This is a genomic window from Moraxella sp. TY6 (assembly GCF_048551375.1).
Taxonomy (GTDB): Bacteria; Pseudomonadota; Gammaproteobacteria; order Pseudomonadales; family Moraxellaceae; genus Faucicola.
Genome location: NZ_JBLYZJ010000001.1, coordinates 1 through 115343, shown reverse-complemented (window position 1 = coordinate 115343; position 115343 = coordinate 1). Strand labels below are relative to the sequence as shown.

Here is a 115343-nt window from a genome sequence, read left to right as displayed (position 1 = left end):
ATCAATGTTGCCACGAGTAGCATTTGAATATGGGCAAACTTCGTGGGCTTTATTAATCAATGTGCGAGCGTCTTCTTCGCTGATACCTTCAACCGTGATGGTAATATCAAGGTCAAGACCGAATGCACCATCTGCCTTTTGACCGATACCCACAGCCACCGAAGTGCTTGATTTGGTTGGTTTAATGCCTAGGCTTGGGGCAACGTGATTCATGGCACTGTCAAAACAAGCCGCATAGCCCATGGCAAATAGTTGCTCTGGATTTGTACCAGTTTTACCTTCGGTATTTTGAAAGCCGACTAAGTCAAAGCCGATAGAACCATCATCGACTTGGGTATGACCGTCACGACCGCCTGTGGCTGTTGCTGATGTGTGATAAAAAATTTTCATGGTAGATACCTTTTTGTTAAGTTAAAAAATCATTAAAAAAGTTAAATCAATACGCTCGTGAATACTGTGCAGGTACAAACTGTACACCACTGCTATCACTAGCATTGCGGTTATATTGAGTATTTAGCACCCAGTTTGGGTCACGGAGCAAACCACGACCAACCGCCACCAAATCCGCATCACCGCTACCCAGTACAAAATCCGCCACTTCTGGCTCTTCTAGCATACCGACCGCAATCACAGGCAAGCCTGTTTCCGCCTTGATACGGCGAGCAAAAGGCACTTGATAGCCTGCCGAAATCGGTGGGTGATTGGCTTTGTTTAACACGCCATCACCACCACCACTGACATGGAGCATATCCGCCCCTGCTTGAGCAAAGCGTTTGCCAATCTCTACGCCATAGTCCAAATCATAGCCATTGTCGCCATATTCTTGCGCAGAAAAACGCACGATTAACGGCATATCAGTAGGCATCACTGACTTAGATGCCTTGATAACTTGTTCACCGAACAATAGACGGTCTTGACCATATTTATCGCTACGTTGATTAGATTTTGGCGATGCAAATTGATGAATCAGATAACCATGTGCCGCGTGCAATTCAATCGTATCAAAGCCCGCATCCACTGCACGTTTGACCGATTCACGAAATTTTTCGATTAAATCGCTAATATCGCTTTCACTTAATTCTAAAGGCATGGTTAAGTTTTGCCCTTCAAAATCTTGCTTGCCATAATGAATCGCAGACGGTGCAACACTTTGGCAATCTTGGGCTTTACGACCTGCATGGGCGATTTGAATACCGATTTTTGCACCGTATTGGTGTACGCTATCCACAATTTCTTTGAACACATCACGTTGCTCATCGTTCCAAAGACCAAGGCAGTTTGGTGAAATACGACCATTCGGGGCAACATTAGTCATCTCAACGATAATCAAGCCCACGCCACCAATGGCACGAGAAGTATAATGCACCTTGTGCCAGTCGTTTGGCATACCGTCTGTGGCAGAATATTGGCACATTGGTGGCATCACCACACGGTTACGCAGTTCAAGATTTTTGAGGGTATAAGGGGTGTTTAAAAAACGTAGTTTAGCCATGAGAATTTTCCTAGTATTATCTATGTTAATTATTTTAAATTTTCAACATTAACGCACGAATTTAACCACATCATAAAAGGCTCGTCTTGTTTGTTCATGGTAGGGTACTCCAAAATTAAAAAACATCATAATAAAGGTAAAGTAGCAATAATTTATCAGTGGTTTCTCAATAATTTTTGCATACCTACCAATTGATAGGTTAAATTATAAAGCAGGAAATTTACCTGTCAAGTAGTAGGTAGATTGGTTTTTGTGATACAATGGTTTAGAAAATTCATATAAGCTTGAGTAGAAATGGGTTATTTTTAATTAAAAATACTGCTAGGTAATTGTATTTATAATGATTTTTATTTTTCTCAAGCTTAGCATGTTTTAATGTGGATTTTATTTTTAAGGTCAAAATATTACAAGATTTCACAATTTTACGACATCCCTTTTGTCTAAGTGGACAAAGACCATCAAGCTATCGCAATGTACACCTGACATGGCGATTAAAAATACAGGAAAGAGTAAAGACATGAGCAAAGAAAGTAATGTTGAAAGTAGCAGTGAAAATAACAGTGAAAATCGCAATGCAATTTCCAAAGAAAGCACACGAGATAAATTACTTAAACTTGCCAGTGAACTGATGCGAGAAAAGGGCTATGCTGGGTTTAGCTATGCCGACTTAGCGGACGAAATTGGTATCAAAAAAGCCAGTATCCACCATTATTTCCCCACCAAAGCGGATTTGGGCTTGGCGGTGGTATCAGCTAGCCATGATGATGTCAGACAAACCTTTGCCAAAATTGAAAGCAATCATAGCGATGTGCAAGGGCGTTTGACCGCTTATGTCGATTTGTTCACTGATACTTGCGAACGCTTGCCGATGTGTGCAGCTTTGGTAGCGGATAAGCATAAACTGCCTGAAGTCTTAATCGCCAAAACCCAAGATAACTTTACCTTACAACTCGATTGGTTAGAAAAGGTTCTAAACCAAGCGGTTGAAAATAAAGAAATTCAGCCACTCAATATCAGCGATACCGCCTTGATGATTTTAAACCTGTGTGAGGGGGCGAGTTTGGTTGCCAATGCGTTGGGGGATAAAGGGATTTTTGAGCGGACGAAAAAACAGATATTAGCGATGGTAGGCTAATTGATGAAAGGGCGTAATCATTACGCCCTACCCAACCTACATGCTGTAAAAATGCGTAAGTCCTGTATATTAACCTAACACATTTTCATCATACTGACCTAAGATACTCGAAAAGTCCTTATCCCCATGCACTTCACTATGCTTTGTATAAAGAGCATTGGCTTGGTCTGCCATTGGGGTAGCAACGCCTGTATCTTCGGCAGTTTGTTTGGCGAGGTTCATGTCTTTAAGCATCAGCTTACTCATAAATCCGCCTGTATAACCTTTGCTTGACGGTACAGTTTCAAGCACGTTCGGATACGGATTATACACTTCGAGTGTCCAGTTACGTCCAGAGCTTTGGAGCATGATGTCGGATAACACTTTGGCATCCAGTCCATTTTTCACACCTAAATTAATCGCTTCGGCTGTGCCACTCATCAAGATACCCAGTAGCATATTATTACAGATTTTGGCAACTTGCCCTGCTCCGACATCACCTGCATGGAAGATATTTTTACCCATGGCTTGTAATACTGGCTTTATGGTTTCAAAATCGGCTTGCTCACCACCGACAATAAAAGTCAATGTACCTGCGGTCGCTCCGCCTGTACCGCCTGACACAGGGGCATCCATGAAGGTAATGCTTTTGGCTTTGGCGACTTCGGCAACCGCTTTGGCATCGCTAGAAGCAATCGTACTACAGTCCACCAATATTGTGTCACTCGCTACCGCATCAATCAAGCCGTTACCATTTTCACCGATATAAACAGACTTAACGTGTTGCCCCGCAGGTAGCATGGTGATAACCATATCGACATTTTTACTGGCTTCAACAGGTGATGAGGCAACAGTCGCCCCTTGTTTGGCAACGTCATCAAGCACGGCTTGGTTTAGGTCAAAGACATTAAGGGCAAAGCCTTTTTTGATTAGGTTTTCTGCCATCGGCTTGCCCATGTTGCCAAGTCCGATAAAGGCGATTTTTTGAATGGTTTTCATATAACACTCCTTGTTATGTTTGGGTTTTACTCAAGCTTTTTTGGTAGCTAATTTTTAACACACGATATGCGTGGGTTACGCCAAACAGACGGCTAACCCACTACAATGCTTATGACTTACGCTTATGCTTAGGGCTTATCCTTTGGCTAATTGACTTGACAAAGATTTATCACTTAGCCAATCTTCAAATGGATGTTCACCATTTGGGAAAGCCGTCTGCAAATGCGAAATAATATAACTGGTATCGCATTCATCAAGGGTTTTGCTCCACTTCGGTGATTTATCCTTATCAATCAACAAGGCTCGCACGCCCTCACGAAAATCAGGATAATTGGCACAATGCAATGACGCATTCATCTCCATATACAGCACTTGCTCCAATGATAGCTTGCTTGCTCGCTCAAAAATCTCAAACGTCAAACCTGCCGACACAGGGCAACCGTGCGTATAGGTATCGACCGCACGAGATAGCCATTTATCAGTATCGCCATTGACTTTGCTAAAGTTATCATTACGCAAGGCTTTGTCCATATCATGCACCGAGCCTTGATTGACCACCGCTTGAATACGGTCAAAATGGGTCATCAAATTGCTATCGGCAAGGTGTTCGACATGGTGAACGCTTGCTAACGCTTGACTGGCGATATCTTGTAAATTGACATTGTCTTGGCTATGCGAATCGGTGCTTTTTAGAGAAGAGCAGTTGGCTTGCCAGTTGGCATTTACCAACGCATTGATGACTTTTTCATATTCATCACTTGCCACCGCATATTCCGCCAAACTGGTAAAAATCGCATCTTTGGCATTGCAATTCGCCCCTGTTAGACCTAAGAACAAGCCGACTTTGGCAGGCATACGAGCCAAGAACCATGAACCTGTGGCATCAGGATACAGCCCAATGGTAATCTCTGGCATGGCAAAACGTGTGGTTTCGGTGACGACACGGTGGCTACACATCGCCATCAAGCCCATACCACCGCCCATGACGATACCGTTGCCCCATAGGATAATGGGTTTTTGGTAAAAGTGCATTTGGCGATATAGGCTATATTCGTTTTCAAAAAACTCAACGGCATAGGCATTTGGCTGTTGAAGTGGGATTTGGGTCGGGTTATCCGTCATGCTGTCGTAGAGTTTGCGGATATTGCCACCTGCACAGAATGCCTTGTCGCCACTGCCTTTGAGGATGACGGTTACGATTGATTCGTCACTCGCCCATTCGGTCAGCTGAGTTGCCATGAGTTTGCACATATCCACGCTGAGGGCGTTTAGGGCTTTAGGGTCATTCAATGTCATTGTGCCGATTTGATGACCGCTTGTGGTTTGGATTGTGTCAAATAATACGGGGCTTTCCATGTTTTCCATTTTTCATTCCTTTATCTTACAATTTTTCTAAAATAAATTTTGGCAATAAAAACGCATAATATTCTTTAAACAAGTTTCCCATATTGGTATAGCCTGCATAACGTTTAAAAACTGATTCAAAGCCTTGTTTTATTAACTCATAGTTATCAATTTCTACTGTTAAATCTTTAGCAAAACCAATAATTTGTAATGGCAAATCAAAATCAATTAAGGCAAAAACAGGTTCATCTTGACTAAAAATAAGAAAAGGTGTGTTCATGTGTGGGTTGTAAAAACAATCTATAACATTTGTTGTCAGCTTTTCACATCTCACGACACAACATTTATCGTTATCAGTAGAAGCTAAAATTTTATCGCCTTGAATATACTTGTTTAAAACTTCAACCAAAACCTCTGTGGGAGTAATTTCATCAAAAATGATATCACCTAACTCATAAGGCATGGTTAGATAATGATAATTTTTATTCAAATGTGGTTTACAATCACCTTCATTTTTGGAAAAAAAATTTATCAAAATTTAAATCATTGGCTTGTTCTACAGTCAATAAAAATGCGTTATCTTTGGCTAAATCTTGCCTTTCAATTTCCCAAGTTGTGTGGTTAAAATAGTAATGGTCGCTATTTGGTAGATAAAAGCCTTGCATTGATTTTCCTTAAACTATCTATTCAAATAGTGGGCGTATTCAATACGCCCCTACCGTCAATTTCAAAATCATTTCCAAACCGCAGGGCGTTTTTCTAAAAACGCATTAACACCTTCGCTTTGATTTGCCCCATCAAACAACTTCAAGAACAACTCACGTTCTGTAATCCAATTAAAACTTGGTGGCTGGACACGAGCCGACTGAATCAAGGTCTTACTTGACGCAATCGCATCAGGTGACTGCTTGGCGACTTTTTCTGCCAATGCTAATGCCGTTTCTAACCCTTTGCCAGTTTCCACCACTTCTTCAACCAAGCCGATTTCTAACGCTTTATCCGCTTTGACACGCTCACCGCACAGAATCATACGCTTCGCCCAGCCCTCGCCCACAAGCCAAGGTAGGTTTTGCGTACCGCCTGCACAAGGCAACAAGCCCACAGATAGCTCTGGCAATGCCATTTGGGCGTGGCTTTCGGCAATGCGGATATCACACGCCAATGCACATTCCAAACCGCCACCCATCGCATAGCCATTGATACAGGCAATCGACACGCCACGGAAGTTTGACAGGGCTTGGAACGCCTCACCAAACGCCACCGCCATGTCAAAGGCTTGACCTTTATCGCCACTGGCAAAGCTGTTCAAATCCGCCCCTGCTGAGAAGAATTTTTCGCCATCGCCATGCACGACAAGGGCTTGAACTTGTTTATTGGTGTTTAGGTCGCTGATAAGCTGTTTTAGACTGGCTAAACTGTCTTTTGTCCATGTATGAGCAGGTGGGTTGTTGAGCGTCAAAATGGCAATATGACGGTCGATTTTTAGGTTTAGGTTGGTGTAATTTGACATGATAAATTCCTTTTATTTGTTAATCTTTGATACCGATATGAATTTCAACCGTCCCATCAAGCAAATATTTTTCATAATCCACTTGATACGCTCGATTGATTTCACCCTTTTCTTCCAACTGCCAAATCTTTATCCAAGTTTGAGGCAATTCTAGGCGATTGGTTTTAAACACTTGATAAGGCGTATCAGGCAACTCAATCATTTTGCCATCACTAGGGGTTTCACTGGCGGTGCTACAAGTATAATCGCCTTGATAATTTGACGCATACTCATGGTACACCCCATATAAAACCGACAGCCCATGACCTTGCAAAATAGTTTGTTGCCACAATTCGCCAAATTTTTTCATCACTTCGATATCAGTGAAATTATTGGTTCTGATTGTGTTAACTTCATATAGGGTCATGGCTGTTATCCTAGATATTTGTGCCAAAAATCAGCCAAAAATTTCCGAATGGGTATTTAACTGGTGAAACTCTACAATATCTTGCTCATTAATCTTATAAATCAGCACCAAATCAGGCTTCACATGACAATCTCGAAAGCCTTTTTTATCGCCATGTAAAGGATGGTCGCAGTATTTTTCGGGCAATGGCTTGCGTTGGGTCAAACATTGAAATACCTCACCCCATTCAGGCGTTACCAAATCAAGATAGCGTTTTTTGATATCTCGCTTAAATTGATTGGTGAGCAAAACCTGCCTATCTGCCATCAGCTAACTCCAACATGGCTTGCATTGCCTGTTCTGGCGTTTTGTAAAGCGTATAATCACCGCTTTCGACTTCTTTGGCAGATTGTTCCAATTTCGCTTTTGCCTTGGCAGTCAGCGTTGCCGTGCTTGATGATTCAACACGTTTATGCCAATCAAATGATATTGGCACGACATTGGTTTCGGCAATTTGATTTAAAAATAGCTTAAAGGCTTGAGCAGGCGACAAGCCATAACGCTCTAGCACAGGAAAGGCTCGATTGCGTAAGTCATCATCCAGTCGCATATTAAAATTGGTGGCTGACATCTTTTTCTCACTTATCAAATTATGGGGAAACGGGTTAAATGTAAGTTATTGTAGCACTTTTTCTTACATTTTACACCCATATTCATTGATAATTAAACCATCAATCGTACCCTTTATCCCATTTTCAGCTTATTGCAATCTTGCTAACGCCCCGTCATCCATCATTTTACGAGCGACAATCATTCGCATGACTTCATTCGTCCCCTCAAGGATTTGATGAACACGCAAATCACGCACATGACGCTCTAGCGGATATTCTTGCAAATAACCATAGCCACCATGTAGCTGTAACGCTTGGTTCGCTACTTCAAAGCTTAAATCAGTCGCAAGGCGTTTTGCCATCGCACAATAAGCAGTCGCTTCAGGGGTTTTATTGTCCAAATTATAGGCTGCCAAACGCACCATTTGACGAGCTGAAACAAGCTGGGTCAACATATCAGCAAGTTTGAATTGTACTGATTGGAACTGGTCAAGCGTTTTACCAAACTGGCTACGTTCTTGCACATACTGCACCGCACGGTCAAGAGCAGCTTGAGCCGTACCCACCGCACAAGTGGCGATATTGATACGTCCACCGTCCAAGCCTTTCATGGCAAAGGTAAAGCCTTGACCTTCTTCACCAAGTAGGTTTTCGGCAGGGACTTTGACTTGGTTAAAATGCACGGCGGCGGTTGGTTGGCTTTTCCAGCCCATTTTGTGTTCGTTTTTACCATAGCTAACGCCTTCTGCATTGGCATCCACCACGAATGCCGAAATGCCTTTTGCCCCATTGTCACTGGTGCGAGCCATCACCACAAGCACATCGGTCGCCCCTGCCCCAGAGATAAACATTTTTTGCCCTGTAAGCAGATAGTGGTCGCCATTTTTGACGGCTTTGGTGGTCAATGAAGCAGCGTCCGAGCCTGCATTAGGTTCGGTCAAGCAGTAGCTTCCTAATTTTTCACCTGTTAGCATTTCTGGTAGGTATTTTTCAGCAATTTCTGGTTTAGCAAATTCACCAATCATCCACGATACCATGTTATGAATGGTCATAAAGGCAGCGGTTGAGGTGTCACCATACGCCAATTTTTCAAAAATAATTGAAGAATCAAGACGAGGCAAGCCAAGACCGCCAAAGTCTGGGTTGGTATAAAGTCCCATAAACCCTAATTCGCCTGCTTGTTTAAATACTTCTTTTGGGAAGTAGCCTGTTGCGTCCCATTCGGCTGAAAAAGGGGCAAGTGATTTGGCGGCAAATTGCTCGGCTAAATCGGCAAAGGCTTGTTGGTCTTCGGTTAGGGAAAAGTTCATTTTGATTTCCTTAAAAAATTACTATTAAAAAAGTATTTACTTGCAACGTGCGAATTTTCTTTCAATAAATTTAGTGACTTAATTGCTCTTCATAGAAATCTAAGTATTCATATACGCCTTTATTTTCAAACTCTAATCTCAATTTGTATTCAGAGTGGCTCTCTGTAGTATATGATGAAATTCTATCAATAATGCCATAACAACCAAAATACCCACTCTTTTCATCAGTTACTCTTAAATCATAGCCAACAAAAACTTCGCCAAGTTTGGGAAATTTTAATCTTTGATATCTTTGTACTTTAGTCATTTAATATCTTTTGATATTCACCGATTAATTGTCTAGCTTGTTTAGCCAAAAAGTTACGCCCTAAATTTTCGTTTGATGCCCATTCATCAACACTAAACAATTCAAACATACCAATTTTAATTAAGGTTGGAATGGCTTGAATTAGCTCTTGCTCAACATCACCACGCTCACCTGCGTTATAGCGTTCAATGTTATGGAGCATGGTCGCTACTGTGCCTGTTTGTACCTTTGTGCCGTCTTTCATTGTGACTTGGGGTAGGGTTTCGCCGTCAGCCAAAATTTTTTGGTTAATGTTGGCTAACTCATCGGTAAATTGTGGTTTTGACATTTTTTCTGTTCAAATTTCAATTGTCATTTAAGTAAGATGCCAACTTGAAACCATAGTTAGATTAACCCCCTCTAGCTCCCCCTTGCTTAACAGGGGAGGTGATAAATCGCTCTCAATATAATCTCAAAAACCTTACATCCCTCAAGTATGCAATGTAATCCAATTTAATATAGCTTGCCACACCTCACCACTGGCATTTTTACTCAGCATAATCCGACCATGCGTATAATCTTCTAAATGCTGATGGCGAATACCAAACGCCATAAATTCATTTGCCTCATGCTCAAAGGCATCTAAAAACGCTTTACACCCTGCAATCGGTGCAATCCACTTATCCCCTAGCCCTGCAATGGCGATAATCGGAACTTTAACCTTTGGCATTTGGGTTCGATAATCAATGGAGTTATCCAAATTCACAAATTGCTTAGTTAAATTCCAATCAAACCACGGTTGCATGGTGGCATAAGTTTCGTTTATCACCCCAAGTTTAAACCACTTGGCAGGGATAAAGCCCAAATGTTTGGTCAGTTGTTTTGCCAACCACAATCGGACAAAGTCGACACGGGTTTGCACCGCTCCAAACGCTTGACAAGCCACGATACTGGCACTTTTAATTATGGCTTGATAGTGAGGGTAATGTATCAAGCACAATGTTAAAGCAATACCACCACCACTATGGGTAATACAATGTAACGACTTCACCTGTAAGTCATTGATTAAATAATCAAAACTGGCTTTAATGTCGTATTTGGCAACGGTGTTAAAATCAAATTCTTTTGCGGGCTTAGGGCTGTCACCATGCCCACGCCACTCCAAAATAAAACACTGATAATTTAATGTTGCTAAAAATTCAGCAATCCCTAACATAATTCGTTTATCCGAAAATGCCCCATGTGTCAAAAAAATGGCATTTTCAATGACTTTAGTATTAGGTTGAGATTGGTTAAATGGTTGCTTAGCAATATGCCAAAGTGCCACTTGCTCACCGTCATCGGTGTTCAGCAAGTGGCAAGTTTTTACCATAGTCATCACGACAGCATTATTTTAATGAAATCGTGGTATTCACGCCTTTACTGGCCTCATCATCAAACCAACGAGCAGTAACGGTTTTGGTTTGGGTGTAGAACTGCACCGCTTGTTTACCATAAGGACCTAAATCGCCCAGCTTACTGGCACGAGAGCCTGTGAATGAGAACATTGGTAGTGGCACAGGAATCGGCAAGTTGATACCCACTTGACCCACATCAATATCTTGTTGGAATTTATGAGCAGCCGCCCCTGACTGGGTGAAAATCGCTGTACCGTTGCCGTTTGGGTTGGCATTGATAATCGCAATCGCTTCATCAAGGCTGTCAGCGTACATGATATCAAGGACTGGTCCAAAGATTTCTTGTTGATAGCAAGTCATATCTGTGGTGACTTTATCCAAGATAGTTGGCCCTACGAAGTTACCATTTTCATAGCCTTCGACTTTGATACCACGACCATCTAGCAATAGCTCTGCACCCTCATCAACACCTGCTTGAATCAGACGTTCGACACGTTGTTTGGCTTGTGGTGAAATCACAGGTCCAAGGTCTTTGTCATCTTTACCTGCTGATACCACCAATTTTTTGGCACGTTCAACGATATCACCGACCCAGTTTTTGGCTTCACCGACTAGAATCACCACTGACAACGCCATACAACGCTGACCTGCCGCTCCAAACGCTGCCCCTGCTAATTGGTTAAGGCATTGTTCTTTATTGGCATCAGGTAGGATGACCGCATGGTTTTTCGCCCCCATCATACACTGGACACGTTTACCTGCTTGGCTTGCGGTGTTATAAACGTGCGTACCAACGGCAGTCGAGCCAACAAACGAAATCGCTTTGATATCTGGGTGGGTACAAATCGCATCAACGGTGTCTTTACCGCCATGCACCACGTTTAACACGCCTTTTGGAATCCCTGCTTCAAGGGCAAGCTCAACCAAACGCATGGTTACCATTGGGTTCTGTTCTGATGGCTTCAAGATAAAGGTGTTACCCGTGGCAATCGCCATTGGGAACATCCATAGCGGAATCATGGCTGGGAAGTTAAATGGGGTAATCCCTGCACACACGCCAAGCGGTTGTTGGATGTTGTACATATCCACGCCTGTGGCGACATTTTCGATAAACGCACCTTGTTGTAGGTTACCAATACCTGAAGCGTGTTCGACCACTTCAAGACCACGGAACACATCGCCTTTGGCATCGGCAAGGGTTTTGCCTTGCTCTTCGGTCAGCATACTGGCAAGCTCGTCCATGTTGTCACGGATAAGTTGTTGGTATTTTAGGAAAATGCGTGAGCGTGTGTTGATTGGGGTTTTACGCCAAGTTTTGAAGGCTTCGACCGCACTGGCAACAGCTTGGTTAATCTCGTCCTGTGTGGTTTGTGGCACTTGGGCGATGACTTCTTGGGTGGCTGGGTTGTTGAGGTCAATCCATTGGTTAGTGGCTGAATCGACAAATTCACCGTTGATAAGTTGTTTGACTTTTTGAATGGTCATTTTAAAATCCTTTTTGTTTAAAAAATTAATAATCCGCAATCGCTTGTTTCACCGCATCAATCGCTGATGGATCATCAAGGGTACTCATATCGCCTGTTTCTTTGCCCTCTGCCAATGCCTTAATCGAACGGCGTAAGATTTTACCCGAGCGAGTTTTTGGCAAGGCTTTCGGGAAATACACAGCAGCAGGTTTTGCCAATGCCCCTAATTGTCTTGCGACCTCACCCACGATTTGTTGTTCGATACGGAAACGGTTTTCGGTATCTTCCACCAACTCGTGATTTTTAAGGATACAGAAGGCAATCGGTAATTCGCCTTTGAGTTCATCATGGATACCGACTACGGCAGATTCTGCCACTTCTGGGTGATGTCCAATCGCCTCTTCGATTTCTTTTGTACCAAGACGGTGTCCTGCCACGTTAATTACGTCATCGGTACGCCCTAAGATATAGTAGTAGCCGTTTTCATCAATCACTGCATAGTCAGAGGTTGAGTATTGTTTACCATCAAGCAGTGAGAAATAGCCATTGATAAAGCGTTCATCATTACGCCAAACCGTGCTTAAACAACCCGGTGGCAAGGGTGATGCAAGCATCAACATCCCTTTTTCATTCGGTTGACAAGGTTCGCCTGTTGCTTCGTTGATGACTTGGGCATCAAAACCAAACATCGGATACCCCGGTGAGCCTTGTTTGTGTGGCTTATGGTCAGCATCATTGGCAAATTTAGGGGCGTGGCTTAGGATAGGCCAGCCTGTTTCGGTTTGCCAGTAGTGGTCAAGAATAGGCACACCCATATGACCTGTTAGCCATTCTGCGGTCGGCTCATCGAGTGGTTCACCTGCCAAGAAGAATGATTTTAGGCTTGAGATGTCATAACGGCTCATCCACATTTCATCTTGTTTGCGAAGCATACGCACGCCAGTCGGTGCGGTGAATAGGATATTGACCTTATTGGCTTCGACAATCCGCCACCAAATCCCTGGGTTCGGAATGGTAGGTAAGCCTTCATACATGATACTGGTCATACCTGCCAATAACGGTGCATAAATGGTAAACGAATGTCCTACCGCCCAGCCGATGTCTGAGATTGCCCAGAAGGTTTCGCCTGCTTTACCATCATAAATCAAGTCCATTGCCGTAGTCATGGCAACCGCATGACCGCCTGTGTCACGTTGCACACCTTTTGGTGTACCTGTCGTACCAGAGGTATAAAGTAGGTACGATGGCTCGTTTGATTCTAACCATACACAAGGTACTTTGGCATTGTTTTCGACACTAATCGCACGCTCAGTGGCATAATCAATGTCTTGTTGCTTGTCACTTTGTATGGCTTCAAACGGCATGATGCCACGGTCAACGACTAGCACTTTGGTATTGCCTTTGGCTTCTTCAACGGCTTTATTCACCAAGTTTTTGTAGTTAATCAGCTTACCACCACGCAGACCTGCATCCACGGTAATCACCATTTTGGCTTCAGCATCGTCCATACGAACAGCTAAGTTATGAGAGGCGAAACCGCCAAATACTACAGAATGAATCGCACCGATACGCACACACGCAAGCATGGCATACGCCGCTTCAAGAATCATCGGCATATAAATCACAACACGGTCACCACGACCCACGCCTTGACGTTGTAGCACATCGGCAAAGTAATTGACTTCTTTATATAAGTCATTGTAGGTCAAACGGCGTTTGGCATAGTCAGTGTATAGCTCGACAGGGTTGCCAAGGGCTTTGAAGGCTTTAACAATATTGGGATAATTGTCGGTCATTTGCTCGTTAATTTCGGTCGAAATCCACACAAATGCGTCCTGCTCGGCACGGTCTTCAAGGTGACGGTCAACCATGTTATAGCAAAGATTGGTTTCGCCACCGACAAACCATTTGGCAAAGGGTAGATTGCTGTCATCAAGAATTTGGGTAGGCTCTTTATGCCAATAGATACGTTTGGCTTGCTCACCCCAAAAGGTGGCTTTGTCATTGAGGGATTGTTGGTGAAGTTCGGTGAATGTCATACGCTGTCCTTAGCAGATTGGATGGTGAAAAACAGGTTTGAAAATAAACTCATTCCATGAATTTATCATAAAATATTTAGGATATTAAATGATACGATGTGTATCGTTTTTAAAATATAACAAAAGCCTTATACAGCGTCAAGGTATATTCATGGTTTATTTATAGATTTTACCGTTCAAATTGATGGCTACGATTTTTTTGCATTGGTATAACCATTTTTTTGAGAAAATCTGCAACTATTCTCAAGCGTTTTGATAGATTTATGCTATGATAAATTTTTTTTAATTTAAGCAAAACACAGAGGAAATGTGATGACCAACACTGACAGCCATGCCACGCTTGACCATCTACTGGACAATGATAAAGATTTGCCATTATTAGAAGACACCCAGTTATTAAGCCGTATTTTGTTAAAAATGTTGGCTGGTCAGACCTCGACCCCTGTGCAACAAACCATTGATGCGTTGCTGGATGGGGCAAATCCACAGACCACCATTCAAGCGATTTTGCCGACCTTAAACCATCAACAACGCAAAAATTTGATTCGTGCTTGTGGATTGTTTGCCCAAGTGTTTAATATCGCTGAAGATATGCACCACGAACGCCGCCGCCTCGCCCATGAGCAGGACGAGTCAGCGTCAAAAAGTAGCTTTGCGTATGTGATGGACGAACTCAAACAACAAGGCTTGTCCGATGCCCAAGTACAACAACAACTCGATGAAACCCATGTCAGTGCGGTGTTGACGGCTCACCCAACCGAGGTACAACGCCAAACGATTTTATCGCTTCATCGCAAAATCCGTGCGTTATTGGAGCAATATCATACCGCAGTCGGTTATCAACGCCAACGTATCGAAGAACAACTAGAAACCGCCCTACTCGCCCAATGGCAAACCAACGAAACACGGCATTTTAAAATCACCGTCAAAGATGAGATTGATAATGGCATTGCGTATTTTGATTTGAGCTTTTTTGAGGCGATTCCGAGCCTATATCGAAAGTTAGATTATCAACTTAAAGAACGCTTTGGCGAAGTTGAATTACCCAATTTGCTAAACATTGGCGGTTGGATTGGTGGTGACCGTGACGGCAATCCGTTTGTGTCTGCCGATACGCTTCGCTATGCGTTTAAACGCCAATCGGCGACGGTGTTTTATTTTTATCGTGACCAATTGGGCAAACTGTATCAAGAATTACCCTTGTCAATTCGTCATGTCAAGGTCAGTGAGGCGGTATTGGCATTGTCGGCTCAATCCCTTGAAGAAGATATTTCACGAGAAGAAGAGCCGTATCGCCGAGCGATTGCCTTTATCTCGTCACGTTTGGTAGCGACTTCACATGTTTTCGATTTGCATTTTGGTTGTCGTTTTGGCTTAAGTGAGCCGTATGCTGACCGAGAGGAATTTTTGCAAGATTTATATGCGGTGTATGATTCGTTGGTCGATAATGGTAGTGAGCTACTTGCCAATGAGCGTTTGACCGATTTAATTCGAGCGGTAGAAGTATTTGGCTTTTACCTCATGCCGTTGGATTTACGCCAATATGCAGGGATTCATGCCGAAACCGTGCATGATTTGTTTAAACACGCTGACCTTGAAGATTATTTGTCATTGTCCGAAACCGCTCGCCAACGTGTGCTATTGCGTGAGCTTGCCACCGCTCGCCCACTGTATAATCCGTATGTCAAATACGATGAGCAAACCCAGCGAGAATTGGCGATTTTTGAGGCGACTGCCGATATCAAAAACCGCTTTGGCGAAACCGCCATTAACCAAACCATCATCTCAAATGCCGAACAAGTCAGCGATATTTTGGCAGTGGCGTTATTGCTGAAAGAAACAGGGCTATTGACCATTCAAAACGGTCAACCGATTAGCCGTTTAAATATCGTACCGTTGTTTGAAACCATCGAAGCCTTGCAAAATAGCACTCGTGTGATGAGTGAATTGCTTGACAAACCTTGGTATAAAGCCATGATTGCCAGCCGTGATAATTTGCAAGAAATCATGCTTGGCTACTCGGATAGTAATAAAGACGGTGGCTATGTCACCAGCCAATGGTCGCTGTACCAAGCCGAGGTACAACTGGTCGAACTTGCCGAAAAATACGCCATTCAGCTTCGCCTGTTCCACGGTCGTGGCGGTAGCGTGGGTCGTGGTGGTGGCCCGTCATTTGAGGCAATTTTGGCACAGCCAGAAGGGTCAGTGGCAGGGCAAATCCGTATCACCGAGCAAGGCGAAGTCATCACCGCCAAATATGCCGATGCAGGCAATGCCGAGCGGAATTTGGAAACCTTGATTGCTGCTACGCTAAAAGCCAGTTTGGTCAGCCATCAACAAGACAATCAAAGCCCAGATACTGACTTGATGAATGAGCTATCGACCAAAGCCTTTGACAGCTATCGCTCGCTGATTACCCAACCGTATTTTATTGATTACTTTTTGCAGACCAGTCTGGTCAAAGAAATCGCCAGTCTAAATATCGGCTCTCGCCCTGCCAGTCGCAAGACCTTGGCACGCATTCAAGACTTGCGAGCGATTCCGTGGGTATTTTCATGGATGCAAAATCGCTTGATGTTGCCTGCGTGGTATGGCTTTGGCACAGCAGTGGAAACCTTAATTAAGGACAATCCAGACAACCTTGCCAAGCTCAAACACAATGCCCAACACACGCCCTTTATGCACGCCATGCTATCGAATATGGCACAGGTAATGGCAAAAACCGATATCAGCATTGCCCAAGCCTATGTCGAATTGGCGGACAACAAGCAAGAAGCTCAAGCGATTTTTGAGCAAATCGTGGCAGAATATGAACGTAGTAAAAACGCCCTGCTCCAACTCACCGACCAACAAACACCACTCGATGATAACCGTTCGTTAGCACGTTCGTTGGCATTGCGTTTGCCATATTTGAATGGGTTAAATTGGCTACAAGTGGCATTGCTAAAAGAACTTCGTACCCAAACCTTTGATGATGAAAGTGCTTATACGTCAGCGTTGAACTTAGTGCATTTGACCATTAATGGTATTGCACAAGGGTTGAGGAATACGGGTTAATATAAATACCACTCACTTTTAAGTTTTAATCCCCCTAAATCCCCCTTTTCAAAGGGGGACTTTTTTTTACCCAAACCGCATCTATGCGAGGCGTATAGCCCCTATTTTATCAAGAGGCAGTTAGGGGAGATTTTGAAAATCACAAAATAAACTTACCATTTTTTACATTACGGCGGTTTTTTTATTTTGACAATTTGCAAACTGACACTTATAATGCGTTTAAATTTTTAAACATATAAACCCATTAAATTATAGTGAATTAAATCAGAAATAACACTTTAAAATTTTGGGCGTACTCAATACGCCCCTACCAAACTGTCTTATTTCTCATTTAAACCACGCTAGAAACCGATTAAATAAGGTGCAATTTTATGCCCCAAGCCACCATGTCATTAATGAAAGATTGCATCCCGATTTTTGTGGTGCTATCAGACGAAAACCGCCATAAGATTTTGCAGTTATTGCTTGAACAAGGCACGATGAATGTCAATCAGCTTACTGAGCAGTTGCACTTATCACGCCCTGCGGTGTCGCATCATCTCAAAATCATGCTTGGGGCTGGTACAGTCAGCGTTGAGCAGATTGGTAAAGAGCGGTTTTATAGCATTGCCATGCATGATGCCACCGAAAAATTACTCCAACTAGCCAATTCAATGACGATTAGTTGCCCAAAAAATCAATATTCACTAAATTAAATCATAGGAAACAATATGTTATTTACCCCCTTTACCTTTAACAATGGCATCACCGCCAAAAACCGTTTTTTCAAATCAGCGATGGAAGAACAACTATCGCAACGTAGCCGTATCTCTGGCGAACTGGTCAAACTCTATGACACATGGGCGAAAGGCGGTACTGGCGTGCTACTGACAGGCAATGTCATGGTATCCAAGCAAGGCAAAGGCTCACCCAAAGATGTGGTGCTTGAACCGTCTGATTTGGCAATGGCAAAAGCGTGGGCGATTGCAGGCATACAAAACGATACCTTATTAATTATGCAAATCAACCACGCAGGCAAGCAATCACCAAAAGCCGTGAATGACACGCCAGTCGCCCCAAGTGCCGTACCACTCAGAGGTATGGACAGCTTTATCAATCCACCACGAGCGTTAGAAGAAAAAGAAATTCTGCAAATCATCCAAGACTTCGCCACCACTGCCGAACTTGCCGAGCAAGCAGGCTTTAGCGGTGTGCAAATTCATGGCGCACATGGGTATTTGATTAGCCAATTTTTATCACCGCATCACAATCAGCGTACCGACCAATGGGGAGGTAGCCTAGAAAACCGTATGCGTTTCTTGGTCGAAGTGTTTAACGCCATCAAAGCCAAAGTATCGGATAAATTTTTGGTCGGTCTAAAGCTCAATTCTGCTGATTTCCAAAAAGGCGGTTTTGATGAAAATGACTCAGTGCAAGTGATTGCCAAAATGTCGGAGCTAGGTATTGATTTTATTGAAGTATCTGGCGGTAACTATGAAAGCCCTGCCATGATGCAAGCAAAAGACAGTACCAAACAGCGTGAAGCTTTCTTCCTTGATTATGCCAAAAAAGTCCGTGCCGTCAGTGATGTACCTTTGATTGTCACAGGTGGCTTCCGCTCAGAATCAGCCATGAATGAAGCGTTAGAAAGCAAAGAATTGGACTTTATCGGTATCGCTCGCCCACTGGCGATTATGCCAGATTTACCCAATCAAATCGCCAACGGCACTTACAAGACGCTTGAAACGCCACCGATTAAAACTGGTGTAAAAAAGGTCGATAAGCTATTCCGCTCAGTGGCTGAGATGGAATGGTATATGATGCAAATGGCTCTTATTGGTCGTGGCAAACGCCCGAATCCCAAGCTATCAGCGTGGCAAGTCATCGCTCATGTGTTGATTGCCAATGGTAAAGCGGGACTGAGTACAGGGCGTGCGAAGTAAGCTTAGGGCGATTTACAAATCTTGCACATTTCTTTTATGGCAATGACAAAAATGCTTAAGCAAAGGGGGTATTATTCTGCTATATTACCCCCTTTTGATTAAACTATTTTTCTCTCTTTTGTCGTGTGAATGCCCCAGATATCAAGGTTAACCAGCTCACTTATGCCATTTTTTTCACCCATGTTTACCAAATCTTCTTCTCTGTTACTATTATGTATGGCGTTACCTTTGACGCTGACTGCCTGCCAACGCTCAGATACCGATAAATCCACCTTAACAAGTGACACAACTGCATCCGCACCTGCCTCTACAGTCGCTTCTACACCTGTCCCCGTGTTGCGTCCTAATGTCAGTCAACAGTTTGTTGGGACTAGCCCTATCGAGGTGCGTTTGGCATACGCTTTGCCAGAGATTCCTTATACCACTGATAATTTACCGAGTTTTGCCCAAACGGTCAATCAAGCCAGTTGGGGCGATTCATCCGACCTCATACACAGCATGACCGCCAGCCAGTCTGCATCAACCGCCAATGACTTCGCCAACACGTCATCCAATCAGTTATCCACCAATTTGGCAAGCACCACGCCAGCCTCATCCGTAAGCCCTGTATCGGTTGATAATACTAAAATCACCAAAAAGCTTCCTGCCAAACTGGACCAAGCCACTATTATCAAAATTCAAGCCTTGCTAAATTGGCATAATCATGGTGTGGGTGCAGTCAATGGTAAAATGAGCCGAAATGTCATCAAAGCCATGAATGTGTTTCAACAAAAGCACAATCTAGCAGTCACTAGCGAAATGGATGAGGCGACATGGAAAGCGTTGACCAGCGATGAAAAATTGAATCAACAACCTGTGTTAATTAATTACACATTAACCAAAGATGATGTACATATTCCTTATCATACCAAAGGGATGCAATATACCAGTGTGCGTGAGGCAGTGGCAGAACGCTTCCACATGAGCCGAAGCTTGCTCAGTCAACTAAATCCTGACACGCCATTAAAAGTGGGTAATACCATCACAGTTTATAACCCTTACCAGCCTAACATGACCGAAATCACCAAGGTTGTGGCAAATAAAAAACGCAATTTATTGTATGCCTATGATAAAACAGGCAGATTGGTGGCAAGCTATCCGACCACGGTTGGTAGCCAATACACCCCTTCACCATCTGGTACGCTCAAAGTCATCAACCGTGTCATTAACCCCACGTATAATAAAGATTTTTCTAATAAAGATTCAGTGCTACCGCCCGGCCCAAACAATCCTGTAGGACGTGTATGGATTGGTTTATCCAAAAAAAGCTTTGGCATTCATGGTTCACCCGAACCTGAAATGATTAGTCAACAAAAATCTCATGGTTGTGTGCGTTTGACCAATTGGGATGCGTTGGCATTGTATGGCACGATTGCGGACGGTGCAGAAGTCATTTTTGAATAGTTTTAACTATATTTGGCAAATCCACCCCGAAACTGGTAAACTACACAGCATATATAGGGATGCTACCTATACCCCCATTTTTGACACCAACCCAACATTGCTAGACGATGTTGGGTTTATCAAATTCTATTGATTATTTTTTAGGAATTACCAGCGTATGAAGCCTGTTGTCGCCCTCATTGGTCGCCCAAATGTGGGTAAATCCACACTATTTAACCAACTCACTCGCAGTCGCCAAGCCCTTGTGGCGGATTTGGCAGGGCTGACTCGTGACCGTCAATATGGCGACGCCACGTTTGAGGATAAGTCATTTATTGTCATTGACACTGGCGGTATTGGCGAGATGGATGATGGCGATGGCACGATTGATGACTATATGTCGCACCAATCGCACACAGCCATTCACGAAGCGGATATCATCGTGTTTGTGGTGGATACTCGTGCAGGCATCACAGGGGCGGATGAGGTTATTGCCAAACAACTGCATACCCTTGGCAAACCTGTATTTTTGGTCGCCAATAAAATTGATGGCGTGCATGAAGCCACTGTGAATGAGTTTTTTGAATTGGGCTTTGGCGAGCCGTTTCCGATGTCTGCCAGTCATGGACGAGGCATGAGCAATTTATTGGAGTCATTGACTGCCAATATGCCAACCCAAGACCAAGAAGAACAAGCCCCAGAAGGGTTACGTATTGCCATTATCGGTCGTCCCAATGTTGGCAAATCCACCCTTGTCAATCGCTTACTCGGTGAAGAGCGGGTGGTGGTGTTTGATATGCCGGGTACGACTCGTGACAGTATTTATATTCCGTATGAGCGTGACGGTCGCCATTATGTATTGATTGACACCGCAGGGGTACGCCGTCGTGGACGCATTGACGAAAAAGTCGAAAAATTTTCGGTCATCAAAACCCTACAAGCCATCAAAGATGCCCACGTGGTCATCATCGTGATTGATGCCCAAGAAGGCATTGCCGACCAAGACCTGAATTTACTCGGCTATGCCCTCGAAGCAGGTCGTGCCATGGTGGTGGCGATTAACAAATGGGACGGGCTTGACCAAGACCAAAAGAACTTTGTGAAAATCGAGATGGATAGACGCTTTAATTTTATTCCTTATGTCAAATTTCACTTAATTTCTGCCTTACATGGCACAGGCGTGGGTAATCTTTATCCCTCCATTCATAAAGCCTATGATTCGGCAATGTTTGACATTTCGACCAGTCGCTTGACCCAAATTCTACAAGATGCCGTCACCGCTCACCAACCGCCTATGGTCGGTGGTAGACGTATCAAACTACGATTTGCCCACCTTGGTGGACACAACCCACCGATTATCGTGATTCATGGTAACCAAACCAGCCAAGTACCTAACAGCTACCGCCGTTATCTTGAAAACGAATTTCGTAAAGTCTTCAAACTCGAAGGTACGCCTGTGCGTGTGGAATTTAAACAAAATGAAAACCCCTACGCCAATCGCAAAAATACCTTGACCGATGCCCAAAAAGAACGTAAACGCCGAGAGGTACAAAAATTTAGAAAACGGGATAAAAAACGCTAATAAATTCATAGACAACTTTTCACCCTAACCCAATGGAAGCACCTGTATGGCGACCAGTTCACTCAATTACCAAGCTTTGGCAAGACGCTTTATTATATTGCCATTCTTACTAATTTTGTTTACTTGCTCTTGTCTTTATATTTATACCAGTCTGTCCGACACCATTAAATATGAGGTCGCCATAACCCAACACACAGGGCAACTGCTTGCTAAAACAGCTGCTATTAAAAATACTACATTGATTTCGGATCAAGTCGAAGCCACCTTGGCTCACTCCCCCCAAATCGAAAGTATCATGTTTTTTCCCACCAATACACCCAAAGCAACGACCAGCATCATGAGCTTTAAGAATATTTTTCTTGAAAAATATCAAGGTATTAGTGAGCCTGTTTTTATTGAACAATCTGCCACCCCCACCGATAATACTGCCGTCAAGCAATTAATCGGCTATATTAACATCACCCTCAACTTACAAACTGTGCGTTATACTTGGCTAAAAAACAACTTACCTGCTTTTTCACTGATTATTGTCTTATCAATTGCTATGCTAGCTTTTATTTTAGCTACAGTAAAAAAAAGCATCAAACGTCTACCTTATTTAGAAAGTCTAAGTCACCGAATTTTACAAGATGAATCCATCAGCTTAACCAATGAGGATTTAGCACCCAAAAGCAACGAAGGGATATGGGTGTTTGAACACGCGTTATGGCATCTTATTAGCAAACAAAAAATGAGCCTTCATCAAATTGAGCAACTCAACACCGAAAAACAACTGGTAAGGGAAGAAGAGCTTCGCCAAATTTCGCACCATTCTAGCTTTCAAAACACCCTAACCCATGAGTTTAAAATCTCTTTGAATCGTATTGAGGCAGGGTTACAATTGCTCAAAAACCAATATATTAGCAATGAACAAAAAGATGCCTTTGACATCATCAGCACAGGAACAGCCGACCTCAACTCTAAGCTTAATCAGATTATTCAAATTAATCGAATCGAAAAAGGGCAAGCAAATATTGAAAAAGCACAATTTAGCCCTTCTCGCCTAATTAGCGATGTCATTGAAAAATTTCAAGTCATGGCGAATGATAAAAACTTACTACTCATCGCAAAAGTCTATCATGCCGACTATGTACTAGAAGGGGATGTGCAGAAAATTCGCTTGGTTCTCTCATCACTGGTCGAAAATGCTATCCGTTTTACTGACAAGGGTAGTGTGACCATTATTTCTCAGCTCCAACACCTCGAAAAAACCATCCGTTGGGCATTAGAGGTGCAAGATACAGGGATTGGCATTGCCGAAAACTATCAACAGCAAGTGTTTGAACCCTTTTTCCAAATCAACCCTGAAATTAAACACAGTGTGAATAAAGACACCGTGGGGCTATTTTTGGTTAAAAAACTCACAGAGCTAATCAATGGGCAAATCACCCTTACCAGTCGTGTTGATGAAGGCACAAGTATCAATTTATCGCTTATCTTAGATGATTGGAAAACCAATTACGATCGTAACTTACTGAAAGATAAAAGCTTTGCCGTTTGGTATGAAGATGACACCATCCTACAAAATGCCCAGCGTCTAAAACAAGCAGGTGGTACATTTAAAGGATTTAATGACCCAGATTTATTATTGGATTATCTATTAAAGCATAATACCGATATGCTACTGATTTCCTATCTTGTCAGTCAAGAAAAAGTCTTAAAACTCGTCAAAAACTTACGCCTACAAGAAGAGCAACACCGTATTCTCATTGTACGCTACTATCAACCGTCACAACTGAGTGATATCGATGTTGAAAATCTAAAAAGCGTGGGCGTAGATTATGCAGAGGCAATCGCTGAATCGGAGATTTCTTTTGATTTAAACGAATACCTCAAACATATTTTGCAGTATTTGGTATGATAGATAGGGAGTATAGATTTTTTTGAAAACTTTGGGCATATACGATACGCCCCTACTAAACACTTCGCTAGGCTTGTCTTGCGAGGTGTAACCCACGAAAAATCATATTATATATGAAGGTATAGCCCCCTCTTTCGTAAAGAGGGGATTGGGGGAGATTTAAATGATATTAATATCAACAGTTTATAATTTATCTTAACCCAGACCCAGTTAAAATAAATTCTTAAAAAACACTACCACGTGTTGCCACATGCGTTTAAAAAAACCTGCTTGTTCCACAGCCGTTTGAGCCACCAATGGCACGGAAGCCACCTGCTTACCATCCACCACCGCAATGATTTTGCCCACCGCTTGTCCTTGGGTCAAGGGTGCATTGACTTGCTTAGGTAATTCTACCACCGTACTGACTTTATCTTGATCCACTTTTGGCAATAATACTTGTAAATTGCTTTGGGTAACGACTGGAACACTATCGACTGCCCCAAAATTGACAGCGATATTACCGTAGGCTTTGTTGGCTGGACTGGCGACTTTGGTGGCATAATGCCCAAATCCCCAATTAAGCAAATTGCGTGATTGGTCAGCACGCTGTTGCATACTCTTTGTTCCCATAATCACCGAGATTAACCGCATATCCCCACGCTTGCTCGATGATACTAAACAATAGCCCGCTTCTGAGGTATGCCCTGTTTTTAGTCCATCGACCGTGGGGTCTGTGAATAACAACGCATTGCGATTGCCTTGGGTAATGCCATTATAGGTAAATTCTTTTTGGCGATAAATTGGGTAATATTTACCACTATTTTTGATAATCGCTTGGGCAAGTTTTGCCATATCTTGTGCTGAGGCTTGATGCCCTTGAGCAGGCATGCCTGTTGGGTTGACAAAATGCGTATTGGTCATGCCAATTTTTTTGGCTTCTTGATTCATCAAGTCAGCAAAAGCCCCTTCACTGCCTGCAATGTGCTGTGCCATCGCTTTTGACGCATCATTACCTGACTGGATGATAATACCTTTAAGCATATCAATCACAGGGGCAGATTTATTGACAGGCACATACATACATGACTCTTCGCTTGTGCCTTTACACCACGCTTCTGGGGTCATCAGTACAGGTTCATTTTCTTTTAACGACCCAGCTAATAGGCGTTGCTCGATGATATAACTGGTCATCATCTTGGTCAAAGAGGCAGGCGGAAATGGCTGATTGGCATTTTTTTGAGCCAATATCGTGCCTGTGTCATAATCCATTAAAATATAGGCTGAATTATCCAATTCAGGCGGTGCAATGCTAGCGTGAGCCACATGGCTGGACAATGCTAGCACAGCGACCAAAGGCATGGCGATTCGTCTAATGTGATGGGGAAAGGTATTAAATTGGGGAAAAACGCTGGCGGTCATGTCACTTACTCGTTACGCTAGGTGAGAAAAAATTCAATGCTAAAAATACGATAATGAATAAATCAGAAATAAGACTTAAAAATTTTGGGCGTATACCATACGCCCCTTCCAAACTGTCTTACGGCTTATTTAAATGACTAAGTAAATGAACAAATTTAAATTATAATCTAATTTTCCGTGGGTTACGCTTTGCTAACCCACGCTACGAGGTTGAATGTTATAAGATAATTTTGTCCCTTTACTTATCATAATTAACCATAAATGTCAGTATCACTGACCCACAAAATTCACATATCTTATCAAATTGACGCCCAACAATAAAGTTTAAAATCAATTCTTTATCATGTGTTTTTGGATTTTTTATCCCATAAAAAACAAAGCCTTTTAGGTGACTAAAAGGCTCGATATATTTTAGATACTAGTATTTTGCGGTTGCTAGTTCTCGACACAGTTGCTTATTATCTTCTTTAGAATAACTTAACGTCCATTGGCGTGTGTCATTTAAGATGGCTTTATAATCTTGTTGGGTGGATAAATATTGTACTGCCGTGCGTGGGTCGCTGATGGTTGGCATCAATCGCTTTAGCTCGATATTATAGGCTTTGTTAAAGCTTTTTTGTTGCACAGGATTGAGCATCGCAGGACAAATTTCTGATAGCACTTGCAACACTGCCACTTCTTCTTTGGTGGTGGTTAATCCAGACATATCAATGGCAATGGTGGCATTTGGACTTTGCGGTGCAGCTACACTCACCAAACTCGCTGATAAGGTCGTAACGGCTAATAAACATTTGGAAACTATAGACTGAGAAACACGAGGTAATCTGACGTAAGACATGACTATTCCTAATTGAATCAGTAAATCAACTGTAGCCTCAATATCAATGGCTACACATAGCGTATTTTATGGTGCTTATCATACTCAAAATTTGTGTGACTGTCAGATAAAAAAGCCATGAATTCTAAGGCTTTTTGTGAAGATTTTTGTGTATTTGCAATATTTTAGCAATAATCAAATAGCAAATGAGAATAGCTATTGATTAGGCTGACAAAACACCATCCAATCAAATCGCCAACAAATTTTTTATCACCAATTGTTGTTCTGCATTTGACATAAACCCCACATCCCATTGCCCATATCGCATCACAAAATCTTGCCCCACTTCCTGTTGCCGATAAGCAGGTCTAGGGTCTTGGGCAATTAATTGTGTAATGACCTCAACATCAGCTAAGGTTAACTGTTTGGTTTGAATGAGCTGTTCCAGCTGTTGTTTGGCATCTTCACTGAGTTGCACAGGCTTTGGTGTGGGTTGTTGTTGGGCAAAACCACTGGTGGCATTAGCAATACTATCGCTATACGCCAAATACGGCTTAATGTCGATAATGGGCGTGCCATCGACCATATCCGCCCCTAACACATATAGGCGAACACCCTTATCATCTGCTTCAAGGCGATTAAATTGCACCACGGACAAGCCAATATTGGCAGGGCGGTACATACTGCGAGTGGCAAATACGCCAATTTTTTCATTACCACCCAACCGTGGCGGACGCACTTGCGGACGAAACTTATCTTTGGCATTGCCTACCACACGATTTTGATGAAACTGCCAAATCAACCACAAATGGCTAAACTGCTCAATGCCATCAAAGGCGTTGGGGTCAGCAAAAGGCTTGGTAATCTCAATCACCGCTTCCACCGCCACCAAATTCGGCTGTCTGGGCGTACCAAATTTTTGGGTCAGCGGTGAACGAAGATAGCCAATAATCGGCAAGGTCAAGGTATCGTATGGATTGTGCATAAAAAACGCTATATCATATTTTTAACTTTTATTATGCCATTTTTTTGTGAGAAAAGCCGAGGTTTTGACTGAAAAATGACAAAAAATTTGCTATCATACGCCACACAATTTTTTGAAATTTTTATCATCATTGTTAGGGCGAAATACCATGTCAAAGTTTTATGAAGAAACCGTCACTTATGTGCATCACTGGAATGATACCTTATTTAGCCTAAAGACCACTCGTAATGATGGGTTGCGTTTTCGTAATGGTGAATTTGCTATGATTGGATTGGAAGTCAATGGCAAGCCTTTAATGCGTGCGTATTCGATTGCCAGCCCAAATTATGATGAAGAATTGGAATTTTATTCCATTAAAGTCCAAGACGGCCCTTTGACCTCGATTTTGCAACATATCAAAGTTGGTGATAAATTGCTAATTAGCAAAAAACCCACAGGTACACTGGTGCTTGATGACTTAAATCCCGGAAAACATCTGTATATGCTAGCTACTGGCACAGGGCTTGCCCCCTTCTTATCATTGGCTCGTGACCCAGAAGCGTATGAACGCTTTGAAAAAGTCATCGTGGTGCATGGTGTGCGGTATGTCAGCGAATTGGGCTACCGTGAAATGTTTGAAAAAAGCCTATTTGAAGACGAACTATTGGCAGATTTTGTCAAAGATAAATTGATTTATTATCCCACTGTCACTCGTGAGCCATTTCGCAACCAAGGTCGCATGACTGACTTGATGAAATCTGGCAAATTATTTGAAGATATCGGCTTACCACCAATCAATCCAATCGATGACCGTGCGATGATTTGCGGTAGCCCATCAATGAATAAAGATGTTGCCATCATGCTGGATGAATTTGGTCTAAAAGCCTCACCACGCATGGGTGGAACAGGGGATTATGTGGTAGAACGTGCGTTTGTTGAACAATAACAACCACATAAATTTTTGTTTAGACCGAGGTAATAAATATGGATAAACAAACGATTTTATCAGCATTAACCCCAGAGGTTGTCGAAAAATTTCGCACCGCCATCGCCCTTGGTAAATGGGAAAATGGCACAATGCTAACCGAAGAACAACGTCATACTTGCATGCAGGCGGTGATGGTGTGGGAACATGAATTTTTGCCCCAAGAGGAACGCACAGGCTACATTCATCGCCCAAAAAAAGAGTCTGAAGACTGTGACATCGGGCATGACCACCATTATCCGCATCAGTTACCCAATACTGATAGTGTAGCAGATACAGAACAATTGGTTAAATTTCGATAAATTTTAACCATGCACCCATTATCACCCTCACCCCCTTGCTCTCGTGTCGCCTGTGTCACAGGGGGAGCAAGGCGAATTGGCAAAGCCATTGTCGAAGCCCTGCACCAAGCAGGGTTTAACATCGTCATTCATTATCAAGCCAGTCATACCGAAGCCCAAAGCCTCGCCGATACGCTAAACCATATCCGCCCCCAGTCTGCCACCCTTGTACAAGGCAATTTACAAGCCATTGATGCCCTTACCGAGCTTGCCAAAACCATCATCGCCCAGTTTGGGCGGTTGGATCTTTTGGTGCATAATGCCTCACGTTTTTATCCGACCCCATTAGGGCAAATCACCCAAACCGATTGGCAAAATCTGATGGATTCTAACGCCCAAGCCCCCTTATTTTTAACCCAAGCCCTATTACCTCAATTACAAACCTCACAAGGCTGTATTATCAGCATCTTGGATATTCATGCCAATGCTCGTCCGTTTGTCGGCTATAGCCTGTATAATATGGCAAAATCGGCTCATCAAATGTTGGTGCAGTCGTTGGCATTGGAGCTTGCACCGCAAGTGCGTGTCAATGGGGTCGCTCCGGGGGTAAATATCCTACCAGAAAGCGATACCGAACAAGCCCTAAATGCAGACGATATCGAGCGAATTTGTCAGCGGATTCCGATGGGACGGATTGGCACACCGCAGGACATCGCCCAAGCGGTGGTATTTTTGGCAACTGCCCCTTATATCACAGGGCAGGTGTTGGCAGTGGATGGAGGAAGAAGCTTGACGTTGGCTGGGGGGTGAACTGGGCTAATATCCAACCAACAATCAAAGTCATGGGTGAGAAGCACTGCTTCGCAAGGCTTACGCCCTCGAATAAGAACTATCAATTTGGGCGTATGCAATACGCCCCTACAATATGACATTGATTAGGTTTGGCATGATTCTTTGAACATACTCTGGAAATATTTTCTAGCGTTTAAATAATTCCAATAATTCTGGTGGTAATTGTCTATTGGGGTCATTTTGCATGGATTGCCCTTCAAATTCACCACCCATACCGCCATCGCTCATCGGTGTTAAGGCTTTTTGTGGTTCACGCTCACCCAAAGTCACAGGCACATCCATTTCGGTCGTGCCACGTTTGATATGCAGTTGGATAACGCTATTGGGCGATTTGCGTGCCACCATCTGAATCAAGGCATTGGCATCAGTCACCGCTTGCCCATCCACAGAAAGCACCACATCGCCTTTTTGCAAACCTGCTTTGGCAGACGGACTATCAGGCAAGACGTTCATCACTTCAACGGCTTTATTCTCCGCTAGACTGGTGGGGTCTTTGATACCACCTGCCAATTCAATACCCAGCCAACCACGGCGTACCTTACCTTCTTTGATAATGCTATTCATCACGTGTTCGACAATTGCCGTGGGAATCGCAAAACCAATCCCCATCGAACCGCCCGACCGTGAGAAAATGGCGGTATTAATACCGACCAATTGCCCATGTGCATCGACCAACGCACCGCCAGAATTTCCGGGGTTAATGGGGGCATCGGTTTGGATAAAATCTTCCACCATATTAATACCAAGCCCTGTACGTCCAGTTGCCGAAATAATCCCTTGCGTCACGGTCTGCCCCACCCCAAACGGATTACCAATCGCCAACACCACATCACCGACTTGGGTCGCCTCTTGCTTAAAACCGAGTGGTTTTAACCCTGTTAAATCGACCTTGATGACTGCCAAATCACTTTCTGGGTCAGCCCCAATTACCGTTGCTGTGGCTTTCCGCCCATCATTTAGCACCGCCACGATATTATCCGCTTGCGAAATCACGTGGGCATTGGTAACAATATAGCCATCTGGCGAAATCACCACCCCAGAGCCAAGGTTGGTACTGTCCTGCTCTTGCGGAATGCCATGAAACTCAAAATAACGCTTCATTGCAGGGTCATTCATATAGGGATGTTGGGCGACTTTTTGGGTGGTATAAATATTGACCACTGACTGAGCCGCCACTGCTACCGCATCATGGTAGGACACCACGTCTTGACCATTTTTGAGGGTTTGGGCTGGCACTGGTTCAGGCTTTGGTGGTTGCCAATTAGGATTAACAGTTTGACTGGCAGTGGTTTTATCAACTTTTTTATTAGGATTAAAACTCATCTTACCCTGTGTCATTGCCCAAAATCCCACCAATAACAACAAGCCCAACAACAACCACGGCAATAGCAACAAAAAACCATTTGGCTTGCGATAACTGGGTGGCAAATTAGATGGGTCTAGGGCGGATGGATTTGGATTGGATTGGGTGGGTAATTGGTCAGCCATAAAATTCTCAGTGTGATGCGTATAAAAATGCTCAAATTGGCGTAAAGCGGTTATTGTAACATTAGCCAAACACTGATAAATTGGTTTTTTTTAATCAAAATGTATCTTGTGATACAGATTTTTAACTTGGCATAAAAAAACTGGACATTTTGCCCAGTTTTTATCAAAACCCAAATAAAATTTAGTCTTTTCTTCGCATATGTGGGAACAAAATCACATCACGAATACTCGGTGCATTGGTAAACAACATCACCAAACGGTCAATGCCAATGCCCTCGCCTGCGGTTGGTGGCAAGCCATAGCTTAACGCCTCGACAAACTCCGCATCATAGTGCATGGCCTCATCATCGCCTGCATCTTTTTCGGCAACTTGCTGTTGGAAACGCTCGGCTTGGTCGATTGGGTCATTTAACTCGCTAAAGCCATTGGCGATTTCACGCCCACCGATAAACAACTCAAAACGGTCGGTAATCTCTGGATTTTCGTCATTACGGCGTGCCAACGGTGAGGTTTCCGCTGGGTATTCGGTGACGAAAGTCGGTTGGCGTAGCTGATGTTCAGCGGTTTCTTCAAATACGATGGTTTGTAGTTTGCCGATACCAAAGATGTCTTTGACTTCTTGTTTTAGCACATTTTTGACATAATCCGCTAGATAATCACGGTCAGCGACTTTGCTCATGTCAAAATTTTCGGCATAACGGGCAATCGCTTGGGTCATCGGCAACCGCTCAAATGGGGCTTTAAAGCTAATCGCTTCGCCTTGATACTCAAGTTCGGTTGTGCCTAAGATATCCATTGCCAATTTATTAAACATACGTTCTGTCAAATCCATGACATCTTCGTAAGTCGAATAGGCTTGGTAAAACTCAATCATGGTAAATTCTGGGTTGTGGCGAGCCGACACGCCTTCGTTACGGAAGTTACGGTTAATCTCAAAAACCCGCTCAAAACCGCCAACCACAAGGCGTTTTAGGTACAATTCTGGGGCAATCCGCAAAAACAACGGCATATCCAACGCATTGTGATGCGTGACAAACGGACGAGCCACCGCACCACCGGGGATGACGTGCATCATCGGCGTTTCGACTTCCATATAACGCTCAGACAACATAAACTCACGAATCCCTGCGATGACTTTACTGCGGACAATAAAGGCATTACGGCTTTCGTCATTGGTCATCAAGTCTAAATGACGGCTACGGTAACGGCTTTCGGTATCGCTCAAGCCGTGGAATTTGTCTGGCAATGGACGCAGTGATTTGGTCAATAGCTGTACTTCGGTGGCATGAACCGATAATTCGCCTGTGTTGGTGCGGAATAGATAGCCTGTTACGCCCACAATGTCGCCGATGTCAAAGGTTTTAAAATCGTCATACACAGCATCGCCCAAGTCGTTTTTGCTGACGTAGGCTTGGATACGTCCGCTCATATCGGCAAGGGTGATAAAGCTGGCTTTACCCATGATACGTTTGAGCATGATACGCCCTGCCACGTTGACGGTGATTTTGTCTTGGTTGGCTAGGGTTTCTTTGTCCAAGTCTTTGTATTGGTCTTGGAGGTCTTGGGCGTAGTGGTTACGTCTGAATTGGTTTGGGTAGGGATTTTTGCCTGACTGTTTGATTAAGTCAAGTTTGTGATGACGTTGTTTGATTAACTCGTTTACGTCTTGGACTTCTTCGGTTGCTTGGTTTTCTTGCGGTTGGTTTGACATGAGTTTTCCTTAAAACAGGCATACAAAAAATAAAAAGCGTTACTATCACGCTAAATCAATATCTTTAGAAATCTAACTGGCATCAATCACAAAATCATAGCCATATTGCAAAATCTTTTCATCAACGGTCAAAAAATGAAAGCATTCCACTTTGGCTTGAGCAATTAACAATCTATCAAAAGGGTCTTTGTGAATATGGGGCAAATTCTTGATTTCAAAAATGTGTTTATTATCAATGTAAAGTTGATAAAAACCACTTTTTAGCAATCCTTGCTCCAACTCCTCCACAACAATATCAAAATCTGGCTTACTCAAAGATGCTTTAATCGCAATTTCCCACAAATTGACTGAGCTAAAATAAAAAGTATAATCCGAACAATCAAATAATGCTTTTGCTTTTTTGGCTTTATCCGTTAATTGATTTTTACCAAGCCAAAGTAAAATATGACTATCAACGAGGACTTTCATCATATTCCCCAGCAAACAAGGCATAGATTTCATCTTCATACATACGGTCAAAATCATCGGGAATAGCAGTATTTGCAGGGTTAGCATTTAAAAAACCTGCATTTCGATTAATCCTGCTTTCTGTGTGCATAAAACCCGCATTTAATTTGCGTTTGCTTGGCTCTTTTTTTGACACGGTGAGGTTATACGCCAACCCATTATTATCGGTAATGGTGATATTTTGTTGCCCTAACGCTTGAACCTGCTGAATGATACTTGGCAAATTCATTTGAGCTTGTTGTACTGTGATGACTTGTTCCATTGCTCTTCCTTATTAAAATTGAAATAATTTTAACAATTTATCCGCCCATGATACGTTAGTATTTTTATCTTCTTCAATGGAAATATTCATATCCACCGACCAAATGATAAAATAGCCATATTGACCTTTTTTTAACTCACCACCTGCTTCTCTGCCTTTATCGGTCAAAAACGGTGTTTTACCTTTCATTTCTACATAGCCCAACTGCTCTAAAATAGTGGTAAACTCTGGCGTTGCCATACCCAATTTTTCGGCTAATTTCGATGTTGTCAGTTTATCATAAACTTTTTTCTTCGTTGTTGGTGATGCTTCAACTTTATCATCGACAACAACATTAGGTGCAACTGGGTTGGCAATCGCTTGAGGCTTTTCAGCAGATACTTTTATTTCATCACTAATGCGAATGATACGTTGCACTTCTTCGTAAGTATCATGGTACAGTTGGCTATCATCTTGACGGCTAATCAACACACCCATTTCATTGTTATTGACTTGGCTAAATTCGTAAAGATTTAAACTGGTAATAATGGCTTCGTTTTCATTAAGATAACATTTTGCGTGTAAATTTTTGCAAAAACTGGTACGCACAAAATCTAAATTTTTTAACCAGTTAATTTCTTCAGGTTGTAAATCACTTTTACCATAAATGATACGAATATCAATTTTTAGACGATTTTTATCTTCCAATAGCTCTTTGATACGGTCATTTAATTTTAAAAAAGGACTTATCAAAATCAGCCTATCCGAGGCTTTTTTTATCAATTCCTCAAGGTGGTAAGTCGTGCCACTGGTATTTAAAAACTTTGCCATGATTTTATCTCTATACTAACTTTAGGTAATCAAACTTTCATAAGGAATATTTAAACCATGATGTAATCGCTTAATCATCGTCAAACTAAGATTACGTTTACGATTTAACACTTCTGAAACCTTACTCGGCACGCCCAAAAAGGGTTCTAAATCTTTTTTCTCAAGATTTAACTGCTCCATCTGAAATTCAATCGCCGAAACAGGGTCGGCATGATTGATAGGATAATGTTTGGCTTCATAGGCTTCAATCAAGGTCAGTAATATGTCACGCTCATCTGCTTCTGGCGTACCCTCGCTCGCTTGAAAAATTGGCTCAAGTTGCATAAAAGCTTGGGTTAAGTCATTGTCATCACGAATGGGTTTAATAGTCATTGACTGTCTCCACATCAATTTTATCGTATTCATTGTGTGTGCCTAAAAACTTCACCCACACAATGCCTATTTGATATTGCATCTCCACCACTAAACGATATTTATTCCCTGCAATATTAAACACAACTCGGTTATTACCAACGATACTGGCATTTTTAAACATATCTTTGATATCTTGAGGGGTTTTCCAATCAGACTTTAAAACAATATCATGCCATGCCTCAAGTGGGGCTTGGGAGTCTTCTCGACCACTCTGCTCCCAAAAATTGCGTAACGTACGTTTAGCAATCACTCGCATGAACAAAACCCGCCCTACAATCCAAATCAAATATTGACATAAGTTGATTAAAATATAATCAATTAAATCAGAAATGAGATTTAAAAATTTTGGGCGTATGCAATACGCCCCTACCAAACTGTCTTATTGCTAATTTAAACAACCATAAAATTATATTCCCAAAAAGGGAAAATAACAAATCATTCTTTAACACTGAAACTACGCTTCCCCACTCAGCTTATTCTTCCCCACTGACACTCGCCATCAAATCAGCTTGATGTTCACGCAGTAGGCTGTCGAGCAACTCATCCATATCACCCTGCATAATCGCATCCAGTTTATACAAGGTCAAATTGATACGGTGGTCAGTCATCCGCCCTTGCGGAAAATTGTAAGTACGAATCCGCTCCGAACGGTCGCCACTACCCACCAAATTACGTCTCATATCACTAGACGCATCGATTTGTTTTTGCACTTTTTCTTGTTGGATTTTTGACACCAACATCTTCATGGCTTTATCACGGTTGGCGTGTTGGCTACGCTCTTGCTGACACTCGACCACCGTGCCAGTCGGAATATGGGTAATCCGCACCGCAGAATCGGTTTTGTTAATGTGCTGACCACCTGCCCCACTCGCACGGAAGGTATCGACACGCAAATCAGCAGGGTTAATCTCCACCGTGTCGTCAATCTCGACTTCTGGCATCACAGCAACGGTACAAGCCGAAGTATGCACACGCCCTTGGCTTTCGGTTTCTGGGACACGTTGCACACGATGAGCCCCACTCTCAAACTTCAAGCGACCATACACGCCCGTACCAGACACTCGGCTGATGATTTCTTTGTAGCCACCGTGTTCGCCCTCATTGGCAGACAGCACTTCGACTTGCCAGCCTTGAGCTTGGGCGTAACGCTCGTACATACGGAACAAGTCACCGCTAAAAATCGCCGCCTCGTCACCGCCTGTCCCTGCTCGGATTTCAAGGAACGCAGGTACTTTATCATTCGGGTCTTTGGGGAGCATCATCACGTTGAGTACGTCTTCAAGCTCATTGATGGTGGCTTTGGCAGTGTCGATTTCGTCCTGTGCCATGTCTTTCATATCAGGGTCTGAAAGCATTTCTTCCGCCGTCACGATATCAGCCTCGGCTTGGGTATAACGTCGCCAAACTTCGGTGATTTCGGTCAAGTCACTATGTTCAACGGACAATTCACGGAATTTTTTGTTGTCGCTGATGGTGTCAGGGTCAGAGAGTAAGGCGGTGACTTCTTCAAAACGGTCAACCATTTGGTCAAGGCGAAAACGTAGGGATTCTTTCATAAAATTTTATACAGCTTTTAGGCAATAAAAATGGCAAAATAAAAACGTCTATTTTGCCATAATTTGCGGTATTTTGCATGGGTTTCATGCGGTGAATTTTAGATTAAACTTTTTTTACCAACACACTACCAATCGAGTAACCTGCCCCAAACGAGCAAATCACCCCCAAATCACCTGATTGCATATTCTCTTGGTGTTTGTGGAAAACAATCATCGGACTTGCCGAACTGGTATTGGCATACTCTGCAAGTACAGTCGGAGCAATCGACTTATCCGCCTCTTTGCCCAGTACCGTACGCAATATCAAATCAATCATATTGGCATTGGCTTGATGTAGCCACATTTTTTTGATGGCACTTGGCTCTACGCCATTTTTATTGATTAACTCGATAATCAAATTTGACACGGCAGGGCAAACCTCACGGAACACCTTGCGACCCTCTTGTAAGAATAACTTGTCAGTAACAGGCTCTTCAATGTCAGGATACATCGGTGTACCAGCCGCCAAAAACTCACAACGGTCTAAGAAACCATATTCATTTTTGATATTGGTAGAAAACTGAGTAAATAAATGGCTATCTAAGATTTCATAGCCTTTAGGTTCAGCCGATTCCTCAATAATCGTCGCCGTTGCCACATCACCAAAGATAAAATGGCTGTCACGGTTACGCCAGTTAAGGTGAGCTGAAGTAATCTCAATATTCACCATCGCCACACGCTTGGCAACACCTGACTTGATAAGACCCACAGCTTGAGCAATACCAAAAGTCGCCGCACTACAAGCCACATTCATATCAAAGGCAAAGCCACCTTCCATGCCAATATATTTTTGAAGCTCAATCGCAATCGCAGGGTACACACGTTGGAAGTTTGAACAAGCGACAATAATCGCATCCAAGTCTTTACCTTCCATCCCAGCGTTATCTACGGCTTGCTTTAGGGCATCTAAACCCATTTCTGCCATGATAGACATTTCTTCGCCAAGCTTACGGTAAGGAATCACAGGCGACATGATATCTGGGTTTAAAATCCCTTCTTTTTCCATGACATAACGTGATTTGATGCCAGAAGCTTTCTCAATAAACTCAGCGGTAGAGTGTACCAATGCCGTTTTTTCACCACTGGCAATCGCATCGGCATTTTTGGCATTATAGTTATCGACATATTGGTTAAAGGTAGCGACTAGCTCTTCGTTGCTGATGCTAAAAGGTGGGGTATAAAGTCCTGTGGCGGTGATGTAAATTCCCATGTGCAGTTCCTTTTGAGAAAATTTTGACAAAAAATAAAGAGAATAAGTCCCCCTATTATGCCTTGATTTTGCCAAATAAGCGATAATTTTGTTACAAATTATTTCAATAATCCTGTTTCTGCAAACTCACTGCAATAAATCACCACTTGGTTAAATTGCTTTGCCTCGTCCATATCGGGCAAGGTGGTGGTATCATCTAACGTGGTGATTTTTTGGTAATGTGGATGGGTAAAGTTTTTGACACGGCTATCCGCCACCCAAATTTCATCGGCATATTGCAAAAATAAATCCAATAACGGCAAATTCGCCTTGTCATACAACACATCGGCTACCAGTAATACATCGACTTTATCAATGTTAAACTGCTTGCATAAATCAAATAAATTATCCAATAAATCAATATCTTGTGCATTAATATCAGCATTGGCTTGACAAGCAAGTAAACTCACGGGGTCAATGTCACAGCAAATGACTTGCTTTGCCCCTGCCATCTTTGAGGCGATACCGACAATCCCAGAACCCGCCCCAAAGTCCATCACGACCTTATCTTTGACAAGGTGAGGATTTTGTAAAACATAGTGAGCCAACACCTGCCCTGAAGCCCATGCAAATACCCAGTAAGGACAGTTGTTCCAAAGGTTTTCGATAACATCAGCGGTCAAGTCTTGATGACAAAAATTGGGGTCAATCAGCCATAGGTAAAATGGCTGATTTTGGGTGGACGACCCTTCGTTGGACAAAAGGGATACAGGGGTTTTTACCAAATTTGCAGTTGGTAAAACTTGGTGTAAGGCATTATTTAATAAGGCACTATTTAACGTATGGTTTAGCACGTTTTTTCCGCTGACTCTACGGTTTGACGAATCAACGTATTAATCGTCATAGGCCCCACACCCCCTGGAACAGGTGTATAAGCGGATGCAATGTCTTCAATCCCTGTTAATTCGATATCGCCCACACCGCCATTTGTTCCATCAGCATTGACTCTCGGATGGAAACCAGCATCGACTACCACAGCCCCTTGTTTAATCCAATCTTTTTTGATAAGTTCTGGTTTACCCACTGCTCCCACCACGATATCCGCTTGTTTGACCAGTTCAGCAAGGTTTTGGGTACGTGAATGACAAATCGTCACGGTACAGTCGGCATTGAGTAGCATCATCGCCATCGGCTTGCCCAAAATCGCACTGCGACCCACGACCACAGCGTGTTTACCTGCTAGCTGAACGCCATTTTTCTCAAGCAAATACATAATGCCTTGTGGCGTGCAAGAGCCATACGCAGGCTCGCCCATCGCCATATTGCCAAAGCCTAGACAAGTCACACCATCGACATCTTTTGCCAACGCAATCGCATCAAAACACGCACGTTCATCAATTTGTGACGGCACAGGGTGCTGTAGCAAAATACCGTGAACATCAGGGTTGGCGTTGAGTTCAGTGATTTTTGCCAATAATTCTTCGGTGGTGGTGGCTTGTGGCATTTCGACTTTGAGCGAATCCATGCCGACACGCTTACAGGCATTGCCTTTCATTTTGACATAAGTCGCTGACGCAGGGTCATCACCGACCAAAATCGTTGCTAAAATTGGCGTACGACCTGTTTGCTCTTTAAGTTTGGCAACTCGCTTGGCAAGTTCGGTTTCCATTTGGCTGGCGTAGGCTTTACCGTCTAAGATTTGTGCAGTCATGGGCGTTCCTTTTGATGATTTTAATGTTAAAAAATAATGCCCTATTCTACCGCAAATCATGCTGAAATTTTAGTACTAAAGGTCATCAAATCCTCTGCGACCAAAAAATAATCCCTATTTTTGGATAAAACACACAAAACCCCAAAAAAAGCCTTGCACTTTCTAAAATTTTTGCTATCATAGCAACCCTAAATGAAATGGCTGGGTAGCACAGTGGCCATGCATCGGATTGCAAATCCGCGGACGCCGGTTCGATTCCGGCCTCAGCCTCCATTTCATGGTTTGTTATTAATTTTGGTTGTGTGTGATTGAGTTAAAAAATTTTTAAATAATCACTTGCAAAGTAAAAAAAACCAATTATAATAGCACCCACTTCCAGCACATAGCGAATAACGTTGATGTGACTACCCTGCCCGGGTGGTGAAATTGGTAGACACAAGGGATTTAAAATCCCTCGCTCTTACGAGCGTGCCGGTTCAAGTCCGGCCCCGGGCACCATATTTTAAGAACCTAAGTAAATTACTTAGGTTTTTTTATGTCTAAAATAAGGCAATCAATCAAAATCCGCCCAAATCGGAGCATGGTCGCTTGGCTTTTCCATCGCTCGCAACGCATAGCTCACGCCTGCCCCTTTCAGCTTATCTTTCAAATCTGCCGTCATCAAAATATGGTCTATCCGCAAGCCACGTTTTGGCTCATCATCAAAGCCCTTACTGCGATAATCAAACCAACTCAAATCCTCGCCTTGCTCATACAAATGCCGATAAGTGTCATGCAAATCAGTCGCAAGCAAGGTCTGATACCACTCACGTTCTTCTGGCAAAAACGAACAAATCCCCTGTGATAGCCAGCGTTTGGCATTTTTTTCACCTATGCCAATATCAAAATCTTGCGGGGCAATGTTCATATCCCCCATCAAAATCAAGCTACGGTTTTCAGCTTTTAACTGCAAAATATAATCCGTCAAATCCGCATAAAATTTGCGTTTCATGGGGAATTTGGTTTCATGCTTACGGCTCTCGCCTTGTGGAAAATAGCCATTTAATACGTCAATTTGTTTGCCATTAAAATCATAACGAGCATGGATAAAACGCCTTTGGGCATCGTCTTCATCCGTTGGAAAGCCTTTTTGCACAAAAATCGGCTTGTTGAGCGACAATAACGCCACACCATAGTGGGATTTTTGTCCAAAAAACTCGACATGATAGCCCATATCCTCGACCATCGTCAGCGGAAAGGCTTCATCATGGACTTTGGTTTCTTGCAAGCCGATGACGTCTGGGGCGATAGTATCACGTACGGCTTCAAGTTGATGGGGTCTGGCTCTTAGACCATTGATATTAAAACTAACAAAACGTGGCATACGGTTTCTCTTTTATACATAATCCGATGGGCTGTATGATACCTTACCTTGGGTCTGATAACAATTTAAATACCCTTAGTTAAATGGGCGTGAGCAGGGGATTCGCAAAATTATTTATGGGGTTCGGTTCAGCGGATGCTTGTCGAAATCTTGCAAAACCGTTATGCTAGCTTTTTTGCCATTGTGCAAATTTTGACAACTTTTTCTGATAAAACGACTGATAAAATTATGGCTCGTGTTTCTTCTATTACCCGTGTTTTACAAATCATTGAAGCGGTTTCTTCTGCTAATCGTCCACTGACCCCTTTAGACCTGTCTGAAATGCTAGAAATCCCTAAGCCCACCATGCACCGCTTGATTCAGCAGTTACAAGAAGAAGGTTTTGTACGTGTGGATTTGAATGGTACGATTGTCCCTGCATCACGTACTCGCCATATGGCGATTCACCTTTGGCAAAGTGAGCAAAATGCCGTGCAACGCTATGCGATTTTGCAAGGCTTGGTCGATAAAATCGGAGAAACCTGTGGGGTTGCCGTGCCTTACAATTTGAAGATGGTTTATACCGACCGTGTACCGACCCTCAATCCTCTGCAAGTATATATGCCTGTGGATTCTGAAGCCCCTATTTGGTGTACGGCGACAGGTAAGCTATACCTTAGCACCTTGCCTGCCGATGAGCGAAGGGCTACGGTCAATCAATTATCCTTGAGCAAACGTACTGCCAATAGCTTTGATAATGCAGATAAACTCAACCGTGAGCTTGATAAAATTGCAGAGTCGGGCGTGGGTGTGGATAATGAAGAGTTGATTGATAAAATGGTGGCGATTGCTGTGCCAATCTGCGATAAAGAGGGGCGTTATATCGCTTCATTGTATGCTCACTCGCCTGTATTCCGACTGTCTTTGGCAGAGTTGTTGACATTCACTCCCATCCTCCAGCAAGGGGCAAATGATATCCGAGATGCGTTTTTTGGCGTATAATTTTTCTAAGTACCTCAACACCTTTATCTTATAACATCGAATCTGTTAATGTGGGTTAGCATAGCGTTACCCACAAAATTCTGCTTGTTATTCCAAATTGTTGCATCACTTACGACTTACGGAAAAAATAATTCAAGCAAAACTTACACAATATTTTGGAGTAATAATTTATGGATGAAATTGGCTTGCGTGTAAGTAGACCCTTGCTGAACCGCCTATTATCGCATCATTTGCCAAATACCAAATTTGTATGGGTAAATAGTAATCCTAACACGCTAAAATTAGGCGGAATCTTGAGCCTATCTGCATTTTTAACAGCTTGTGGTGGCGGTGGGGGTACATCTTCTGCGACATCTCCTCCCTCTCCTAGCCCTCAACCCACGCCCCAACCGACCAACTCACAACCACCTAGCCCGCCACCCACAGACCAAGCATCTGCCAGATTTTTACAACAAGCCCAGTTTTCTTCGACATTGGCTGAAATTGCCGTGGTTCGTGAAATGGGCTTTGAAAAATGGCTTAATACCCAACTTACCATGCCGATTGGTGAAAAAGGCTATGACTGGCTATATCGCCATCGTGAGGTATTTACTCGCACGGTTGAAGATGAGGAAAATTTTTCAGGGTCTTGGGGTTCACATAGTCAACCGATGATATGGTATCAGCTAATCACCCAACCTGACACGCTCCGCAAACGGGTAGCGTTGGCATTGTCCGAGATTTTTGTAGTGTCTTTTATGGGAACGGATATTCGCTATTGTGCGTTGGCGATTGCCAATTTTTGGGATATCCTCAATCGCCATGCGTTTGGCAATTATCGTGCGTTGCTTGAGGCGGTGACATTGAGTTCGGCGATGGGTAGTTATCTTAACACCTTAGGCAATAAAAAAGCTGACCCCAGTAAAGGCAGTCAAGCCGATGAAAATTATGCTCGTGAGGTTTTACAGTTATTTAGCATTGGTTTGGTCGAACTCAATTTGGATGGCACACCCAAACTCACCACTACAGGGCAACCCATCGAAACTTACAACCTTAAACAAGTGGCAGAACTGGCAAAAGTCTTCACAGGCTATCAATTAGCCGAGGTCAAACACCCTTGGAAAGCCACGGCTGAAATTCACACTAAGCCGATGGTCGTTGAGCCAACCTTACACGACAATACAAGCAAGCAAATTTTTGGCACACTCATTCCTGCCAATACCTCGCCCTCGCAAGCCCTCAGCATGGCACTTGATAGCATTGCCAATCATGCCAATGTCGCCCCCTTTATCTGCAAACAATTAATCCAACGCTTGATTACCAGTAACCCTAGCCCTGCGTATGTGGCTCGTGTTGCCAATGTTTTTAACAATAACGGTCAAGGGGTGCGAAGCGATTTGGGGGCTGTGGTCAAAGCGATTTTGCTAGATACCGAAGCTCGCACGCCACCGACCAGCTCATTTGGCGGTAAAGTACGTGAGCCGATGATAAGTTTTGTGCAATGGGTACGCACCTTGACCACCAAACAATCCATTTCAGGTAACTGGCTGATTGGCAGTTTGGGGCATGAGCGTTGGGCGATTGGTCAAAGCCCTTTTGCCTCACCCTCTGTGTTTAACTTTTTCCGCCCCAATTATCGCCCCAGTGGCACTGAGTTTGAGGTGAATCAGCTCTCCGCCCCAGAGTTATATTTAATCCATGAAAACTCGATTGCAGGCTATCAAAATTTCTTTTTAAGTTTGGCAAATCGTGGCGTGGATTCCAAAGATAATTGGCAAATTTGTGAAATTGCCAATGACTATGGCGACCTATTATCACTGGCAAATGACCCAACCACGCTCGTCAATCGCCTTAATTTAATCTTAACCGCAGAATCATTAAGCCCCTCCACGGTATCGTATATCCTACAAGCGGTTAATTCGATTGGCACAACTGTCAAAGACTGGCAAAAACAGCGTGTAGCGGTGGCTTGTTGGATGACGATGATTAGCCCTGACTATCGTGTACAGAAATAAGCGTGTGAAAAATAGCCGTGTACAAAAATAGCCATATAAAAAACACCAAAGGATACTAACATGACAATGACAACGATGAATCGCCGTGGGTTTTTGGCTCGTGTGGGGGCAGTAGCAGGCATGGGGGCAAGCCAAAGCTTCGCTCTTAACCTACTTGCCATGAATCAAGCAGTCGCTAGTGATATCCCAGATTATAAAGCCTTAGTTGGCGTGTTTTTATTGGGTGGCAATGACCATGCTAATACCCTCGTGCCGATAGATACCACCAACTATCCCATTTATCAAAAACATCGTGGCAACATCGCCCTTGACCGAGCCAGTGTATTGCCATTATCGCCCAAACAACCGCTTGCCAATGGTGTGCAATATGGCTTACATCCCAACCTCAAAAGGTTACAGGCTTTATTTAACCAACAAAAACTAGCGGTATTGCAAAATGTCGGCACGTTAATCATGCCAACGAACAAACAGCTTTATCAAACCCAAGCTTATAACCTACCGCCAAAATTATTTTCACACAATGACCAACAAGCATTTTGGCAAACCAACGCCCAAGAAGGTAAAGGGCATGGCTGGGGAGCAACTTTGGGGCAACTGACGATGAGTCAAAACAAAAGCCCTCTTTTTACCTGCCTCAACACCAGTCCGAATGGTAAAATGGGCTTATTGGCAGGCAACCAAGTCAGCCAATTTAACCTCAGTGAAGATGGGGCAATTACCATGTATGGCTTTGAAAAAGCCGATAATGATAATTGGCTATTTCACTCAAACCAAGTGCCAAAATTGGTCAAGCAAATGATGGCGACCCCTCGCCAAAACGTCTTTGAGCAACAAATCAGCCAAACCTTTGGCAATTCCTTATACGCCCAAGCCACCTTACGCCAAGCCTTTACCCAAGCCAATATCACCACGCCTTTTGCGGACACATCTTTGGCAAAACAGCTTAAATCCGTTGCCAATATGATTAAGTCCAACAGCCTACTGGGCAATCAACGTCAAGTGTTTATCGTGACGTTGGGGGGCTTTGATTGCCATGATAATTTACTCACCAAACATGGCGAACTAATGGCAGAACTTGATGAGGCGTTGGCAAGTTTTTATCAAGCCACGGTTGAAATGGGGCTTGCCAATCAAGTCACCACCTTTACCATGTCGGATTTTGGACGCACGTTTGCCAATAATGGCGATGGCACAGACCACGGTTGGGGCGGACATCACTTTATCATGGGTGGGGCGGTCAAAGGTCAAATGATTTATGGGCAAACCCCTGAGTATGGCGTGGATACCGCCAGTGATGTGGGGCAAGGTCGCTTGATTCCGACCACCTCAACCGACCAATATGCCAGTACCTTGGCTCGTTGGTTTGGGGTGGCGGATAAGGATATGCCGATGGTCGCTACCAATATTCATAACTTTAGCCAACGGTATTTGGATTTTATGGTCAATTAAGCCAAAAAATGAAAAAATTGCATATTTTTGCGAAATTTTTCAAAAAATCGCTTGACGTAATTTTTAGAATCTATATAATACGCAACCACTAAGACGCAATAACAAGTTCTAAAGCGTTACTGTTAAGTAACTTTGGGGACGTGGCGAAATTGGTAGACGCACTGGATTTAGGTTCCAGCGCCGCAAGGTGTGAGAGTTCGAGTCTCTCCGTCCCCACCAACTTGTTAACCATCTTAGCAGTATTAAAACCGCATGAAACCTGCCATTGAGCAGGTTTTTTTGTGTTTGGTATTTTGATATCGTAGCCTATTGCAAGTATTAAGGAAAATTGATGAAATTCACGTTGCATAAATCCGCCACTGGCGAAAGCCGTGCCAGACGAGGCACAGTCCACCTCGCTCATGGCGAAGTCCAAACCCCTGCCTTTATGCCAGTTGGTACTTATGGCACAGTCAAAGGCATGCTCCCTCGTGATATTCATGCGATTGGGGCGGATATCATTCTTGGCAATACCTTTCATCTTTGGCTACGCCCTACCACCGCTGTCATTGACACCTTTGGCGGACTGCATGATTTTATTGGTTGGAATAAGCCGATTTTGACCGATTCTGGCGGATTTCAAGTATTTAGCCTTGGGGCAATGCGAAAAATCAAAGAAGAAGGCGTGTATTTTCGCTCGCCGATTGATGGGGCAAAGGTATTTTTGTCACCAGAAATTTCCATGCAAATCCAAAAATCGCTCAATTCTGATATCGTCATGCAGTTTGACGAATGCACCCCCTACCCTGCGACCCATGTTGAGGCGAATAAATCGCTTGAACTATCATTACGTTGGGGCGAACGCTGTAAAACCGAACATGAAAAACTCGGCAATACTAATGCGTTATTTGGCATTATTCAAGGCAGTATGTACCGTGATTTGCGTGAAAAATCACTTGAAGGCTTGCTAAAAACGGGCTTTGACGGCTATGCAATTGGCGGTCTGTCAGTGGGCGAACCCAAAGAACACATGATGGATGTGTTAAGCTATCTACCGCACGCCATGCCAGCCGATAGACCTCGCTATTTGATGGGCGTTGGTAAGCCTGAAGACATTGTCGAAGCGGTACGCCGTGGCGTGGATATGTTTGACTGCGTGATGCCAACCCGTAATGCACGCAATGGACATTATTTTACCAGTCATGGTGTGGTCAAAATCAAAAACGCCAGTCACCGTTTTGATGAATCGACCCTTGATAGCGAATGTGATTGTTATACTTGCCAAAACTTTAGCCGTGCTTATTTGCACCACTTACACCGCTGTGGCGAAATGCTTTCAGCACAGCTTGGCACGATTCATAATTTGCGTTTTTATCAACGATTGATGGCAGATATTCGTCAAGCAATTGAGGAAGATAGATTTGATGCGTTTGTTGATGAATTTTATCAAAAACAAGGGTTGGAAAAACCCGAATTGACATTAAGCTAATTAATTCATCGCTGATAATGCAAAAATCTTTCAAAACACGACAATTTTATGCAAGGCTGTAGGGTGCGTTTTACGCACCATTTTAAGCAATTGATTTGTAAAGTTGCGTGGGACGCACCCTACTTTGATAAAATTTTTGTCATGTACAAAGGCTATGAATAAAACGTCTGAAAGAAATTTATCTCACCAACCCACGCTCACTTTGCACCAAAGAATCAAGCAATAACTGGGCTTTAGGCTCAAATGGCAATACTTGTTCCGTCACTGCCACAATCGCTTCTTCTTTGGTTAAACCAGCACGGAAAATTAACCGATACGCTTGACGCAAATAATTAATGGTTTCTTTTGACCAGCCTTTGCGTCTCATGCCTTCAATATTTAAGCCATGACTTTTGGCAGGATTGCCAGACACCATGTTAAATGCCCCAACGTCTTTTAAAATAAGACTCGCCCCACCAATCAAACTAAAATCATCAATATGACAAAATTGGTGAATACCAGAATTACCGCCAATAATGATATGATTGCCGATATGCACATGACCTGCCACGCCCACATTATTGGCAATCACATTATCATCACCAACCACGCAATCATGGGCAATATGGGTATTGACCATAAAGAGATTGCGGTTGCCGATTTTGGTCAGTCCCTTATCTTGCACTGTGCCACGATGCAGGCTACAGGCTTCACGAATACGGTTGTCATCACCGATTTCAAGCCAAGTTTCTTCGCCATTGTATTTGAGGTCTTGACAGTCTTCACCAATGCTGGCAAATTGAAAAATCTCATTACGTTCGCCAATGCGGGTGCATTTTGCGACCACCACATGAGAATTTAACTTGGTATCCGCCCCAATCGTCACTTGTTCGCCCACGATACAATATGCCCCTATCGTAGCGGTAGGGTGAATCGTTGCCGTAGGGTCAATGATGGCGGTGGGATGAATGCTCATGAACAATCCTTCTAACTGCGGTTGGCGATGCCATGTTGCCAATTCAAATTAATTATAGTTTATTCGATGAAAAACACACCTTTTTATAAAAGGGCGTATGTTGTACGCCCCTACTAGGTTGTTTATTCAAATCACTATAACAACTTGATGATAAAAGGGCTATTATAGCATTTTTCACTATGAATGCTATTTTTCTCGCAACTTTTCTGTCAGTTAAGGATATTTAGGTACTGAAAAAACCATCATAAGTCATTTTTATCAGGCTCTTTTCATACCTAATTTTTGACGCAATATATCGTGGGTAACACTTTGCTAACCCACGCTTAGCAGTTAGAACAGAGGTCTAATATTGTGTACGTTGTTCAGAAATGGTCAATTCCGCACTTGCCACCAGTTCATCACCAACACAAGCAGTACAGCTAAACTTATAAATATTATGACGTTCCATCGTTTTGGTGGCTCGCAAAATCAACTGGTCTCCCGGAATGACTTGGCGTTTAAAGCGGACTTTATCCACCCCTGCAAACAGGTAAATATAGCCATCTCGAGGTTTGGCATTTTTGGTGATAAAGCCTAGCACACCAGCGGTTTGAGCCATCGCTTCAATCATCAATACCCCCGGCATGATGGGCTCTTCAGGAAAATGACCATTAAAAAATGGCTCATTGACCGTGACATTTTTGATGGCGGTAATCCATTCATTGGGACGGCAAGCGGTCACTCGGTCTATCAATAAAAACGGATAGCGGTGCGGTAAATACTCTTTTAACGCCATGATATTGATAGGCAATGTGACATTTCGCTCATTAAGAGCGGTAAAATCCGCTTCGGTAAGTTTTTCAAAATCCATGATGATTCCTTTGGTTGGATTTTATCATTCAAAAGGCTATTGTACGCTTTTTTGATTTGAGTTTACAGTTGTTTTCTCAAATTTTTATTTTACCTCAAACCAATTGTTTAAATTTCACTGCCACTCGTTTCCATAAATTGGTTGGCATCATCGGCGTGCCTGATGAGTAACTGCCTGCTTGGATGATGGATTTGGTGACCATGGTCATGCCTGTGATGGTGACATCATCGGCGATAGTGATATGCCCTACTAGCCCCACGCCACCTGCCAACACGCAACGTTTACCGACCTTGCTACTACCTGCAATCCCCACACAGCCTGCAATCGCTGTGCCTGCCCCAATCTGCACGTTATGGGCGATTTGTACTAAGTTATCAATAATCACGTTATCTTCGATTATCGTATCACCCAACGCGCCTCTATCGATACAAGTTTGGCTACCGATTCGCACATGATTACCAATGATAACCTTGCCGAGTTGGTGGATTTTTTGCCAACCTTGGGTATCGGGTTTACCTTTAGGGGCGAAGCCAAAGCCCTCGTTGCCGATGCTGGCATGGCTGTGCAACATTACACCTTCACCGATTTGACAATGATGACCAATGAACACATGCGATTTTATTTGGCAATTTTTTCCAAGTTTGGCAAAATCTTCAATGCTCACATGGCTGTCAATTTGACAATCATCACCGATTACCACACCTTCACCAATCACGCTATACGCTCCCACGCTGACCCCTTGACCAAGGGTGGCAGTGGCATGAATGATGGCAGTTGGGTGAATAGCAATAGTGGGCTGATTGGGCTGAAAGCGAAATAATGCCGATAATTGTGCATACGCCAAATAAGGATTATTCACCACGATTGCCACCGTATGCGAAGGGCAATGTTGCACCATCGTTGGCGTTACCAATACTGCCCCTGCTTGGGTGGTTTTAAGGTCATTTTGGTAATGGGGATTGGCTAAAAATGCCAAATCATTCGCTGTGGCACTGGCAAGCGGTGCAATGCCAATCATCACTTGCTCAAGCTGAGATTGGCTAAAATCCGCTTTATTTAACACAGTTGTTTGTTTTTCACCCAGTACAGCGAGTATCTCCGCCAAAGTTAGCATAATCTATCCTTAAATATTTTGGATAATAAAAAACGCAATGGCTAGGATTGCGTTTTTTACTTATTTGAAATGTCATTAAAAACCATATATTTGTGTTTTGGGCGTATGCAATACGCCCCTACCGATTGATATGATTTCTTACCCAATTATCATTTACAATACAATAATAACAAACTTTATTTTACTTGTTCATTGATTTTTTGGATAAAGTCTTTGGTCACTTCCCACTCTGGTTTGACATAAGTCACATTGCGGTCACGGTTATCAATGAGAATATCCATGTTTTTTTGCTTCATAATCGCTTCAGTGATGCCTTGCATTTTTGGGGCGATTTTTTGCATGACATCATTTTCGCTGGCTTCTAACGTGGTTTGGATTTGTGAAGCGACTTGTTCGTAGTTTTGCAGATTGGTTTGGATTTGCTTACGAATGTCATCTTTTTGCGATTGGGTTAGCTTATCTTTTTGGCTGTCATATTGCTGTTGTAAACGCTCAATATTGGCTTTGTAGCTTTGTAGTTGTTGCTGTTTTGGGGCAACCGCCGTTTTGACGCTAGCAACTTTGGCTTTGGCATAGTTGCTATTGGCAATGGCGATTTGTGAATTCCACACACCCACGTTATTGGCAAAGCTTGACATACTAGCCAATGACGCCACGGAAGTGACTAAAGCAATGCTCAAGGCTTTGATGGTAAAAGGTGAAGTTTTCATAATTTTCCTTATTGTTACAATTAGAATAAACGTCCGATTTCAAACTGTACACGGTCAAGTTTGTCATCTTTTTTGTCATTCAATGGATACGCATAGCTTAACGAAATCGGACCGATTGGGGTAATCCATGTAATCCCTGCCCCTGCACTAAATCGCATATCGTTATCTTTACCATTAATCAGCGGTACTGTTTTGCCATTCACATCCATGGTTTTGGTGTCTTTATTGGTGGTGTCAAAGACTTGAGCCCCTTCCACAAATAATGCAGGACGGATTTGGCTTGCCCAGTCGCCTTTAAATGGCATTGGTAAAATCAACTCTGTACCCACTTGGGCTAACGCATTACCGCCAATTTCTTCTGGGTAAAGGTCTGAGCCTGCAAAGCGATAGCGGTCACTTTTTGGTCCAAGGGTGGCATTTTCATAGCCACGCACTGAGCCATAACCGCCTGCAAAGAAGTTATCCCAAAACGGCAAGTCATTACCATAGCCTAATTTGGTATAGCCACGTAACACACTGCCTTTATAAAATGGGTGATAATAGCTACCATCATATACCAGTTTTTGGTATTGGGCATCGCCAAATGCCAAGTCAAGATTCACATTATGACGCATGCCTTTGGTTGGGAATACGCCTTTATCAAGGGTGTTCATATTCCAGCCAAGATTTAGGCTGTAGGTATTATAGCCTGCATTAAAGCGTTCATTATCATCATCACCATCAATGTTAATGATGTTTAAATCTGTGTTATTTTCATCTTTAAGATATTGCAAGTTTGCCACGGCTAATGACCGACCTGCACGCACTGTAGTATGGTCAGCATTCAGCCCTGCACTCAAGTTTTTGGTTTCGTCAATCGGATAGCTAAAATTGACCGTACCACCATACGAGTCGGTGACATAGTTTGAGATATTTTTGTCATCGTATTTGGTTTCACGATAGTATAAGTTTGCCCCTTGCGAGATACCATCTGGGGTAAAATACGGATTGACATAGCCTAATGAGTAGCTGTTCAGCGTTTCTGAGCGAGAAAGCTGAAGATTGACTTTATTACCTGTTCCCATAAAGTTGGATTGGCTAAGTCCTGCTTGGAAGGTCAAACCACCACTTTGTGAATAACCTGCAGCGATGGTACTTGTACCTGAGGGTTGTTCTTCAACAGTGATATTCAAATCAACTTGGTCAGGGGTGTTTGCCAATGGCTTCACATCAATATTGACGGTTTTGAAAAAACCTGTCCGCATCAAACGAGTGCGTGATAGCTCAATTTTCTCATTGGATGCCAATGCCCCTTCCATCTGACGCATTTCACGGCGTAGCACTTCATCAGCAGTTTTGGTATTGCCACTAAAATTAATACGGCGAACGTACACAGGACGCACAGGGTCGATAAAGAAATCCATATCCACAGTGCGTGTGGTATCGTTGATACGTGGGACAGGGCGAATTTGGGCAAAATAATAGCCGTCATTGCCGTACAGTGTCCCTAAATTTTGTAAGGTGGTGGTGACTTGCTTTTGGGTATATCGCTCGCCTGCCTTAAATGCAACTTGGTCTTGCAGTTTTTGTAGGTCATAATTTGGACTACCCAAAAACTTGACTGTACCAAATTGATATTGCTCGCCTTCCGTGATTTTTAGGTCAATATAAACCTTGTCTTTTTCTGGGCTTAGGTTCAAATTGGCATCATCAATACTAAATTTGACAAAGCCTGCATTTTGATACATGGCATTGACACTTTCTAGGCTGGCCGCCATTTTTTCTTTGGCAAAACGGTCAGATTTGCTAATGACATTCACCCATGATGATTCTTTAAGATTCATCGCTTGTTTGATTTCTTTTTCGCTAAAGTGCTTGTTACCAGACACTTTAATTTCGACCACTTTGGCAGGCTTGCCTTCTTTAAAGTCAAATTTTAGTGCAACACGGTTATTATCAATCGGTGTTTGGGTGACGGTCACTTCACTGTTATAGTAACCTTGTTGATTATATTGTTGTTTTAGCTCGGATTGGATTTGTTCAACGGTGGCTTGTTTAAGCACATTACCTTCGGCAATACCAATGCGTTTTAGCCCCTCGGTCAAGGCTTGTTTTGGAATGAGTTTATTACCATCAAAACTAACACTGGCAATCGTTGGGCGTTCAGTCACGTTAAACACTAAGTTATTACCAACTTGACTGGCTTTAATGTCCGAAAAATTACCTGTGGCATAAATCGCTTTGATAGCATTGGCAATATTGGTATCGGTAGCGACTTCACCTGCATTAATAGGCACTAATGGGTATAGACTTTCGGCTGGTACACGTGTCAAGCCATTGAACTGAATATCTGCTACAGTGAAATTCACCGCTTGGGCATAAGGGGCGACCATTGCCAAAGGGGCAAGGATAAATAATGCTGAGTTTCGCATAACATATTTTTCCGAAAAAATCAGGTTAGGTTGGCATAAGGTAAGCTAATTTGCGGATAAAGTCTAGTAAAATCCTGCTAAACGCCAATTCAAGGCATATTGTAAAATACTTCCGCTGGCATTGGAATAGCCTCGCCCCCCACATCAGAAAAGTCGGCTAATATCATTACCAATTGCCAACAACATGAAACAACCAAGCAAAGCTAATCCAATGTTCATGCCGATGGTCTGGACTTGCTTTGGCATCGGTTTGCCAAAGACTGCCTCATAGCCATACATCACAATATGCCCACCATCTAGTACAGGAATGGGCAATAAGTTCAGCACCGCAAGGCTAAGGCTAATAATTGCCATAAACGATAATACCGCTTCCCAACCAATGCTAAAGCTTTGATTAGCGACTTTGGCGATGGTGATTGGACCTGATAAATTTTCCACCCCAATCAGCCCTGTCACCATTTTTCCCATTGATTTGAGGGTCATCATACTTAAATCCGTGGTTTTATGCAGTGCCTTACCCATTGCTTCAATGGGATTATATTGAATGGTTTTTTTAAATTCGGGCGGTACAACGACTTGAGCTTGCTTAACCCCTGCACCAATTTGCCCAAAACGCTGTCCCATGGTATCTTTTTTGGCTTGAGGCATGACGGATAACGTTTTGGCTTGCCCTGCTCGCTCAATCCCAATATTTAATGCCACTTCTGGATTATCTTTGACAATTTTAGAAAAACTTAACCAATCACCAATCGGCTGACCATTCACCGTTTTAATCACATCACCGACTTGTAAACCTTGTCGATCCGCCGAACCATTCGGCACAATTTCACCAATCACAGGCGGAATTTTGGGTTGCCACGGAATTGCCCCAAGACTGTCAATGGGGTTGTTAGAGCTACCTATTTCGGTTTTCATAAACTGGCTAATCGGCACAGCAATGTTGGCTTGACCTTTGAGATTCTGCACCGTCAACTGAACATTGCCTGTTTCACCCATACGGTCGGCTAACGAATAATTGATATCCTGCCAACTCTGCACATTTTCGCCATCCACTTGGGTGATTTCATCACCAACTTGTAAACTGGTATGGCTAACAGGGGAATTGGGAACAATACTGCCCACCTTAGTGGCAAGTACCTCGCTGGGCGACACAAATAACAGCCAATATAAAAAAACCGCAATGATTAAATTCATCATCGGGCCTGCCGACACGATGGCGATTTTTTTCCACGGTTTTTGGGTATTAAATGCCAAATGGCGTTCTTTTGGGTCAACTTCACCTTCACGCTCATCCAGCATTTTGACATAGCCACCCAACGGCACGGCAGAAACAGCGTAATTGATGCCTGTCTTTTTACTTGTCCAAGACAACAGTTTAGGACCAAACCCAATCGAATAGGTCAACACCTTCACACCACATAGCCGAGCAACAATATAATGCCCCCATTCATGTAATGCAACGAGTGGTCCAAGTACCACGATGGCCGCCAATACCGTCAAAAGAAATGTCATTCATGTACCTATCATAAAAAAGCGGTTGTTAAGCTTTTTATGATGACAAATTTATGAAAAACAATCTATAAGAGTTTTGTTGGTAGGGTAATAAATGACGAAATGAACGGCTTATTGGATAGACGTTGGTGCAGATTTTTTAGGTGAAAAGTTTTGAAACGACACTGTATTATCACATAAGGTTAAAATGACAACGTATTGATGGTTTTTATCATGCAGTGTATATTCATTTTTCTCAATAGAATCAAGCTTTAAACTAGCGATATCAATGACATCGTTCAAATTTTTTAAGGTTTGAATGTCATTATGAGTAAAACTGGCATAATCCGAATACCAATATTTACCACATTGCACCTTTGACTCACCATTTAAGCTTTGAAAATACAATTGATTGGTTTTTTGGTCACGAGAAAGGCTTAAAAATTGGTCGAATTGCTGAATGGTCATTGTTGGTTTTTGTTGATAAGCATTGGTTTGATAGCCCATCATTGCTACTGTCAAAGCCATATAAGCCAATAATAGCCCAAAATTATCAAACTCCATCAAGCTTTACTCAAACTAAAAATATCCTGTCTTGCCAATTCACGAGCTTTTTTATCGACTTGTAAAATATCGTCCAATGAACTGATAGTCTGTTGCTCAGTTTGATTCAAAACCTGTTCATTAATATCGGCAATATCCGTCAAACGAATCTCACCATCCAAAAACGCCTGCACCGCTACTTCATTACTGGCATTTAAGGCAATACAGGCATAACCGCCACACTGCATCGCTTGATACGCCAAACTCAAACATTTAAACTTGGTCAAATCAGGCGGTAAAAACTGCAAATTGCTTAGGCTAAATAAATCCAACCGCTCAACGCCACTCTCAATACGATTCGGATACGCCAACGCATGAGCAATCGGTGTCCGCATATCTGGGCTACCAAGCTGTGCCAAAATACTGCCGTCATTATATTCAACCATCGAATGCACGATACTCTGCGGATGTATCACCACACCAATATCCGCCACTGGCATATCAAATAAAAAACTCGCTTCAATCAGCTCAAGCCCTTTATTCATCATGGTGGCACTATCCACCGAGATTTTCTGCCCCATTGACCAGTTAGGGTGTTTCACTGCTTCGGCAACGGTGGCATTTTGCATATCGTCAAAAGTCTTGTGTAAAAAAGGCCCACCCGAAGCCGTCAGCCACAGTTTTTTTACCCCATGATTGACTTGATGAATTTCGCCACGTTGCTGTTGAATGTCTTTGGGCAAACATTGAAAAATCGCATTATGTTCGCTGTCAATCGGCAGTAAGGTTGCCCCAGAGGTTTTGACCTCCTCCATCATCAACTCGCCTGCCATTACAAGGGCTTCTTTATTGGCAAGGAGGACGGTTTTACCTGCTTGTACCGCAGATAATGTCGAGGGCAACCCTGCTGAACCCACGATAGAGGCAACCACGATATCGACTTGGGGTAAAGTGGCAAGTTCACTTAAGCCTTGCTCACCTGTCAGGATTTGGCAAGTTAGCTGATGGTCGGTGAGGAGCTTACGAAATTCATCGGCTTTATCAGTTGGCAGACAGACATAATTTGGGCGGAACTGCTCACAAATGGCAAGTAGCTTATCAAGGCGTGAATAGCCTGACACACCTGTGATGTGGTATTGGTCGGCATTTTGGGCGATGACGGATAACGTGCTGTCACCGATTGAGCCTGTTGCTCCGAGGAGGGCGATGTTTTTCATTGTCAAAATAATACCTTTGATTTTTAGTTATTTGAATAAAATTAAACCACCTGATTATATAAGTTTAAACCCTCAATTCACTCAAATTATCGTAATCAATCCTATTGAAAATAAGCACATAAGACCTTATTGAATTGTCGGATTAAGCCATAAAAACTACCTAACTTAATCAATCATTATTGTATAATTTTAAGATTATCTACCCACTTACTGAGTAAACAATGTGAGTAAAATAATGGATTTTTACCACAATATACCTTAATAAACCATGAGATAAATTGATGCTACCTAAACGCAAAGAATTTGAGCGAGATGAAATTTTATCACTGATGTCTGCCACACCCACTCTTGCAGGATTATGTATCACAATTGTCGCTATGATAAACACCTTTCACCATCCTAATCACATTGCCACATTATCTGACCATGTATTTGCATTTAGCGGATTGGGATTTTTATTATGTACAGGCATGATTTTCACAGGGCTAAGGCTTGCATCTATTCAAAGATACAAGACCTTTATTTTAGCGGTAGATATTTTATTTATTTCCTCTCTCAGCTTAATGACATTTGGGGCTTTTTTATTGGTTTATACATTAGTATAACCAATAAAAATTTAGATTAACCCAAAATACCGCATTGCCCAAAATCCCAACGCAAAAATCGGCATCGCTGACAACTGCGAATCAATACGGTCAAGAATCCCACCATGCCCCGGTAACAACGACCCTGCATCTTTCACCCCTGCATGACGCTTGAGCATACTCTCAAACAAATCGCCAAACACCGAAATCACAATCGTCACCAAAGACAACACCAAAAACAATGCTATCGCAAGCCCTGACCAATCTTTTAGCAAACCAAACGCCACACCAACAACAACCAAAGCACCTGTCACAAGCCCGCCCATCAAGCCCTCAACGCTTTTATTAGGGGACACATATGGAGACATCTTGCGTTTGCCAATCTTACGACCGACAAAATACGCCCCACTGTCAGCACACCATACCAACACAAACACATACAGTAACCACCAAGCCGACAGCGACCATAGATAGTACATGGCGGTAATCGCCGAAGTCAGCAACACCACACCCATCGCATATAACGACTTACCGTACCATGCTTGCGTGGCATTCGGATATTGCCCCACCCAACGAATCACCAATAGCCAAATCACACTTGCTACCGCCCAAAATCCTGCCCAAACTAGCGTGGCATTAAAACTGATATCTAGATTGGGTAAAAATGACAAGCCTAGCACTACAAGCACCACTGCCAATACTATCCCTGCATAAACATAATCGGCTTGGCTACTTGGTTTGACTTGGATTTGTTGGCTTGGTGGTTGGTAAGTAGCAAGGTCAGTATCCGCTTTTGGCATGAGTTTCGCCCATTCATACGCCCCAACCCCTGCCCCCACGAGCAATAATGGTAGTATCAAATACGGCTCACGACTGGCAAACATCGCCACACCGACAATGACAAGCAAAATAAGGGCAGTTTTGATACGTTCAAACATGGGGGTTCTCAAGTTAACATAGCGGTTGTTAATTTAGGACTTACACAAAAGACACTGGATTCCCACATTCGTGGGAATGACGATTCTTTTTTAAATTTCATCACCCCTGCGAATGCAGGGGTCTAGCGTCTTTATTCAGAGAAATGAATTGATAATTTGCGTAAGTCCTAAAGTTAAAAGACGGTTTAAAAAAATCGTGTTCGCTTGGCGTAACACGATTCAATTTTGGGTTTAATTGGTGATTTGAAAGAATTTCACTATTTTAATCCCAAAACTTGCTCAGTGGTTTTACCAAACCGTCTTTCACGCCCCATAAACACAGCAATCATATTATCCAATTCCGCAGGGGCAAAATCTGGGAATAACGTTTCGGTAAAAAACAACTCAGCATACGCACATTGCCACAGCAAAAAGTTAGAAATACGATAATCCCCACCTGTGCGAATCAGCATATCCACAGGCGGTAAATCAGCAAGGGATATATGTTTGGCAAAATCAGCTTGAGTCAAGCTATCCGCTGACAATGCCCCTTGCTCGACTTGCTTGGCTACTTGGCGACACGCATTGACAATATCCCACTGACCGCCATAACTGATGGCAATGACCAACGTCATACGGCTTAAATGCTGGGTTTGGGCTTCGGCATCCGCCATTAAATCTTGCAATTTTGGCGATAATTGGCTTCTATCACCAATAAACTGCAACGCAATCTCATGGCGAAACATCCGAGGTAATTGGTCGTGAATGGTTTCTTCCAGCAGTCGCATCAGTAGAGCGACTTCATCGGCAGGGCGTTGCCAATTTTCGCTCGAAAAGGCGAACACCGTCAGAGCTTTGACCCCTATTTTCACACAATGCTCGACCAATGGGTCAAGCGTTTGTTTGCCTGCGATATGCCCACCACCAGTCGGTAAGCCGTGAGCTTTGGCATAACGGTTATTACCATCCATAATGATGGCGATATGCTTGGGCATGGTTTCAGTTTGGGTTTGAGCGTTTGACACCAATTTTTCCTAATGCTATGGATTTTACATATTTTGACAGGCGTAACCCCTCTTTGGTAAGAGGGGTTGGGGAAATTTTAAACTGCCATCAATTCTGATTCTTTGGTTGCCAATTTTTTATCAATGCTTTCGATATATTTATCGGTCATTTTTTGGATGTCATCACTGGCACGGCGTTCATCATCTTCCGAGATTTCTTTATCTTTAACCAACACTTTTAGGGCATTGTTGGCATCACGGCGAGCATTGCGGATTGAGATACGGCGTTCTTCGGCTTCGTGACGTGCCAATTTTTGCATGTCTTTACGAGTTTCTTCAGTCAAGGCAGGTAGTGGCACACGAATCACATCGGCAGTCACAGGGTTTAGTCCCAAATCTGATTCACGAATGGCTTTATCTACCGCTTGCACCATGCTACGGTCAAATGGCTGTACCACTAAGGTGCGTGAGTCTTCAACATTGACGCTAGCGACTTGATTGAGTGGCATCTCTGAGCCATAGTAAGATACGGTAACGCTTGATAACAAGCCTGGATGGGCTCGACCTGTACGCAGTTTGATAAAGGCATTGTCAAGGGCTTCGACTGCCTTTTTCATTTTGTCTTCGCCTTGTTTTTTGATGTCGTTAATCATGGAAAATTCCTTTGTTAAATAATTTCAAATAAATTTAATCATTTGGGCGTATGCAATACGCCCCTACATTATTATTAATAGACCTTCGTGCCTTCCGCTTCACCCATCACCACGTGTAGCAAGGCATTTTGTTTTGCCATATCAAACACTTGCAACGGCACATTATGCTCACGAAGCAAGGCAATCGCTGTCAAATCCATCACGCCCAATTTTTGGTCAAGCACTTGGTCAAAGGTCAACTCATCATATTTTACCGCATCATCATGGGCATTTGGGTCTTTGTTATATACGCCATCGACTTTGGTGGCTTTCAAAATCAAATTGGCTTCAATCTCAATGCCTCGCAAGCAAGCAGCGGTATCGGTGGTAAAAAATGGATTACCCGTCCCTGCGACAAATACGCAAACTTCGTTATTTTTGAGGTAACGAATGGCATTGCGACTGCTATAATTTTCGGTCACTTCGCCAATTGGCAAGGCAGACATCAGACGGCATTTGATATTACGGCGTTCTAGGGCATCACGCAATGCCAAGCCATTCATCACAGTCGCCAGCATACCCATTTGGTCGCCTGTCACACGTCCGACCAAGCCTTGCTTTTGTAGTGACGCACCACGGTATAAGTTACCACCGCCAACCACGATACCGACTTGCACGCCCAAACCGACAAGGTGAGCAATCGCAAGACTCATATCGGCAAGCACGCTAGAGTCAATACCCATGTCGTTTTTGCCTGCAAGGGCTTCACCAGAAAGTTTAAGCAAAATTCGTTGATAACGGGGGGCTTTATCGGACATAGTGACCTCTTATGGGTAGCAGTTAGCATGAAATGGTATTAAATGTGGGCGATTTTATCAAATTTCATCAAATTTTAATAGATTGGCGTAAAAATACTTATACAGTGTTTTGTATATTTCACGGTAATAAATTGGACGATTTAGTAAGTCTAACTGTCGGTGGTATGCAGGTTTCCAAACAAATGAAACAAATGCAAGCCACAGGTAAAGCAGGCTCTGTGATTTATTCAGACACCTCATTTTTGGCGTTTAAAGATATGCTAAATGGTAGTATTGATGCGATATTTAAAGATATGCAGTTGTTGCAATATTATGCCAAAAAATACCCAAAATATAAAATTACGATTGTGCCGTATGAAAATGAAGCAACTCCTGAATCTCAACAGGTGATGATGACCAAAAAGGATAATACCAAATTATTGACAAAATTAAATCAAGGTATTGACCAAATAATTACCAGTGGTGAAATGAAAAAACTGGAAGATAAATGGTTGAATAATCCGAATATTCAATAACTTTCAACATTACGCATTTTTATCGCATGTAGGTTGGGTTGAGCTTGCGAAACCCAACATTATCAATGATTTATATTGGATTTCAACTTTCAAGCTAACCTATAAATAACTTTTAGATTGATACTTTAATTTATTGGGCGTATGCAATACGCCCCTACCAATCTAAATCCCTAACTAGCATAACTAGCGAAAAGGTCATACTCACTGGCTTCATCAATGGTGACGGTCAAAAACTCACCGACTTTCACCGAATCATCAATGTTGTCAACATACACGTGACCGTCAATTTCTGGGGCATCGGCATAACTACGACAAATCGCAATACCTTCTGCCTCATCAATTTCATCGACCAATACTTTCAGCGTTTTACCCACTTTTTCTTGCAATTTTTCGGCAGAAATCTGCTGTTGTAACGCCATTAATCGCTCGTAACGCTCTTTTTTAACGGCTTCTGGCACAGGGTTTGGCAAATCATTGGCAACTGCACCCTCAATTTCAGAATAGGTAAACGCTCCGACACGGTCAAGGCGTGCGGCTTTTAGCCAATCCAGTAAATACTCGAAATCTTCTTCGGTTTCCCCTGGAAAGCCGACCACGAAAGTCGAACGAATCACGATATCAGGGCAGATGTCACGCCATTTGGCAATCCGCTCAAGCACATTTTCGCTATGAGCAGGGCGTTTCATCGCCTTTAATACACTTGGGCTAGCGTGTTGGAATGGAATATCAAGATACGGCAACAGCTTATCTTGTGACATCAGTTTCACCACGTCATCAACGTTCGGATAGGGATAAATATAGTGCAAACGCACCCAAATACCGAGATTGTTCAACGCCTCACACATATCATAAAACTTGGATTTGAGGGGCATACCATTCCAAAAACTGGTTTTATATTTTAAATCCAACCCATATGCTGAGGTATCTTGCGAGATGATTAGCAGTTCTTTTACGCCTGCTTTTTTGAGGGCGACCGCTTCATTCATAATACTGTCAATTTGACGGCTCACCAAATCGCCACGCAAGCTCGGAATAATACAGAAGGTACAGCGATGGTTACAGCCTTCGGAAATTTTGACATAAGCATAATGCTTGGGGGTCAGTTTAATCCCTGCATCATTAATCAAGTCGATTTTTGGGTCGTAAGTTTTATCAACTTGCGGTTTTGGCACGTGGTGCGACACGGCATTCACCACCTCTTCATAGGCATGAGCGCCAGTCACGGCTAATACGGCAGGGTGCATGGTGCGGATTTTTTCGGCATCTTTGCCAAGACAGCCTGTGACGATGACTTTGCCGTTTTTATTAATCGCTTCGCCAATCGCATCAAGGCTTTCTTGCACCGCAGATTCGATAAAGCCACAGGTATTCACCACCACCAAATCCGCCCCATCGTAGTCACTTGCCACTTGATAACCGTCACGAGTGAGTTCGGTGATAATGCGTTCGCTATCAACTAAGGCTTTGGGGCAACCGAGCGATACAAAGCCGATTTTAGGAGAAACATTTGGAGCAATGGGTGAGCCAGTTTGAGCGACTTGTTTGGCACTTTGTTCAAGCGTGCGGTTTTCGTTGTGGTTGGCTTGGTGGTGAGTGGCTGAAGTGGTATTTTCGGCAGAATTTGGAATAAAAACTTGTGGCTGATTTGACATGACTTTCACTTTTGGCTATCAAGATTTAAACCGACTATTTTACTTGGTTTTTTGGGGTTTGAAAAATAATTTTGCTTTTTGGTGAAAATTTGCTATGTTGTCATTTCGCTCACCATTTGATTTTTGAGGATTTATTATCATAAACCGTGACAACCCTCTCAACCTTTCCCTACTCACCAACAGCTTATTTACTGCGGTATTGGTAGCGGATAGTGATTTTAATATCGTATTTGTAAATAGCAATGCTGAACAGCTACTCTGTGCCAGTTTTAGTAAAATCCAACAACTATCCATCATTGAGCTATTAAATCCGATTAAAGCCAATAGCGAAACCAATACTCAACACAGCTCACCCTTACGCCAACAATTTGACCATTGCCATCATTTGAACCAATCCTTTGTGCAACATGACGTGATGATTCAAGCGGTCAATGAACCCATGTTAGTAGATTATGCGGTATCGCCAATGGAAAATGCGGATAGCGAGGCCAAAGCGTTTTTTTATGTAGTCGAACTGTGGGCAAAAGACCGTCAAAGCCGTATCAACCAAGAACAGCAACAACAAGCCCAACACCACGCCACTCGCCAAATCATTCGCAATATGGCTCACGAAGTCAAAAATCCACTGGCAGGGATTTTGGGGGCAAATCAGCTATTACAAAAAAATATTCATCAAATTTTGGCAATGATAACTGAACCGAATAGTAATGATAGTGATAAAATTCATAGCCAAAAAATCAGCGAAAAAACGGCGAAAATCGACAATTATCTGACCATCATTCAGCAAGAAACCCAACGGCTTAATCACTTAGTTAGCCAATTACTCGGCTCGACCCATCTACCCAACTGGCAATCTATTAATGTGCATCAGCCGTTAGAGCAAGTTTTAAATCTGGTCAAATTACAACCCTATCCCATTGATTTTGTGCGAGATTATGACTTGTCATTACCCAATGTGGTGGCGGATAATGACCAACTGGTTCAGGTATTTTTGAATATCATTAACAATGCCATGCAGTCGTTGCAAGAAAATGCCACGCCATCGCCCACCATTACCCTACGCACTCGCATTGCCTATCAATACACGATTGGCGATATCCGTCACAAAAGTGTGCTAAAAATTGATATTATTGACAATGGGCAAGGCATTGATGAGGCGTTATTGCCACAGATTTTTTATCCGTTGGTGACTGGGCGTGAGGCTGGGACTGGCTTGGGGCTGGCGTTGGTGCAAGATATCGTGCAACGTCATCATGGGGTGGTGAATGTGACCTCCAAAACTGGGGAAACCATCTTTACCATCTTATTGCCTTAGCGACAGGTGATATGTTAATTAATTGATATAGCAAAAGAAATTACAAATTGGATGAGGTTTAGATAAAAGCCCTATCTGTAGGTTGGGTGGAAGAATGACACCCAACATAAACGATTTGAAAATGTTGGGTTTCGCAAAGCTCAACCCAACCTACGATATATAAAAATCAAAATCAATTCTTGAAAAAAGGAAAAATTGTGGAAAAATCAACGATTTGGGTCATTGATGATGACATGGCATTACGCACGATTTTGCAAGATGCGTTAAGCGATGACATGACCAACCTTGAGGTACAAACGTTTGGGCAAGCCAAATTGGCATGGCAAAAGTTACAGCAACTTGAGCCAAACGTATTGCCCAACGTCATTTTAACCGACATTCGTATGCCAATGATGGATGGCTTGAATTTTAGCGAAAAAATCCACGCCCAATTTCCCCAAATCCCTGTCATCATTATGACCGCCCATGCTGACGTGCAGTCCGCAGTCGATAGCTACCAAACAGGGGCGTTTGACTATTTACCCAAACCGTTTGACCTTGATGATGTGGTCGCTGTGGTTCAAAAAGCCTTGATTCATGCCAAAGATTTACAATCCAAAAACCCAACTTTTAATGATAAAAACCAAACAGCCAATCAACAAAATGATGAGTTAAACCCCATCAATTCATCATCAAATAACTTACAAAATTTTGTCAAAAAACAATCCCCTTTATCAAAAGAAGTAGCAAATGAAACAATAGCTAATATTCAACAAAATTTTAATCCAAATCTTACCACCCCTCATAACCCCAACGGCATTATTGGACAATCATCCGCCATGCAAACCGTGTTTCGTGCCATTGGTCGGCTATCGCACACGCCTATTACGGTGTTGATTACAGGCGAATCTGGCACAGGCAAAGAGCTGATAGCCCATGCGTTGCACCAACATTCGCCACGTAAACACAAACCGTTTATTGCCCTTAATATGGCGGCGATACCGCATGATTTAATCGAGTCCGAACTGTTTGGGCATGAAAAAGGGGCATTCACTGGGGCGACCACCACACGCCAAGGACGCTTTGAGCAAGCCCACGGTGGCACGCTGTTTTTGGATGAAATTGGCGATATGCCCCTACCCACGCAAACTCGTTTGCTTCGAGTGCTTGCCAATGGTGAATTTTTTCGAGTGGGTGGGCAAAAGCCTATTAAAGTCGATGTACGAATCATCGCCGCTACCCATCAGCACCTTGAGAATTTGGTAAAACAAGGCAAATTTCGAGAAGATTTATTTTATCGGCTGAATGTCATTCGGCTGAATTTGCCTGCTTTGCGTGAACGGCGTGAGGATATTCCGCTGTTGGTTGAGTTTTTTATGCACCAAATTGCTCGGCAAATGCAAATCCCTGTCAAAACGCTTGTCCCCACCACCATACAGGCTTTGCAAGCCTATCCGTGGCAAGGCAATGTTCGACAATTAGAAAATACTTGCCGATGGGTCAATGTTATGGCAATTGGCAATCAAGTGCAAATCAGCGATTTACCACCAGAAATTATTGATTTTTACCAAAAAAATTTGCAACAAAAAGCCGAAATATTGATTGATGATAAACCGCTGACCACGGCTAATATCAGTGAACCGTCATTCAATAATTCACCATCTGACCGCTTGCCACTTGAGAATTTGCCACTTAAAAACGTGCCAACCGATAATTTATCAGATAAACAACCCAAACTAACCTCAATCCCCACTGCGGATGACTGGCTAACACCGCTACGGCATTGGGCAAATCATGCCCTTGCCAATGGCGAACAAGGTATTTTACAAACGGCTACCGAAGATTTTGAAAAATGCCTGCTTGAAGTCGCCCTTGATTTCACCGACAACCATAAAGGCAAAGCCTCGCAATTACTGGGCTGGGGACGCAATACGTTGACTCGCAAATATCAGCAATTAATTGATGACCATGAATAAACCGTTGCAAACTCAAGAGTTTTTGGCGGAATTATCAGCTAAAAATTTACCCATCGCTGATTTGACGCTGTTAGCTGATTCAAATCCACGCAATGCCACACAGTTATATCATGGTCAATGGTTATCAAACAGCCCACACAGCCAAGCACAGTCGATTTTTATCAAACGCCTTATCGCCCCCATTTCAGCCATTCATTATTCACAATTTTGCCAAGAAATCAAAACGTTACAAGCCTGCCAAACGTTAGCCATAGATAAACATAATCCTCCAAAGTCGCATTATGGTATCCCTCAATTATTGGCTTATGCGACCGAAAAAGACAATGCTTTCTTAATTTTACCCTTTTATCAAGGGCAAACCCTTAAAACCTTACTTCAACAAAACAGCTTGACCTTTGAACAAAAAATTATTATTGCCATTCGTCTTTGTCAGTTAATTCAAGATATTCATTGCTTAGGCTATTTACATGGCGATATGAAGCCGAGTAATATTTTATTGACCGAATATCAGCAAGTAATTTTGTTGGACTTTGGTTTATCCCAATCGTTAACCACCACCGCCCTGCGGACATCCGACTTTACCGCTGGCACGCCTGCCTATATGAGTCCAGAGCAATTTAACGGCTTGCCATTGACCGCTCAAAGCGATTGTTATAGCCTTGGTATTGTGTTATTTGAGATGTTTACTGGGCAAAAGCCATTTTTTGCCACCGAGTTACACGATTGGGCAGTCGCTCATTGCCAACAGCCCATGCCTCGCCTGCCCCTCATTACCACGGATAGGGCGTTACAACAGACCTTACAACGTATCATTGATGGCTTGACGGCAAAATTTCCACAACAACGCTTTGCCAATTTAGCGGATATTCATACGTTACTTATGCCTTTATTAATGCCTTGATTCCTGTTCTTAGCACCCCCACAAAGCCTTGATAACCTGTTATAATAGCGAAAAATTTTGCTGTAAGGATTTTGCATTATGAGTGATGTCGTCAAAACTCACCAACCCGAACCCACCGCCACTCGCCCTGCTGTCAAACGCCCAGAAGTCGGTGAAAAACTGCGTGGACATGATAAAGTGGCACGTATTCCTGTCAAAATCATTCCCACGGTGGAAATGCCAAAAAAACCAGACTGGATTCGAGTTAAACTATCTTCCCCTGCCGAAGTCGCCAATATCAAAAGCACCTTACGCAAACAAAAACTCTACACCGTCTGCGAAGAGGCCGCCTGCCCCAATTTACCGCAATGTTTTGGTGATGGTACAGCGACCTTTATGATTATGGGTGACATTTGTACTCGCCGTTGTCCATTTTGCGATGTGGCACACGGTCGCCCCAATCCGTTGGACAAAGACGAGCCGATTCACACTGCCGAAACCATTGCAGGGCTTGGGCTAAAATATGCGGTGATTACCTCCGTTGACCGTGATGACCTCAAGGATGGTGGTGCAGGGCATTTTGCCGAAGTGATTACCGAATCACGCAACCTTAGCCCAAATTGTCTGCTTGAAATTTTAGTCCCTGATTTTCGTGGGCGTGAGCAATTGGCATTGGATATTTTGAGCGAAACTGCCCCAGACGTATTTAACCACAATATCGAAACCGTACCACGCCTATATAAAGCCTTCCGTCCCGGCTCAGACTACCAACATTCATTACAATTACTCAAAGAATATAAAGCACGCCGTCCAGATATCGTGACCAAATGTGGCTTTATGGTGGGACTGGGCGAAACCGAAGACGAGGTGTATGCCTTGCTTGATGACCTAAAAGCCCATGACGTGGATTTGATTACCATTGGGCAGTATTTACAGCCTAGCAAATCCCATGCCCCTGTTGACCGTTTTGTCCATCCAGACGAATTTGACCGCTATACAGCTTATGGACAAAAGATTGGTTTTGCCAATATTTGGGCAGCCCCAATGGTGCGTTCAAGTTATTTTGCGGATAAACAATATTATGGTGAGCCTTGCCCTCGCCCTGTACGTGGCTCTAATCCGTTATCAGAAGCGGATATGAAGCAAGGTTGTTAAAAAACGTACGATTTAATCCCCCTAAATCCCCCCTTTTTCAAAGGGGGACTGATGCCTTAGACTAAGTCTATGTAAGGGGGTTTAGAGGTAGGACTTACGCATTTAACTAAATTGTAGGTTGGGTAGAGCTTGCGATACCCAACAATCTCAATGGTTTATGTTGGGTGTCATTCTTCCACCCAACCTACAAATGGCATTTTTGCGTAAGTCCTAAGAAGAATAAATAGCACTTATCAGCTAGGTACAATCAAAAAATAATATGCAAAAAACCACCGATACCACTTCCCCATCCGCCCAAAAAGTTCGCCTTGATAAATGGCTATGGGCGGCCCGTTTTTATAAAACTCGCACCATCGCCAAAGAAGCCATCGAAGCAGGGCGTGTGCATCATTTTGGCAATCGTGTCAAAGTGAGCAAGGAAATCATGGTCGGTGATGAGCTGACCATTCGCCAAGGGTCTGCCAATCTTTATACCCAAAAAACCGTCAAAGTCTTAGCTCTATCACAAAGCCGAGGCAATGCCACAATTGCCAGTACGCTGTATCAAGAAACCGAAGAAAGCATCAGCCAACGAGAATTTTTTCACGAACAAAGGCAACTTGCCAATCTCGCCCGCCCAGACCACCGACCCAATAAAAAGCAACGCCGACAATTGGCAAATTTTTTGGGACATCAGCCAACTGGCATGAATCGTGATCATGGCGAGTATTAATTTTTTCATGCAAACACAGCAAAAAGTATGGTAAGCTACTGCGTTTTATCGCCTATAATTCACCATTTATCAATATCAAGCTGATTTTATGACTGCACCTGCTTTGACCAATGCCACCTTACCCCCACAAGGTTTTACCGATATTAGCCATCTGAGTACCATGGCACTGCAATGCCATGCCAAACAATGGATTCGTTTTGAGCAACTCGATGAAGTCGCTCCGACCTTTGCTCGTTTGGCGGAACAGCAACTACCTTTTGTGATTTTATCCAATGGCAGTAACACGCTACTCCCTGCGGTGCTAGAAGCGGTGGTGATTTCACCGACCTTGATGGGGCAACATGTGATAGCTGAAACGGCTGATAGCGTCACGCTTGAGGTCATGGCAGGTGAGCCTTGGCATGAACTGGTAGTATCTACGGTCAATCAAGGCTGGTATGGGCTAGAAAACTTGGCATTGATTCCCAGTTGGGTCGGTGCAAGCCCTGTGCAGAATATTGGGGCGTATGGCGTGCAAGTAGAAGATGTCATCGAGTCTGTCACCGCTTTTCATATCCCTACCTTGACCTTTCATCAATTAAGCCGTGCCGAATGTGAATTTGGCTACCGTGATAGCCGTTTTAAACGGGAAGTGGGTCAATGGCTGATTACCAGTGTGACGTTTAATTTACATAAAAATCCGCAGGTCAATATCAATTATGGCGATGTCGCCAGTGTCGCCAGTGAGTTTGCCAAACTAGCAGGGCGTGAACAACCCACGCCTGTGGATACCATGAATGCGATTATCCAAATTCGCCAAAGCAAGATTCCTGAAACCAGTGAACTACCAAACTGTGGTAGTTTTTTCCAAAACCCTATCGTCAGCCAAGCCACGGCTCAAGCGTTATTGGCGGATTATCCAACGCTTGTGCATTATCCTGTTAAAGACCATGATGGCAACCCAACCGATAATATCAAATTGGCGGCAGGCTGGCTGATTGACCAAGCAGGACTTAAAGGCAAAGGTATCGCACCGATTTTGACCCATGTTCATCAAGCCTTGGTATTAACCAATCATGCCCCCTATCGTGCCACACAAGCCGATATTGAGCGTACCATGCACTATATTCAGCAAGTTATCATACAAAAATTTGGCATTGAGCTTGTACCTGAGCCTGTGTGGATAGAATCAAATGGAAGCATTAAGCAAACTCATTGACTCCATCAGCTTTGTTATCTCGACATTGGGACAGTTACTAACGGTCGCCATTGTGCTGGGCTGTGCCTTGGTGATTAGTTTGTTTACCCCTTTATATGCCCAAGCTGTATTGGCATTACTCAACCAAGTCACACTCCCGCCAACCGCTACGCTGACCAACCCACCCACAGCGATTGTGGTATTGGGCGGTGGTTTGACCAATAATCGCCTAAATGACATCGTCATCAATCAATTTACCAAAGAACGATTACGACAAGCCGAAAACATTTATCAAACTTATCAGTTACCCATCGTGGTCAGTGGTAAAGAAGCCCCTTGGATGCGGCGTTGGCTACAAAGCCATAATATTTGGGAGGTGATTGTTGAGAAAAATAGCTTTAATACTTGCGAAAATGCCCGTTTTACCGCCCAAACCGTTGCCGTCAAAAATGTGATTTTGGTAACTGACCCCTACCACATGAATCGAGCCAGACGACAATTTGCCCTCAATGGGATGGCGACCTTTTCAAGCGTTGCCCCATTAGAAAGCCCCCTTGATTGGCATAACCTTGGGGGCAATCTCAAACATTCTCGGCGAGCCACTTATGAGCTATTGGCAGTGGCAAGGGATATTTTATCCCCACAACATAATTGTGAGCATTGATATTGTGAGCATTGATAAATTACTTTTGAATTTCCACATTGGTATAACCTGCGGATTGTAAAGCATTTTTAGCTTGTTCGGCACGCCCACCACCACGGCTATATAGCTTAATGGTGTCTGATTTGCTCACACCTTGACTGGCGATTTTGGCAACAATTTCACTATGTGGAATATTAATCGCCCCATTTGGATGGTCAACTTGGTATTCTTGTGGGGTACGCACATCAATCACCACGGTGTTTGCATTGGCAGTTGGCATCAATAACATCCCTACCACCACTGCACCTGCTAGCGTCAATAGGTGTTTTTTGCTAGGGCGAAATTGTTTCAGTATCGTTTTGACTTGCGGTAATGACATAAGTAAGTCCTTAATCGCTAGGCACTATAATAGGATTATATAGTATCTAGCGATTAGTAAGTATTAGAAGATTAGTAAGTATTAGAAGATTAGTAAGTATTAGAAATTGCTAAGTAATGTTAACATCTTAGCATAACTATCCTTACCATAGTTTAGTATTTTTGCAAGTTTTCGCTGTCTTTTGGCGTAGTTTGTAACGTAATCAATAGCTAAACTGATGTTAGGGTGCGACATTTTGCCACGTCCCAAACGTCTAAAATAGGCGTATAATCCACAAAATACCTAACCATATAATGATAGGTGTATTTATGCAAAGTATGTATTTTTTAGTTCCCCTTAGCTTGATTTTATTCGTCTTTGGCATTTTTGCGATTTATTATGCGGTAAAATCTCGTCAATTTGATGACCTTGATAATGAGTCGCAACGGGTCATTTTAGATGATCGACAATTTCGCCGTGAGCAATTACAAGACACCGAGGAAACGCCTAGTGAGAACAGGGTGACAGATAAACCTAGTAATTGATAGTCGTGGATACGCCCTTCGACAATCTCCTTATGGCTAATTGAATGGACGAAAAATCTTGATTGGGTGAATGGGCAAATGAGGTAACTATGAGTTGGGCGTTATTATTAGCATCATTTGGGATGGGATTTTTTGGTTCACCGCACTGTTTGGGGATGTGTGGCGGTATCGTGACAGCTTTTGGGCTATCCATGCAGGGCGTATCCGAGGGCAAAAAAAATGCCTTAATCCTCACCTACCACCTTGGGCGATTGTTAAGCTATGCAACCCTTGGGCTAGTGGCAGGCTTTATCGGTACGACTGTGCTTCAACCCTTTATGGTCGGCAACCGCTTGCCTGCGATATTACTTGGCTCAGTGTTGATGTTAATTGGGCTATCCATGCTGGGGTTTAAGGCATTAAATTCGCTCGAAAAACTTGGCATGAGTCTATGGCAAAAAATGTCGCCCATTCGCCAAAAAGTCTTTCCAATCAACAGCTTTCCCAAAGCCTTAATGGCTGGATTATTATGGGGATTTTTGCCGTGCGGGTTGGTGTATGGGGCATTATTGATGGCAGTCGTGGGGCATGATGTGGCGACTGGGGCGGTGTTGATGTTTGTATTTGGGCTTGGGACATTGCCCATGCTCATTGCCACCCAAAAAACCATTGGCGTGATTCAACAACGCATTACCAAATTTCGCTTGCGTCAAGTCAATGGTATCTTGATGATATTATCAGGTTTGGCAGTGATTTTTGTTCCCATGTTAATGATGTCCATGCACGGCGGACATGGTGGGCATAGCGGTCATGGCAGTATGAACATGAGCCAAATGAATCACGATATGAGTAGCATGCACAGTACGCACAATATGGCATCCATGCCTGCCTCTAGCCCTATGCCGACGAATCATCAAAACATGAACCACGCTCAGATGAACCACGATATGTCAAAAATGACTCATCAACCCATGGCAAGCACACCTGCCCAATAACATCCATACCTATCCACAAAAAAACAAAACCGCTTAATTGTGTGTTAAGCGGTTGTCGATGCGATGGTTTAACGTTTATCGCAAAACGTATTGCTTAATTGATGCAATTACATCTCTACGGCATCATCGCCTTCATCCAAGAATACAATTTCTGCTTCTAAGTCGTAGGCTTCATTTAACATATCTAACATGTTGATTTCTCCATTGATTTTATGATTATTGTCACGATAGTCCATTGGTAAACCCATGTGGCTATCCTCATTACCTATGTTGTTACGCCAGTCGCTCAATGACCAACGCCGTTCTTTGATAACCATTATTTTGGTTGTTTGATTATTTAGCAATCATTTGGTTATCATTATAAGGTGTAAACATTTTGACTTGAGGTTTCCCCTTTGTCAATTCCAATCAGTTTGTTTCGTATTTACTTTTTGTAAAGCTAATTATTAAGACAATCAAACTGGATTTATGCTGACTTTGTAAGTCTTATTTAACCGTAAAATTGTGACAGTTGGGTGAAATATCCATGACAGTATTATGGCAATCGAGATATCTTTCTTATTAATACTGATTGGGGGTTTATTTTGAGTCTTTGGCGGATGCTATTTGAGCTTGCTGTGCGTCATAGGCTTGTTTTTGGGTGCGGTAGATTTCATAGACGCAGAGTTCTTCACAGCCGTTGTCGCAACATTCCCAGTCTTCGGGGTAAGTGGGTTCTTGCAATAACTTTTCGGGATTATTATTGGTTAATGGTGTAGGTTGTTGGTTCATCGTTGATAATTTACTATAAAACAAAATGCCTATCATGGACGATAGGCATTTTTTTGAGTTGAATTTCTAGTATAATGCGACCGTCATTTTTGACTGTGAAAATGATGGCGGTTAAAGTTCGATTTAACAGAGCCGTTGGGCTGAAACCTTAAAACAGCAAAAAATCCTATTTAAAGGATTTTTTCTTGCGAGCCTAAAATTGCAGTGCAATTTTTTAACGGCTCTCAGGAGAAAGCGATGAAACCAATTTTACTCATCATCGCCTTTTTGATTCTGTTGTTTATTAGCTCTAACGCTTGGTAAACACAGCACCTAAAGCGAGTACCAGTCGCCCAGGTGGGCTAGAGGGAAACCCTAGCCATCTCCTTATTTCAAATTATAGTGTAGCGGTTTTAGAAAATCAAGTTTATGAAGAAAATGGTTTATAACTCAATCATGGTAAAATTGAGCAGTAACACTATCAATTAAATCATCAAATGTGATTATATCTAAATTCTGATGCTCAGCAACTATTTCTCTTAGATGCTTTCTATCAAAGTCTTGTCTTCTGCCTACTATAATTACTCTGTTTGGCTTATAAACATCTATACCAATCTTATTATTAACATATTCTCTATTTCTAGGGTCATCAAAATACTCCTTATATACTCTCGTTTGCGAAATATATGAGTTCAGCATAGATGATAAGGTTTCTCTGTTATTTATGCCCACTATAGCATTACCCTTCAATGTGGGTAGTTTGAATTCTAAAATAGTTACACGTCCATTTTTTTCAATTAGAAAATCGGGGATAACTTTATTCTTTTCTTCTGATTGCCATTCACATTCAACTTGTGGATAGATATTCTCTGCACCGAAAGCCATAGCTATTATGAATCTGTTATCGGTTTCAGATAGAAAACTTGTTATGTCTGTCTCACTTGTTTGAGAGTTTCCCCATAACTCAATAAAACGATTAATCCTTGGTAAATGTTTATACTTATAATCATTTGATGGCATAGGATAAACGTAAGTTAAATCATGCACAGCGAGTTTTTTAAAACTATCTAAATTATATTTGAAAATATCAAATTCAGAATTACTATCATCATACTGTATCGGTATAAAATCAATACATTTTACATGTCTTGTTACAAGACCAAAATCATTAGCATCAAAAAAAAATCCATTTACAATTCTACAAAATTGATTAGGTGGTACAGAAGGTAATTTTGAATTCATTATCATAAAAGAATTTTGTGCCTCATAATTCCATCCTAATTCAGTCAGTTTATCAAAACCATCATTGCTTGCCCAAATCAAATCTTCTATTACATCAAAAATAGGAACTTCCAATAGTGAAGTTGAATTAAATCCAATAATATTTTCCATTAAACTAATATTAGAAAGTGAGCAGTCTTGGAAAGTAGCCATAATATTGAATCCATCTGGCAGTTTTTCTAAAACTTCAGAGCCTAGATATTCTATAGCCAAATGAGTCTTACCTTGGTAAAATCTCAATTGTTGAGGATTAATCAAAAAACCAGTGAAACCTTCAATTAATTCAGGATTATTCTTGAGACCTGTATATAAAGGCTTAAAATAGTAACGAAACAGCATTTCACTAACCATATGACGATGTTCAACTTCATTTAGTATTTTCATAACTTTTTAATTCCATTTTAAAATCACACCAATTTCTCCAACAAACCTTTAACCGCCTCAATCCTCCCCTCTGCGGTCACCAATTTTTCATCGACCATTTTTATCCCAGTCGCCCCATTCATCTTAAACTTACTCGGATTCGACTGAATCAACTGAATAATGGTAATCGCCTCCACAGGCGTATCAGGCGAAAACTCCAACGTCACCGACCGCTCATTACCGTCAATCTTACGGATTTCCAACGGCTCTGCCATAAGTCGCAACTGATGCACCGCAAACAGATTTTTGGTCGGTTCGGGCAAACTGCCAAAACGGTCAAGCATCTCACTACGAATACTGATTAAACTGTCAAAATCTTCGGCATTGGCAATTTTTTTATAAAACAACAACCTTTGATGCACATCGCCCAAATAATCCTCTGGAATCAGGGCGGATAAATGCAAATTAATATCACTGGTCAGCGATAATGGCGTATTCAAATCGGGCTGTTTACCTGCCTTGATAGCTTTGGTGGCACGATTGAGCATATCCATATACAGGTTAAAACCAATCGCCTGCATATTACCGCTTTGACTTTTGCCGAGTAGCTCGCCTGCCCCACGAATTTCAAGGTCTTCACTAGCCAGCATAAAGCCAGCCCCCAGCGTATTGGCTCGGCTGATAGCTTCAAGGCGTTTTTGGGCATCGGTGGTCAAGCCTTTGAGTGATGGCACAAGCAGATAGCAATAGGCTTGATGGTGACTTCGCCCCACTCGCCCACGCAGTTGGTGAAGTTGGGCTAAACCGAATTTATCCGCACGGTTAATAATAATAGTATTGGCGTTGGGGATATCAATGCCTGTCTCGATGATAGTAGTACACACAAGAACGTTATGTTTTTTATGGTAAAAATCCTGCATGACGTGTTCGAGTTCTCGCTCTTTCATCTGTCCATGAGCCACCGCCACACGAGCCTCTGGCACAAGTTCTCGCACGGTTTCCGCCATTCGCTCGATACTGGCGACATCGTTATGGAGCAAAAACACCTGTCCGCCACGCAATAATTCACGCAAAATCGCCTCTTTGAGCAGATTATCGGATTTTTGCATGACAAAGGTTTTGATTGCCAACCGTCTGGCAGGAGGCGTGGCGATAATCGACATATTTCGCATCCCTGACAACGCCATATTCAGCGTGCGAGGAATCGGCGTAGCGGTCATCGACAGCACATCGACATCCGACTGCATGGCTTTAATCCGCTCTTTATCACGCACGCCAAAACGGTGTTCTTCATCGACAATCATCAGACCTAAGTTGGCAAATTTGACATCATCTTGCAAAATCCGATGCGTGCCAATCAAAATATCGACTTTACCGTCTGCGACATCTTGTAAAATTTTATCGTGTTGTTTTTTTGTGCCAAAGCGTGACAACGACTCAATGCGAATCGCCCAATCGGCAAACCTATCCATAAAGTTGTCTTCATGTTGCCCTGCCAACAGCGTGGTCGGCACAAGCACCGCCACTTGATAGCCTGCTTGCACCGCAATAAAGGCTGACCGCATGGCGACTTCGGTTTTACCAAAACCCACATCGCCACACACCAGCCTATCCATGGGCTTGTTTTGTTTCATATCGTGAATCACCGCCTCGATGGCGTTGGCTTGGTCGGGCGTTTCTTCAAAGGCAAATTGACTGGCAAACAAATCGTACTGAATCGGGTCAATGGGAAAATGAATCCCCACTTTGGCATCTCGCCTTGCCTGTACGTTTAGGAGTTCCGCCGCTACATCATGGATTTGGCTCAATGCTTTGGCTTTGGCTTTGTCCCATTTACCACTGCCAATGGCGTGTAGCGGTGCGGTGGCACTATCGCCCCCTGCGTAACGGCTGATAAGTTGCAAATTCGCCACAGGCACATAAATACTGGCATCATCGGCATAGGTCAGATGGATAAATTCCTGCAACTGCTTGTCAATGTCAAGGGTAATCAGCCCTTGATACCGCCCCACGCCAAAATCAATATGCACCACAGGGTCGCCAATATTCAGCTCGCTGACCGACTTGACCAAAAACTCATCGGACACATCGCTTTGTCTGCGTCTGCGAGTTTGTAGCACCTGTCGCCCAAACAGTTGGGTTTCGCTGATAATGGCAAACTTATCCGCAAGCAACGCCCCACGCTCGATGGGGGCTGTGGTAAGGGCAAGCGTATTGCTATGAGCGTCATCAAGATTGGCTAAAAAGTCAATCAGCCCTGCAACCGCTTGTAAATTAAAGCGTTTTTGCAATAATTCTGATAAAATCTCACGCCGACCTGCGGTTTCGGCAACGATTAATATGGGCTTGTCAAATTCATCTCGAAACGCTATCAACCGCTGTAACGGCTCGGCAAGTTTATGGTCAATCGCAAGGTTGGGTGGTGGTAAGGTATTGGCATTGACCGCCCCTTGTTTTTGTAATTGGATGTCGGTTAAAGGCGTTTCACTGGTAAAAATCCGAGGGTAGCTTGCCAGTTTTTGCTCAAAAATATTTTGGTTTAAATATAAGTCGTTGGGAGCGACAATCGGCTTATCAATGTCATGACGGCGGTCGTCATAGCGTTGTGCGATTTGCGTCCAAAATTCTTGATAACGTGGCTCAAATTCACTATCAATAATCAGCAAACTATCTTTGGGCAAATAGCTAAAGAAATCACTTTCGGCTTGCCACACACTTGGCTCAAAAAACAACGGCTGATAATACTCCACCCCAGCAGGGGCAATGCCATTCATCACATCATTAAATAGCTCAAACCGCCGTGCCGAAGTATTGGCAAAACTACTGGCAAAATTGGCTCGAAAAGTTTCTTTGCCGTCTTCTAGTGGAAACTCACGAGCAGGGAGGATTTTAAAGGTGTTTATTTTGCCCCCACCCCAACCCTCCCCCTTGGGGGGAGGGAGTTCCCCCTCCCCTTGGGAGGGGACAGATAATTTAGAATCAGTGGGGAGGGACAAATTCATAAATTTGACATATTGATGGGGGTCATTGGTTTTAAGTTCGTCCAAATCCGCTTGGGTCAGACTGCGTTGGGTTTGGGGGTTAAAAAAACGAATGCTTTCAATCTCATCATCAAACAAATCAATCCGCACAGGAAACGGCTGACCGATAGGAAACAGGTCAATCACACTACCACGAATGGCAAATTCACTGGGTTCAAAGACATTTTCCACCGCATGATAGCCTGCTTTGGCAAGTTGTAGGCGTTGCTTTTCGACCTCAAACCTATCCCCCACCGACAAGTCAAAATGCTGACCGAGTAACCAACTGGCAGGAGCGACACGGTGCATCAAGGTCTGCACACTAATCAGCAAAATGCCGTCACTTGGCATATGGGTGAGCAGGTGAATCCGCTCGGATACGATGTCATGGTGCGGTGACAGTTCATCATAGGTCAGGGTTTCCCAGTCTGGGAACACATGGGCATCCACCCCACAAAATGCCAGTTCGGTTTCTAGCTGATTAAGCTGATTTTGGTCACGAGTGATGACGACTTTGAGGCGGTTGTGTTGCTCGCTGGATGGCTGATTTAGACTGGCAAGCCATAGGCTGAGGGTCATACCCTGTAGGTTGCCAAGCCAGCGTTTGTCGTGTTGCTTGTTGGTATTGGCAAAGAGTTGTTGGTTGATGTTAAAGGATAAATGGGATAAAGGGTGATTTTGCGTGGCGTTCATAGTCATTATTGCATTTTTCAGGTAGAATATTATGCGGTTATTGTGGGGTTTTTTGGGATTGATTTAAAGCATTTTAGGGAACATTTAGTAAGATTAATTATAGATACCCCTAGATTATTTTTGGTAAAATTCAGAACTCACTCTAATTTCTCAACATCTTATAATACTAATTTTATATGGACTGTTAATTATGGAAAAATTTGATGAAAGTCAGAGCCAGCAGGCTGAGGCAAAAATGCATGAACAGCTTGATAGCATTGAAACTTTACCTAATAAAAAGCTAAAAATTGCTGTGGTCGGTCGTGTCAGTACTGGAAAAAGCTCACTGATAAATGCCTTATTTAATGTTAGTCGCCATGAAGAGAAAAAAGTTCAAGTAGGGGCAATATCAGGTGTTACCACCAAAATAAAAGAAATTCAATGGAGTAAAAATATCACTGTAATTGACTCCCCTGGTCTCGGTGATGTTATTAAAGAAAATAGTCAAGAAACTCGCAATATTCTAAGTGATATTGATGTAGGAATCTTAGTAGTATCAGGCTCAGTCGATGAGTCACAAAAAGCCCATTATGATGAACTTAAAGAATATGCTGGCAAAGTTTTTGTTGTTATGAATAAAATTGACGAATACGACAAAAAACCCAAAGCCTTAGAGCAAGTCGTCCAACAGTGGCATGACAAGTTAGGTTTGCAAAATGATGATATAATATTCCGCACCTGTACTGACGGATATGACCCAGAGTATGACCCCGAAGCTGAAATGGATATTCGAGGTATTGATGAGTTGCGTGATGCCATGCTCGATTACTTAAAAAAACATGGCAAGAACTTACTTCTTATGCGTGAAATGTATACAAAATCACAATCAGCACGCAAAATTATTTATGGTGCTTTAGTCGCGGTTGGGATAGCAGCATTTGTGCCAGGTAGTGCCATTTATATTACAGGTATTCAAGCTGGTGCGATTATGTCAATTCACTATGTCTATACTGGTGAAATTTTATCGAAAAAATCTGCTATCGCTGCTATACCGTTGTTTGCCAGTCAGAGCATTGGCTCTAATATGTTTCTATGGGCAAAGTCGGTATTACCCCCAACAGGTGTATTAGATATGGCAGCTGCTGGAGTAGCTATTGCAGTTACTTTTGCCATGCTAATTTCAGTTAATTGGTTTTATGAAAATGGATATGACCTTAATTCTCTTGAAAATAAAACTGAACTAAAAGAACAGTTTAAGCATTTTTATAAAGTTATTAAAAGTATCCGAGCTGAAGAATTACTGGATATTGTCAAAGACCGTGGTAAGTTAATAGAACTGATTGCAAAATTTGTACAATGATATAATGTTTGATTGGATACTGATTGTTAGGATATCAATCAGTATCTTTTTGCAAAGCAATAATGAAGTTATTTTCCTAGTGTCAACCATTGTTAGTAAAGCTGTTTAAGCTGTCGCACAGTGGATTCAGTGGGATTGCTCAAAGGTGTAGCCATAAAATTTGCCATTAAATCAACGCATTCTCACTCAAAATAATCCCATTATTATCCGCATACACATACATACCTGAGCGGATGGTCAGACCACCGAAGCTGATATCGATACCAGTTTCTCCCACACCTTGACGATTGGATTTACGAGGTATCGAGCCAAGTGCCTGCACACCAATCGGCATTTTACCCATATCATCGACATCACGCACACAACCATACACAATCACCCCAGCCCAGCCATTATCGACCGCACTTTGAGCAATCATATCACCGAGCAACGCACACCGCATGGACGCACCGCCATCAACGACCAATACCTTGCCATTACCGTTATCATCTTTACCATTGGTCGCAAACAACTCTTTCACACGGCTATTATCTTCAAAACACTTTACCGTCACCACTTCCCCACCAAAACTGGCATTGCCACCATAGCTAAAGAAGCGTTTGCCTTCCATATTTGGGCTACAAACTTGACACTCAGGGTTGTCATCTAACAAATCACAAGTAACAAAAGTTAGTTTCATGGTTAATTCCTTTTTAAAAACATTATTTCAATGCTATCAACGCTTTAGCCGTGTCATTGACAGCATATCAGCATTGCTAAACACTTGCACTTTATTATCAACAGGCAAATTGGTGGATTTTTGGTAAGTCGCCACAATATGCCAATTATTTGCCACCAATGCCATCGCCATCGCTACTCGTTCCGCCTCGATTGGGCGAACAGGTAGTCTTTTGGGGATGATTGGTTTAATGAGGTTATACGCTGTTTGGGCAAGATTTTCGATGGGTCGATTATCATGTTTCCCCAACAACAAAGAAGGTCGAAAAATACCCAACGCCTCAAACCCTAAGTTATTAACGGCTAACTCAAGCTCACCTTTGACACGGTTATAAAAAAACCGACTATGGGCATCTGCCCCCATCGCTGATAACAAAAAGAAATGCCGAATGCCCTTGGCATGACACGCCTTGGCAAAAGCCAAATTATAACCAAAATCAATCTCACGAAAATGAGCTTCATCGCCTGCTTGTTTCATGGTCGTACCAAGGCAACTAAACGCATCCACATAGCTATCCAACGACAGCCCTGTCACAAAACTTTCTAATTGATTAAAGTCTTTAAGTTGATAAAAGTGCATCGACTCACTCAAGCCCTTGGGCTGACTACGTGCGATGATAATCACCTTTTGATATAGACTAGCAAGCTGTATCAATAACGACTGACCCACCAGCCCTGTCGCTCCAATCACCAATGCGGTACGTTGCATAAATTCGACAACCTTTTCATAATATTTTTATTAAATGATGCACGACATTTAACCATAATTGCCAAACACTGTCAGCAAAAAATCACAAAATATCCGCTACATCTTTAAATTTTTAGTAAAAATCCGAGGATAAACACCCCATCGACTTACATTCACCAAAGATTGTGCCATAAACTGCGAAAACAAGTTGTTATCAAACACAGATTTTGTTAGAATATTTGGCTTAAAATCCGCTTGATATCGCATGAATTTTTAACCGTGTCTAGTGATTCAAGGATTCAAGCACCAAAACCTATGTCACATTAATGCGGTGGCTGCCCAATTAATCTGACTATTTTATTGCAAAAATCTTAAAATCTTATCTAGGAGATAACCGTGGCAAATTCTGCACAAGCTCGTAAACGTGCCCGTCAAAACGTTAAACGCCGTCAATTAAAAGCTTCACAACGTTCTATGGTACGTACTTATATCAAAAACGTTGTAAAAGCCGTTGAATCTAAAAGCTATGAATTAGCAACCGAAGCCTACAACAAAGCTGTGCCTGTCATTGACCGTCTTGCTGACAAAGGCGTGATTCACAAAAACAAAGCCGCTCGTCATAAAAGCCGTCTTAACAAAGCCGTTAAAGCCCTTAAAACTGCTTAATACGTGCCTTGATAACGCAAAACCACCTCATTTGAGGTGGTTTTTTTATGGCTATTGATAATCCAATGATAATCCAAAATGCAAAAAAACTAATCGTAAGGTGCGTCATACGCACCTATTGAAGCTATTAATTTTAAATAGTGCGTGGAACACACCCTACGAAGATTAAGCGAGAATTAAGACCTATTTTGTAGGGGCGTATTGGATACGCCCAAAATCTCAAAGTATTACTTCTGATTTAATTCCGCCAATACCGCATCACTGACTTTATCAATGGCTTGTGTGCCGTCAAATTTGGCATAACGTGGGGCATTTGCACCAGATTTTGCCAAATCTTGATAAAAACCAACTAAGGCTTCGGTTTGGTTATGGTAAGTCGCTAAACGCTCTTTGATGGTATCTTCTTTGTCATCATCACGTTGGATAAGGTCTTCACCTGTTTCATCGTCTTTGCCTTCCACTTTTGGTGGATTGTATACGATGTGATACACACGACCAGACGCTGGGTGTGAACGGCGACCTGATAAACGAGCCACGATATCCGCATCAGGTACGTCAATTTCGATAACATTATCAATGTTTACGCCTGCTTCTGCCAAGGCTTGAGCTTGAGGAATGGTACGTGGAAAGCCATCAAAAATACAGCCGTTGGTACAGTCTGGCTGGGCGATACGTTCTTTGACAAGATTAATAATCAAATCATCAGACACCAATCCACCTGCGTCCATCACGCTCTTGGCTTGTTTGCCCAATTCTGTGCCTTCTTTAATCGCCGAGCGAAGCATATCGCCAGTTGAGATTTGTGGGATATTGAAGGCTTTGGTGATGACTTGAGCTTGCGTGCCTTTACCTGCCCCTGGTGGCCCTAAAAGAATAATACGTTTCATATTGATGTCCTTAACATAGTCTTTCACATAAAATAAACTGGCAAAAAGCGAGTTTAAAATCTCGATAAGCAAACGCTGTAAATGTATGCTTTCTGCCTGTAACAATACCTGTTAAACCGCAAAACCTCAAGCAATTTTTTAATAAAATTATAGTTTGATAAGTATTTATTTTGGTGATATATCAACTACGGTACAATTTTATCAATCAATACGCTATTAGCTTCAGCTCTGGCATCCAGTGGCACAGGGTTACTGGTCAAATCGCCTTTGACAGGCATGGCATCGCCCGAGGTGCTAATACGGGCCGTGACCACCAATGCTTTGTTACTGGCAAGGGCTTCGCTTAATTTTAGCGTTGGCATGAGGCTATCATTATCGCTGATTTTGAGGTCAAGCCCTGCGTTATTTAGGCTGTCGGCTGATAGTTTTTTGGCGACAATCGGCATACCGCCTTGACTGTCTTTGACCGTGACAAACAGGGTATCGCCTTTTTTGACACGCCCTAGAATTTCTGGGGTGATGTTAATTTTGACTGTCACCGCTTGTTCGCCTTGCTGTTCACGCTGGCTGATGGTTTGTTCTAGCTCGGCAAGACTGGCAAGGGCTTGGCTATGGTCGCCAGAACGGCTAGCAATGTCGGTTTTGAGAATATTAACCCAATGTCGTGCTTGAGCGTAATTACCACTTCGCATTTCACCCATCGCCATTAACATTTGTCCGCCTTGGTGCTTGGGATTTTTGGCAAGGATATGCTCGACCACTTGGCGAGTTTCGTTGTCCATCTGTCCGCCTTGGGTGAAAAAGCGAGTTTGGGCATAAGTGATGGCGATTTTTTCATCATCTGGACTAAGACGGTACGCTCGTGATAGCGATTCAATGCCTTCTTCTGGGGCTTCGAGTGCCAAAAACACTTCCGACAAGCGAAACCAACGCATCGCATCGGTGGCATGGTGATGGACGTTGGTTTGCATGGCACTGATTAGCCCTACGCTGTCCTTGGTCGCCCATTCGGGTGGTGTGTCGATTTTGGCGGTCAGTAGGTCATCGGCAACTTGTCCAAGGCTATCTTGGGCTTGCCACAGCTTATACACTGGCGTGCGGTCGCCGATTATCAAATACGCCATCCCTGCCAAAAACGGAATCCATACCAAAAAAATCAACCGACTTTTCCAATTGGGGCGAAAACTTTGACGCTCCACCGTATCGCTGATATCAAGCAATTGACGCTCAAGGGCAAGTTTTTGGCTATCGTAGGTGGCTTGTTCGATTTGTCCGTTGTGATAGTCACTTTCTAACTCGGATAGGCGTTGTTTAAACACATCAATATTTAAGGTCAACAGTTGATTGTCGCCTTGGGTCAGCCAAGTGGTTTTGTTAAACCAAGGCAATAACACAATGAACGCCAACGTCACAGCAAATGCGATGGCAAGTCCAATAAATAAAATAAGCGAAGACATGACGATTCCTTGCTAAAAACATGGGTTATTTGGTGTTGGCATTATCATCCGCATTGAGCAAGGCATTGAGGCGTTGCTGTTCGGTATCGGATAATGGAGGCTCGACATACGCCTCTTGGGTCGCTGATAAACGTTTGTTATTATGGCGATTTTTAACATACCAAATAAACAATAATACCAATAACAATAGCGGTGGAAAAAACCACAAAATCCATGTCGAAGGACGCACAGGCGGTTTATAGCTGATAAAGTCGCCATAACGTTCGTTCATGTATTGGCGGATTTCGGCATCACTGCGTCCCTGTTTCACCATGTCATAGGTTTGTTGCTTGAGGTCTTGAGCGATGGGGGCATCTGAGCCTGCTAAATTTTGATTTTGGCATTTGGGACAGCGAAATTCTTCGATTAATGCTCGGTACTGGGCTTCTTGGCGAGGATTATCAAATTGGTAAGTATCAATGACTGCTAACGAAGGCATCGTGATACACGCAAATAACAACCCAAATACTACATTACGACAACGACTTAAATCTCTTGCTTTATCGTACTTCATCGGCAAACCCTTTTAATCTCTGTTTCAGTGGCATTCTTATTTAACGCATTTAAACAAGGTTTTACCCAACGATGAAATGTTTTACTGTCTAACTGACCTTCAACCCTTTGACGAATAACCCCTTTATTATCAACCACTAATGTATAAGGCAGTACAGGAATATCTAATTTTTCGGTAAACGTACCATCATTATTCTGCATACTAAAAATAAAAGGATTGCCATGCCGTTGTAAAAACCTTTTGGCATCGGCTGGTTCATCTTGAGTATTCACGCCAACGATTTTTATATCTTGTTTGGATAAGGTTTTGAGATAAGGATTTTCCTCACGACATGCCCCACACCATGATGCCCATGCCGTCAATAAGAAGGGCTGATTCGGTAAATTGGCATTGTTCACGGTCTGACCAGACTTACCAAATTGTGGTAAATTAAATTTTGGCAAAACGGTGGCTGTATTTTTTGCCAAACCAATTTGACTTAGGCTAACGCAAACCGTTAGCATCACGGCTTTATAAAAACTCTTGTTCATTGGCACACTCCTTTGACTTTGGCTTCATCGGCATTGTCACGCAAAGCGGTCAAACAAGGCAATACTTGCTTATTATAGCGTTCCTCATTGATTTCGCCCAAAATATGCTGGCGAATTTTACCTTGACTATCCACCACAAACGACTCTGGTACGCCTGTCAAACCCAAATCAATGCCGAGTTTGCCATCTTTATCTTGTACATTAATCGCAAAGGGGTCTTGATGTTCATTGAGATACGCCAACGCATCTTTGGCTTCATCTTTATAATTAACCCCAACAATCGGCACGCCAGCCTTTGACATTTGTAATAAAAACGGATGTTCAATTTTACAAGTCACACACCACGAAGCCCAAACATTCAGCAAAAATGGCTGTTTTGGCAATTGACTCTGATTGAGCATTTGGCTTGGATTGGTCAAATCAGGCAAGCTAAAACTCGGCAATGGACGATTTAGCGAGGTATTGGTGACCACGGTGGTATCTTTGCCAAGGCGAGTGTAAAACAAACCAATCGCCACCAAAAACACCAATAATGGAATAATAAACCAAAGTTGTTGTTTACGCATTGCCATGAGTCACCCCCTGCACTGGCTTGGTACTAATCATTTCGTTACTAATCTTCTCAGTATTAATTATCTCACTACTAATAATATCAGTATTTTGGTTAAGTAATTGGGCTTTGCCTGCTTTGCGGTAGCGTTTATCAAGCATACTTAACACCGCCCCCAACGCAATCACAAATGACCCCCACCATATCCAACGTACCGCAGGTTTGACATAAATTCGTACTGCCCATTTTTGTACATCTTTATGGTTGGGTTGTAGGTTAGGATTAGCATTATTCTCAACGATTGGCTCACCCAATGCCATATACACATCACGCAATGGATTGTAGTGAATGGACGCTTCGGTCATTGGCATTTGGCTAATCACATATTGGCGTTTTTCTGGGTGCAAAGTTGCTAGGGTTTTGCCGTCTTTACTCACCGTCACCACACCACGAGTGGCATCAAAGTTCGCCCCTCGTACTTGCTCAAGTTTGGTCAAATAAAAGTCATAGCCTTGAACCGTGACTTTATCGCCCTGCCCCATTGCCACGTCTTTTTCGACACTGGTACTGGTGGTAATCGCAATCCCCATCACCACCAATAAAATACCCACGTGAGCCACGTGCATGCCCCAATAGCCGATATTAAGACGCTTTAATCCTACCATCAAGCTCGGTGCATTGCGAGTTTTACTTTTAATATCAATCACTAGCCATACCAACACCCACAAACATAAAGCCGTAGACATCAAAATATTGATTAGCATTTTATCAGCTAAGAAATAGCTGACAATCGCCCCTAACACCAAACAACTGGCTAATATCGCCAGACCTACACCCAAAAACGGACGAGTATCTTTTTTCCAACGGCTGACAGGCCCGAGTGCCAAAAATAGCAATAACAACCATGTCAATGGCACAAACAACGCATTAAAATATGGTGCTCCAACAGACACTTGACCCAATTTAAACGCATCGGCAAGCATCGGATATAGCGTCCCCAATACCACCACAATGGTGGCGACAAGGATAATGACATTGTTAACGACCAACAGGGTTTCACGAGATTTAAGTTGGTAATGGCTTTCTTGGGTCAATTTCCAGCCACGCCATGCAAACATCGCCAAACCACCGCCAATCACCACGCCCAAAATCACAAGGATAAACAAACCTCGTGTGGGGTCAGCAGCGAACGAATGCACCGAGGTAATCACCCCTGAGCGTACCAAAAATGTGCCAAGCAAACTTAACCCAAAGGTAAAAATCGCCAGCATAATCGTCCATGCCTTAAACACGCCTCGTTTTTCGGTCACAGCCAATGAATGAAGCAACGCCACACCACCTAGCCACGGCATTAAAGACGCATTTTCCACTGGGTCCCAAAACCACCAACCGCCCCAACCTAGCTCGTTATATGCCCACAATGAGCCTAACGCAATACCCAACGTCAAACAGCTCCACGAAGCCAACGTCCAAGGGCGACTCCAACGAGTCCACACCGCATCCAGCCTGCCTGCCCACAATGCCGAAATCGCAAACGCAAACGGCACGACCGCCCCCACATAGCCCATATACAGCATCGGTGGGTGAAAAATCAAACCGGGGTCTTGAAGCAATGGGTTCAAATCCTTACCATCGACAGGAATGTTTGGCAAAGTACGATTAAACGGTGACGACACAAAAATCACCATCGACACCATCATCAACTGCACAAAGCCAATCACCACCAACACACGGGCCTTCATCGCAAGCGGTAGGCTTTTGCTAAACAATGCCACCGCCAAGCCCCACGTTGCCAAAATCGTCACCCACAGTAACAGCGAACCTTCATGCCCGCCCCACGTTGCTGATACACGGTAATACCAAGGCAACAACGAATTGGACTGATTTGCCACATAACTTAACGTAAAATCATTGGCATAAAAGCCATACATCAAACACAAAAATGACGCACCTGTCGCCAAAAACTGTGCCACCGCAAAGCTACCTGCCAAGCGTTGCCATGCAGGTTGGTGCTTGATGACCCCCACCGTTGGAAAAATCACTTGTAAAATCGCAATCACCAACGCCAACACAAGGGCAAAATAGCCCAACTCTGTGATTAACATACTTGCTCCTACCACCCATCAACAACCAATCTAATAAAACACAAAAATTAAGTGTAACCAACCTGCCAAAAACCCTGTTACCCCACCCAACACAATCAAGGTCAACTCATCTTCTTGGAACGCAGGTCGCAATAAATTCTGAAACTCTTTGGGCGTTAACGCTCGAATACGGTCACGAAATAGCCCAAAAATTTTATCCGCACGGCTTTGATTCAGCTCAGGATTACTCATCGGAATCATGGTCGCTTGAATCGACTTATCAATAATCACGTGCTTTAACTGCCCAAATTCTTTTCGCCCCAAACCAAATTTTAACGAAGTCTGAATCACAGGCGATTCTAAAATTTGATGCACGTGCGATTTGATTAAATCACGGCTTTGTGTGGCACGGCTACCATACAGCATTTCGTGCATGATATTTTTTAGGGTCACCAAATCACGCACCACAATTTCAGCAAACACCTCGGACACTTCAGCTTGACGCTTCATAAAACCGCCCTGCCAATTATAAGTTGCCATGTGCGGACGACCAACATGAATAAATGGAAAAACTTTGCTTAGGCTAAATAATTTAATAAAGCGAAAATAATGCGGTTCAATGGGATTAAACACCATCCAAATCGCAATCCAGTTGGTCAAAAAACCCCAAATAGACGCAAAGAACGGTACTGTCCAATGCACTGGCACAAAATAAAACACCGCCATTTGGATAATACCAAATAAAAACCCAATCAACGCACTAATATGCCAAATAAAGTTGATTTCTTTTTGCCCAACTTTCAGAAACATCCGCACCATCAGGGCTCGGTCAGATTCCATCTTATGCACAATCATCTCACGCATATCAACCAAATCTTCGACATGATGGGTCAAATCCAGCACCAAATTTTTCATAATATCAGGCAGTTGCTCATGCCCATACGCATAAATTCGGCGTTTCACTGCATACGGCATACTTGACCACAGCGTAGCCGACCGCTCATTCATAATTTCATCAATCAGCGACTCTAAATTGTCATTCATCGCACGGCTGATATATTCCGCCACTTCCTCTGGGTGCATGGCTTGAAAAAACTCATCCAACGACCCCAGTTTTGACAAAGTTTGGTCAACGATAATCCCAGAAATTTTGCCTGCTTTACGAGGCACAATCCCCTGCCAGCCAATCCCCCCAAACGGAAATCCCTTGATAGGAATCCCCCAAAAATGAATGGGATAAAATAGCATTTTGAGTGCCATCCACACATGACCCCACGTTACCACTGCCGTGACAAACGGAATGGTCAACATCGCAAAAAACTGCGGATGATTAACAAGTTTTTGCCAAATTTCTGCGAACATAAGGAAAATAACTGCCGTAAAAACTGTTATGGGAAATTGTAATGAAAATTGGGTTGTGAAAAATTGGCTGATTTTAACATAACTCATTGATTTTTACCTTAACAAAACTTCGCTTTGTAAAAAATTGGATAACTGCGTAAACACCAAAAAGTATGTTAAAATAACTGCCTTTATCTTGGTCTTGATATATAGCTAAGTAAGTGAACAAAATTAAATATGGTTTTCCGTTCGCCCTGAGCTTGTCGAAGGGTAGGAAAACCGTTATGGTTCGACAGGCTCACCACGAACGGTTTTTTTATAATTTAAAATTGTTCACCTACTTATTTGAAATACCAATAAACTAGGTTTTGTAGGGGCGTATTGCATACGCCCTTTCATCAAAATCTTGTTTCATATTGAATTGACTATATTTTTTGTAATGAGCTGTGCATACCCCTATGAAACAACCCTTATCTTCTGATGTCCAAAAAGAGAACCAAATTTTTAAAAGACGTGTCATTTTGGCAGGCTTTTTTATTTTATTGGGCTTGATTGGATTAGTCATGCGGTATGCTTATTTACAAATTTATACCCATAAACAATACGTCACCCAGTCCGACAACAACCGCATTAAGCTTATCTCTGCCCCACCTAGCCGTGGCTATATTTACGACCGTAATGGGATATTATTGGCGGACAATCACCCTGTATTTACCGCCGTGGTCAGCCCTGACGAAATCGAAGACCCACAAAAAACCTTGGAATTATTGACACCGATTTTTCAGCTAACCCCAGAAGAAATTGATGAGGGTTTAAAGGCATTAAAGAAAAGCAAAAACGAGCCAGTCACCATCAAAATCGGACTGACCGAACAGCAAGTCGCCCAATTTAGCGAACGCAAGCCGTTTTTTAAGGGCGTGACCATTCAAAGTAAGCTCACCCGTACTTACCCCTATGGGGATTTGTTTTCTCATGTGATGGGCTATGTGGGGCGTATCAGTGATAACGACAGCAAAAAACTCGACAAAAAACTGTATGCAGGCACGGATTTAATCGGTAAAACAGGTATCGAAAAACAATACGAATCACTATTACTTGGTACACCGGGTTATCAATCCATCGAAACCAATGCCTATGGCGATATCATCCGCAAACTTGACACCAAGCCCCCTATCGCTGGCAATGATATTTATCTTAGTCTTGATTATGGTTTACAAAAAATTATCAGTGACGAGTTGGCAGGCAAACGAGCAGCGATGGTGGCGATCGACCCAAATACAGGGGAAGTATTGGCTTTTGTCAGCAACCCCAGCTACGACCCCAATCCATTTATTTCAGGCATCAGTAGCAAAGATTATAAAGCCTTAAACGAAGACCCTGATATGCCTTTATACAATCGAGCCTTGCAAGGTCAATATCCACCTGCCTCGACCATCAAGCCGTTTGCAGGTATGGGGCTATTAGATGCAGGTGTGATGACATGGGAAAGCACTATTTTTGACCCCGGATACTTTAGCATTCCCGGAGATAGCCATAAATTTCGTGACTGGAAAAAGTCAGGACATGGTACAGTCAATTTAACCAAATCGATTACCCAATCTGTTGATACGTATTATTATAAAACGTCTTATCAAATGGGTATTGATAAAATGCACAATTGGATGACACGTTTTAATTTTGGCAAAAAAACAGGCATTGATTTGCCAGGTGAAAAAACAGGCGTATATCCCTCAAGTGAATGGAAAATGAAAACCTATAAAAAGCCGTGGCTTCCAGGGGAAACCATTTCTGCCAGTATTGGTCAGGGATACTTTTTGGCAACCCCTTTACAAGTTGCCAATGCCACAGCGATGGTTGCTAATAAAGGGCATCATTTAACCCCCCATCTCTTACGTAAGACCACAGGGGCGGTTAACTTACCCATCGCCAACAAACCTGATGGCAAGATTCCTTTTAACGGCACTGAGCAAGATTGGCTAAGAATGCAATCAGCGATGGAAGCCACCGTCAAATCAGGTACTGCCAAAGGTGTATATACCTCAAAATATCGACTGGCTGGCAAAACAGGTACAGCTCAAGTCAAATCCATCGCCCAAGGTAAACGCTACAACGAGGCCGCATTAAGTGAACGCCATCGTGACCACGGTTGGTTTATTGCCTTTGCCCCTGTTGAAAACCCTCAAATTGCTGTCGCATTAATCGTAGAAAATGGACGAGGTGGTAGTAAAGTTGCTCCCTTAGCACGGCGAGCCATTGACTACTGGCTACTTGAACGTGACAAAAATCCCATTAAACCACCAACTGCTGAAGAGCTGGCTAAAATCAATGCAGAAAAACTGCTTGCTAAACAACAAGCCGAAGCCCAACTCGCCTTACAAAAAGCAGGACTAGCGAGTGGCGTTGCCAGTATATCATCAACAACTACCACCAATAACAAACCAAAGCCCACCGCCATGCCTGTGGGGAATGGCAATCCGCCAGCTAGTGACTAATTTTTTTCCACTAATTTAAGTAACCTGAACTCGAGATAAGAAGTATTAACATTTTCCATATAATCCCCCTAAATCCCCCTTTTTCAAAGGGGGGCTTACCTACCGTTTTAGTCTAAGTTATGGGGGTATAGCCCCCTCTTTCGTAAAGAGGGGGTTGGGGGAGATTTAAATGATAGCAACATCAATGATTTATAATTTTTCTTAACCCGAACCAAAGTTTCCACTCATTATCACACTTAACCGACACATTTAACATGAGCAAAAAATCCCCCAACCCCACCAAAAAACCCTCCCTATCCCAAGTGCGTATCATCGCAGGGGAGTATCGCAGACGCTTGGTGAGTTTTATTGATGCTGATGGATTACGCCCTACCCCAGACAGGGTACGAGAAACCTTGTTTAATTGGCTAGCGGACAGCCTACCCAACAGCCGTGTCCTCGATTGCTGTGCAGGGAGTGGGGCATTGGGGTTTGAAGCGGTATCTCGTGGGGCAAGTCATGTCACTTTGATAGAAGCCAATCGTGAGCAGTTTTTACAATTACAACGAACCCAACAACAACTTGCCATTCCATCCAACCGCCTGACTTGTTTACATGGCAAAGCGGAACAACTGATTCCGCAACTTTCACCATTAACACCAACCACCCTATCCACTATTGAAGATAACTCACGAAATGCTACGAATCGAACTGCCTTTGACGTAATTTTTCTTGACCCTCCCTATGCGTTAGAGCTTTGGCAACCGATTTTGCAAGCCTTATCAAAGCAAGGGTTAATGGACAGCGAAACGCTCATTTATATTGAAGCCAATCAGCCTCATGCGGACGTTTTGGGGGAATTTTCTGCACAACTTCACCCTATCAAAGACAAAAAAATAGGGCAAATTTATATTGCCCTATATCACATCAATGACTTATGATTATTTAAATGTTGGCTTTCCACCTTTTGCCACCGCTTTTTCATACGCAGGGCGAGCTTGACACTTGGTCAGCCAGTTATGAATGTTAGTGTATTGGCTTGGCAGGCTGTGGGTTTGTTTCATCGCATTAATAGCAAATTCTAGCTGAATGTCCGCCCCTGTAAACTGGGTATCAGCAAGCCATTCATTGCGTGCCAAGTGTTTATCGAGCATTACCAGTTCTTGTTCAAGCGATTTACCAACATAGCTTTTTTCCACGCCATTTTTTAGCAGTTTTGCCACTTGCTTGATACCAATGGGGGATTTTTTAATCATCGTTCCCATCAGCAATCGAATAATTAGCAACGGCATCAACGAACTTTCAGTGAAATGTAGCCAATAGCGATAGTCTTCATACGCTGGCGTACCATAGTCTGGGCGAAATTGTTTATTAAGTACCATTTGCGAAATCAGCTCACTACTCAGCATGGGCGTGGCTTGGTCATAGCGGTCGATTAAGTATTCAATAATGTTGGCAGATTCGATTAGGGTTTTATCATCATCTTGTAAAATCGGGGATTTTCCCATCGGATGAATTTGTTGCATGGATTTTGGGGCAAGCCCTTTATAACGCTCATAGGTCGTGAGTTGGTAGGGAATTTGTAATTCTTCTAACAACCAAATGATACGAAATGAACGTGAGTTTTCGAGATGGTGTAAATGTAAATGGGGCATGGGAGTTCCTAATATCGCTTTTTTAACAACATGTCTGATATAGTCGTTTAAACTAGAAATAAGACAGTTTTTGTAGGGGCGTATTGCATACGCCCAAAATTTAAAGTCTTATTTTTGATTTAATTCACTGTAAAAAAAGCATACCCAAATTAGGCGGTATTTAGTAGCATGGTTTTGTAGCAGATGGTTTAATTGTTGTTGAAAACCCTTTATAATAATCTCAATAATAGTATGTTTGCATTACTTTTGCATAGGATATTACCATGACAGCCACTGCGATAAATTTTAATATGCGTTTGGATAAAGGCTTAAAAGAACGAGCATTTCCTGTGCTAGAAAGCTATGGTTTAAGCCCTGCTCAAGCGTTTAAGCTATTTTTAAATCAAGTCGCCAATACCAAAACCGTGCCTTTAACCTTTGATTGGGGACGTGAGGAAACTAACGTATTCAATACTCAAGCCAAAGCCAGTATTCTTGAAGGTCAGCGAGAAATTGCAGAAGGTAGGACCGAGGTTTATGACTCGCTAGAGCAAGCGATACAAGCTATGTCGAGGCTAGCTAATGGCGGATAAGCTACCTCGCAAAGTCACCTTGACCAGTGCCTTTAAACGAGATATTAAAAAGCAGTATTTGACGTTGGCAAGCGTGGAGTGGGCAGAAGTGCTTCAATGTTTGGCAAATGACCAACCATTACCGCCAAAATATCTTGACCATGCGTTAAAAGGCGACATGGTTGCGTTTCGTGAATGCCATGTCAAACCCGATTTATTGTTGGTTTATAAAATTGGCGATAATGGGGTATTGGAATTGTACCGTTTGGCAAGTCATTCAGAATTATTTTAACATACCAAAACCTCCCCCAACCCCCTCTTTCATAAAGAGGGGGCTTTATTTCATAAATTACTCATCATCCAACAAACCATCTTCTTCTAACGCTTCGGTTAAACTCATGGCTTCATGGTCAATAACTTCTTGATTAGCATCATTTTCTAGCAAGGTTTCATCCAGCATCTCGCCTTCCTCTTCCTCACTACCGCCCTCAACACGAGCGACTGATACCAAAGTTTCATCTTTAGCAACACGAATCAAGGTCACGCCTTGGGCATTACGCCCTGTCAACGCAATTTGAGCCACAGGGGTACGCACCAACGTACCTGCATCTGATATCAACACGATATCATCATCAGGATTGACGGCTTGGGCTTGGACAAGTTCGCCATTTCGCTCACTGGTTTTGATGGCGATAATCCCTTTACCCCCACGCCCTTTGACAGGGAAATCAGTAATCGGTGTGCGTTTACCAAAACCACGCTCACAGGCACATAGCACTTCCACGCCTTGCGATGGCACGACTAGCGACACCACACGGCTGACCGACACAACGCTATCTTCGTTATCATCATCGCTATCGTCAATCTCTGTTTCATCGTCCTCAAGCCCTGCATTGGCTAACAGGCTGACACGCATCCCTCGCACACCCTTGGCGGTACGTCCCATTGAGCGGATTTTTGACTCATTAAAACGAATCGCTTTACCCTCATTAGAAAACAGCATGATGTCTTGCGTGCCATCGGTAATCGCCACGCCAATCAAGGTATCCCCATCGTTTAAATCAAGGGCTTTTAAGCCGTTAGAGCGTAGGTTTTTAAATTGTGATAACTCAACACGTTTGACCATACCAGACGCAGTGGCAAAAAATACATAACAATCACTGGCGTTGTCTTTATCATCGCCTGTAATCGGCAAAATAGCCGTGACTTTTTCGCTACCATCAAGTGAAATTAAGTTGACCAATGGGCGGCCACGAGAGCCACGACTGGCGATTGGTACTTCAAAGGTCTGTAAGCCGAACACACGCCCACGGTCGGTGAAAATCATCACATGATTATGGGTTGAAGTCACGACCATGTGGTCAATCACGTCATCTTCTTTCATGGCGGTGGCGGATTTGCCTTTACCGCCACGTTTTTGTGCAACATAATCGCTAATCGGTTGGGTTTTGGCATAGCCTGTGCGTGACACAGTCAACACAACGGTTTGTTCTGGGATTAAATCGGCTCGGCTAAAATCGGCTCGGCTATCAACGATTTGGGTTTTGCGTTCATCGCCAAAGTTGGCTTTGACTTCCAATAATTCATCTTTGATAACTTGCATGAGTTTATCAAAATTATCCAAAATGCTTTGTAATTCAGCAATTTCTGCCAAAATTTGTTTAAATTCCGCTTGGATTTTATCTTGCTCAAGCCCTGTCAAACGGTGCAACTGCATATCCAAAATCGCATTGACTTGGTCAGGTGACAGGCGGTACATGGTGTTATTGTCAATCAAACCAAACGGTGCGTTTAGGTCTTCACCTTCGATAAAGGCTGGGCGAATAGAGCTACTGCCTGCTGATTCTAGCATCGCAAGCACGCCACCTGACTGCCAAGTGCGACCGAGCAAATTATCACGAGCTTCTTGGCGGTTGCCTGAAGCTTTAATCGCATCAATAATCGCATCAATATTGGCAAGGGCAATGGTCAAGCCCTCAAGTAAATGCCCACGAGCCAAGGCTTTTTTGAGTTCAAAAATAGTACGGCGAGTGACGACTTCTTGACGGTGACGCACAAAGGCGGCAATCAAATCACGCAAGGTCATCAGCTTAGGCTGACCCTCATCAAGGGCGACCATATTAATGCTAAAACTCGACTCAAGAGGCGTTTGGATAAATAGGTTATTAACCAACACTTCGGCATTTTCGCCACGTTTTAGGTCAATGGCAATTCGCATACCGTCTTTATCCGACTCATCACGAATTTCACTAATGCCTTCCAGCTTTTTATCACGCACCAATTCAGCGATTTTTTCAATCAATTTGGCTTTGTTGGTTTGGTAAGGAATTTCGGTAAACACAATGCGTTCACGGTCTTTATTTGCCCCACTTTCTGCCATCGGTTCGATATGATATTTGCCACGCAAATGCACTCGCCCTTTGCCTGTGCGATACGCATCGACAATGCCAGAACGACCATAGATAATACCACCTGTGGGGAAATCAGGGCCTGTGACATAATTCATCAATTCTTCGCCAGAAATATGCGGATTGTCGGCATACGCAAGGCAGGCATTGATGGCTTCGGTCATGTTGTGAGGGGCCATATTGGTCGCCATACCGACCGCAATCCCTGTCGTACCATTCACTAGCAAGTTCGGAAAACGTGCAGGCATCACGCTTGGCATCTGCTCTGAGCCATCATAGTTGGCTTCCCAATCGACCGTATCTTTGTCAAGGTCAGCCAGCAGTTGATGCGTGAGCTTTTGCATCCGCACTTCGGTATAACGCATGGCGGCGGCTGGGTCATCATCGACCGAACCGAAGTTACCTTGACCATCAATTAGCATATACCGCATCGAAAACGGCTGTGCCAAACGTACAATCGCATCATACACCGCAGTATCGCCATGTGGATGGTATTTACCGATGACATCACCAACCACACGGGCGGATTTTTTGTAGGGTTTATTGTAGTCGTTGGACAGCTCGTGCATGGCGTATAGCACACGGCGATGGACAGGCTTTAGCCCATCACGCACATCAGGCAAGGCACGAGATACGATAACGCTCATGGCGTAGTCGAGATAGGATTGTTTGAGTTCGTCAACAATACCAATTGGGCTAATCGAATCGGTGGTCATGCACGCTCCTTTTGGTAGCCAATCATTCCAATCATTCCAATCATTCCAATCATTCCAATCATCATGTATGGGATGGCTACTTAACGACTAAAAAACACATTTATTTGTTAAAATTTTTTAGCAAAAATGATAAATTTTTAACTTTAAAAAAGGGGATAATTATAGCATATTTTTGCTAAAAAATGCGTTATTTGACAGGTGAAAAATAGGGCTGTACTATGAATTATTGTGGGACTCACCGCCAAGCCACCAATTATTTTTCAAAAAAATACCACTATCACCATAAATTATTGACTAGCAAGGCATGAAAGCTGATACTTTACGGATTTAATGCCTATCATTTTCTTTTCCCATTCTTTCAACACAAAAAAGGGGTTTTACCTATGACTGATGGAAAGTCAAATATCATTTACACACTCACCGATGAAGCACCACTACTGGCGACTTACTCGCTATTGCCGATTATCGAAACCTTTACCAAATCTGCTGGTATTAACATGGTTAAAAGCGATATTTCTGTTGCCTCTCGTGTGTTAGCAGAATTTGCCGATTATCTACAAGACGACCAAAAAGTAAGCGATAATTTGGCAACTTTGGGCAAATTGACCCAAGACCCAAATACCAACATCATCAAACTACCAAATATCAGTGCCTCTGTTGCCCAGCTTCAAGAATGTATCGCAGAGCTACAAGCCAAAGGCTATGCCGTTCCAAATTACCCAGAAAACCCAACCAATGACGAAGAAAAAGCCATCAAAGCTCGCTATGGCAAATGCCTAGGCTCTGCGGTCAATCCTGTACTTCGTGAAGGTAACTCAGACCGCCGTGCCCCTCTTGCTGTCAAAAACTACGCCAAAAAACACCCACACAGCATGGGTGAATGGAAACAATGGTCAAAAACCCACTGTTCACACATGGAAGAAGGTGACTTTTATCATGGCGAAAAATCCATGACATTGGATAAAGCTCGCAAAGTCAAAATGGAACTCATCACCAACGATGGCAAAAATGTGGTGTTAAAACCTGAAGTTGCCTTGCTAGAAGGCGAAGTCATTGACTCGATGTTTATGAGCAAAAAAGCCTTGGTTGAGTTTTATGAAAAAGAACTCGAAGATTGCCGTGAAGGTAAAATCTTGTTCTCACTACACGTCAAAGCGACCATGATGAAAGTATCACACCCCATCGTGTTTGGTCACTGTGTCAAAGTGTATTACAAAGATGCCTTTGAAAAATGGGGCAAAACCTTTGACGAACTAGGCATTAACGTCAACAACGGTATGGCAGGTTTGTACGAAAAAATCGAAACCCTACCTACCACCATCAAAGAAGAAATCATCCGTGATTTACACGCTTGCCAAGAACACCGTCCTGCATTAGCAATGGTCGATTCTGCCAAAGGCATTGATAACTTCTATTCACCCAATGACGTAATTGTCGATGCGTCAATGCCTGCCATGATTCGTAATGGTGGTAAAATGTGGGCGGCCGATGGTAAACCTTACGACTGTAAAGCCGTGATGCCAGAATCAACCTTTGCTCGTATTTACCAAGAGGTCATTAACTTCTGTAAATGGCATGGCAACTTTGACCCAGCAAAAATGGGAACTGTGCCAAACGTGGGGCTAATGGCTCAAAAAGCCGAAGAATACGGTTCACACGACAAAACCTTTGAGATTCCTGAGGCAGGCATTGCCAACATCACCGATATCGAAACTGGCGAAGTGTTAATGAGCCAAAATGTCGAAGCAGGCGATATATGGCGTATGTGTCAAGTGAAAGACGAACCGATTCGTGATTGGGTCAAACTTGCTGTGACTCGTGCAAGAAACTCTGGTATGCCAGCCATCTTCTGGCTTGACCCATACCGTCCACACGAAAATGAACTCATCAAAAAAGTCAAAACCTACCTACAAGAGCATGACACCACAGGGCTAGACATCCAAATCATGTCACAAGTGCGTGCGATGCGTTATACCCTTGAGCGTGTGGCTCGTGGGCTTGACACCATCTCGGTCACAGGTAACATCTTGCGTGACTACCTCACCGACCTATTCCCAATCCTAGAGCTTGGTACATCTGCCAAAATGCTATCAATCGTGCCATTGATGGCAGGTGGCGGTATGTACGAAACTGGGGCAGGCGGTTCTGCACCGAAGCACGTTGAGCAATTGGTGGAAGAAAACCACTTACGTTGGGATTCATTGGGCGAAATGTTGGCATTAGCCGTATCGCTTGAAGACTTAGGCATCAAAGAAAATAATGCCAGTGCCAAACTACTTGCCAAAACGCTAGACTTGGCAACAGGCAAATTGCTTGACAATGACAAATCACCCTCACGCCGTACAGGTGAGCTTGATAACCGTGGTAGCCATTTCTACCTTGCCAAATTCTGGGCAGAAGAGTTGGCAAATCAAGACGAAGACAGCGAGCTAAAAGCCAAATTCGCCCCACTTGCCAAAGCATTAGCCGATAACGAAGCCAAAATCGTTGACGAACTTAACAGCGTCCAAGGCAAAGAAGTGGATATCGGTGGCTACTATATGCCAGACCAAGAAAAACTATCTGCGGTCATGCGTCCAAGTGCGACCTTTAACCAAGCGTTAGACAGCGTGGCATAATGTATTCATAATGATAATAAAAAAGGGGCGTATGATTACGCCCCTTTTTATTTAACCATCTTTTTTAAATCTCCTCCAATCCCCTCTTTACGAAAGAGGGGTTATACCCCCCATAAATTCGTAAGGTGCGTCATACGCACCAACTGAAGCCATTAATTTTGAATGGTGCGTTGCAACCTATTTTAGCACCCTAAATTGCGATTTTCTCACCGTATAATCTCGCATACACCACCACACATAAGGCAACACAATCAGATTCATCAGCACACCATACACCGCTGATGGCACGGCAATCTCTGGCAAGCCCTGCCCTACGCTGTGCATAATAAACGGGGCTAATGCAATCCCCATTGCTCCATTTTGTAGACTGGTTTCGATGGCGATGGTTTTTTGCACTTTTGGCGGTAATCCCATTAATCTCGCCACGCTCATCCCACACAATAGCAACAAGCCTGCCAACAACAACACCAACGCTCCAATAGTGACAAAGTGCTTTAACATCAATTGCCAATTACTCGCCACTGCCCCAACGACCAACAGCACAAACAATACATTCACGAATTTTTGCATGGGTTTTTGCCATTTATCAATTTTTTTGGCAAAATAATGACGCACTGTCATACCGATAAGCACAGGCAATGTGGTCAGTACAAACACCTTTAGGCTCATGGATTGGCTATTAAACACTCCTGCACTTGTCCCCATAAAATGCTCAAAACTCACCCCAATCAATAATGGCATAGTCACCACGCACGCTAGGCTAGTCACGGCGGTCAAAGTCACGGCTAACGCCACATCGCCTTTGGCATAAAAACTCAGCAAATTACTGGTCGCACCGCCAGCACAAAAACTCAACAGCATAATCCCAAACGCAATACTGGGCGGTGGGCTAAACATACTCACCAACAAAAACGCCAACGTAGGAACAATCAACATTTGGCAAAACAGCCCTGTCAGTACCGCTTTGGGGTGGCGTTTGAGTGCCAAAAAATCCTTGAGGGTGAGCTGTAAGCCTAGCACAAACATGATATAAGCAAGGGCAAAGGGGATTAAATTAAACGCATTCATATCAGTATTATCAAATCAAAAAATGCCATTTTAGCATAACCGCTTGACAGAAAAAATTTACACAAAACAAAAAACCAGCCGAAATGACTGGTTAATGAAGATATTTTGGGTAGGGCTTAAAAATCAATATTGGCTAAACATTTTTTCTGCCACACCCATACAGTATGGCGTGACTAAGCTATGATATTTCACCATCACCCCTGTCGCACCGCCTGCTTGTGCTGTTTTCTGCACATCTTGGGCAAAGCCTTGTTGCATCAATGTCGCCGTGGCTTTTAGCTCATTGTCTTTAATTGTATCTAACCCAATGGTTTGATAAATCGGTTTGGCACGAGTTGCTTGATTGGTCATGTCAATGTCAATAAAGCCCAATTTACGTGAGGCTTGATTGGCATAATTGCTTTGCCATAAGGTATTCATCAGCCCTGTATTGACGTCAAAGAAGACCATTGGGTCTTGATTGCCACCACACATCACGGTAGGGAAACTGGGTTGATAGCCACGCAAGTCATTGGCTTTTAGGGCTTTACGCAAGCCATTTTCAGGGGCGGTTGCCACGATTGGCACAATGCTTGCGACACCTTGGAAATACGGAATCGCCCAATCTGGATTTTTCTTCATATCTGCCAAATATGCCCCACGATAGCTGGTTTTGACCAAATAGTGATTGGCATCAAAACCAAAGCCAAATTGGGCATCAGCAGGGGATAATGCATCCAGTGTGGCATCGCCTGTTGGGGATTTTTGGAACATCGCAGTGGCAGGCAATGTGCCTGTTTGAATCAACTGTTCATCTGTCATGGTTTTGCTTGGCAATAAACTCGGCAAATCGTTGGCATTGGCATTGGCAGTGGCGAACATATCGCTAGGGTTTTGATAAATATTGCCATATTGTTCTTGGTAGTTACGAGCCATCAATGGGGCAAAAAATGTTGCCCCCAACATGACTTTACCACCAAATACCACATCACCAAACGCCCCCATCGCATAAGGCCCTGAAATAGGCATCGCCGCTGTGACGGGTTCTTTGAGTTGTTCAAAATAACGAGCCGCCGCCATCACCACATGCCCACCTTGTGAAAAACCTGTCAAAAATAGCTTGCCATTATCACTGACTTTGGTGGTATCGTTAAGTTTTTGTAGGACGCTACGCCCTGCTTTTAGAGCATCTGCCATTTCGTGAGCTTGTTGGGTGGCATTGAGATAAGGATGGTAATCAAGTTTTGATTTATCATAACCTGCGTAGTTTGGCGATACCACCACATAGCCTTGACCTGCAAACATCGCCGCCATCATGGTCGCTCGGCTACCTGCTTCATTTGTCATATCACCCACGCTGGCAAAGTTATAACCTTTGGTGGTGGCTGTACCATGAGCGTGTAGCACGATGGGGCGTTTGCCCATACATTTTGGGTCAGTGCCTGTGGGGATAAATACCGCCCCTGTGGCATCGGTTGGCTGACCTTTGACATCAACCGTGTCATAGTGAATATATTCAACTTTGACATCACACACAGGCTTGGCGATTTGCTGACTTAGCACAGGCTCTATTTGTTGAAATAGCGTAGTGAGGTCAGTTGCCGTGACGTTTTTGCTATTCACAGGTTCGGCTAGTAGATTACCTGTTGGCAAACTGGCAACCCCTGTCTTACTAGGGGTATTATTTGGAGAATTGGGAGAAACAGAGGATTGGTCGTTATTACCACCACAAGCCACCAACATTGTGGCAGTGATAGCAATGGCTAATGGACTTAATACTTGACGTGTTGGATTCATGTCACGCTCCTTGTGAACTTGAGAAATTGGAAAAACTAACATTAAAGTAAAGCTAACTTGGGATATATTGCCCTAAATCAGCACAATTTACCAATGATTTTTAACATTTTTTTGACAATCTGACCTTAAACAGCCGTTGGCTTAGTGCCTTTCATTTTCCCCCAAATGGCAGACACAATCCCAGACAAGGCATAAATCACACCAATCGCCAACAGCCCAGCAGGGATGTCATACAACACAATGCCCAACACAAACACGATGACAATCAATGCCACAAAGGGGACTCGTTTTTTGTCAAATTCTTTAAAGCTGTGGTATTTTAAATTACTGACCATCAGCAAGCCTGCCACCACCACCCACACACTGGCAATGGCTTGAAATGGCATGGCATCTCGAGGCAAAACGTCTTGCCAGTCCATATTTACCATGACAAAAGTGGTAATCAAAATAGCCGCCAACGGACTTGCCACCCCAATAAAGTATTTTTTATCCACGATGCCAATTTGCACATTAAAGCGAGCCAACCGCATCGCCGCACACGCCACATACACAAATGCACAAGCGATGCCCACACGCCCCAAAGGTTGCAACGCATAATTATAAATCAACAACGCAGGGGCAAGCCCAAATGCAATACAATCCACCAGCGAATCCATCTGTTCACCAAACGGACTTTGGGCGTTTAGCATACGAGCCGCTCGACCGTCCAAGCCATCCAATAATGCCGACACAAAAATCGCCAATGAGGCCTTCAAAAAATGCCCCTCGCCCAACGCACTTTGGGTAATCGAATAAAACGCCGCTAACAAGGATAACAGGGTAAACGAGTTGGGAATCAAGTACACGCCTTTTTGGGCGATGGTCTTGTCCGCCATTTTGGCAGGCTCGATGACTTCAAAGGTCAAGCCATCGTAATCATCGGTATGGGCAAGTTGGCGGTTGCGTTCATGCTCCAGTTGCCAATCAGGCGATTGAGTTACCGACAAACCGCTGTCGGCTTGCTGAGAGGAATTGGGGCTATTGGCAATCTTATTATCGGGGTTCATGTTATAACCTTGTCATATTCGACTTAACTAAAATAACTGGTAGCAAAATAATCATTATTTTCGGTCATTTTTCTGAATCTCCCCCAACCCCCTCTTTACAAAAGAGGGGGCTTTGCCCTGTAAACAAATCTAATACGAGGGGGAAGTCCCCCTTTTTTAAAGGGGGATTTAGGGGGATTAAAACCTACTGTCTTATTTCTACTTTCTACGTTAAATTACGATACTACTCACCCACCAACCACTGCACTTTGGTTTTCTGCTCAACGCTCATCATGGGACTATCTGGATGTTGTAAAATGGGCTGTAAAAACTGCAAAATTTCTTCTGCTTTACTATCAAACTGCCAAGGTGGATTGATAATCAGCATTCCTGTACCATTTAAGCCCATTGGCAAATCTGGTGGATAAACATTGAGTTCTAGCACCAACTGACGGCGAATGTCAGTACGTTTCATTTTTTTATAAAACAGCTCAACCGCATCGGTGTTTTTGAGCGGATACCACAATGCCAAAATGCCTGTCGCCCATTTTTTATGGGTTCTGACCAATAAATCCACCAATGCCCCAAAATCACGATGCTCTTGTTCAAACGGTGGGTCAATCAAAATCAACCCTCGTTTTTCGGCAGGTGGCACGACCGCAGGGATGCCCTCATAGGCATTGCGATGAGCAATCCCAATCGGCAACTGGTGCAACTGATAATTTAACGCATCATATTCATCGGCTTTCCATTCAAAGGCATCAGCACGCACCGCCACATCAGGCTGGGCTTCGGCTTGCTTTTCGACATGATGAGCAATAAACCACGGTGAACCGGGGTAAACATGTTTGTCATAAAACTTTTTGGCGTAATGGATATCATCAAGGTAAGTTTGCACTGCTTTTGGCAATGTAACAGCAGGGTTTTGTTCAATAAAAGTTAATAATTTATTCACACCATTGACCGCTTCACCTGTTTTTTTGGCTTCATCACTGGCAAGCGAATACAGCCCTCGCCCGCCATAGCCATCGAGTACATAATAAGGCTTGGGTTTTTGGCTAACTTGTTCGAGCAATTGTAGCAATAAAACGTGTTTGACCACATCAGCAAAATTGCCTGCGTGGTAGCTATGTAAATAATTCATAAGGTGATTTACTCATCAATTTTGGTTTAAAATTTGGATTATATGGTAGCATAAATGACTAAAAATAGCTGATAATTCATCTTACAATTTTTTTGATTAAGGTAACACCATGACAATTGATTGGCACGAAAAAATCACCGACTTTATGTTAGATAAGTTTGTTGAAACAGGATTTTTAATCATTGATAATTGCTTTGAGGCTGATTTTTTACAAAAACTACAACATGAAAGCGGTTTTATTGAGTATCAAGAAGCCCACTTGACGCATGGCGAGCGAGTGACCAACATTCGAGGGGATAGCACACGTTGGCTTGATGAAAGCTTGCCAATTGGTTGGCAATACTTACAAGCGATTGACCGTCTTGGGCAATTTTTTAACCAAACCTTATATGCAGGGATTCGCCATTGTGAGGCACATTATGCTCGCTATCCTGTAGGGTTTGGCTATCAATGGCATTCGGACAACCCTGTTGGGCGTGATGAGCGGGTGATTTCGGCGGTGTTTTATCTCAATGATAATTGGGGGGAGCATGATGGTGGTGAAATTGAGTTAACTGATAAACAAAACCATCAACAAAAACTACTGCCAAAAGCCAATCGGTTGGTGGTATTTGACAGTAATTTATTGCACCAAGTCGCCATTACCCATCGTGAACGGTTTTCGATTGCCACTTGGATGCGAAAAGATGATTAATCAATAAGCAACTTTAATGCAATCCCCCACATCATCACCCCAATGATGCCATCAAGTATCTTCCATGACACTGGCTTGGCAAATAACGGCTGTAACAACCTTGCCCCATAACCCAAGCCAAAAAAGAACATAAAGGATGCACTGATTGCTCCTAAGGCAAACGCCAATTTGTCCGCAAACTGACTAGCAACTGTCCCCAGTAAAATCACCGTATCCAAATAAACGTGCGGATTAAGCCATGTAAACGCCACACACAATGCCACCACTTGTTTAAGGCTTGCGACATCATCGCCTTTTGCCACTAGCGATTGGTTATTGGTAAAGGCACTATAAAAACTTTTTGTCCCATACCAAAACAAAAATAATGCCCCTGCATACTTTGCCAATTCAATGACTTGGGGAAATTGTGAAAGGATTTTACCAAAGCCAAACACGCCTGCCGATATCAAAATCGCATCCGACAACGCACAAATCAGACAAACCACAAACACAAATTGGCGTTTTAAACCTTGCTTCAAGACAAAGGCATTTTGAGCGCCAATCGCCAAAATTAGCGAAAAAGACACCCCCATGCCATATAAATAAGTGGCGGTATTTATCAAGTTTCATTTCCCATCTTAAATAACCTGAACTTGGGATAAGAAGTATTAACATTTTACCTATAATCCCCCTAAATCCCCCTTTTTCAAAGGGGGACTTACCTATCGTTTTAGTCTAAGTTATGGGGGTATAGCCCCCTCTTTCGTAAAGAGGGGGTTGGGGGAGATTTAAATGATAGCAACATCAATGATTTATAATTTTTCTTACCCCGAACTCAGGTTATTTATTTAAACCCATCCTTTAGCCCAACAATACGGTTAAACACTGGCTTTGCCGTGGTATGGTCTTGGCTATCGGCGACAAAGTAGCCCTCACGTTCAAACTGAAAACGCTCACCTTGGGTCGCTTGTGCCAAAGACGGCTCAACCACGCCAGTCACCACGGTCAAGGATGTTGGATTGATTTCATTGGCAAGATTATCAAGGTCAATTTTGGCAGGGTCTTGTTGGGTGAATAACTGCTCATATAAACGAACTTCCGCAGGTACGCCATGCGAAGCCGATACCCAATGAATCACGCCTTTGACCTTACGTCCTTCTGGGTTATTACCCAAAGTTTTAGGGTCAATGGTGGCTTTTAGTTCAACCACATCACCTTTTTCATCAGTGATATGCTCTTCCACTTTTAACACATAGCTATTACGCAAGCGGATTTCTGGGTTTTGTGGCGATAGGCGTTTGTAGCCCTCAGGTGGATTAACTTCAAAATCACCGTTATCAATATAGATGGTTTGGGTAAATGGAATGTCACGAGTGCCTTGAGCTTCATCGTGGCTGTTTTTCGGTTGGGTCAGCCACAGTACATCATTATCGAGTTTGGCTTTCACGCTGTCTTTTTTCAAAGTTTCAACATCAGTAACCGCCTCGGAAAAATTGGTAATCGTGACTTTGAGCGGATTTAACACCGCCATCGCACGGTTGGCATCTTCGAGCGAATTACGAATGCTAAACTCTAGTAAGCCAAAATCCACCACGCCATCCGATTTACTCACACCAACACGGTCACAAAAATCTCGCAAGCCCTCTGGCGTATAGCCACGACGACGCATCCCTGCAATGGTCGGCATACGAGGGTCATCCCAACCGCTGACAAGGTTGTCTTCAACCAATTTTTTGAGTTTACGTTTACTGGTCAAAATATGGTCAACATTTAAGCGAGCAAATTCATATTGGTGTGGTGGTTGCTCAAAGCCGACTTTCGCCACCACCCAATCATAAAACGGACGATGGTCTTCAAACTCAAGCGTACAAATCGAGTGGGTAATGCCCTCCAACGCATCGGACAGCGGATGAGCGTAATCGTACATCGGATAAATGCACCATGTGTCGCCAGTTTGGTGGTGGGCTTGGTGCATCACACGGTATAAAATTGGGTCACGCAGGTTCATATTCGGGCTTGCCATGTCGATTTTGGCACGCAATACCGCCTCACCATTGCCAAATTTGCCGTTTTTCATGTCATCAAAGCGTTGTAAATTCTCGGCAACGCTCGCCTCACGATACGGTGAATTTGCACCGACTTGTCCAAAATTACCACGGTTTTCACGGATTTGCTCTGGCGTTTGCAAATCGACATAGGCATCGCCTTGTTCGATGAGTTTCACCGCCCACGCATATAGTTGGTCAAAATAGCTAGACGCATAACGAGTATCACCTGCCCACTCAAAACCGAGCCATTGCACGTCATCTTTGATATTATCAACAAATTCTTGGTCTTCGGCATCTGGGTTGGTGTCGTCAAAGCGTAAATTGCATAAGCCGTTAAACTCGCCTGCCAAACCAAAATTTAGGCAAATTGATTTGACATGACCCAAATGCAAATAGCCGTTTGGCTCTGGCGGAAAGCGTGTCACAATCTGGCTGTATTTCTGCTGGGCTAAGTCGTCACGAATAATTGCACGGATAAAGTCGTTTTTTTCGCTAGTTGAGTCAGTAGCGTCAGCGGTTTTTTTCATCTCAGCCGTCATGGATTGCCTCTTTGGTTGGTTAAAATGGATAAATTAGAATTGAAAAATTATTATCATCGTAGGTTGGGTTGAGTTTGCGAAACCCAACATGATTAAATTGACGTTGGGTGTCATACTTCCACCCAACCTACAAATGATATTTTATGTAAATCATATAAACAAAACGTTTATTTTAACAGTTTTTCACCAATGTGTAAGCCAAAGTATGCGATAATCGCACAAATTTTTCTGCCAATTAACAATAGCTAAGACAATCTTATGATAAAAGTCGTTTATACCTACCGCACCGCCACTCAAGATTTACCAAAGCTAATGGCAAAATTCGCCCAATCTGCCGACCCAAAATTCGACAGCCAACCGACCAATAGCAAAATTGAAATGTTTCGCCGAGTTGATGGCGATGATACCGTGATTGCGTTGGATATTTATTATCGAAGTTTGGCGGATTTTGAGGCTCGCCATACGTTTGAAAAAGCCAATGCCGACTGGCAAGCGATTTGGTTTAGCCCAGATATTAGCCATCAAGAAGTGTCGGTGGACGTGTTTGAGTGTTTGTAATCCCAGTTTGTAAGGTGCGTTTTACGCACCATTCAAAGCCAATACTTAATTGGTGCGTATGACGCACCTTACCATTGTCCAAAATCCATTTTTATACCATATCCAATTTAAAAAAATATCACTCATTAGATTGAAAATTCTTTCCAAAGCCACCATCAATAGCAAAAGTTTTTCACTTTACTTTTATATTTTTCAAATAATTTCTTTTAAACCAACGCCTTAAAAACCAAGGAGAATATCATGGATATACCACAAGTCGAACTTGAAACCACCATGGGTAACATCGTTATCGAACTAAACCAACAAGAAGCCCCAAAAACTGTCAAAAACTTCCTTGATTATGTCAAATCAGGACATTATGACGGCACCGTGTTTCACCGTGTGATTGACGGCTTTATGATTCAAGGTGGCGGTATGGACGCTAACATGAAAGAAAAAGCCACCAATGCCCCTATCGAAAACGAAGCCGACAATGGGCTAAAAAATGCCGTTGGCACGATTGCGATGGCTCGCACCAACGACCCACATTCTGCCACCAGCCAATTTTTTATCAATGTCAAAGACAATAGCTTTTTAGACCACACTGGCAAAAATCCAATGGGCTGGGGCTATGCGGTATTTGGTAAAGTGACCGAAGGTATGGACGTGGTCAATAAAATCAAAGGCGTACCGACTGGTAAAGTTGGCTTTCATGGCGATGTACCAAAAAGCCCAATCGTGATTACCCATGCCAAAGTAATTAGCGAATAATTTCCGCCCACCTTATGCAAGTGCCAACCGTCCAAGCATTTGATAAGCAATCATTTGATAAAGTTGATAAATCGCTGATTAGGCAAATTTTTATCAGCGATTTACACTTATCGCCCAATGAGCCTGATTTAACTCAGGCTTTTTTGGCTTTGCTTGATAAGCTAAATACCCTGCCTAATCTTGAGCAGTTGTTTATTTTGGGCGATTGGTTTGAGGCATGGCTGGGTGATGACGTTGCTGAAACGGGTTTTATGCGTGATTGGCTCACCCCCATGCTTGATAAATTAATCCAACTTACCAAAAACGGCTGTCAAATCTTTGTCATGCACGGCAATCGGGATTTTTTAATCGGTCAGTCATTCTGTGATAAATTTGGTGGAAGGTTAATCCAAGAACCCTATTATCTTAAAATTGGTAATCAAACAATTCGCCTTGAGCATGGCGATAGCTTATGTATTGATGACAAAAAGTATCAACGCTTTCGTAAAATCATCAGAAACCCATTGATACAAAAACTTTTACTCGCTTTACCCATCAAAAAACGTGAGCAAATCGCCCACAATTTACGTCAAAAAAGTAAGCTCGATAATGCCAAAAAATCCATGCGAATCATGGATATCAATGAAACTGCTGTCAACCAAGCCTTAGAAAATGCTGATATATTGATTCATGGGCATACCCATCGTCCTGCGGTGCATGAATTGGTAAATGGTAAAAGAATGGTGTTGGGGGATTGGCGTGTGAGTGAGGGTAACGTTGAGGCGGTGATTGGGGTGATACATCATCACTTTCAACTGGCAATGTTTACTTTATCAGTAAATCGTTAAGTTCTTGATATTGCGGAAATACCGTGTCTAAACTGATAAGTTTGGCTTGATAAAAAATACTGGTTGCAATGATAAACCTATCGGCTGGGTCTTTATGATGAAACGGCAATTGCTCAGACAACAAGGCGATTTCTTTGTTAATCGATAAAATCTCGATATCCATACTGGCAAGCTCAATCCATTCTGTAATTTCAATAGGTAACTCAACTTTTTTACGCTTAACCAATTGTGCTAATTCCCAACAACTAATCGCACTTATCGCCACTTCATCTTCTGTTTCGATGATATCAATCCAGTGGTTTGGCAACCTGCCAATGTTTTGCCATCGTAACCAAATATGTGTATCCAATAAAATCATTAATCCAACTCCCATTCGTTATCATCAATGGGTGTAATGTCATCATGGATTATCATCAGACCTTTAAGAGCAGGATTTGGCTGTCTTTTTCGTGATTTATTATTTGAAATCGATTTTACTGGTTGATTAATTGGCATAAAAACCACCTCAAATGGATGATTTTGTAAGTCTTTTGGTACATCAATCGAACGGACAGGTTGATGATAGGTTTCTTTATACGCTTGAATTTGCATTTTTTAATTCCTTATAATAAAAAACGTGCCATTACTATAGCACGTTTTTTTAATGATTAAATCACGCCATTAGATAACGGCTTTCACCGCATTAACCACCGCATCAGTGGTAATACCAAAATGCTGATACAAGTCTTTGGCAGGGGCAGACTCACCAAAGGTCGTCATACCCACCACTTTACCGTCTAAGCCAACGAATTTATACCAATAATCCACATGACTCGCCTCGACTGCCACACGCCCACGCACTTGTGGCGGTAGTACGCCGTCACGGTAATTAATTTCTTGCTTCATAAACACTTCGGCACACGGCATAGACACCACACGCACGCCCACGCCTTGACTACTTAACGCATTGTAGGCATTCATCGCTAACTCAACTTCTGAACCAGTGGCAATGATAATAGCTTGTAATTCACCTTGCTCTTTGGCAAGCACATAGCCACCTTTGGCGATATTAGCAAGTTGCTCGCTGTCACGGGCTTGATGTGGTAAGTTTTGACGGCTAAAGATTAACGCTGATGGCGTGGTTTTGGCTTTTAACGCCTCGACCCAAGCCACTGCAGATTCGGTGGTATCGCATGGTCGCCATGTATGTAGGTTTGGCGTAGCACGCAAGCTTGCCAACTGCTCAACAGGCTGATGGGTCGGGCCATCTTCACCAAGCCCAATCGAATCATGGGTATAGACATTGATAATACGTTGCTTCATCAAGGCTGACATCCGCACCGCATTGCGAGCGTATTCCATAAACATCAAGAAAGTCGCCACATACGGAATAAAGCCACCATGCAAGGCGATACCATTGGCAATGGCAGTCATACCAAATTCACGCACGCCATAATGGATATAGTTACCTGCGGTGTCATCCTCCAACGCTTTGGCGTTTTTAAACCATGTCAAATTCGAGCCTGCCAAATCTGCCGAACCACCTAACAACTCTGGCAAATCAGGTTGCAACGCATTGATGGCGTTTTGACTGGCTTTACGGGTAGCGATATTTTCTGGATTGGCTTGGGTCGATGCGATAAAGGCTTGGGCTTTTTGCTCAAAATCCGCAGGCAAGTCGCCATTGACACGGCGTAGCAATTCTTTGGCAAGTTCTGGATAAGCGTTTTGGTATGCGTCAAACTCACTTTGCCAAGACTGTTGTAACGCTTGACCTTTGACCTTACAATCCCACCCTTCATAAATATCTTGTGGCAAATCAAAAGCTTCATGTTCCCATAGCAACTCTTTACGAGTAAGTAGAATCTCATCCGCACCAAGTGGTGCTCCGTGCGAGTCTTCTTTCCCTTGTTTGTTGGGGCTACCTGCACCGATGATGGTCTTACAGATAATCAATGACGGTTTGGCAGTTTCAGCAATGGCATTTTCGGTGGCTTTGGTAATCGCATCAGTATCATGTCCATCAACTTTTTGCACTTGCCAGCCATAAGATTCAAAGCGTTGTTGGGTATTATCGGTAAACCAACCCTCAACTTCGCCATCAATCGAGATGCCATTGTCATCGTAATACACGACCAATTTACCAAGCTGTAGCGTGCCTGCCAATGAGCAAACTTCGTGTGAAATACCTTCCATCAAACAGCCATCGCCTAAGAAACAATAAGTGTGGTGATTGATAACTTCATGTCCATCACGGTTAAACTGGCTTGCCAACGTTTTTTCGGCAATCGCAAAACCCACCGCATTGGCAATCCCTTGACCTAAAGGCCCTGTGGTGGTTTCCACGCCTGCGGTGTAGCCATACTCTGGGTGACCAGGGGTTTTCGAGTGTAGCTGGCGGAAGTTTTTCAGGTCTTCAATCGTCACATCATAGCCTGTCAAATGCAATAACGCATATTGCAACATCGAGCCATGACCATTTGACAACACAAAACGGTCACGATTCAGCCAATTTGGGTCAGTCGGATTGTGCTTTAAAAACTTACGCCACAATACCTCGGCAATATCCGCCATCCCCATAGGGGCTCCGGGGTGACCTGAGTTGGCTTTTTGCACGGCATCAAAAGCAAGCGTGCGAATGGCGTTGGCAAGACGGCGTTCAGCGATAGGGGTTGACATGGGCTAATCCTATTATCGTTAAGTGAATATGATAAAGTTAAAAAAAACATACAATGAAAATCATCATTTTTAAAATTTAGGTTTAAAAATTTGGGCTAATTTTACCATATTATTGAGGCATTATTGATAAAACTTCTGAGGTTAATTCGGCTAACCCTACCCAATCTTACCCCTTCTTTATGCGTTTGTACGATTTATTACTAAAATCCAATCTACGATAATTTTTAGTTACCAAACCCTACTATTTTAGTAGATTATGAGCCAAATTAAAGGTTGTTTTTACAAAAACTTATTTGCATTTACAGTTTTATAAACCTATAATGCACGGCTCTAAAGTTTTGGTTAACTTACTTACAGATAAATTAACCAATTTTTTAGTGAAAAGTCATGGGAAACTCCCCTTGATACTTTTAAATAGAGGGATTAGGCTCGTTGGTTTTTTTTAACAACAAAGGACAAAAGCCTAGTATCCTTAACTTTAAACGATAAAAGGAACGTCCTAATGAAGAAATACGTTTTAGTTAGTTTACTGATGGTCGCCACGACCGCTCAAGCCAATGTGGCATCATGGTATGGTGGTAAACACCACGGTCGCAAAACTGCGTCTGGGGAAGTGTTTAACCAATATGCCCTCACTGCTGCCAGCAATGTGCATAAACTTGGCAGTAAACTAAAAGTTACCAACAAAGCAAATGGTAAAAGCGTGATCGTCAGAGTGACAGACACAGGTGGTTTTGGCAAATATGGTCGTACGTTGGACTTGTCCAAAGGGGCTTTTAGTCAAATCGCCAGCTTATCAAGTGGTCTAGCAAAAGTGACTATTGAACAACTTGATTAGTTGATTTTAATAGGGTGGCTGTGATTTTACCCTATTTAAATGAACACTTATTCCTCAGAAAAATGTAAAAAAAGGTGCAACCATAGATTGCACCTTTTTTGATGGGTAGATTATAAAAATCCAAAAAATTATTTTATAAAATCAAATGGTTGCATACGAATCGACATATCCAAATAACGTTCAATCGCAGGTAAATTAAACCCATCATCCTCACTAACAAAGCTGATACTAATACCTTTATTACCCGCCCGCCCTGTACGCCCAATGCGATGCACATAGTCATCTGGGCTATCTGGCAAGGTATAGTTGACCACACAAGCGACATCATCGACATGAATCCCTCGCCCTGCCACATCAGTCGCCACCAAAATAGTCGCCTCACCTTCACGGAATTGTGCCAAATATTTTTCTCGTTTCGCTTGAATCACATCGCCTGATAGAATAACGACCTTATGCTGACGATTTAACTTATCATACAAGCGTTTCACTTGGTCTTTACGATTGGCAAACACGATAATTTTACGGTTAGGATATTGGGCAATAATTTGCTCAAGAGCGGTCAATTTATCCACCGCACTTAACGTAAAAAACTGCTGTTCTACATTCTCACTGGTTTTCTGCTCAGGTTCAATTTCGACAAACGTGGGCTGATATAACCAACGATACGCCAAATTCATCACATCTTGATTAAAAGTTGCCGAAAACAACAGCGTTTGACGATGGGTATTGGCTGGCATCATCCGAATCAACCGCTTAATATCTGGAATAAACCCCATATCTAGCATACGGTCAGCTTCATCAAGCACCAACACTTCAATGCGGTCAAGATACACCAAATGTTGAAAACAAAAATCAATCAGTCGCCCTGGGGTGGCAATGATAATATCAACAAACTGATGCGTTAACTGACTACTTTGTTTATCATAATCCATACCGCCCAACAAGCACACGCTATGCAACTTGGTAAACTTGGTCAACTGCAAACAATCTTGATAAATCTGCTGTGCCAACTCACGTGTTGGGGCAAGAATCAATGCCCTAGGCTCACCCAAATACCGCTGACCCTCATCAGACTTTAAAGGATTACTTAATAACTCATTGATAATGGTTAATAAAAAAGTTGCTGTTTTACCTGTACCTGTTTGGGCTTGACCAATCGCATCTTGCCCTGCCAACGTGTGTGGCAAAATTTGCGATTGAATCGGTGTCAGTTGGGTATAATTGAGTTGCTTGATGGCTTTCAGCAAGGCAGGGTGCAAGGGTAATTCAGAAAAAGTCGTAAACACAAATATTACCTACTCATCTTGCCAGCCAAACGCTAGCTAGCTATTTTAGGAAAAGCGATACCCATAAGGCTATCGTCATAACAACAAAAAACCAAGTTAACCAGTTTAACTTGGTTTAGCAATAGATACAAGACAAAGCGTCCGTGTTAAGCGAAGATTCCACAAATACCGAACATTATCTGCAACTGATGCAAAAATTAGTAAATTAGTCGACCTTGGTGACTTCTTCAGCTTGAAGCCCTTTTTGACCTTCCACTACGATGAACTCGACCTTTTGTCCATCTTGTAATGAGCGGTAGCCATCACCTTGGATAGCACGAAAATGTACAAAAATATCTTCGCCACTGCTACGCTGAATAAATCCAAATCCTTTTGAATCATTAAACCATTTAACGACACCTTGTTCACGAACTGACATAAGCTAATTTCCTTGAATACAACTTAATTACAACGACCAATAGGTAACTTTATCAAGTTCAATCGCCACAAGACGATGAAGTTTAACATCACCTACTTTCAATTTTAGCAACTTTGCTTTGACAAGCCCAATCCGCCCCTTATTTTGCAATTGTGTAAAATTTTATTAAAACATTACCCAAAACTTGCTAATGATTGGTAAATTGGTCTTAAACCAATCATACCACGGCTTTTTTACAAAAAAAAGTCATTTTCAATCATAGCCCTTAATTCATCGGTTTTTGCCGATAATCGTCATTTTGTAACATAAAACCACATTGAAATGACGGAATATAGCCATAAAATAGACCATCATCTTGGATAATTGGTATGATATCTGGATTAATTGGTTTATCACTTAAATAAAGCAAATCTGCCATCGTCAAATATTCAAGCAAATCATGCTTTAGCCCCTGTGTTAATGATGGTTGATGCTGATGGGTATTGTGCTGAAATTTGATGGAGCTTTCTTTTAACACCCAAAACAACTGTCGCAGGGCTTGCAGTTGGGGGGCAGTAAGCTCGGCTGTTTGTTGTAATTGGGTGAGCCATGCGGTTTCTTGGGGGCTAAAAAATCGTTTTGCCACCGCTTCGCTAATGGGTTTATCCTCAATATCTACCCCAATTTGACTGGATTTTGATAACAACACTGCCACATGACGTTGGCTATGACTAAAACTGACATACCATCTCGCCTGCCTTTGGTTTATTCCTTCCGCCCAATTTTTTGTCCCAAACAAACTATTATTATCCAATTGAATATAATAGGGGAAATCCGTTTCTACCAACTCCCCCATCATCCCCAAGCTTGCCTGTAATTGCTGTAATAATTCACGGCACGCCACACTACCCTGCTTGTTTGGCTTGTTTGAATGGGGTAAAACCATCGGCAAAGGACTAGGCACAATCGTATCAAGCGGTGCAATTGCCAGCCAACTATGCCTCTCAATCAAAGTAAATAAATGCATACAATCACGCAATCAGCATAAACAAAACGCCCTAACAATAAGGGTTAGGGCGTTATCTAATATTCAATTCATTCAAAAATATAGAGCTTACGCAAAAATGCCATTTGTATTGTAGGTTGGGTGGAAGAATGACACCCAACATAAACCATTCAAATTGTTGGGTATCGCAAGCTCTACCCAACCTAC

The 115343-nt window shown here is 42.9% G+C and carries 108 protein-coding genes and 3 tRNA genes (1 of these 111 running past the window's edge); 40 read left to right on the top strand and 71 right to left on the bottom strand.

Annotated features, from left to right (window positions below; all coding sequences use genetic code 11):
• Positions 1-390: the 5' portion of an organic hydroperoxide resistance protein gene (locus tag ACK1U4_RS00555; RefSeq protein ID WP_419399741.1), read on the bottom strand. Its footprint begins 42 nt before the window's first position; 390 of the gene's 432 nt are visible here — the first part of the coding sequence; its start codon is at positions 388-390; the stop codon falls past the left edge of the window.
• Positions 391-436: 46 nt separating this feature from the next.
• Entirely contained in the window at positions 437-1492 is a 1056-nt protein-coding gene (locus ACK1U4_RS00550) for an NADH:flavin oxidoreductase/NADH oxidase (RefSeq protein WP_419399740.1), read from the bottom strand.
• A gap of 436 nt (positions 1493-1928) precedes the next feature.
• On the opposite strand from ACK1U4_RS00550, the gene ACK1U4_RS00545 reads away from it, so the two are divergent.
• Positions 1929-2627: a TetR/AcrR family transcriptional regulator gene (locus ACK1U4_RS00545; protein WP_419421656.1), complete on the top strand. Its 699-nt coding sequence runs from the start codon at positions 1929-1931 to the stop codon at positions 2625-2627.
• Between the two features lie 69 nt (positions 2628-2696).
• On the opposite strand, the gene mmsB is transcribed toward ACK1U4_RS00545, so the two are convergent.
• From mmsB to ACK1U4_RS00480, 13 genes are all read right to left on the bottom strand, one after another.
• Complete coding sequence (mmsB, locus tag ACK1U4_RS00540) at positions 2697-3605, bottom strand: 3-hydroxyisobutyrate dehydrogenase (protein WP_419399738.1); 909 nt, start codon at positions 3603-3605, stop codon at positions 2697-2699.
• Positions 3606-3740: 135 nt separating this feature from the next.
• On the bottom strand, positions 3741-4970 hold the full coding sequence (locus ACK1U4_RS00535; protein WP_419399737.1) for an enoyl-CoA hydratase/isomerase family protein: 1230 nt from the start codon (positions 4968-4970) through the stop codon (positions 3741-3743).
• 16 nt (positions 4971-4986) lie between these two features.
• Positions 4987-5484: a hypothetical protein gene (locus ACK1U4_RS00530; protein ID WP_419399736.1), complete on the bottom strand. Its 498-nt coding sequence runs from the start codon at positions 5482-5484 to the stop codon at positions 4987-4989.
• 198 nt (positions 5485-5682) lie between these two features.
• A complete protein-coding gene (locus ACK1U4_RS00525; protein WP_419399735.1) occupies positions 5683-6459 on the bottom strand; it encodes an enoyl-CoA hydratase in 777 nt (258 codons plus the stop codon).
• Between the two features lie 19 nt (positions 6460-6478).
• Positions 6479-6865: an effector binding domain-containing protein gene (locus ACK1U4_RS00520; RefSeq protein WP_419399734.1), complete on the bottom strand. Its 387-nt coding sequence runs from the start codon at positions 6863-6865 to the stop codon at positions 6479-6481.
• A 30-nt stretch (positions 6866-6895) separates the two neighbouring features.
• A complete protein-coding gene (locus ACK1U4_RS00515; protein ID WP_419399733.1) occupies positions 6896-7171 on the bottom strand; it encodes a type II toxin-antitoxin system YafQ family toxin in 276 nt (91 codons plus the stop codon).
• Positions 7161-7475 (bottom strand): type II toxin-antitoxin system RelB/DinJ family antitoxin, encoded by a 315-nt coding sequence (locus ACK1U4_RS00510; protein WP_419399732.1) that lies wholly within the window; start codon positions 7473-7475, stop codon positions 7161-7163. Before ACK1U4_RS00510 ends, ACK1U4_RS00515 begins: the two co-directional genes overlap by 11 nt.
• Before the next feature lie 129 nt (positions 7476-7604).
• The gene (locus ACK1U4_RS00505; RefSeq protein WP_419399731.1) at positions 7605-8765 is read right to left on the bottom strand and encodes an acyl-CoA dehydrogenase family protein; all 1161 of its coding nucleotides are present in this window, start codon (positions 8763-8765) and stop codon (positions 7605-7607) included.
• 70 nt (positions 8766-8835) lie between these two features.
• Positions 8836-9072 carry a hypothetical protein gene (locus tag ACK1U4_RS00500; RefSeq protein ID WP_419399730.1) on the bottom strand — a complete coding sequence of 79 codons (237 nt, stop codon included), beginning with the start codon at positions 9070-9072 and terminating at the stop codon, positions 8836-8838.
• Positions 9065-9400 (bottom strand): DUF7709 family protein, encoded by a 336-nt coding sequence (locus ACK1U4_RS00495; RefSeq protein ID WP_419399729.1) that lies wholly within the window; start codon positions 9398-9400, stop codon positions 9065-9067. The genes ACK1U4_RS00500 and ACK1U4_RS00495 overlap by 8 nt, the downstream gene beginning before the upstream one ends.
• Positions 9401-9541: 141 nt before the next feature.
• Positions 9542-10429 (bottom strand): alpha/beta fold hydrolase, encoded by an 888-nt coding sequence (locus ACK1U4_RS00490; protein WP_419399728.1) that lies wholly within the window; start codon positions 10427-10429, stop codon positions 9542-9544.
• A gap of 10 nt (positions 10430-10439) precedes the next feature.
• Complete coding sequence (locus ACK1U4_RS00485) at positions 10440-11933, bottom strand: CoA-acylating methylmalonate-semialdehyde dehydrogenase (protein WP_419399727.1); 1494 nt, start codon at positions 11931-11933, stop codon at positions 10440-10442.
• Positions 11934-11958: 25 nt separating this feature from the next.
• Positions 11959-13953: a propionate--CoA ligase gene (locus tag ACK1U4_RS00480; protein ID WP_419399726.1), complete on the bottom strand. Its 1995-nt coding sequence runs from the start codon at positions 13951-13953 to the stop codon at positions 11959-11961.
• A 312-nt stretch (positions 13954-14265) separates the two neighbouring features.
• On the opposite strand from ACK1U4_RS00480, the gene ppc reads away from it, so the two are divergent.
• From ppc to ACK1U4_RS00450, 6 genes are all read left to right on the top strand, one after another.
• Entirely contained in the window at positions 14266-17010 is a 2745-nt protein-coding gene (gene ppc / locus ACK1U4_RS00475) for a phosphoenolpyruvate carboxylase (protein ID WP_419399725.1), read from the top strand.
• A gap of 371 nt (positions 17011-17381) precedes the next feature.
• Entirely contained in the window at positions 17382-17705 is a 324-nt protein-coding gene (locus ACK1U4_RS00470) for an ArsR/SmtB family transcription factor (protein WP_419399724.1), read from the top strand.
• 15 nt (positions 17706-17720) lie between these two features.
• On the top strand, positions 17721-18932 hold the full coding sequence (locus ACK1U4_RS00465; protein ID WP_419399723.1) for an NADH:flavin oxidoreductase/NADH oxidase family protein: 1212 nt from the start codon (positions 17721-17723) through the stop codon (positions 18930-18932).
• 162 nt (positions 18933-19094) lie between these two features.
• Positions 19095-20375, top strand: a complete 1281-nt coding sequence (locus ACK1U4_RS00460; RefSeq protein WP_419399722.1) for a L,D-transpeptidase family protein — start codon at positions 19095-19097, stop codon at positions 20373-20375.
• Between the two features lie 157 nt (positions 20376-20532).
• The gene (gene der / locus ACK1U4_RS00455) at positions 20533-21936 is read left to right on the top strand and encodes a ribosome biogenesis GTPase Der (protein ID WP_419399721.1); all 1404 of its coding nucleotides are present in this window, start codon (positions 20533-20535) and stop codon (positions 21934-21936) included.
• 46 nt (positions 21937-21982) lie between these two features.
• On the top strand, positions 21983-23836 hold the full coding sequence (locus ACK1U4_RS00450; RefSeq protein WP_419399720.1) for a sensor histidine kinase: 1854 nt from the start codon (positions 21983-21985) through the stop codon (positions 23834-23836).
• 210 nt (positions 23837-24046) lie between these two features.
• Here the strand turns inward: ACK1U4_RS00450 and ACK1U4_RS00445 are convergent, their stop codons facing one another.
• The 3 genes from ACK1U4_RS00445 to tsaA form a co-directional block, all read right to left on the bottom strand.
• Positions 24047-25177 carry a D-alanyl-D-alanine carboxypeptidase family protein gene (locus ACK1U4_RS00445; RefSeq protein ID WP_419399917.1) on the bottom strand — a complete coding sequence of 377 codons (1131 nt, stop codon included), beginning with the start codon at positions 25175-25177 and terminating at the stop codon, positions 24047-24049.
• 478 nt (positions 25178-25655) lie between these two features.
• Positions 25656-26075 carry an MCR_0457 family protein gene (locus ACK1U4_RS00440; RefSeq protein WP_419399719.1) on the bottom strand — a complete coding sequence of 140 codons (420 nt, stop codon included), beginning with the start codon at positions 26073-26075 and terminating at the stop codon, positions 25656-25658.
• Between the two features lie 226 nt (positions 26076-26301).
• Positions 26302-27039 (bottom strand): tRNA (N6-threonylcarbamoyladenosine(37)-N6)-methyltransferase TrmO, encoded by a 738-nt coding sequence (tsaA, locus tag ACK1U4_RS00435; protein WP_419399718.1) that lies wholly within the window; start codon positions 27037-27039, stop codon positions 26302-26304.
• Positions 27040-27187: 148 nt separating this feature from the next.
• On the opposite strand from tsaA, the gene ACK1U4_RS00430 reads away from it, so the two are divergent.
• The 3 genes from ACK1U4_RS00430 to ACK1U4_RS00420 are packed head-to-tail and all read left to right on the top strand — an operon-like array spanning position 27188 to position 29094.
• Positions 27188-27964, top strand: coding sequence for a ferredoxin--NADP reductase (locus tag ACK1U4_RS00430; protein ID WP_419399717.1), 777 nt, complete (start codon positions 27188-27190; stop codon positions 27962-27964).
• Positions 27965-28002: 38 nt separating this feature from the next.
• Positions 28003-28305, top strand: coding sequence for a YeaC family protein (locus tag ACK1U4_RS00425; RefSeq protein WP_419399716.1), 303 nt, complete (start codon positions 28003-28005; stop codon positions 28303-28305).
• A 9-nt stretch (positions 28306-28314) separates the two neighbouring features.
• Positions 28315-29094 (top strand): pteridine reductase, encoded by a 780-nt coding sequence (locus ACK1U4_RS00420; RefSeq protein WP_419399715.1) that lies wholly within the window; start codon positions 28315-28317, stop codon positions 29092-29094.
• Positions 29095-29262: 168 nt separating this feature from the next.
• Here the strand turns inward: ACK1U4_RS00420 and ACK1U4_RS00415 are convergent, their stop codons facing one another.
• The 11 genes from ACK1U4_RS00415 to folD all read right to left on the bottom strand — a co-directional run bounded on the left by ACK1U4_RS00415 (position 29263) and on the right by folD (position 38823).
• On the bottom strand, positions 29263-30624 hold the full coding sequence (locus tag ACK1U4_RS00415) for a S1C family serine protease (RefSeq protein ID WP_419399714.1): 1362 nt from the start codon (positions 30622-30624) through the stop codon (positions 29263-29265).
• A 181-nt stretch (positions 30625-30805) separates the two neighbouring features.
• Entirely contained in the window at positions 30806-32335 is a 1530-nt protein-coding gene (gene lysS, locus ACK1U4_RS00410) for a lysine--tRNA ligase (RefSeq protein ID WP_419399713.1), read from the bottom strand.
• 72 nt (positions 32336-32407) lie between these two features.
• Positions 32408-32803 carry a type II toxin-antitoxin system VapC family toxin gene (locus ACK1U4_RS00405; protein ID WP_419399712.1) on the bottom strand — a complete coding sequence of 132 codons (396 nt, stop codon included), beginning with the start codon at positions 32801-32803 and terminating at the stop codon, positions 32408-32410.
• The gene (locus tag ACK1U4_RS00400; protein WP_419399711.1) at positions 32787-33104 is read right to left on the bottom strand and encodes a hypothetical protein; all 318 of its coding nucleotides are present in this window, start codon (positions 33102-33104) and stop codon (positions 32787-32789) included. The genes ACK1U4_RS00405 and ACK1U4_RS00400 overlap by 17 nt, the downstream gene beginning before the upstream one ends.
• 12 nt (positions 33105-33116) lie before the next feature.
• On the bottom strand, positions 33117-33914 hold the full coding sequence (locus tag ACK1U4_RS00395; RefSeq protein WP_419399710.1) for a phospholipase D family protein: 798 nt from the start codon (positions 33912-33914) through the stop codon (positions 33117-33119).
• A 21-nt stretch (positions 33915-33935) separates the two neighbouring features.
• On the bottom strand, positions 33936-34286 hold the full coding sequence (locus tag ACK1U4_RS00390; protein WP_419399709.1) for a helix-turn-helix domain-containing protein: 351 nt from the start codon (positions 34284-34286) through the stop codon (positions 33936-33938).
• A complete protein-coding gene (locus tag ACK1U4_RS00385; RefSeq protein ID WP_419399708.1) occupies positions 34276-34584 on the bottom strand; it encodes a type II toxin-antitoxin system HigB family toxin in 309 nt (102 codons plus the stop codon). Before ACK1U4_RS00385 ends, ACK1U4_RS00390 begins: the two co-directional genes overlap by 11 nt.
• Positions 34585-34801: 217 nt before the next feature.
• Positions 34802-35884 carry a peptide chain release factor 1 gene (prfA, locus tag ACK1U4_RS00380; RefSeq protein WP_419399707.1) on the bottom strand — a complete coding sequence of 361 codons (1083 nt, stop codon included), beginning with the start codon at positions 35882-35884 and terminating at the stop codon, positions 34802-34804.
• Positions 35885-35987: 103 nt separating this feature from the next.
• Positions 35988-37133 (bottom strand): beta-ketoacyl-ACP synthase III, encoded by a 1146-nt coding sequence (locus tag ACK1U4_RS00375; RefSeq protein ID WP_419399706.1) that lies wholly within the window; start codon positions 37131-37133, stop codon positions 35988-35990.
• Between the two features lie 98 nt (positions 37134-37231).
• The gene (locus ACK1U4_RS00370) at positions 37232-37966 is read right to left on the bottom strand and encodes a class I SAM-dependent methyltransferase (protein ID WP_419399705.1); all 735 of its coding nucleotides are present in this window, start codon (positions 37964-37966) and stop codon (positions 37232-37234) included.
• Positions 37960-38823: a bifunctional methylenetetrahydrofolate dehydrogenase/methenyltetrahydrofolate cyclohydrolase FolD gene (gene folD / locus ACK1U4_RS00365; RefSeq protein WP_419399704.1), complete on the bottom strand. Its 864-nt coding sequence runs from the start codon at positions 38821-38823 to the stop codon at positions 37960-37962. Before folD ends, ACK1U4_RS00370 begins: the two co-directional genes overlap by 7 nt.
• Positions 38824-39022: 199 nt before the next feature.
• On the opposite strand from folD, the gene ACK1U4_RS00360 reads away from it, so the two are divergent.
• Positions 39023-39096, top strand: a tRNA-Cys gene (locus ACK1U4_RS00360).
• Positions 39097-39234: 138 nt separating this feature from the next.
• Positions 39235-39321: transfer RNA gene (locus ACK1U4_RS00355), tRNA-Leu, on the top strand.
• Positions 39322-39376: 55 nt separating this feature from the next.
• Here ACK1U4_RS00355 and xthA read toward each other — a convergent pair.
• Positions 39377-40186 carry an exodeoxyribonuclease III gene (gene xthA, locus ACK1U4_RS00350; protein ID WP_419399703.1) on the bottom strand — a complete coding sequence of 270 codons (810 nt, stop codon included), beginning with the start codon at positions 40184-40186 and terminating at the stop codon, positions 39377-39379.
• Between the two features lie 135 nt (positions 40187-40321).
• Between xthA and ACK1U4_RS00345 the strand changes: the two genes are divergently transcribed.
• From ACK1U4_RS00345 to tgt, 5 genes are all read left to right on the top strand, one after another.
• Complete coding sequence (locus ACK1U4_RS00345) at positions 40322-41167, top strand: IclR family transcriptional regulator (protein WP_419399702.1); 846 nt, start codon at positions 40322-40324, stop codon at positions 41165-41167.
• 170 nt (positions 41168-41337) lie between these two features.
• Positions 41338-43161, top strand: a complete 1824-nt coding sequence (locus ACK1U4_RS00340) for a DUF1800 domain-containing protein (RefSeq protein WP_419399701.1) — start codon at positions 41338-41340, stop codon at positions 43159-43161.
• A gap of 60 nt (positions 43162-43221) precedes the next feature.
• Complete coding sequence (locus ACK1U4_RS00335) at positions 43222-44610, top strand: DUF1501 domain-containing protein (protein WP_419399700.1); 1389 nt, start codon at positions 43222-43224, stop codon at positions 44608-44610.
• Positions 44611-44744: 134 nt separating this feature from the next.
• A tRNA-Leu gene (locus tag ACK1U4_RS00330) sits at positions 44745-44829 on the top strand.
• A gap of 112 nt (positions 44830-44941) precedes the next feature.
• Complete coding sequence (gene tgt / locus ACK1U4_RS00325; RefSeq protein WP_419399699.1) at positions 44942-46078, top strand: tRNA guanosine(34) transglycosylase Tgt; 1137 nt, start codon at positions 44942-44944, stop codon at positions 46076-46078.
• Between the two features lie 178 nt (positions 46079-46256).
• On the opposite strand, the gene lpxA is transcribed toward tgt, so the two are convergent.
• From lpxA to ispC, 8 genes are all read right to left on the bottom strand, one after another.
• Positions 46257-47033: an acyl-ACP--UDP-N-acetylglucosamine O-acyltransferase gene (lpxA, locus tag ACK1U4_RS00320; protein ID WP_419399698.1), complete on the bottom strand. Its 777-nt coding sequence runs from the start codon at positions 47031-47033 to the stop codon at positions 46257-46259.
• A 343-nt stretch (positions 47034-47376) separates the two neighbouring features.
• Entirely contained in the window at positions 47377-47883 is a 507-nt protein-coding gene (gene fabZ / locus ACK1U4_RS00315) for a 3-hydroxyacyl-ACP dehydratase FabZ (protein WP_419399697.1), read from the bottom strand.
• Between the two features lie 94 nt (positions 47884-47977).
• Positions 47978-48997, bottom strand: coding sequence for a UDP-3-O-(3-hydroxymyristoyl)glucosamine N-acyltransferase (lpxD, locus tag ACK1U4_RS00310; RefSeq protein WP_419399696.1), 1020 nt, complete (start codon positions 48995-48997; stop codon positions 47978-47980).
• Positions 48998-49173: 176 nt separating this feature from the next.
• Positions 49174-49707 (bottom strand): OmpH family outer membrane protein, encoded by a 534-nt coding sequence (locus ACK1U4_RS00305; protein ID WP_419399695.1) that lies wholly within the window; start codon positions 49705-49707, stop codon positions 49174-49176.
• Between the two features lie 20 nt (positions 49708-49727).
• A complete protein-coding gene (bamA, locus tag ACK1U4_RS00300) occupies positions 49728-52118 on the bottom strand; it encodes an outer membrane protein assembly factor BamA (protein WP_419399694.1) in 2391 nt (796 codons plus the stop codon).
• A 144-nt stretch (positions 52119-52262) separates the two neighbouring features.
• The gene (gene rseP, locus ACK1U4_RS00295) at positions 52263-53630 is read right to left on the bottom strand and encodes an RIP metalloprotease RseP (RefSeq protein WP_419399693.1); all 1368 of its coding nucleotides are present in this window, start codon (positions 53628-53630) and stop codon (positions 52263-52265) included.
• A 111-nt stretch (positions 53631-53741) separates the two neighbouring features.
• Positions 53742-54173, bottom strand: coding sequence for a hypothetical protein (locus tag ACK1U4_RS00290; RefSeq protein WP_419399692.1), 432 nt, complete (start codon positions 54171-54173; stop codon positions 53742-53744).
• Positions 54173-55369 carry a 1-deoxy-D-xylulose-5-phosphate reductoisomerase gene (ispC, locus tag ACK1U4_RS00285; protein ID WP_419399691.1) on the bottom strand — a complete coding sequence of 399 codons (1197 nt, stop codon included), beginning with the start codon at positions 55367-55369 and terminating at the stop codon, positions 54173-54175. The genes ACK1U4_RS00290 and ispC overlap by 1 nt, the downstream gene beginning before the upstream one ends.
• A 281-nt stretch (positions 55370-55650) precedes the next feature.
• Between ispC and ACK1U4_RS00280 the strand changes: the two genes are divergently transcribed.
• Entirely contained in the window at positions 55651-55974 is a 324-nt protein-coding gene (locus tag ACK1U4_RS00280; RefSeq protein WP_419399690.1) for a hypothetical protein, read from the top strand.
• Positions 55975-55985: 11 nt separating this feature from the next.
• Here ACK1U4_RS00280 and ACK1U4_RS00275 read toward each other — a convergent pair whose 3' ends face one another.
• The 4 genes from ACK1U4_RS00275 to pyrH form a co-directional block, all read right to left on the bottom strand.
• Complete coding sequence (locus tag ACK1U4_RS00275) at positions 55986-56891, bottom strand: phosphatidate cytidylyltransferase (RefSeq protein ID WP_419399689.1); 906 nt, start codon at positions 56889-56891, stop codon at positions 55986-55988.
• 257 nt (positions 56892-57148) lie between these two features.
• A complete protein-coding gene (gene uppS, locus ACK1U4_RS00270; protein ID WP_419399916.1) occupies positions 57149-57865 on the bottom strand; it encodes a polyprenyl diphosphate synthase in 717 nt (238 codons plus the stop codon).
• A 107-nt stretch (positions 57866-57972) separates the two neighbouring features.
• Complete coding sequence (frr, locus tag ACK1U4_RS00265; RefSeq protein WP_419399688.1) at positions 57973-58527, bottom strand: ribosome recycling factor; 555 nt, start codon at positions 58525-58527, stop codon at positions 57973-57975.
• 74 nt (positions 58528-58601) lie between these two features.
• Positions 58602-59324: a UMP kinase gene (pyrH, locus tag ACK1U4_RS00260; RefSeq protein ID WP_419399687.1), complete on the bottom strand. Its 723-nt coding sequence runs from the start codon at positions 59322-59324 to the stop codon at positions 58602-58604.
• A 131-nt stretch (positions 59325-59455) separates the two neighbouring features.
• Between pyrH and ACK1U4_RS00255 the strand changes: the two genes are divergently transcribed.
• Positions 59456-59839 carry a substrate-binding periplasmic protein gene (locus ACK1U4_RS00255; RefSeq protein ID WP_419399686.1) on the top strand — a complete coding sequence of 128 codons (384 nt, stop codon included), beginning with the start codon at positions 59456-59458 and terminating at the stop codon, positions 59837-59839.
• A 170-nt stretch (positions 59840-60009) separates the two neighbouring features.
• Here ACK1U4_RS00255 and rimO read toward each other — a convergent pair whose 3' ends face one another.
• Positions 60010-61491: a 30S ribosomal protein S12 methylthiotransferase RimO gene (gene rimO, locus ACK1U4_RS00250; protein WP_419399685.1), complete on the bottom strand. Its 1482-nt coding sequence runs from the start codon at positions 61489-61491 to the stop codon at positions 60010-60012.
• A gap of 199 nt (positions 61492-61690) precedes the next feature.
• Between rimO and ACK1U4_RS00245 the strand changes: the two genes are divergently transcribed.
• The 7 genes from ACK1U4_RS00245 to ACK1U4_RS00215 all read left to right on the top strand — a co-directional run bounded on the left by ACK1U4_RS00245 (position 61691) and on the right by ACK1U4_RS00215 (position 69349).
• On the top strand, positions 61691-62806 hold the full coding sequence (locus ACK1U4_RS00245) for a two-component system sensor histidine kinase NtrB (RefSeq protein WP_419399684.1): 1116 nt from the start codon (positions 61691-61693) through the stop codon (positions 62804-62806).
• Between the two features lie 197 nt (positions 62807-63003).
• Positions 63004-64761, top strand: coding sequence for a sigma 54-interacting transcriptional regulator (locus ACK1U4_RS00240; RefSeq protein WP_419399683.1), 1758 nt, complete (start codon positions 63004-63006; stop codon positions 64759-64761).
• The gene (locus ACK1U4_RS00235; RefSeq protein ID WP_419399682.1) at positions 64748-65662 is read left to right on the top strand and encodes a serine/threonine protein kinase; all 915 of its coding nucleotides are present in this window, start codon (positions 64748-64750) and stop codon (positions 65660-65662) included. The genes ACK1U4_RS00240 and ACK1U4_RS00235 overlap by 14 nt, the downstream gene beginning before the upstream one ends.
• A 78-nt stretch (positions 65663-65740) precedes the next feature.
• Positions 65741-66796 (top strand): lipoyl synthase, encoded by a 1056-nt coding sequence (lipA, locus tag ACK1U4_RS00230; protein ID WP_419399681.1) that lies wholly within the window; start codon positions 65741-65743, stop codon positions 66794-66796.
• A 259-nt stretch (positions 66797-67055) separates the two neighbouring features.
• Positions 67056-67508, top strand: coding sequence for an RNA-binding S4 domain-containing protein (locus tag ACK1U4_RS00225; protein ID WP_419399680.1), 453 nt, complete (start codon positions 67056-67058; stop codon positions 67506-67508).
• A gap of 88 nt (positions 67509-67596) precedes the next feature.
• Positions 67597-68706 carry a UDP-N-acetylmuramate dehydrogenase gene (gene murB, locus ACK1U4_RS00220; RefSeq protein ID WP_419399679.1) on the top strand — a complete coding sequence of 370 codons (1110 nt, stop codon included), beginning with the start codon at positions 67597-67599 and terminating at the stop codon, positions 68704-68706.
• Positions 68681-69349 (top strand): YdcF family protein, encoded by a 669-nt coding sequence (locus tag ACK1U4_RS00215; protein WP_419399678.1) that lies wholly within the window; start codon positions 68681-68683, stop codon positions 69347-69349. The genes murB and ACK1U4_RS00215 overlap by 26 nt, the downstream gene beginning before the upstream one ends.
• Positions 69350-69368: 19 nt before the next feature.
• On the opposite strand, the gene ACK1U4_RS00210 is transcribed toward ACK1U4_RS00215, so the two are convergent.
• Positions 69369-69707 (bottom strand): rhodanese-like domain-containing protein, encoded by a 339-nt coding sequence (locus ACK1U4_RS00210; protein ID WP_419399677.1) that lies wholly within the window; start codon positions 69705-69707, stop codon positions 69369-69371.
• 308 nt (positions 69708-70015) lie between these two features.
• Between ACK1U4_RS00210 and ccoS the strand changes: the two genes are divergently transcribed.
• Together ccoS and ACK1U4_RS00200 are read left to right on the top strand one after the other, a co-directional pair.
• Positions 70016-70231, top strand: coding sequence for a cbb3-type cytochrome oxidase assembly protein CcoS (ccoS, locus tag ACK1U4_RS00205; protein WP_419399676.1), 216 nt, complete (start codon positions 70016-70018; stop codon positions 70229-70231).
• Between the two features lie 89 nt (positions 70232-70320).
• Positions 70321-71205 carry a sulfite exporter TauE/SafE family protein gene (locus tag ACK1U4_RS00200; RefSeq protein ID WP_419399675.1) on the top strand — a complete coding sequence of 295 codons (885 nt, stop codon included), beginning with the start codon at positions 70321-70323 and terminating at the stop codon, positions 71203-71205.
• A 107-nt stretch (positions 71206-71312) separates the two neighbouring features.
• Here ACK1U4_RS00200 and ACK1U4_RS00195 read toward each other — a convergent pair whose 3' ends face one another.
• The 4 genes from ACK1U4_RS00195 to mfd all read right to left on the bottom strand — a co-directional run bounded on the left by ACK1U4_RS00195 (position 71313) and on the right by mfd (position 77312).
• Positions 71313-71522, bottom strand: a complete 210-nt coding sequence (locus ACK1U4_RS00195) for a hypothetical protein (protein ID WP_419399674.1) — start codon at positions 71520-71522, stop codon at positions 71313-71315.
• A 262-nt stretch (positions 71523-71784) separates the two neighbouring features.
• Complete coding sequence (locus tag ACK1U4_RS00190; protein ID WP_419399673.1) at positions 71785-71976, bottom strand: oxidoreductase-like domain-containing protein; 192 nt, start codon at positions 71974-71976, stop codon at positions 71785-71787.
• Between the two features lie 429 nt (positions 71977-72405).
• Positions 72406-73620 (bottom strand): Shedu anti-phage system protein SduA domain-containing protein, encoded by a 1215-nt coding sequence (locus ACK1U4_RS00185; RefSeq protein WP_419399672.1) that lies wholly within the window; start codon positions 73618-73620, stop codon positions 72406-72408.
• Positions 73621-73643: 23 nt separating this feature from the next.
• Positions 73644-77312, bottom strand: a complete 3669-nt coding sequence (mfd, locus tag ACK1U4_RS00180) for a transcription-repair coupling factor (RefSeq protein ID WP_419399671.1) — start codon at positions 77310-77312, stop codon at positions 73644-73646.
• A gap of 190 nt (positions 77313-77502) precedes the next feature.
• Between mfd and ACK1U4_RS00175 the strand changes: the two genes are divergently transcribed.
• Complete coding sequence (locus ACK1U4_RS00175; RefSeq protein ID WP_419399670.1) at positions 77503-78651, top strand: GTPase; 1149 nt, start codon at positions 77503-77505, stop codon at positions 78649-78651.
• Positions 78652-78817: 166 nt separating this feature from the next.
• Here ACK1U4_RS00175 and rraA read toward each other — a convergent pair whose 3' ends face one another.
• Positions 78818-79330 carry a ribonuclease E activity regulator RraA gene (gene rraA / locus ACK1U4_RS00170; RefSeq protein ID WP_419399669.1) on the bottom strand — a complete coding sequence of 171 codons (513 nt, stop codon included), beginning with the start codon at positions 79328-79330 and terminating at the stop codon, positions 78818-78820.
• Positions 79331-79366: 36 nt separating this feature from the next.
• Entirely contained in the window at positions 79367-80077 is a 711-nt protein-coding gene (locus tag ACK1U4_RS00165; protein ID WP_419399668.1) for an NAD-dependent epimerase/dehydratase family protein, read from the bottom strand.
• 375 nt (positions 80078-80452) lie between these two features.
• Here ACK1U4_RS00165 and rpsT point away from each other — a divergent pair, with 375 nt between their 5' ends.
• A complete protein-coding gene (gene rpsT, locus ACK1U4_RS00160; protein ID WP_419399667.1) occupies positions 80453-80722 on the top strand; it encodes a 30S ribosomal protein S20 in 270 nt (89 codons plus the stop codon).
• 227 nt (positions 80723-80949) lie between these two features.
• Here rpsT and adk read toward each other — a convergent pair whose 3' ends face one another.
• The 7 genes from adk to ACK1U4_RS00125 all read right to left on the bottom strand — a co-directional run bounded on the left by adk (position 80950) and on the right by ACK1U4_RS00125 (position 88145).
• On the bottom strand, positions 80950-81609 hold the full coding sequence (gene adk, locus ACK1U4_RS00155) for an adenylate kinase (RefSeq protein ID WP_419399666.1): 660 nt from the start codon (positions 81607-81609) through the stop codon (positions 80950-80952).
• A 185-nt stretch (positions 81610-81794) separates the two neighbouring features.
• A complete protein-coding gene (ccmI, locus tag ACK1U4_RS00150; RefSeq protein ID WP_419399665.1) occupies positions 81795-83066 on the bottom strand; it encodes a c-type cytochrome biogenesis protein CcmI in 1272 nt (423 codons plus the stop codon).
• Between the two features lie 25 nt (positions 83067-83091).
• Positions 83092-83544: a cytochrome c-type biogenesis protein gene (locus tag ACK1U4_RS00145; RefSeq protein WP_419399915.1), complete on the bottom strand. Its 453-nt coding sequence runs from the start codon at positions 83542-83544 to the stop codon at positions 83092-83094.
• A gap of 71 nt (positions 83545-83615) precedes the next feature.
• The gene (locus ACK1U4_RS00140; protein ID WP_419399664.1) at positions 83616-84149 is read right to left on the bottom strand and encodes a redoxin family protein; all 534 of its coding nucleotides are present in this window, start codon (positions 84147-84149) and stop codon (positions 83616-83618) included.
• Positions 84146-84721, bottom strand: a complete 576-nt coding sequence (locus ACK1U4_RS00135; protein ID WP_419399663.1) for a DsbE family thiol:disulfide interchange protein — start codon at positions 84719-84721, stop codon at positions 84146-84148. Before ACK1U4_RS00135 ends, ACK1U4_RS00140 begins: the two co-directional genes overlap by 4 nt.
• The gene (locus ACK1U4_RS00130; protein WP_419399662.1) at positions 84708-86804 is read right to left on the bottom strand and encodes a heme lyase CcmF/NrfE family subunit; all 2097 of its coding nucleotides are present in this window, start codon (positions 86802-86804) and stop codon (positions 84708-84710) included. Before ACK1U4_RS00130 ends, ACK1U4_RS00135 begins: the two co-directional genes overlap by 14 nt.
• 30 nt (positions 86805-86834) lie before the next feature.
• A complete protein-coding gene (locus ACK1U4_RS00125; protein ID WP_419399661.1) occupies positions 86835-88145 on the bottom strand; it encodes a DUF445 domain-containing protein in 1311 nt (436 codons plus the stop codon).
• A 437-nt stretch (positions 88146-88582) separates the two neighbouring features.
• Here ACK1U4_RS00125 and mrdA point away from each other — a divergent pair, with 437 nt between their 5' ends.
• The gene (gene mrdA / locus ACK1U4_RS00120) at positions 88583-90616 is read left to right on the top strand and encodes a penicillin-binding protein 2 (protein WP_419399660.1); all 2034 of its coding nucleotides are present in this window, start codon (positions 88583-88585) and stop codon (positions 90614-90616) included.
• A gap of 254 nt (positions 90617-90870) precedes the next feature.
• A complete protein-coding gene (gene rsmD / locus ACK1U4_RS00115) occupies positions 90871-91536 on the top strand; it encodes a 16S rRNA (guanine(966)-N(2))-methyltransferase RsmD (protein ID WP_419399659.1) in 666 nt (221 codons plus the stop codon).
• Here rsmD and ACK1U4_RS00110 read toward each other — a convergent pair whose 3' ends face one another.
• The gene (locus ACK1U4_RS00110) at positions 91537-92250 is read right to left on the bottom strand and encodes a glutathione S-transferase (protein ID WP_419399658.1); all 714 of its coding nucleotides are present in this window, start codon (positions 92248-92250) and stop codon (positions 91537-91539) included. It abuts the gene before it with no gap.
• A 263-nt stretch (positions 92251-92513) separates the two neighbouring features.
• On the opposite strand from ACK1U4_RS00110, the gene ACK1U4_RS00105 reads away from it, so the two are divergent.
• On the top strand, positions 92514-92822 hold the full coding sequence (locus ACK1U4_RS00105; RefSeq protein WP_419401798.1) for a type II toxin-antitoxin system RelB/DinJ family antitoxin: 309 nt from the start codon (positions 92514-92516) through the stop codon (positions 92820-92822).
• A complete protein-coding gene (locus ACK1U4_RS00100) occupies positions 92812-93093 on the top strand; it encodes a type II toxin-antitoxin system YafQ family toxin (protein ID WP_419401797.1) in 282 nt (93 codons plus the stop codon). The genes ACK1U4_RS00105 and ACK1U4_RS00100 overlap by 11 nt, the downstream gene beginning before the upstream one ends.
• 57 nt (positions 93094-93150) lie before the next feature.
• Here ACK1U4_RS00100 and gyrA read toward each other — a convergent pair whose 3' ends face one another.
• Complete coding sequence (gyrA, locus tag ACK1U4_RS00095; RefSeq protein ID WP_419401796.1) at positions 93151-95925, bottom strand: DNA gyrase subunit A; 2775 nt, start codon at positions 95923-95925, stop codon at positions 93151-93153.
• 383 nt (positions 95926-96308) lie between these two features.
• On the opposite strand from gyrA, the gene ACK1U4_RS00090 reads away from it, so the two are divergent.
• Positions 96309-98543: an NADP-dependent isocitrate dehydrogenase gene (locus ACK1U4_RS00090; RefSeq protein ID WP_419401795.1), complete on the top strand. Its 2235-nt coding sequence runs from the start codon at positions 96309-96311 to the stop codon at positions 98541-98543.
• A gap of 177 nt (positions 98544-98720) precedes the next feature.
• Here the strand turns inward: ACK1U4_RS00090 and ACK1U4_RS00085 are convergent, their stop codons facing one another.
• The 4 genes from ACK1U4_RS00085 to ACK1U4_RS00070 form a co-directional block, all read right to left on the bottom strand.
• Positions 98721-99611 carry a bile acid:sodium symporter family protein gene (locus ACK1U4_RS00085; RefSeq protein WP_419401794.1) on the bottom strand — a complete coding sequence of 297 codons (891 nt, stop codon included), beginning with the start codon at positions 99609-99611 and terminating at the stop codon, positions 98721-98723.
• Between the two features lie 123 nt (positions 99612-99734).
• On the bottom strand, positions 99735-101387 hold the full coding sequence (locus tag ACK1U4_RS00080) for an alpha/beta hydrolase family protein (protein ID WP_419401793.1): 1653 nt from the start codon (positions 101385-101387) through the stop codon (positions 99735-99737).
• A 125-nt stretch (positions 101388-101512) separates the two neighbouring features.
• The gene (pssA, locus tag ACK1U4_RS00075) at positions 101513-102433 is read right to left on the bottom strand and encodes a CDP-diacylglycerol--serine O-phosphatidyltransferase (protein WP_419401792.1); all 921 of its coding nucleotides are present in this window, start codon (positions 102431-102433) and stop codon (positions 101513-101515) included.
• 223 nt (positions 102434-102656) lie between these two features.
• Positions 102657-103556, bottom strand: a complete 900-nt coding sequence (locus ACK1U4_RS00070) for a 23S rRNA (adenine(2030)-N(6))-methyltransferase RlmJ (protein WP_419401791.1) — start codon at positions 103554-103556, stop codon at positions 102657-102659.
• 109 nt (positions 103557-103665) lie between these two features.
• Between ACK1U4_RS00070 and ACK1U4_RS00065 the strand changes: the two genes are divergently transcribed.
• On the top strand, positions 103666-104250 hold the full coding sequence (locus tag ACK1U4_RS00065) for a 2OG-Fe(II) oxygenase (RefSeq protein ID WP_419401790.1): 585 nt from the start codon (positions 103666-103668) through the stop codon (positions 104248-104250).
• Here ACK1U4_RS00065 and ACK1U4_RS00060 read toward each other — a convergent pair.
• On the bottom strand, positions 104247-104822 hold the full coding sequence (locus ACK1U4_RS00060) for a LysE/ArgO family amino acid transporter (RefSeq protein ID WP_419401799.1): 576 nt from the start codon (positions 104820-104822) through the stop codon (positions 104247-104249). The genes ACK1U4_RS00065 and ACK1U4_RS00060 overlap by 4 nt on opposite strands.
• A 251-nt stretch (positions 104823-105073) precedes the next feature.
• The gene (locus ACK1U4_RS00055) at positions 105074-106816 is read right to left on the bottom strand and encodes a glutamine--tRNA ligase/YqeY domain fusion protein (RefSeq protein WP_419401789.1); all 1743 of its coding nucleotides are present in this window, start codon (positions 106814-106816) and stop codon (positions 105074-105076) included.
• Positions 106817-107074: 258 nt separating this feature from the next.
• Here ACK1U4_RS00055 and ACK1U4_RS00050 point away from each other — a divergent pair, with 258 nt between their 5' ends.
• The 3 genes from ACK1U4_RS00050 to ACK1U4_RS00040 all read left to right on the top strand — a co-directional run bounded on the left by ACK1U4_RS00050 (position 107075) and on the right by ACK1U4_RS00040 (position 108951).
• Positions 107075-107374 carry a hypothetical protein gene (locus tag ACK1U4_RS00050; RefSeq protein WP_419401788.1) on the top strand — a complete coding sequence of 100 codons (300 nt, stop codon included), beginning with the start codon at positions 107075-107077 and terminating at the stop codon, positions 107372-107374.
• 240 nt (positions 107375-107614) lie between these two features.
• Positions 107615-108124 (top strand): peptidylprolyl isomerase, encoded by a 510-nt coding sequence (locus ACK1U4_RS00045; RefSeq protein WP_419401787.1) that lies wholly within the window; start codon positions 107615-107617, stop codon positions 108122-108124.
• A gap of 14 nt (positions 108125-108138) precedes the next feature.
• The gene (locus ACK1U4_RS00040; RefSeq protein WP_419401786.1) at positions 108139-108951 is read left to right on the top strand and encodes a UDP-2,3-diacylglucosamine diphosphatase; all 813 of its coding nucleotides are present in this window, start codon (positions 108139-108141) and stop codon (positions 108949-108951) included.
• Here ACK1U4_RS00040 and ACK1U4_RS00035 read toward each other — a convergent pair.
• The 3 genes from ACK1U4_RS00035 to tkt all read right to left on the bottom strand — a co-directional run bounded on the left by ACK1U4_RS00035 (position 108929) and on the right by tkt (position 111609).
• Complete coding sequence (locus ACK1U4_RS00035; protein WP_419401785.1) at positions 108929-109309, bottom strand: type II toxin-antitoxin system VapC family toxin; 381 nt, start codon at positions 109307-109309, stop codon at positions 108929-108931. The genes ACK1U4_RS00040 and ACK1U4_RS00035 overlap by 23 nt on opposite strands.
• Positions 109309-109542: a hypothetical protein gene (locus tag ACK1U4_RS00030; RefSeq protein ID WP_419401784.1), complete on the bottom strand. Its 234-nt coding sequence runs from the start codon at positions 109540-109542 to the stop codon at positions 109309-109311. The genes ACK1U4_RS00035 and ACK1U4_RS00030 overlap by 1 nt, the downstream gene beginning before the upstream one ends.
• A gap of 69 nt (positions 109543-109611) precedes the next feature.
• Positions 109612-111609 (bottom strand): transketolase, encoded by a 1998-nt coding sequence (gene tkt / locus ACK1U4_RS00025; RefSeq protein ID WP_419401783.1) that lies wholly within the window; start codon positions 111607-111609, stop codon positions 109612-109614.
• A gap of 502 nt (positions 111610-112111) precedes the next feature.
• Here tkt and ACK1U4_RS00020 point away from each other — a divergent pair.
• Entirely contained in the window at positions 112112-112447 is a 336-nt protein-coding gene (locus ACK1U4_RS00020) for a septal ring lytic transglycosylase RlpA family protein (protein WP_419401782.1), read from the top strand.
• A gap of 128 nt (positions 112448-112575) precedes the next feature.
• Here the strand turns inward: ACK1U4_RS00020 and ACK1U4_RS00015 are convergent, their stop codons facing one another.
• The 3 genes from ACK1U4_RS00015 to ACK1U4_RS00005 all read right to left on the bottom strand — a co-directional run bounded on the left by ACK1U4_RS00015 (position 112576) and on the right by ACK1U4_RS00005 (position 115157).
• Positions 112576-113733: a DEAD/DEAH box helicase gene (locus tag ACK1U4_RS00015; protein WP_419401781.1), complete on the bottom strand. Its 1158-nt coding sequence runs from the start codon at positions 113731-113733 to the stop codon at positions 112576-112578.
• Between the two features lie 205 nt (positions 113734-113938).
• Positions 113939-114151, bottom strand: a complete 213-nt coding sequence (locus ACK1U4_RS00010; RefSeq protein WP_419401780.1) for a cold shock domain-containing protein — start codon at positions 114149-114151, stop codon at positions 113939-113941.
• A gap of 265 nt (positions 114152-114416) precedes the next feature.
• Positions 114417-115157 (bottom strand): 4'-phosphopantetheinyl transferase family protein, encoded by a 741-nt coding sequence (locus tag ACK1U4_RS00005; protein WP_419401779.1) that lies wholly within the window; start codon positions 115155-115157, stop codon positions 114417-114419.
• Between the last annotated feature and the right edge of the window lie 186 nt (positions 115158-115343).

Excerpts from the sequence above, each read along its gene's own strand:
- ACK1U4_RS00050 (WP_419401788.1), top strand. The coding sequence starts at position 107,075 with ATGATAAAAGTCGTTTATACCTACCGCACCGCCACTCAAGATTTACCA.
- ACK1U4_RS00495 (WP_419399729.1), bottom strand. The coding sequence starts at position 9,400 with ATGTCAAAACCACAATTTACCGATGAGTTAGCCAACATTAACCAAAAA.
- murB (WP_419399679.1), top strand. The coding sequence starts at position 67,597 with ATGACTGCACCTGCTTTGACCAATGCCACCTTACCCCCACAAGGTTTT.
- ACK1U4_RS00125 (WP_419399661.1), bottom strand. The coding sequence starts at position 88,145 with ATGTTCGCAGAAATTTGGCAAAAACTTGTTAATCATCCGCAGTTTTTT.
- ACK1U4_RS00280 (WP_419399690.1), top strand. The coding sequence starts at position 55,651 with ATGCTACCTAAACGCAAAGAATTTGAGCGAGATGAAATTTTATCACTG.
- ACK1U4_RS00485 (WP_419399727.1), bottom strand. The coding sequence starts at position 11,933 with ATGACCATTCAAAAAGTCAAACAACTTATCAACGGTGAATTTGTCGAT.
- rimO (WP_419399685.1), bottom strand. The coding sequence starts at position 61,491 with ATGTCAAATCAGCCACAAGTTTTTATTCCAAATTCTGCCGAAAATACC.
- ACK1U4_RS00130 (WP_419399662.1), bottom strand. The coding sequence starts at position 86,804 with ATGTTAATCACAGAGTTGGGCTATTTTGCCCTTGTGTTGGCGTTGGTG.
- lipA (WP_419399681.1), top strand. The coding sequence starts at position 65,741 with ATGAGTGATGTCGTCAAAACTCACCAACCCGAACCCACCGCCACTCGC.
- mrdA (WP_419399660.1), top strand. The coding sequence starts at position 88,583 with ATGAAACAACCCTTATCTTCTGATGTCCAAAAAGAGAACCAAATTTTT.
- folD (WP_419399704.1), bottom strand. The coding sequence starts at position 38,823 with ATGACTGCACAAATCTTAGACGGTAAAGCCTACGCCAGCCAAATGGAA.
- ACK1U4_RS00445 (WP_419399917.1), bottom strand. The coding sequence starts at position 25,177 with ATGCCTTTGGTCGCTGTGCTAGCATTGTCCAGCCATGTGGCTCACGCT.
- pssA (WP_419401792.1), bottom strand. The coding sequence starts at position 102,433 with ATGAACCCCGATAATAAGATTGCCAATAGCCCCAATTCCTCTCAGCAA.
- ACK1U4_RS00080 (WP_419401793.1), bottom strand. The coding sequence starts at position 101,387 with ATGAATCCAACACGTCAAGTATTAAGTCCATTAGCCATTGCTATCACT.
- ACK1U4_RS00550 (WP_419399740.1), bottom strand. The coding sequence starts at position 1,492 with ATGGCTAAACTACGTTTTTTAAACACCCCTTATACCCTCAAAAATCTT.
- ACK1U4_RS00470 (WP_419399724.1), top strand. The coding sequence starts at position 17,382 with ATGCCCCAAGCCACCATGTCATTAATGAAAGATTGCATCCCGATTTTT.
- ACK1U4_RS00165 (WP_419399668.1), bottom strand. The coding sequence starts at position 80,077 with ATGCAACGTACCGCATTGGTGATTGGAGCGACAGGGCTGGTGGGTCAG.
- ispC (WP_419399691.1), bottom strand. The coding sequence starts at position 55,369 with ATGAAAAACATCGCCCTCCTCGGAGCAACAGGCTCAATCGGTGACAGC.
- ACK1U4_RS00190 (WP_419399673.1), bottom strand. The coding sequence starts at position 71,976 with ATGAACCAACAACCTACACCATTAACCAATAATAATCCCGAAAAGTTA.
- ACK1U4_RS00200 (WP_419399675.1), top strand. The coding sequence starts at position 70,321 with ATGAGTTGGGCGTTATTATTAGCATCATTTGGGATGGGATTTTTTGGT.
- ACK1U4_RS00020 (WP_419401782.1), top strand. The coding sequence starts at position 112,112 with ATGAAGAAATACGTTTTAGTTAGTTTACTGATGGTCGCCACGACCGCT.
- ACK1U4_RS00425 (WP_419399716.1), top strand. The coding sequence starts at position 28,003 with ATGGATAAACAAACGATTTTATCAGCATTAACCCCAGAGGTTGTCGAA.
- ACK1U4_RS00340 (WP_419399701.1), top strand. The coding sequence starts at position 41,338 with ATGGATGAAATTGGCTTGCGTGTAAGTAGACCCTTGCTGAACCGCCTA.
- fabZ (WP_419399697.1), bottom strand. The coding sequence starts at position 47,883 with ATGGATTTTGAAAAACTTACCGAAGCGGATTTTACCGCTCTTAATGAG.
- ACK1U4_RS00045 (WP_419401787.1), top strand. The coding sequence starts at position 107,615 with ATGGATATACCACAAGTCGAACTTGAAACCACCATGGGTAACATCGTT.
- ACK1U4_RS00440 (WP_419399719.1), bottom strand. The coding sequence starts at position 26,075 with ATGTCTTACGTCAGATTACCTCGTGTTTCTCAGTCTATAGTTTCCAAA.
- ACK1U4_RS00465 (WP_419399723.1), top strand. The coding sequence starts at position 17,721 with ATGTTATTTACCCCCTTTACCTTTAACAATGGCATCACCGCCAAAAAC.
- ACK1U4_RS00145 (WP_419399915.1), bottom strand. The coding sequence starts at position 83,544 with ATGCCTTCGTTAGCAGTCATTGATACTTACCAATTTGATAATCCTCGC.
- ACK1U4_RS00175 (WP_419399670.1), top strand. The coding sequence starts at position 77,503 with ATGGAAAAATTTGATGAAAGTCAGAGCCAGCAGGCTGAGGCAAAAATG.
- rsmD (WP_419399659.1), top strand. The coding sequence starts at position 90,871 with ATGAGCAAAAAATCCCCCAACCCCACCAAAAAACCCTCCCTATCCCAA.
- rseP (WP_419399693.1), bottom strand. The coding sequence starts at position 53,630 with ATGACATTTCTTTTGACGGTATTGGCGGCCATCGTGGTACTTGGACCA.
- mmsB (WP_419399738.1), bottom strand. The coding sequence starts at position 3,605 with ATGAAAACCATTCAAAAAATCGCCTTTATCGGACTTGGCAACATGGGC.
- ACK1U4_RS00335 (WP_419399700.1), top strand. The coding sequence starts at position 43,222 with ATGACAATGACAACGATGAATCGCCGTGGGTTTTTGGCTCGTGTGGGG.
- ACK1U4_RS00490 (WP_419399728.1), bottom strand. The coding sequence starts at position 10,429 with ATGACTATGGTAAAAACTTGCCACTTGCTGAACACCGATGACGGTGAG.
- pyrH (WP_419399687.1), bottom strand. The coding sequence starts at position 59,324 with ATGTCCGATAAAGCCCCCCGTTATCAACGAATTTTGCTTAAACTTTCT.
- ACK1U4_RS00225 (WP_419399680.1), top strand. The coding sequence starts at position 67,056 with ATGCAAAAAACCACCGATACCACTTCCCCATCCGCCCAAAAAGTTCGC.
- ACK1U4_RS00085 (WP_419401794.1), bottom strand. The coding sequence starts at position 99,611 with ATGAATGCGTTTAATTTAATCCCCTTTGCCCTTGCTTATATCATGTTT.
- lysS (WP_419399713.1), bottom strand. The coding sequence starts at position 32,335 with ATGTCAAACCAACCGCAAGAAAACCAAGCAACCGAAGAAGTCCAAGAC.
- lpxA (WP_419399698.1), bottom strand. The coding sequence starts at position 47,033 with ATGAGCATTCATCCCACCGCCATCATTGACCCTACGGCAACGATTCAC.
- ACK1U4_RS00385 (WP_419399708.1), bottom strand. The coding sequence starts at position 34,584 with ATGCGAGTGATTGCTAAACGTACGTTACGCAATTTTTGGGAGCAGAGT.
- adk (WP_419399666.1), bottom strand. The coding sequence starts at position 81,609 with ATGAAACGTATTATTCTTTTAGGGCCACCAGGGGCAGGTAAAGGCACG.
- lpxD (WP_419399696.1), bottom strand. The coding sequence starts at position 48,997 with ATGCTAACTTTGGCGGAGATACTCGCTGTACTGGGTGAAAAACAAACA.
- ACK1U4_RS00290 (WP_419399692.1), bottom strand. The coding sequence starts at position 54,173 with ATGGAGTTTGATAATTTTGGGCTATTATTGGCTTATATGGCTTTGACA.
- ppc (WP_419399725.1), top strand. The coding sequence starts at position 14,266 with ATGACCAACACTGACAGCCATGCCACGCTTGACCATCTACTGGACAAT.
- ACK1U4_RS00210 (WP_419399677.1), bottom strand. The coding sequence starts at position 69,707 with ATGTCATTACCGCAAGTCAAAACGATACTGAAACAATTTCGCCCTAGC.
- ACK1U4_RS00505 (WP_419399731.1), bottom strand. The coding sequence starts at position 8,765 with ATGAACTTTTCCCTAACCGAAGACCAACAAGCCTTTGCCGATTTAGCC.
- ACK1U4_RS00065 (WP_419401790.1), top strand. The coding sequence starts at position 103,666 with ATGACAATTGATTGGCACGAAAAAATCACCGACTTTATGTTAGATAAG.
- tkt (WP_419401783.1), bottom strand. The coding sequence starts at position 111,609 with ATGTCAACCCCTATCGCTGAACGCCGTCTTGCCAACGCCATTCGCACG.
- ACK1U4_RS00275 (WP_419399689.1), bottom strand. The coding sequence starts at position 56,891 with ATGTTTGAACGTATCAAAACTGCCCTTATTTTGCTTGTCATTGTCGGT.
- ACK1U4_RS00450 (WP_419399720.1), top strand. The coding sequence starts at position 21,983 with ATGGCGACCAGTTCACTCAATTACCAAGCTTTGGCAAGACGCTTTATT.
- ACK1U4_RS00055 (WP_419401789.1), bottom strand. The coding sequence starts at position 106,816 with ATGACGGCTGAGATGAAAAAAACCGCTGACGCTACTGACTCAACTAGC.
- mfd (WP_419399671.1), bottom strand. The coding sequence starts at position 77,312 with ATGAACGCCACGCAAAATCACCCTTTATCCCATTTATCCTTTAACATC.
- ACK1U4_RS00235 (WP_419399682.1), top strand. The coding sequence starts at position 64,748 with ATGACCATGAATAAACCGTTGCAAACTCAAGAGTTTTTGGCGGAATTA.
- ACK1U4_RS00510 (WP_419399732.1), bottom strand. The coding sequence starts at position 7,475 with ATGTCAGCCACCAATTTTAATATGCGACTGGATGATGACTTACGCAAT.
- ACK1U4_RS00375 (WP_419399706.1), bottom strand. The coding sequence starts at position 37,133 with ATGGGAATTTACATCACCGCCACAGGACTTTATACCCCACCTTTTAGC.
- ACK1U4_RS00400 (WP_419399711.1), bottom strand. The coding sequence starts at position 33,104 with ATGGAACAAGTCATCACAGTACAACAAGCTCAAATGAATTTGCCAAGT.
- prfA (WP_419399707.1), bottom strand. The coding sequence starts at position 35,884 with ATGAAAGAATCCCTACGTTTTCGCCTTGACCAAATGGTTGACCGTTTT.
- gyrA (WP_419401796.1), bottom strand. The coding sequence starts at position 95,925 with ATGACCACCGATTCGATTAGCCCAATTGGTATTGTTGACGAACTCAAA.
- ACK1U4_RS00535 (WP_419399737.1), bottom strand. The coding sequence starts at position 4,970 with ATGGAAAACATGGAAAGCCCCGTATTATTTGACACAATCCAAACCACA.
- ACK1U4_RS00005 (WP_419401779.1), bottom strand. The coding sequence starts at position 115,157 with ATGCATTTATTTACTTTGATTGAGAGGCATAGTTGGCTGGCAATTGCA.
- ACK1U4_RS00060 (WP_419401799.1), bottom strand. The coding sequence starts at position 104,822 with ATGGGGGTGTCTTTTTCGCTAATTTTGGCGATTGGCGCTCAAAATGCC.
- ACK1U4_RS00100 (WP_419401797.1), top strand. The coding sequence starts at position 92,812 with ATGGCGGATAAGCTACCTCGCAAAGTCACCTTGACCAGTGCCTTTAAA.
- ACK1U4_RS00305 (WP_419399695.1), bottom strand. The coding sequence starts at position 49,707 with ATGAAAACTTCACCTTTTACCATCAAAGCCTTGAGCATTGCTTTAGTC.
- ACK1U4_RS00110 (WP_419399658.1), bottom strand. The coding sequence starts at position 92,250 with ATGCCCCATTTACATTTACACCATCTCGAAAACTCACGTTCATTTCGT.
- ACK1U4_RS00515 (WP_419399733.1), bottom strand. The coding sequence starts at position 7,171 with ATGGCAGATAGGCAGGTTTTGCTCACCAATCAATTTAAGCGAGATATC.
- ACK1U4_RS00525 (WP_419399735.1), bottom strand. The coding sequence starts at position 6,459 with ATGTCAAATTACACCAACCTAAACCTAAAAATCGACCGTCATATTGCC.
- ACK1U4_RS00185 (WP_419399672.1), bottom strand. The coding sequence starts at position 73,620 with ATGAAAATACTAAATGAAGTTGAACATCGTCATATGGTTAGTGAAATG.
- ACK1U4_RS00040 (WP_419401786.1), top strand. The coding sequence starts at position 108,139 with ATGCAAGTGCCAACCGTCCAAGCATTTGATAAGCAATCATTTGATAAA.
- ACK1U4_RS00415 (WP_419399714.1), bottom strand. The coding sequence starts at position 30,624 with ATGGCTGACCAATTACCCACCCAATCCAATCCAAATCCATCCGCCCTA.
- ACK1U4_RS00500 (WP_419399730.1), bottom strand. The coding sequence starts at position 9,072 with ATGACTAAAGTACAAAGATATCAAAGATTAAAATTTCCCAAACTTGGC.
- ccmI (WP_419399665.1), bottom strand. The coding sequence starts at position 83,066 with ATGTCTTCGCTTATTTTATTTATTGGACTTGCCATCGCATTTGCTGTG.
- ACK1U4_RS00140 (WP_419399664.1), bottom strand. The coding sequence starts at position 84,149 with ATGAACAAGAGTTTTTATAAAGCCGTGATGCTAACGGTTTGCGTTAGC.
- bamA (WP_419399694.1), bottom strand. The coding sequence starts at position 52,118 with ATGCGAAACTCAGCATTATTTATCCTTGCCCCTTTGGCAATGGTCGCC.
- ACK1U4_RS00090 (WP_419401795.1), top strand. The coding sequence starts at position 96,309 with ATGACTGATGGAAAGTCAAATATCATTTACACACTCACCGATGAAGCA.
- uppS (WP_419399916.1), bottom strand. The coding sequence starts at position 57,865 with ATGCCCAAGCATATCGCCATCATTATGGATGGTAATAACCGTTATGCC.
- ACK1U4_RS00030 (WP_419401784.1), bottom strand. The coding sequence starts at position 109,542 with ATGCAAATTCAAGCGTATAAAGAAACCTATCATCAACCTGTCCGTTCG.
- ACK1U4_RS00105 (WP_419401798.1), top strand. The coding sequence starts at position 92,514 with ATGACAGCCACTGCGATAAATTTTAATATGCGTTTGGATAAAGGCTTA.
- ACK1U4_RS00035 (WP_419401785.1), bottom strand. The coding sequence starts at position 109,309 with ATGATTTTATTGGATACACATATTTGGTTACGATGGCAAAACATTGGC.
- frr (WP_419399688.1), bottom strand. The coding sequence starts at position 58,527 with ATGATTAACGACATCAAAAAACAAGGCGAAGACAAAATGAAAAAGGCA.
- rraA (WP_419399669.1), bottom strand. The coding sequence starts at position 79,330 with ATGAAACTAACTTTTGTTACTTGTGATTTGTTAGATGACAACCCTGAG.
- ACK1U4_RS00480 (WP_419399726.1), bottom strand. The coding sequence starts at position 13,953 with ATGACATTCACCGAACTTCACCAACAATCCCTCAATGACAAAGCCACC.
- ACK1U4_RS00070 (WP_419401791.1), bottom strand. The coding sequence starts at position 103,556 with ATGAATTATTTACATAGCTACCACGCAGGCAATTTTGCTGATGTGGTC.
- ACK1U4_RS00390 (WP_419399709.1), bottom strand. The coding sequence starts at position 34,286 with ATGACTATTAAACCCATTCGTGATGACAATGACTTAACCCAAGCTTTT.
- ACK1U4_RS00345 (WP_419399702.1), top strand. The coding sequence starts at position 40,322 with ATGCTTGTCGAAATCTTGCAAAACCGTTATGCTAGCTTTTTTGCCATT.
- xthA (WP_419399703.1), bottom strand. The coding sequence starts at position 40,186 with ATGCCACGTTTTGTTAGTTTTAATATCAATGGTCTAAGAGCCAGACCC.
- tgt (WP_419399699.1), top strand. The coding sequence starts at position 44,942 with ATGAAATTCACGTTGCATAAATCCGCCACTGGCGAAAGCCGTGCCAGA.
- ACK1U4_RS00520 (WP_419399734.1), bottom strand. The coding sequence starts at position 6,865 with ATGACCCTATATGAAGTTAACACAATCAGAACCAATAATTTCACTGAT.
- ACK1U4_RS00420 (WP_419399715.1), top strand. The coding sequence starts at position 28,315 with ATGCACCCATTATCACCCTCACCCCCTTGCTCTCGTGTCGCCTGTGTC.
- ACK1U4_RS00215 (WP_419399678.1), top strand. The coding sequence starts at position 68,681 with ATGGAAGCATTAAGCAAACTCATTGACTCCATCAGCTTTGTTATCTCG.
- ACK1U4_RS00405 (WP_419399712.1), bottom strand. The coding sequence starts at position 32,803 with ATGAAAGTCCTCGTTGATAGTCATATTTTACTTTGGCTTGGTAAAAAT.
- ACK1U4_RS00395 (WP_419399710.1), bottom strand. The coding sequence starts at position 33,914 with ATGGCAAAGTTTTTAAATACCAGTGGCACGACTTACCACCTTGAGGAA.
- ACK1U4_RS00135 (WP_419399663.1), bottom strand. The coding sequence starts at position 84,721 with ATGGCAATGCGTAAACAACAACTTTGGTTTATTATTCCATTATTGGTG.
- ACK1U4_RS00460 (WP_419399722.1), top strand. The coding sequence starts at position 19,095 with ATGCCATTTTTTTCACCCATGTTTACCAAATCTTCTTCTCTGTTACTA.
- ccoS (WP_419399676.1), top strand. The coding sequence starts at position 70,016 with ATGCAAAGTATGTATTTTTTAGTTCCCCTTAGCTTGATTTTATTCGTC.
- ACK1U4_RS00195 (WP_419399674.1), bottom strand. The coding sequence starts at position 71,522 with ATGGTTATCAAAGAACGGCGTTGGTCATTGAGCGACTGGCGTAACAAC.
- der (WP_419399721.1), top strand. The coding sequence starts at position 20,533 with ATGAAGCCTGTTGTCGCCCTCATTGGTCGCCCAAATGTGGGTAAATCC.
- ACK1U4_RS00010 (WP_419401780.1), bottom strand. The coding sequence starts at position 114,151 with ATGTCAGTTCGTGAACAAGGTGTCGTTAAATGGTTTAATGATTCAAAA.
- tsaA (WP_419399718.1), bottom strand. The coding sequence starts at position 27,039 with ATGCACAATCCATACGATACCTTGACCTTGCCGATTATTGGCTATCTT.
- ACK1U4_RS00430 (WP_419399717.1), top strand. The coding sequence starts at position 27,188 with ATGTCAAAGTTTTATGAAGAAACCGTCACTTATGTGCATCACTGGAAT.